98 protein-coding genes, 2 tRNA genes and 1 pseudogene (2 of these 101 cut by a window edge) are annotated in these 115,343 nt (G+C 57.1%); 37 read left to right on the top strand and 64 right to left on the bottom strand.

The window, feature by feature from the left end; all coding sequences use genetic code 11:
- The 5 genes in view from cysM to ppc are tightly spaced (at most 33 nt apart) and all read left to right on the top strand, a layout consistent with a single transcriptional unit that may run on beyond the window.
- A protein-coding gene (cysM, locus tag GPM19_RS00735) for a cysteine synthase CysM (RefSeq protein ID WP_160416982.1) crosses the window boundary here: on the top strand, nt 1-343 show its end. 554 nt of this gene lie to the left of the window's left edge; 343 of the gene's 897 nt are visible here — the last part of the coding sequence; its start codon lies beyond the left edge, outside the window; the stop codon is at nt 341-343.
- Complete coding sequence (gene rlmD, locus GPM19_RS00730; RefSeq protein WP_160416981.1) at nt 343-1,731, top strand: 23S rRNA (uracil(1939)-C(5))-methyltransferase RlmD; 1,389 nt, start codon at nt 343-345, stop codon at nt 1,729-1,731. Before cysM ends, rlmD begins: the two co-directional genes overlap by 1 nt.
- Nucleotides 1,732-1,739: 8 nt before the next feature.
- Nucleotides 1,740-4,019, top strand: coding sequence for a GTP diphosphokinase (gene relA / locus GPM19_RS00725; RefSeq protein ID WP_160416980.1), 2,280 nt, complete (start codon nt 1,740-1,742; stop codon nt 4,017-4,019).
- Nucleotides 4,019-4,867 carry a nucleoside triphosphate pyrophosphohydrolase gene (gene mazG, locus GPM19_RS00720; protein ID WP_160416979.1) on the top strand — a complete coding sequence of 283 codons (849 nt, stop codon included), beginning with the start codon at nt 4,019-4,021 and terminating at the stop codon, nt 4,865-4,867. Before relA ends, mazG begins: the two co-directional genes overlap by 1 nt.
- 33 nt (nt 4,868-4,900) lie before the next feature.
- Nucleotides 4,901-7,549: a phosphoenolpyruvate carboxylase gene (gene ppc / locus GPM19_RS00715; RefSeq protein WP_160416978.1), complete on the top strand. Its 2,649-nt coding sequence runs from the start codon at nt 4,901-4,903 to the stop codon at nt 7,547-7,549.
- A 113-nt stretch (nt 7,550-7,662) separates the two neighbouring features.
- Here ppc and GPM19_RS00710 read toward each other — a convergent pair whose 3' ends face one another.
- The gene (locus GPM19_RS00710) at nt 7,663-9,213 is read right to left on the bottom strand and encodes a cation:proton antiporter domain-containing protein (RefSeq protein WP_160416977.1); all 1,551 of its coding nucleotides are present in this window, start codon (nt 9,211-9,213) and stop codon (nt 7,663-7,665) included.
- Nucleotides 9,214-9,244: 31 nt separating this feature from the next.
- Nucleotides 9,245-9,721: an ion channel gene (locus GPM19_RS00705; RefSeq protein WP_319928071.1), complete on the bottom strand. Its 477-nt coding sequence runs from the start codon at nt 9,719-9,721 to the stop codon at nt 9,245-9,247.
- A 156-nt stretch (nt 9,722-9,877) separates the two neighbouring features.
- Here GPM19_RS00705 and fabI point away from each other — a divergent pair, with 156 nt between their 5' ends.
- From fabI to GPM19_RS00690, 3 genes are read left to right on the top strand one after another with little or no spacing between them, the layout of a single operon-like run.
- Nucleotides 9,878-10,654, top strand: a complete 777-nt coding sequence (fabI, locus tag GPM19_RS00700) for an enoyl-ACP reductase FabI (protein ID WP_227842035.1) — start codon at nt 9,878-9,880, stop codon at nt 10,652-10,654.
- Between the two features lie 31 nt (nt 10,655-10,685).
- Nucleotides 10,686-12,104: a bifunctional enoyl-CoA hydratase/phosphate acetyltransferase gene (locus tag GPM19_RS00695; protein ID WP_160416976.1), complete on the top strand. Its 1,419-nt coding sequence runs from the start codon at nt 10,686-10,688 to the stop codon at nt 12,102-12,104.
- An 11-nt stretch (nt 12,105-12,115) separates the two neighbouring features.
- The gene (locus tag GPM19_RS00690) at nt 12,116-13,354 is read left to right on the top strand and encodes an acetate/propionate family kinase (protein ID WP_160416975.1); all 1,239 of its coding nucleotides are present in this window, start codon (nt 12,116-12,118) and stop codon (nt 13,352-13,354) included.
- A 27-nt stretch (nt 13,355-13,381) separates the two neighbouring features.
- Here GPM19_RS00690 and GPM19_RS00685 read toward each other — a convergent pair whose 3' ends face one another.
- The 5 genes from GPM19_RS00685 to GPM19_RS00665 form a co-directional block, all read right to left on the bottom strand.
- Entirely contained in the window at nt 13,382-14,608 is a 1,227-nt protein-coding gene (locus GPM19_RS00685) for an MFS transporter (protein WP_160416974.1), read from the bottom strand.
- Between the two features lie 54 nt (nt 14,609-14,662).
- A complete protein-coding gene (locus GPM19_RS00680; RefSeq protein WP_160417246.1) occupies nt 14,663-15,397 on the bottom strand; it encodes an RNA methyltransferase in 735 nt (244 codons plus the stop codon).
- 147 nt (nt 15,398-15,544) lie between these two features.
- Nucleotides 15,545-17,188 carry a chaperonin GroEL gene (gene groL / locus GPM19_RS00675; protein WP_160416973.1) on the bottom strand — a complete coding sequence of 548 codons (1,644 nt, stop codon included), beginning with the start codon at nt 17,186-17,188 and terminating at the stop codon, nt 15,545-15,547.
- A gap of 57 nt (nt 17,189-17,245) precedes the next feature.
- Nucleotides 17,246-17,539 (bottom strand): co-chaperone GroES, encoded by a 294-nt coding sequence (locus tag GPM19_RS00670; RefSeq protein WP_160416972.1) that lies wholly within the window; start codon nt 17,537-17,539, stop codon nt 17,246-17,248.
- Between the two features lie 263 nt (nt 17,540-17,802).
- Nucleotides 17,803-18,318 (bottom strand): FxsA family protein, encoded by a 516-nt coding sequence (locus GPM19_RS00665; RefSeq protein ID WP_160416971.1) that lies wholly within the window; start codon nt 18,316-18,318, stop codon nt 17,803-17,805.
- Between the two features lie 185 nt (nt 18,319-18,503).
- Between GPM19_RS00665 and GPM19_RS00660 the strand changes: the two genes are divergently transcribed.
- Complete coding sequence (locus GPM19_RS00660) at nt 18,504-19,265, top strand: SDR family oxidoreductase (RefSeq protein ID WP_160416970.1); 762 nt, start codon at nt 18,504-18,506, stop codon at nt 19,263-19,265.
- A 108-nt stretch (nt 19,266-19,373) separates the two neighbouring features.
- Here the strand turns inward: GPM19_RS00660 and GPM19_RS00655 are convergent, their stop codons facing one another.
- The gene (locus GPM19_RS00655) at nt 19,374-20,309 is read right to left on the bottom strand and encodes a hypothetical protein (protein ID WP_371829343.1); all 936 of its coding nucleotides are present in this window, start codon (nt 20,307-20,309) and stop codon (nt 19,374-19,376) included.
- Between the two features lie 298 nt (nt 20,310-20,607).
- A pseudogene (locus GPM19_RS15315) lies at nt 20,608-20,790 on the bottom strand (IS30 family transposase); the annotation flags it as partial.
- Between the two features lie 75 nt (nt 20,791-20,865).
- On the opposite strand from GPM19_RS15315, the gene GPM19_RS00650 reads away from it, so the two are divergent.
- Nucleotides 20,866-21,381, top strand: coding sequence for a hypothetical protein (locus GPM19_RS00650; protein WP_160416968.1), 516 nt, complete (start codon nt 20,866-20,868; stop codon nt 21,379-21,381).
- A gap of 11 nt (nt 21,382-21,392) precedes the next feature.
- Nucleotides 21,393-21,680 carry a hypothetical protein gene (locus GPM19_RS00645; RefSeq protein ID WP_160416967.1) on the top strand — a complete coding sequence of 96 codons (288 nt, stop codon included), beginning with the start codon at nt 21,393-21,395 and terminating at the stop codon, nt 21,678-21,680.
- A gap of 170 nt (nt 21,681-21,850) precedes the next feature.
- On the opposite strand, the gene GPM19_RS00640 is transcribed toward GPM19_RS00645, so the two are convergent.
- The 9 genes from GPM19_RS00640 to GPM19_RS00600 form a co-directional block, all read right to left on the bottom strand.
- Complete coding sequence (locus GPM19_RS00640) at nt 21,851-22,312, bottom strand: hypothetical protein (protein ID WP_160416966.1); 462 nt, start codon at nt 22,310-22,312, stop codon at nt 21,851-21,853.
- A 36-nt stretch (nt 22,313-22,348) separates the two neighbouring features.
- Nucleotides 22,349-23,062: a hypothetical protein gene (locus GPM19_RS00635; protein WP_160416965.1), complete on the bottom strand. Its 714-nt coding sequence runs from the start codon at nt 23,060-23,062 to the stop codon at nt 22,349-22,351.
- A gap of 69 nt (nt 23,063-23,131) precedes the next feature.
- On the bottom strand, nt 23,132-23,479 hold the full coding sequence (locus GPM19_RS00630; protein ID WP_160416964.1) for a hypothetical protein: 348 nt from the start codon (nt 23,477-23,479) through the stop codon (nt 23,132-23,134).
- A 111-nt stretch (nt 23,480-23,590) separates the two neighbouring features.
- Nucleotides 23,591-24,370 (bottom strand): hypothetical protein, encoded by a 780-nt coding sequence (locus tag GPM19_RS00625; protein WP_160416963.1) that lies wholly within the window; start codon nt 24,368-24,370, stop codon nt 23,591-23,593.
- A gap of 374 nt (nt 24,371-24,744) precedes the next feature.
- A complete protein-coding gene (locus tag GPM19_RS00620; RefSeq protein ID WP_160416962.1) occupies nt 24,745-24,966 on the bottom strand; it encodes a hypothetical protein in 222 nt (73 codons plus the stop codon).
- A gap of 45 nt (nt 24,967-25,011) precedes the next feature.
- Nucleotides 25,012-25,257 carry a DUF1654 domain-containing protein gene (locus GPM19_RS00615; RefSeq protein ID WP_160416961.1) on the bottom strand — a complete coding sequence of 82 codons (246 nt, stop codon included), beginning with the start codon at nt 25,255-25,257 and terminating at the stop codon, nt 25,012-25,014.
- A 232-nt stretch (nt 25,258-25,489) separates the two neighbouring features.
- A complete protein-coding gene (locus GPM19_RS00610) occupies nt 25,490-26,011 on the bottom strand; it encodes a hypothetical protein (RefSeq protein ID WP_160416960.1) in 522 nt (173 codons plus the stop codon).
- A gap of 1,309 nt (nt 26,012-27,320) precedes the next feature.
- Nucleotides 27,321-28,556 carry a tyrosine-type recombinase/integrase gene (locus tag GPM19_RS00605; protein WP_160416959.1) on the bottom strand — a complete coding sequence of 412 codons (1,236 nt, stop codon included), beginning with the start codon at nt 28,554-28,556 and terminating at the stop codon, nt 27,321-27,323.
- Nucleotides 28,557-28,721: 165 nt separating this feature from the next.
- Nucleotides 28,722-28,806: transfer RNA gene (locus GPM19_RS00600), tRNA-Leu, on the bottom strand.
- A 592-nt stretch (nt 28,807-29,398) separates the two neighbouring features.
- Here GPM19_RS00600 and GPM19_RS15310 point away from each other — a divergent pair.
- Both GPM19_RS15310 and GPM19_RS00590 read left to right on the top strand, forming a co-directional pair.
- Nucleotides 29,399-29,752, top strand: a complete 354-nt coding sequence (locus GPM19_RS15310; protein ID WP_227842033.1) for a ComF family protein — start codon at nt 29,399-29,401, stop codon at nt 29,750-29,752.
- Nucleotides 29,753-29,790: 38 nt separating this feature from the next.
- The gene (locus GPM19_RS00590; protein ID WP_160416958.1) at nt 29,791-30,777 is read left to right on the top strand and encodes a serine/threonine protein kinase; all 987 of its coding nucleotides are present in this window, start codon (nt 29,791-29,793) and stop codon (nt 30,775-30,777) included.
- 13 nt (nt 30,778-30,790) lie between these two features.
- Here the strand turns inward: GPM19_RS00590 and GPM19_RS00585 are convergent, their stop codons facing one another.
- Nucleotides 30,791-31,291 carry a hypothetical protein gene (locus GPM19_RS00585; RefSeq protein WP_227842031.1) on the bottom strand — a complete coding sequence of 167 codons (501 nt, stop codon included), beginning with the start codon at nt 31,289-31,291 and terminating at the stop codon, nt 30,791-30,793.
- A gap of 415 nt (nt 31,292-31,706) precedes the next feature.
- On the opposite strand from GPM19_RS00585, the gene folE reads away from it, so the two are divergent.
- Both folE and GPM19_RS00575 read left to right on the top strand, forming a co-directional pair.
- Nucleotides 31,707-32,258, top strand: a complete 552-nt coding sequence (gene folE / locus GPM19_RS00580; protein ID WP_160416956.1) for a GTP cyclohydrolase I FolE — start codon at nt 31,707-31,709, stop codon at nt 32,256-32,258.
- 121 nt (nt 32,259-32,379) lie between these two features.
- A complete protein-coding gene (locus GPM19_RS00575; protein ID WP_160416955.1) occupies nt 32,380-33,837 on the top strand; it encodes an NAD-dependent succinate-semialdehyde dehydrogenase in 1,458 nt (485 codons plus the stop codon).
- A 147-nt stretch (nt 33,838-33,984) separates the two neighbouring features.
- Here GPM19_RS00575 and purH read toward each other — a convergent pair whose 3' ends face one another.
- The 8 genes from purH to ppa form a co-directional block, all read right to left on the bottom strand.
- Nucleotides 33,985-35,565 (bottom strand): bifunctional phosphoribosylaminoimidazolecarboxamide formyltransferase/IMP cyclohydrolase, encoded by a 1,581-nt coding sequence (gene purH, locus GPM19_RS00570; RefSeq protein WP_160416954.1) that lies wholly within the window; start codon nt 35,563-35,565, stop codon nt 33,985-33,987.
- A gap of 60 nt (nt 35,566-35,625) precedes the next feature.
- Nucleotides 35,626-35,952, bottom strand: coding sequence for a DNA-binding transcriptional regulator Fis (gene fis, locus GPM19_RS00565; RefSeq protein WP_202114619.1), 327 nt, complete (start codon nt 35,950-35,952; stop codon nt 35,626-35,628).
- On the bottom strand, nt 35,949-36,989 hold the full coding sequence (gene dusB, locus GPM19_RS00560) for a tRNA dihydrouridine synthase DusB (protein ID WP_160417243.1): 1,041 nt from the start codon (nt 36,987-36,989) through the stop codon (nt 35,949-35,951). The genes fis and dusB overlap by 4 nt, the downstream gene beginning before the upstream one ends.
- Nucleotides 36,990-37,124: 135 nt before the next feature.
- Nucleotides 37,125-38,042 carry a 50S ribosomal protein L11 methyltransferase gene (prmA, locus tag GPM19_RS00555; RefSeq protein ID WP_160416953.1) on the bottom strand — a complete coding sequence of 306 codons (918 nt, stop codon included), beginning with the start codon at nt 38,040-38,042 and terminating at the stop codon, nt 37,125-37,127.
- Between the two features lie 66 nt (nt 38,043-38,108).
- A complete protein-coding gene (accC, locus tag GPM19_RS00550; protein ID WP_160417242.1) occupies nt 38,109-39,449 on the bottom strand; it encodes an acetyl-CoA carboxylase biotin carboxylase subunit in 1,341 nt (446 codons plus the stop codon).
- Nucleotides 39,450-39,480: 31 nt separating this feature from the next.
- On the bottom strand, nt 39,481-39,933 hold the full coding sequence (accB, locus tag GPM19_RS00545) for an acetyl-CoA carboxylase biotin carboxyl carrier protein (RefSeq protein WP_160416952.1): 453 nt from the start codon (nt 39,931-39,933) through the stop codon (nt 39,481-39,483).
- A gap of 312 nt (nt 39,934-40,245) precedes the next feature.
- On the bottom strand, nt 40,246-42,102 hold the full coding sequence (dsbD, locus tag GPM19_RS00540) for a protein-disulfide reductase DsbD (RefSeq protein ID WP_160416951.1): 1,857 nt from the start codon (nt 42,100-42,102) through the stop codon (nt 40,246-40,248).
- Between the two features lie 286 nt (nt 42,103-42,388).
- Complete coding sequence (ppa, locus tag GPM19_RS00535; RefSeq protein ID WP_160416950.1) at nt 42,389-42,919, bottom strand: inorganic diphosphatase; 531 nt, start codon at nt 42,917-42,919, stop codon at nt 42,389-42,391.
- Between the two features lie 247 nt (nt 42,920-43,166).
- Between ppa and GPM19_RS00530 the strand changes: the two genes are divergently transcribed.
- Nucleotides 43,167-44,882, top strand: a complete 1,716-nt coding sequence (locus tag GPM19_RS00530) for a bifunctional protein-serine/threonine kinase/phosphatase (protein WP_160416949.1) — start codon at nt 43,167-43,169, stop codon at nt 44,880-44,882.
- A gap of 36 nt (nt 44,883-44,918) precedes the next feature.
- On the opposite strand, the gene GPM19_RS00525 is transcribed toward GPM19_RS00530, so the two are convergent.
- Nucleotides 44,919-46,178, bottom strand: coding sequence for a 6-phosphofructokinase (locus tag GPM19_RS00525; protein ID WP_160416948.1), 1,260 nt, complete (start codon nt 46,176-46,178; stop codon nt 44,919-44,921).
- A 168-nt stretch (nt 46,179-46,346) separates the two neighbouring features.
- Entirely contained in the window at nt 46,347-47,015 is a 669-nt protein-coding gene (rnt, locus tag GPM19_RS00520; RefSeq protein ID WP_160416947.1) for a ribonuclease T, read from the bottom strand.
- A gap of 205 nt (nt 47,016-47,220) precedes the next feature.
- Here rnt and GPM19_RS00515 point away from each other — a divergent pair, with 205 nt between their 5' ends.
- The 3 genes from GPM19_RS00515 (at nt 47,221) to GPM19_RS00505 (ending at nt 50,019) form a co-directional block, all read left to right on the top strand.
- A complete protein-coding gene (locus GPM19_RS00515; protein WP_160416946.1) occupies nt 47,221-48,441 on the top strand; it encodes an argininosuccinate synthase in 1,221 nt (406 codons plus the stop codon).
- Between the two features lie 68 nt (nt 48,442-48,509).
- Complete coding sequence (locus tag GPM19_RS00510) at nt 48,510-48,854, top strand: HlyU family transcriptional regulator (protein WP_160416945.1); 345 nt, start codon at nt 48,510-48,512, stop codon at nt 48,852-48,854.
- A 22-nt stretch (nt 48,855-48,876) separates the two neighbouring features.
- Nucleotides 48,877-50,019, top strand: coding sequence for a DUF294 nucleotidyltransferase-like domain-containing protein (locus GPM19_RS00505; protein ID WP_160416944.1), 1,143 nt, complete (start codon nt 48,877-48,879; stop codon nt 50,017-50,019).
- On the opposite strand, the gene GPM19_RS00500 is transcribed toward GPM19_RS00505, so the two are convergent.
- The 18 genes from GPM19_RS00500 to GPM19_RS00415 all read right to left on the bottom strand — a co-directional run bounded on the left by GPM19_RS00500 (nt 50,016) and on the right by GPM19_RS00415 (nt 70,085).
- Nucleotides 50,016-52,805, bottom strand: a complete 2,790-nt coding sequence (locus GPM19_RS00500; protein ID WP_160416943.1) for a sensor histidine kinase — start codon at nt 52,803-52,805, stop codon at nt 50,016-50,018. The genes GPM19_RS00505 and GPM19_RS00500 overlap by 4 nt on opposite strands.
- A 1-nt stretch (nt 52,806) precedes the next feature.
- Nucleotides 52,807-53,022: a hypothetical protein gene (locus GPM19_RS00495; RefSeq protein ID WP_160416942.1), complete on the bottom strand. Its 216-nt coding sequence runs from the start codon at nt 53,020-53,022 to the stop codon at nt 52,807-52,809.
- Nucleotides 53,019-55,079: a 3'-5' exonuclease gene (locus GPM19_RS00490; RefSeq protein ID WP_160416941.1), complete on the bottom strand. Its 2,061-nt coding sequence runs from the start codon at nt 55,077-55,079 to the stop codon at nt 53,019-53,021. Before GPM19_RS00490 ends, GPM19_RS00495 begins: the two co-directional genes overlap by 4 nt.
- Complete coding sequence (locus GPM19_RS00485) at nt 55,076-55,450, bottom strand: response regulator transcription factor (protein WP_160416940.1); 375 nt, start codon at nt 55,448-55,450, stop codon at nt 55,076-55,078. The genes GPM19_RS00490 and GPM19_RS00485 overlap by 4 nt, the downstream gene beginning before the upstream one ends.
- A 107-nt stretch (nt 55,451-55,557) precedes the next feature.
- Entirely contained in the window at nt 55,558-55,836 is a 279-nt protein-coding gene (locus GPM19_RS00480; protein ID WP_160416939.1) for a hypothetical protein, read from the bottom strand.
- Between the two features lie 126 nt (nt 55,837-55,962).
- A complete protein-coding gene (gene nth, locus GPM19_RS00475; protein WP_160416938.1) occupies nt 55,963-56,601 on the bottom strand; it encodes an endonuclease III in 639 nt (212 codons plus the stop codon).
- Nucleotides 56,602-56,691: 90 nt separating this feature from the next.
- The gene (gene iscB / locus GPM19_RS00470; protein WP_160416937.1) at nt 56,692-58,062 is read right to left on the bottom strand and encodes an RNA-guided endonuclease IscB; all 1,371 of its coding nucleotides are present in this window, start codon (nt 58,060-58,062) and stop codon (nt 56,692-56,694) included.
- A 307-nt stretch (nt 58,063-58,369) separates the two neighbouring features.
- A complete protein-coding gene (locus GPM19_RS00465) occupies nt 58,370-59,068 on the bottom strand; it encodes an electron transport complex subunit E (protein WP_160416936.1) in 699 nt (232 codons plus the stop codon).
- A complete protein-coding gene (locus GPM19_RS00460; protein ID WP_160416935.1) occupies nt 59,065-59,706 on the bottom strand; it encodes an RnfABCDGE type electron transport complex subunit G in 642 nt (213 codons plus the stop codon). Before GPM19_RS00460 ends, GPM19_RS00465 begins: the two co-directional genes overlap by 4 nt.
- A complete protein-coding gene (locus tag GPM19_RS00455; RefSeq protein ID WP_160416934.1) occupies nt 59,703-60,773 on the bottom strand; it encodes an RnfABCDGE type electron transport complex subunit D in 1,071 nt (356 codons plus the stop codon). Before GPM19_RS00455 ends, GPM19_RS00460 begins: the two co-directional genes overlap by 4 nt.
- The gene (gene rsxC / locus GPM19_RS00450; RefSeq protein ID WP_160416933.1) at nt 60,770-62,443 is read right to left on the bottom strand and encodes an electron transport complex subunit RsxC; all 1,674 of its coding nucleotides are present in this window, start codon (nt 62,441-62,443) and stop codon (nt 60,770-60,772) included. Before rsxC ends, GPM19_RS00455 begins: the two co-directional genes overlap by 4 nt.
- Nucleotides 62,427-63,005 (bottom strand): electron transport complex subunit RsxB, encoded by a 579-nt coding sequence (gene rsxB / locus GPM19_RS00445; protein ID WP_160416932.1) that lies wholly within the window; start codon nt 63,003-63,005, stop codon nt 62,427-62,429. Before rsxB ends, rsxC begins: the two co-directional genes overlap by 17 nt.
- Nucleotides 63,006-63,012: 7 nt before the next feature.
- Nucleotides 63,013-63,594, bottom strand: a complete 582-nt coding sequence (rsxA, locus tag GPM19_RS00440; RefSeq protein ID WP_160416931.1) for an electron transport complex subunit RsxA — start codon at nt 63,592-63,594, stop codon at nt 63,013-63,015.
- Nucleotides 63,587-65,191 (bottom strand): sensor domain-containing diguanylate cyclase, encoded by a 1,605-nt coding sequence (locus tag GPM19_RS00435; protein ID WP_227842028.1) that lies wholly within the window; start codon nt 65,189-65,191, stop codon nt 63,587-63,589. The genes rsxA and GPM19_RS00435 overlap by 8 nt, the downstream gene beginning before the upstream one ends.
- Nucleotides 65,192-65,319: 128 nt before the next feature.
- Nucleotides 65,320-67,356, bottom strand: a complete 2,037-nt coding sequence (metG, locus tag GPM19_RS00430; RefSeq protein WP_160416930.1) for a methionine--tRNA ligase — start codon at nt 67,354-67,356, stop codon at nt 65,320-65,322.
- Nucleotides 67,357-67,461: 105 nt separating this feature from the next.
- Nucleotides 67,462-67,746, bottom strand: coding sequence for a hypothetical protein (locus tag GPM19_RS00425; RefSeq protein ID WP_160416929.1), 285 nt, complete (start codon nt 67,744-67,746; stop codon nt 67,462-67,464).
- A 120-nt stretch (nt 67,747-67,866) separates the two neighbouring features.
- A complete protein-coding gene (locus tag GPM19_RS00420) occupies nt 67,867-69,048 on the bottom strand; it encodes a 1-acyl-sn-glycerol-3-phosphate acyltransferase (protein WP_160416928.1) in 1,182 nt (393 codons plus the stop codon).
- 101 nt (nt 69,049-69,149) lie between these two features.
- Nucleotides 69,150-70,085, bottom strand: a complete 936-nt coding sequence (locus tag GPM19_RS00415; protein ID WP_160416927.1) for a recombination-associated protein RdgC — start codon at nt 70,083-70,085, stop codon at nt 69,150-69,152.
- A 325-nt stretch (nt 70,086-70,410) separates the two neighbouring features.
- Between GPM19_RS00415 and gyrA the strand changes: the two genes are divergently transcribed.
- From gyrA to GPM19_RS00380, 7 genes are all read left to right on the top strand, one after another.
- On the top strand, nt 70,411-73,164 hold the full coding sequence (gyrA, locus tag GPM19_RS00410; RefSeq protein WP_160416926.1) for a DNA gyrase subunit A: 2,754 nt from the start codon (nt 70,411-70,413) through the stop codon (nt 73,162-73,164).
- Nucleotides 73,148-74,251 (top strand): 3-phosphoserine/phosphohydroxythreonine transaminase, encoded by a 1,104-nt coding sequence (serC, locus tag GPM19_RS00405; protein WP_160416925.1) that lies wholly within the window; start codon nt 73,148-73,150, stop codon nt 74,249-74,251. The genes gyrA and serC overlap by 17 nt, the downstream gene beginning before the upstream one ends.
- 5 nt (nt 74,252-74,256) lie before the next feature.
- Nucleotides 74,257-75,366 carry a prephenate dehydratase gene (pheA, locus tag GPM19_RS00400; protein WP_160416924.1) on the top strand — a complete coding sequence of 370 codons (1,110 nt, stop codon included), beginning with the start codon at nt 74,257-74,259 and terminating at the stop codon, nt 75,364-75,366.
- Nucleotides 75,367-75,368: 2 nt separating this feature from the next.
- Nucleotides 75,369-77,675 (top strand): bifunctional prephenate dehydrogenase/3-phosphoshikimate 1-carboxyvinyltransferase, encoded by a 2,307-nt coding sequence (locus GPM19_RS00395; RefSeq protein ID WP_160417240.1) that lies wholly within the window; start codon nt 75,369-75,371, stop codon nt 77,673-77,675.
- Nucleotides 77,668-78,357: a (d)CMP kinase gene (cmk, locus tag GPM19_RS00390; RefSeq protein WP_160416923.1), complete on the top strand. Its 690-nt coding sequence runs from the start codon at nt 77,668-77,670 to the stop codon at nt 78,355-78,357. The genes GPM19_RS00395 and cmk overlap by 8 nt, the downstream gene beginning before the upstream one ends.
- A gap of 185 nt (nt 78,358-78,542) precedes the next feature.
- Nucleotides 78,543-80,222 carry a 30S ribosomal protein S1 gene (gene rpsA / locus GPM19_RS00385; RefSeq protein ID WP_160416922.1) on the top strand — a complete coding sequence of 560 codons (1,680 nt, stop codon included), beginning with the start codon at nt 78,543-78,545 and terminating at the stop codon, nt 80,220-80,222.
- A 411-nt stretch (nt 80,223-80,633) separates the two neighbouring features.
- On the top strand, nt 80,634-81,011 hold the full coding sequence (locus GPM19_RS00380) for a histone-like nucleoid-structuring protein, MvaT/MvaU family (protein WP_160416921.1): 378 nt from the start codon (nt 80,634-80,636) through the stop codon (nt 81,009-81,011).
- A 108-nt stretch (nt 81,012-81,119) separates the two neighbouring features.
- Here the strand turns inward: GPM19_RS00380 and GPM19_RS00375 are convergent, their stop codons facing one another.
- Nucleotides 81,120-82,022, bottom strand: coding sequence for a helix-turn-helix transcriptional regulator (locus GPM19_RS00375; RefSeq protein WP_160416920.1), 903 nt, complete (start codon nt 82,020-82,022; stop codon nt 81,120-81,122).
- Between the two features lie 326 nt (nt 82,023-82,348).
- On the opposite strand from GPM19_RS00375, the gene GPM19_RS00370 reads away from it, so the two are divergent.
- Nucleotides 82,349-82,669 carry a hypothetical protein gene (locus tag GPM19_RS00370; protein WP_160416919.1) on the top strand — a complete coding sequence of 107 codons (321 nt, stop codon included), beginning with the start codon at nt 82,349-82,351 and terminating at the stop codon, nt 82,667-82,669.
- Between the two features lie 4 nt (nt 82,670-82,673).
- Here GPM19_RS00370 and GPM19_RS00365 read toward each other — a convergent pair whose 3' ends face one another.
- From GPM19_RS00365 to pilB, 6 genes are all read right to left on the bottom strand, one after another.
- The gene (locus tag GPM19_RS00365; RefSeq protein ID WP_160416918.1) at nt 82,674-83,558 is read right to left on the bottom strand and encodes a DNA replication terminus site-binding protein; all 885 of its coding nucleotides are present in this window, start codon (nt 83,556-83,558) and stop codon (nt 82,674-82,676) included.
- Nucleotides 83,559-83,621: 63 nt separating this feature from the next.
- Nucleotides 83,622-83,855, bottom strand: a complete 234-nt coding sequence (yacG, locus tag GPM19_RS00360; RefSeq protein ID WP_160416917.1) for a DNA gyrase inhibitor YacG — start codon at nt 83,853-83,855, stop codon at nt 83,622-83,624.
- A 35-nt stretch (nt 83,856-83,890) separates the two neighbouring features.
- Entirely contained in the window at nt 83,891-84,493 is a 603-nt protein-coding gene (gene coaE, locus GPM19_RS00355) for a dephospho-CoA kinase (RefSeq protein WP_160416916.1), read from the bottom strand.
- A 32-nt stretch (nt 84,494-84,525) separates the two neighbouring features.
- Nucleotides 84,526-85,371: a prepilin peptidase gene (locus GPM19_RS00350; RefSeq protein WP_160416915.1), complete on the bottom strand. Its 846-nt coding sequence runs from the start codon at nt 85,369-85,371 to the stop codon at nt 84,526-84,528.
- Between the two features lie 36 nt (nt 85,372-85,407).
- A complete protein-coding gene (locus GPM19_RS00345) occupies nt 85,408-86,631 on the bottom strand; it encodes a type II secretion system F family protein (RefSeq protein ID WP_160416914.1) in 1,224 nt (407 codons plus the stop codon).
- 5 nt (nt 86,632-86,636) lie between these two features.
- Nucleotides 86,637-88,394: a type IV-A pilus assembly ATPase PilB gene (gene pilB, locus GPM19_RS00340; protein ID WP_160416913.1), complete on the bottom strand. Its 1,758-nt coding sequence runs from the start codon at nt 88,392-88,394 to the stop codon at nt 86,637-86,639.
- Between the two features lie 244 nt (nt 88,395-88,638).
- On the opposite strand from pilB, the gene GPM19_RS00335 reads away from it, so the two are divergent.
- The gene (locus GPM19_RS00335) at nt 88,639-89,124 is read left to right on the top strand and encodes a pilin (protein ID WP_160416912.1); all 486 of its coding nucleotides are present in this window, start codon (nt 88,639-88,641) and stop codon (nt 89,122-89,124) included.
- A 124-nt stretch (nt 89,125-89,248) separates the two neighbouring features.
- Nucleotides 89,249-89,740 carry an anti-virulence regulator CigR family protein gene (locus GPM19_RS00330; RefSeq protein ID WP_160416911.1) on the top strand — a complete coding sequence of 164 codons (492 nt, stop codon included), beginning with the start codon at nt 89,249-89,251 and terminating at the stop codon, nt 89,738-89,740.
- Between the two features lie 34 nt (nt 89,741-89,774).
- On the opposite strand, the gene GPM19_RS00325 is transcribed toward GPM19_RS00330, so the two are convergent.
- Nucleotides 89,775-90,551, bottom strand: a complete 777-nt coding sequence (locus GPM19_RS00325; protein WP_160416910.1) for a dienelactone hydrolase family protein — start codon at nt 90,549-90,551, stop codon at nt 89,775-89,777.
- Between the two features lie 168 nt (nt 90,552-90,719).
- Between GPM19_RS00325 and GPM19_RS00320 the strand changes: the two genes are divergently transcribed.
- Complete coding sequence (locus GPM19_RS00320; protein ID WP_160416909.1) at nt 90,720-91,394, top strand: TetR/AcrR family transcriptional regulator; 675 nt, start codon at nt 90,720-90,722, stop codon at nt 91,392-91,394.
- Here the strand turns inward: GPM19_RS00320 and arsJ are convergent.
- On the bottom strand, nt 91,342-92,580 hold the full coding sequence (gene arsJ, locus GPM19_RS00315) for an organoarsenical effux MFS transporter ArsJ (protein WP_160416908.1): 1,239 nt from the start codon (nt 92,578-92,580) through the stop codon (nt 91,342-91,344). The genes GPM19_RS00320 and arsJ overlap by 53 nt on opposite strands.
- On the bottom strand, nt 92,577-93,590 hold the full coding sequence (locus GPM19_RS00310; RefSeq protein WP_160416907.1) for an ArsJ-associated glyceraldehyde-3-phosphate dehydrogenase: 1,014 nt from the start codon (nt 93,588-93,590) through the stop codon (nt 92,577-92,579). Before GPM19_RS00310 ends, arsJ begins: the two co-directional genes overlap by 4 nt.
- 82 nt (nt 93,591-93,672) lie before the next feature.
- On the opposite strand from GPM19_RS00310, the gene hrpB reads away from it, so the two are divergent.
- The gene (gene hrpB, locus GPM19_RS00305) at nt 93,673-96,141 is read left to right on the top strand and encodes an ATP-dependent helicase HrpB (RefSeq protein WP_160416906.1); all 2,469 of its coding nucleotides are present in this window, start codon (nt 93,673-93,675) and stop codon (nt 96,139-96,141) included.
- Here the strand turns inward: hrpB and GPM19_RS00300 are convergent.
- The 4 genes from GPM19_RS00300 to GPM19_RS00285 form a co-directional block, all read right to left on the bottom strand.
- Entirely contained in the window at nt 96,136-99,003 is a 2,868-nt protein-coding gene (locus GPM19_RS00300; protein ID WP_160416905.1) for a cation-translocating P-type ATPase, read from the bottom strand. The two genes, hrpB and GPM19_RS00300, sit on opposite strands and share 6 nt — an antisense overlap.
- An 80-nt stretch (nt 99,004-99,083) precedes the next feature.
- The gene (locus GPM19_RS00295; RefSeq protein WP_160416904.1) at nt 99,084-101,828 is read right to left on the bottom strand and encodes a cation-translocating P-type ATPase; all 2,745 of its coding nucleotides are present in this window, start codon (nt 101,826-101,828) and stop codon (nt 99,084-99,086) included.
- Nucleotides 101,829-101,875: 47 nt separating this feature from the next.
- A complete protein-coding gene (locus GPM19_RS00290; RefSeq protein WP_160416903.1) occupies nt 101,876-102,094 on the bottom strand; it encodes a hypothetical protein in 219 nt (72 codons plus the stop codon).
- Nucleotides 102,095-102,158: 64 nt separating this feature from the next.
- A complete protein-coding gene (locus GPM19_RS00285) occupies nt 102,159-103,982 on the bottom strand; it encodes an ABC transporter ATP-binding protein (protein WP_160416902.1) in 1,824 nt (607 codons plus the stop codon).
- Between the two features lie 173 nt (nt 103,983-104,155).
- Between GPM19_RS00285 and GPM19_RS00280 the strand changes: the two genes are divergently transcribed.
- Nucleotides 104,156-104,974 carry an inositol monophosphatase family protein gene (locus tag GPM19_RS00280; RefSeq protein ID WP_160416901.1) on the top strand — a complete coding sequence of 273 codons (819 nt, stop codon included), beginning with the start codon at nt 104,156-104,158 and terminating at the stop codon, nt 104,972-104,974.
- Nucleotides 104,975-104,990: 16 nt separating this feature from the next.
- On the opposite strand, the gene GPM19_RS00275 is transcribed toward GPM19_RS00280, so the two are convergent.
- Complete coding sequence (locus tag GPM19_RS00275; protein ID WP_227842026.1) at nt 104,991-106,562, bottom strand: BCCT family transporter; 1,572 nt, start codon at nt 106,560-106,562, stop codon at nt 104,991-104,993.
- Between the two features lie 223 nt (nt 106,563-106,785).
- Between GPM19_RS00275 and GPM19_RS00270 the strand changes: the two genes are divergently transcribed.
- Nucleotides 106,786-106,862 (top strand) — tRNA-Pro (locus GPM19_RS00270).
- 336 nt (nt 106,863-107,198) lie between these two features.
- Here GPM19_RS00270 and GPM19_RS00265 read toward each other — a convergent pair.
- On the bottom strand, nt 107,199-107,444 hold the full coding sequence (locus GPM19_RS00265) for a hypothetical protein (protein WP_160416899.1): 246 nt from the start codon (nt 107,442-107,444) through the stop codon (nt 107,199-107,201).
- A gap of 112 nt (nt 107,445-107,556) precedes the next feature.
- Nucleotides 107,557-107,799, bottom strand: coding sequence for a DUF1654 domain-containing protein (locus GPM19_RS00260; protein WP_160416898.1), 243 nt, complete (start codon nt 107,797-107,799; stop codon nt 107,557-107,559).
- 116 nt (nt 107,800-107,915) lie between these two features.
- Here GPM19_RS00260 and GPM19_RS00255 point away from each other — a divergent pair, with 116 nt between their 5' ends.
- The 4 genes from GPM19_RS00255 to GPM19_RS00240 all read left to right on the top strand — a co-directional run.
- Nucleotides 107,916-108,878 (top strand): IS1595 family transposase, encoded by a 963-nt coding sequence (locus tag GPM19_RS00255; RefSeq protein WP_160416897.1) that lies wholly within the window; start codon nt 107,916-107,918, stop codon nt 108,876-108,878.
- Between the two features lie 262 nt (nt 108,879-109,140).
- Complete coding sequence (locus GPM19_RS00250; protein ID WP_319928069.1) at nt 109,141-109,860, top strand: Crp/Fnr family transcriptional regulator; 720 nt, start codon at nt 109,141-109,143, stop codon at nt 109,858-109,860.
- Nucleotides 109,861-110,354: 494 nt separating this feature from the next.
- Nucleotides 110,355-114,851, top strand: coding sequence for an EAL domain-containing protein (locus tag GPM19_RS00245; RefSeq protein WP_160416896.1), 4,497 nt, complete (start codon nt 110,355-110,357; stop codon nt 114,849-114,851).
- A protein-coding gene (locus tag GPM19_RS00240; RefSeq protein WP_160416895.1) for a GAF domain-containing protein crosses the window boundary here: on the top strand, nt 114,848-115,343 show its start. 959 nt of this gene lie beyond the right edge of the window; only the first 496 of its 1,455 coding nucleotides appear in the window; it begins with the start codon at nt 114,848-114,850; its stop codon lies beyond the right edge, outside the window. Before GPM19_RS00245 ends, GPM19_RS00240 begins: the two co-directional genes overlap by 4 nt.

Genomic DNA, 115,343 nt, shown 5'->3' with positions numbered 1-115,343 from the left:
ACGCTATCTCAAGGAAAAGAATCCCGCCATTCAGATCGTCGGGTTGCAGCCCGCCGATGGGGCGAGCATTCCCGGTATTCGGCGATGGCCAGAAGCCTATCTTCCCGCGATTTTCGAAGCCCCTCGGGTGGATGTCACCCTGGATATCGGCCAGCAGGAAGCCGAGGAGCACATGCGCCGCCTGGCGCGTGAAGAGGGTATTTTGGCCGGGGTCTCGTCGGGGGGCGGCCTGGCCGGTGCATTGCGCATTGCCGAACAATGTGAAAATGCCGTCATTGCGTTCATCGTTTGCGACCGCGGCGACCGCTATCTGTCAACCGGGCTTTTTGCCCCGGAGGTTTAATGGCCATGCTTGGCAAACGGCGCCCATCACGGCGTCATTCGGGGCATTCGGGCTTGGCTCGTTCGCCCGCTGCATCTTCTGCGCAGGCGTCTCCCGCTGAGGAAGACAATCGCGTCACTATCGAGCGCCTGGCCCACGATGGACGTGGCGTGGCGCATCTGGCTTCCGGAAAGACGCTTTTCGTGGATCAGGCCCTACCCGGAGAAACCGTCAAGGTAGCGATACATCGCACGCGCAAGCGTTTCGATGAGGCCCACCTCAAGGCGATCGAGGTGGCATCGCCGCAACGAATCGAGCCCCCCTGTGCGCATTTCGGCCACTGCGGTGGTTGTGACTTGCAGCACCTGAGCATCGATGCCCAGCGTGCCCACAAACGGCAGGTGGTCAGCGAACTGTTCGCCCGCCAAGGTGTGGCACTGGACAGGCCCATTCAGGCACTGGATACCCAGACGCAAGCCTACCGGCGCCGAGCGCGCTTGGGCGTTAAGGTCGACTCCCATGGCCAGGTTCTGTTGGGATTTCGGGCCAAGGACACGCACCGCCTGGTGAATATTCATACCTGCATGGTGCTGGTGCCGGCATTACAGGCACTACTGGCGCCATTGCATGGGCTGTTGGGGCAGCTTGAAGCGCCTCGGCATGTGGGCCATATCGAGCTTATCTCCACCCAAGACAGTTGTGTGGTGTTGGTCAGGCAACTGCGCGAGCATGCGGCGGATAAAGCGCGCTGGCAGGCCTTCGCCGATAGCCAGGCAGTGGCCTTGGGCACCTTGTTGGGGCGGGAGGCACCTGAACTGAACTGGTATGGTGCACCCCCGGTTCTGCAGGATATCCACGATGACTTGACGCTGGCCTTCGCCCCGGGCGATTTTCTTCAGGTCAATGCCGAGGTCAATCAGAAGGTCATTGCCCAGGTGTTGGCATGGCTGGCGATTACGCCTGATCAGCAGGTATTGGATCTATTCGCCGGCATCGGTAACTTCAGCTTGCCCTTGGCCGCTGCCGGTGCCGCCGTACAGGCGGTGGAAGGGAGTGCCACCATGGTGGCGAGAATCACCGCCAATGCCCACACTAACCATTTGGCGGTAGCCGCGATGCAAGCGGACTTGAACCAGCCCGAGGCGGTGGCGGCCTTGCTTGCCGAGCGACGATTGGATGCCGTGGTGCTGGACCCGCCACGCAGCGGTGCGGAGACCGTTTGCCAAGCGCTGGGTCGCCACCCGGTCAAGCGAGTGGTGTATGTTTCCTGTGATCCTGCCACCTTGGCACGTGATGCGGCACAACTCGTGCAAGCAGGCTATCGCGTCGTTGAGGTAGCCGTGGCGGATATGTTCTTGCATACCGCGCACATGGAAACGCTGGTGTTATTCGAGCATCGACATGGTTGACAGCCAATATGGTTAAAGTGCGTGACGAACAGCCGCTGACAGCGAGCGGTAAGGTGGACGTCCAGCAATGGTTGGCGCGAGTTCAGGAAGAGGTGCGCCTGAAGGAGCCGGATCGGCTGGCGCAGGCCTGTGAATGGGCGCAACAGCTTGAGTTGGAAGCGCCTCAAACGCATCGCACTTGGCTGTCGCCGGGTTCGAGCTTCCGCATGGGCCTGGAAATGGTCGATATTCTGGCGGGGTTGAAGCTGGATCAGCCGACGCTGGAAGCGGCTGTACTCTATCGAGCCGTGCGCGAGGAGAGAGCCACCTTGGAGGTGGTCGGAAAGCGCTTCGGTAGCGAAGTGGCGAGCCTGATCGAAGGAGTATTGCAGATGGCCGCCATCAGCTATCCGCAGACCTCCAATCATGGCATGAGCCAGCATAATCAGCAGGAAAATCTGCGCAAGATGCTGGTCAACATGATCAGCGATGTACGGGTGGCGTTGATCAAGATTGCCGAGCGTACCTGTGCGTTGCGTCAGGTGAAGGATGCCCCCCGGGAAAAAAGTCTGCAGGTGGCCCGGGAGGTCTTCGATATCTACGCCCCCCTGGCGCATCGCCTGGGAATCGGGCAAATCAAATGGGAGCTGGAAGACCTTTCGTTTCGCTATCTGCATGAAGCCGAATACAAGACGATTGCCAAGCTGTTGGCGGAAAAGCGTCTCGATCGTGACCACTACATCAACGATGTCGTGGAAACGCTCAAGCAGCTGATGGAAGCTCAGCATATTCATGACTACGACATCGACGGCCGCGCCAAGCATATCTATTCGATCTGGCGCAAGATGAAGCGTAAGGGCATCGATTTCTCCCAGGTTCACGATATTCGCGCGGTACGTATCCTGGTGCCGGAAGTGACCGATTGTTATACGGTGCTGGGGATCGTGCATTCGCGCTGGCATCATGTGCCCAACGAGTTCGACGACTACATCGCCAACCCCAAGAAAAATGGTTATCAGTCCTTGCACACGGCGGTAATGGGGCCGGAAAACAAGGTGCTGGAAATCCAGATTCGCACCTTTGCCATGCACGATGAGGCTGAACTCGGGGTATGCGCGCACTGGCGTTACAAGGGCCATGACACCAACACTAAGAGCCGCGGCTACGAGGAAAAGATCGCCTGGCTGCGTCAGGTGCTGGAATGGCAAGATGAAATCGGCGATTACGCTGACTTGCGCGAAGGGCTTTCCAGCGATGTGACCTCGGACCGTATCTATGTGTTCACCCCTGATGGGCATGTGATCGACCTGCCGCATGTCGCGACACCGATTGATTTTGCCTACCGGGTGCATACCGAAATCGGCCACCGCTGTCGTGGCGCCAAGGTCAATGGGCGCATCGTGCCCTTGACCTACAAGCTCAAGACCGGCCAGCAGGTGGAAATCCTCAATGCCACACGAGGAGGTCCCAGCCGTGACTGGCTCAACCCCAGCCTGGGTTACGTCTGTACCTCCCGGGCGCGGGCCAAGATCCAGGCCTGGTTCAAGCACCAGGCCCGCGACCAGAACCTGGAAGAAGGCCGGGTGCTGTTCGAACGGGAAATGAAACGCCTGGACGTCGACGGTCTGGATTTGAAGCGCTTGGCCAAAGCAGTCAACTACGTGAGTGCCGATGACATGTACGCCGCCTTGGGCGCCGGGGATTTGCGTATCGGGCAGGTGCTCAATCAGGCCCAGCACCTGTTTGGGGAAACCGATGACCAGGAACAGCTGGACCGGTTGCTGGCCAAGCCCAAACATCGCAAAAGCCAGACCGGCAAGAGTGACATTACCGTGCTGGGCGTAGGAAATCTCAAGACCAGCATGGCCAACTGCTGCCGTCCGGTGCCGGGTGACGCGATTGTCGGCTTCATCACCCAAGGGCGCGGGGTGACCATTCATCGTCAGGATTGTCCCAATATTCTGCAATTGCGCCTGGATGAGCCGCAACGCATCATCGAGGTCGAATGGGGGGAGCGAGCACATTCCCGCTACCCGGTCAATATCGAGATACAGGCATGGGATCGTTCCGGGCTGTTGCGCGATGTCACCGGTGTGCTGAGCAGCGACAAGGTCAATGTATTGGCGGTAAATACCCTGACCGATACCCAGGAAGGTATCGCCAGGGTGGGGATCACGCTGGAAGTGGATGGCCTGGAAACCTTGGGGCGGCTGTTCTCGCGTATTCAGCAGTTACCCAACGTGACCGAAGTACGACGCTTGCGCAATGCCACCGAACCCGCCAAGCAAGCCGGCAAAGGACTTTCATGATGTCTTACCCTCGTTATACTCTGGATGATCTTCTGAGCCTGATGGCAGCACTGCGTGATCCTCGCCAGGGCTGCCCCTGGGATGTCGCCCAGAACTGGGATTCGATCGTGCCGCATACCCTGGAAGAAGCCTATGAAGTGGCGGATGCCATAGAGCGGCGTGCCTTTGAGGAGCTGCCGTCCGAGCTCGGCGACTTGCTGTTTCAGGTGGTGTACTACAGCCAGTTCGGAGCCGAGCAGCAGCGGTTTGATTTTCATGACGTGGTGCATGCCCTGACCGCCAAGATGCTACGCCGTCATCCGCATGTATTTCCCGATGGCACCTTGAGCTCTCGGCGTCCGGCAGGAGTAAGCGCGGCTGATGTCGAAACGCGCCAGGTAACTACCCGCTGGGAGACATTGAAGGCCGAAGAGCGTGCTGAACGTGGCGTTGAACATCAGCAGCCTTCCGTGCTGGACGACGTCCCCTTGGCATTGCCCGCGCTTTCCCGGGCAGCAAAACTTTCCAAGCGTGCCGCCCGGGTCGGGTTCGACTGGCCCGACAGCCAGGGCGTGATCGCCAAGATCCGTGAAGAACTCGCGGAAGTCGAAGAAGCCCTGGCCGCAGGTGATCACCTTCATGCTCGGCAAGAGGTGGGAGATTTGCTGTTTGCCGTGACCAACTTAGCGCGCACCTTGAAGGCCGACCCGGAACAGTGCCTGCGGGCCACGAATGCCAAGTTCGAAAGACGCTTTCGTTATGTGGAAAAGTGCCTGCACCAAACAGGAAAAACACCCCAAGAGGCCGGGCTTTTGGGCATGGAGCAGCATTGGCAAGCCGCCAAGACCGGCGAGGTCGATGGAAGCTGATTTATCCGACTTTTTTCAAGGAGGCCGCTGGCCATGAGTCACGACCTGCACGAATCACTGCGTGATAACGTCCGTATTCTGGGTGACAGTCTGGGGCGTACCATTGCCGACGACCTGGGTCAGGGGTTTGTCGACAAGATCGAAGCCATTCGCGCCCATGCCAAGAAAGGGCGCCAGGGCGATGTCTTGCATCAACGTGAGCTGATCGACTACCTACGCCAGTTACCCGAACAGGACCTCTTGCCGGTTACCCGCGCTTTCAACCAGTTCTTGAACCTGGCGAATATCGCCGAGCAGCACTATCGGGCACGTTTTCGCCGGGTAGAGGATTACAAGCCGGGCTCGCAACCGGTGTTAGGCGAGCTTTTGGCGCGTGCCCGCGAGGCGGGTAAGTCCCCGCGCAAGCTGGTCGAAACCTTGGCCAGCATGCGGGTCGAGCTGGTGTTGACCGCGCATCCGACCGAAGTCATTCGCCGCACCTTGATCCAAAAATACGATGCGATAGATGAATGTCTCTCGGCTATCGAAGGCTCGGAGGATTATCCCGAGCGTGGAACACGCGCCCAGGGTCGTTTGGAAGAGCTGATAAGCCAGGCTTGGCACACCGACGAGATTCGTCACGAAAGGCCCACCCCGGTGGATGAAGCCAAGTGGGGCTTCGCGGTGATCGAAAACTCCTTGTGGCAGGCGGTACCGGATTTTCATCGCGATCTGGATAATCTTCTGCTTGAGACGGCTGGTGAGCGGTTGCCGCTGGATGCTGCGCCACTGCGCTATGCCTCCTGGATGGGCGGTGACCGTGACGGAAACCCCAACGTCACGGCGCGAGTCACCCGTGAAGTCTTGTTGCTGGGACGCTGGATGGCGGCGGATCTGTATCTGCGCGACCTGGAAAAGCTCAAGACCGAGCTCTCCATGTGGAAGGCCAATAGTGCGTTGAAGGCGGAGGCGGGCGATGTAGCCGAGCCTTACCGCGAAATCCTCAAGCGTCTGTTGACGCGAATGGAGGCCACGCGTGACTGGGCCAAGGCCAAGCTGGACGGTACCAACCACACTGGCGGCCCCATCATTGAAACCCGGGATAAGCTGTATGCACCGCTTCTCGCCTGTTACCGCTCGCTGTGCGATGTAGGCCTGGACACCATCGCCAATGGTGCGCTTCTGGATACGTTGCGCCGTGTCGCGGTGTTCGGCGTTACCCTGACCAAACTCGACCTGCGCCAGGAAGCCAGTCGCCATGCCCAGGTGCTGGAAGAGCTGACCGAAGCGTTGGCGCTGGGGCATTATCGCGACTGGGATGAAGAGCAGCGTCAGGCGTTTCTGCTGGATGAACTGACCTCACGCCGGCCATTGATCCCGCGGCGCTGGGAGTGTTCGGCCGAGTCTCGTGAGGTGCTGGACACCTTCAAGGTCATCGCCCAGGAGCATAGCGAAGCCTTGGGTACCTATATCATCTCGATGGCGGCCCAGCCGTCGGATGTGCTTACGGTAGCGCTGCTGATGAAGGAAGTCGGCGGAGATGTCAGCCTGCCGATTGCGCCATTGTTCGAGACGCTCAACGACCTGGACCATGCGGGAGCGGTCATCGATAGATTGCTGGCATTGCCGGGGTATCGTGCCCTGATAGGCGATCGTCAGGAAGTGATGATCGGCTATTCGGACTCGGCCAAGGATGCCGGCCAGCTAGCGGCCGCCTGGGCGCAATATCGTGCTCAGGAATCCCTGGTGACTGTGTGTGAATCGCATGGCGTGGACCTTACCCTGTTCCATGGCCGGGGGGGCACCGTGGGGCGTGGCGGCGGCCCGGCTCATGCGGCGATACTTTCCCAGCCGCCGGGGTCGGTGAATGGCAGCCTGAGGGTGACCGAGCAAGGGGAGATGATCCGCTTCAAGTTCGGCCAGCCTGAAATCGCCCTGCGCTCCATGGAAATCTATGCCTGCGCGGTATTGGAAGCCACATTATTGCCCCCGCCCGCGCCCGAACCTCAATGGCGCGAGGAAATGGACCAACTGGCCAGCGTGGCGCATCGGGCTTATGTGGGTGTGGTACGCGAAGATCCGGATTTTGTGCCCTATTTCCGGGCGGTCACGCCTGAAGGCGTGCTGGGCCGTTTGCCGTTGGGTTCGCGTCCCACCAAGCGTCGCCAGGAGGGCGGAGTGGAAACCTTGCGGGCGATTCCGTGGATTTTCGCCTGGACACAGATTCGCTTGATGTTGCCCGCCTGGTTGGGCAGTGGCGAAGCCTTTACCCGCCGACTGGAGCAGCCCGGAGGGCGGGAAGTGCTCCAGGAAATGCGCAACCATTGGCCGTTCTTCGGCACTTACCTGGATATGCTGGAAATGCTCTTGGCCAAGGCGGATGTGAGCATCGCCGCTTACTATGAGCATCGTCTGGTTGACGAGCCGGCCCTGAAGGCATTGGGCACCAGGCTGCGTGAGCGCTTCACGCAACTGGAAGTGGCGGTATTGGATGTGCTGCAACAGGAAAGATTACTGGAAAATACCCCGTTGATCCGTCAGGCAATCGATGTGCGCAACCCCTATATCGACCCGCTGCATGGGTTGCAGGCGGAGTTGCTACAGCGCAACCGCGATGCCGATGGCGTTATCAGCGCCGACCTTTCCCGGGCGCTGATGGTGACCATGGCGGGCATCGCCGCCGGACTGCGCAACACGGGTTAGAAGAACGGGGCTAAAGGACATGAGCTAAAAAACAGCCTAAAAAGTACCGATGCGGCGGAAGAAGCTAAGCCACTCGCGCCGCGTTAGCGTGCCAGGCTCGTGGGTTATCGGTTTTAGGGGCGCTGCAGTGCTTCCAAGGTTCTTTCCGCCAAGCCGATACCCGCACCTGCCATTATCAAGTAGGTCTGGTTGACTCCCGCCTTTATCAGTACATCCGCCTCATCTTCGTAAGTGGTGCCTGCAATGATGGTCCCGGTAAACCCCGCCTTGCGTAATTGGCGGGTTGCCATGAGCTTGCCTTCCAGATCGGGTGTGGCCAGGGTGACGGCACTGAGCTGCGAAATATTCAGCCCATGCCAGAAGCCGACATCCTCGGCATCTGCATACAAGACATGTCGCTTATCGTGCGTCTCTTGTTTTGCAACTTTATTGGGATCGGCATCGATACCGACGACATTTAATCCATGTTCATGGAAAAAATCATAGGCAGCTGACCCCGTTCGTCCCATGCCCAATACCATAACGGTAGCGGTACCGAGGGAAACTGGCTGCTCATCAGGGTGGCACGTCTTACGCTCAGTACGCATCAGATGGTTTTCAAGTCGGTCAAACAGTGGGTGGGCAAAGCGGTTCAGGGGAGCGGCGATAACAAAAGACACAGCGACGGTAATGGCCAAAGGGACCAGCCATTGCTCAAGCACGCCGGAAGCAACGATAAGCCCGAATTCGCTGTATGCCGTGAGAGTCAGGCCGCCCAGAAAGGCGTTGCGTGAGCGTACCTTGAAAGCGATTAGTAAAAAATAGAACAACAGGCCTTTGAGCGGCAAAATCAACGCCATTACAAGCGCGAAGAGCAATGCCTGAGTATCAGGTAATCCGGTCATGCCGATTTGTAGGAAAAAGCTGATCAGCAAGACTTCCTTCAAGCCCCAGAGTGACTGGGCAAGCTCCTGAGCACGGGGGTGATTGGACAGCAGTACACCCATCACCAAGGCACCCACTTCAGAGCTCAACCCAACAACTTCAAACCCCATGCCACCTACTGACACGGCAAGCACGACGCCCATTAATACCAGCAGCTCGTCATGTCGGGCCATATCCATCAGCCAATACAGCACAGGGCGTAATAGGGGTAAGGCGAAAATCCACAAGGCCCAGATAGTCGGTGATTGCCCGCCAGCGATGCTGAGTACCGCGAGTGCAATCAAGTCCTGAATAATCAGAATGCCGATGGCTATCCGGCCGTGAAAGGCACGCAGTTCCCGCTTGGCTTCGAGAACCTTGGCCGCAAGCACGGTACTGGAAAAGGACAGGGCGATGCCCAGTAAAAGGGCCGTTTCGGTTGCTATTCCGGCCAGCCAGATAAATCCGGCCGTAAAAACGCCCACGGTCAGAATGAAATGAATCAAAGCTCCGCCCACCACAACGGGTTCAATCAAGTTGCGCAACTTGAGCTTCAAGCCAACCGTGAACAGGAGCAGCAGCACGCCAAGGTGGGCGACATGTTCGAGAATAGGACCGGCGTCACTGGGCAAGCCGACAAGCGGGCCGTAAGCATTGAGCGCAAAGCCGGCGGCTAGAAATCCCACCAAAGGCGGAAGGCCGATCTGACGAACGAGAATGCCGAATATGAAGGCAAAGGAGAGGGAGACGGCTTCTAGCACAATAGAAATTCCTTGGGGAATTAAGCTTGGCTCAATGATGGGGTGGAATTCTGAATTTCCAGTGTTTCTGCATTTCGATAAAGGTAAAGGATGCAGACCAGGTGATGAGAACAAAGCCTGTCAACGCCAGCGTGCCATACAGGAAGCGCACCGGGCCTAGTGCATATATCTCACCGTAACCCACAGTGGTGTAACTCACTGCGGAAAAGAACACATAATCGATGAATATGAAGGTTTCATAGCCAGCGAGTTGACCGATTCCGGCTATTTCCGTCAGCCACCATCCCGTAAAGCCAAATAGCCAGATCTCTCCTATATGAAGGAGCAAGACGCCAAAGACCATTGATAAAATGCGCTGTCGATGAGGACGCTTTGAATTCTCTATGCCGCTCGATAAGAGAAGAAGCGATTCGTAATGCAACAAGACAGCAATGATGACTGCAAAGGTAGTGGCAAATGTCACTATAATATAGTCAGAATAAGGCACTAAATAACCCGGATTCAGCACGCCAAGCGTTGCCCAGCATAAAGCTTGATAGTACTACAGCCCTTGAGAGCGATAAATCAAGTTTGACGATTTCATGCATTTTCCCACAGACTTTACTAGGCTTTGTTGCATCGCAGCGTAAACTGCCCATTGCAAGCAATGAAAGGAGTCTCCGTTTTGAATTCTCATCCTTTTTCCATGCAAGGAAAGGTGGGCATCGTCGCCGGCCTGGCTAATGAAGACAGTATCGCTTACGGCTGTGCCAAGGCACTCCATGCAGCGGGAGCGGAAATGCTTGTGACTTGCGCTTCCTCCAAAGCTAAACGCTTCGTAACGCCACTATTATCCGATATGGGCGATCCCGAACTTGTGGTTTGCGACGTTCAGCAAGATGAGCAACTAAGTGCTCTGTTCGAGCGTGCCGATCAACGTTGGGGAAGGGTCGATTTCGTTATCCATTGCATTGCCTTTGCCCCGCTTGATGACCTTCATGGGAGGGTAGTGGATTGTTCGCGCGATGGCTTCTTGCAAGCGATGGATATTTCCTGCCATTCCTTTATGCGGATGAACAAACTGGCCGAGCCTTTGATGAAGGACGGAGGTAGTTTGATCAGCATGACCTATCATGGTGCTGATAAGGTGGTGGATAGCTACAACCTGATGGGCCCGGTCAAGGCGGCGCTGGAAGCCGCGACTCGCTACATGGCGGCAGAGCTGGGGCCGAAAGGTATCCGGGTGCATGCGATATCCCCGGGGGTGATTCGTACCCGAGCGGCGTCGGGATTGAAAGAGTTTGAAGCGCTGACTAGAGACACCGAAGACCGCGCGCCCCTCAAACGCTTGGCGACGATAGAAGATGTCGGTAATGCCGTGGTGTATCTAGCGGCACGTTCTGGTGCGGCACTTTCCGGAATGACGCATTACGTGGATGCGGGCTATCACATTCGCGCTTGATTCACCTGCCAATACGTTTAGGAGTCGAAATATGTCACAGACAAAGGAAAACGGTTTCATTGAGAATCGCACCTTCGATGAAATTCAAGTAGGGGATCAGGCACATTTGGAAAAGCGCCTGACCATGGAGGACATCAAGCTCTTTGCGGTCATGTCGGGAGACATCAATCCTTCCCATGTGGATGATGAATTTGCCAAGAGCAGCACCTTTCATGAAGTGATTGCCCATGGAATGTGGGGGGGCGCACTGATTTCCACCGTGCTGGGCACCCAGTTGCCTGGGCCGGGAACGGTTTATGTCGGGCAGACGTTGGCCTTCAAGGCGCCGGTGAATCTGGGGGACGTGCTCAAGGTAAGCGTCAAGGCCGTCGAAAAGAAAGACGAAAAGCATCATATCCGCTTTGATTGCCGCTGTGAGAACCAGAAAGGCAAGGTGGTTATCGAAGGCGAGGCCTGGGTATTGGCACCTACGCAAAAGATCCGGCGTCCGCGCACCGCCATGCCCCGGGTGCGCCTGGCCGAGCGTGGGCGGCTGCATGAGATACTCACTGCTGCCGATCATCCGGATGCCGTGCGTATGGCGGTGGTCCATCCGGTGGATGAAGTTTCCATTCTGGGGGCGACTGAGTCCGCCGAGCAGGGCTTGATCATACCGGTGCTGGTGGGACCGAAAGCCAAGATCGAGGCGGCCGCCGACGAAGCGGAAGTGGACATTGCCAATTTCGAACTGGTCGATGTGCCTCACAGCCATGCGGCAGCGGAAAAAGCGGTCGCCATGACACGTGAAGGCCAGGTCGACTCCTTGATGAAGGGAGCCCTGCATACCGATGAGCTATTGCGCCAAGTACTCAAGCGGGAAGGCGGATTGCGTACCGAGCGGTGTATCAGCCATGTCATGGCATTCGACGTGCCCACCTATCCTCGGCCGCTGTTCATTACCGATGCGGCGATCAACATCTCCCCCAATCTCGAAACCAAGCGCGATATCGTGCAGAACGTGATCGAACTTGCCCACGCCCTGGGCAATACCGACCCCAAGGTGGCGATTCTTTCGGCCGTGGAGACAGTCAATTCCAAGATCAGTTCGACCTTGGATGCGGCAGCGCTGTGCAAGATGGCGGATCGTGGCCAGATCACCGGCGGCACTCTGGATGGACCCCTGGCATTCGACAATGCCGTCTCTGAAACGGCCGCGGAAACCAAGAAGATCGTCTCGCCGGTGGCGGGCAACGCCGACATTCTGATCGCGCCCGATCTGGAGGCGGCCAACATGCTGATGAAGCAACTGACCTATCTGGCCGACGCCACAGGGGCTGGTCTAGTTGTGGGTGCCCGGGTGCCGATCGTGCTCACCAGCCGGGCCGATGATGCCATAACGCGCATGGCCTCCTGCGCTCTGGCGCTATTGTTGTCCGATTATCGAAAGAAGAATACGCATTCGTTATCATAAGGAGCGGTTTCATGAAGGATATTCTGGTCATCAACAGTGGTTCTTCCAGCATCAAGTTCGCTCTGTATGCTCCTGGCGATGACGACGACGAAAGCCTGGCGCGTTTTCAGATGCGTTATCAGGGCCACTTTTCCGGCCTCGGTCAGACGCCGCGCTTTACTCTCAAGAATGGCCAGGGCGAGCCGGTGGAAACCGAGCAGGCGCGCGAACTGCCGGAAGGCATGGAGCATCATGCCGCCCTTGAGCGTTTGCTGACATGGATCGAGCAACAGCCCGACCTTGAAGATATCGCCGTGGTCGGTCATCGGGTGGTGCATGGTGGGCGTGATTATCATGCACCGGTAGTGCTGGATGAGAAAAACACCCAGGCGCTGGAAACCCTGATTTCTCTGGCGCCACTGCACCAGCCGTTTTGTCTGGCGCCGGTCAAGATGCTTGCCGAACAGCGCCCGGACCTGGTACAGGTGGCGTGCTTCGATACCGCTTTTCATACCACGCAACCCGAGGTGTCCCAGCACTTTGCCATTCCGCGAGAGTTGACCGAAAAAGGCTTGGTGCGTTACGGCTTTCATGGGCTTTCCTACGACTATATCAATCGCGTCTTGCCGGGCTATCTAGAAAGCCATCTAGAAGACGCCTCAGCTGAACGGGTGATCGTGGCTCACTTGGGAAATGGGGCAAGCATGTGCGCCATTCACAATGGCAGGAGTGTAACCTCTACCATGGGCTTTACCGCCGTGGATGGGCTACCCATGGGGACGCGTTGCGGCAATATTGACCCGGGCCTGGTGCTGCATCTGCTGGAAGAAGAAAAAATGAGTGTCGATGAAGTCAGTGAGCTGCTCTACAAGCGCTCCGGCTTGCTCGGGGTGTCGGGAGGCATCAGCAGCGATATGCGTGAGCTTCTGGCAAGCGATGCCCCCGAGGCACAAGAAGCCATCGATCTGTTCATTTATCGTATTGTGCGGGAAGTCGGTAGTCTGGCGGCTGCCATGGGAGGGCTGGACCAGTTGGTGTTCACCGCAGGTATCGGTGAGAAAGCGGCTGCAGTGCGAGAAGGGGTTTGTCATGGCTGTGAATGGTTGGGAGTTACCCTGGATACCGAGGCTAATCAGCAAAATGCCCCACGCATCAGTCATCCTGAAAGCCGGGTAGGCGCCTGGGTGATACCCACCGATGAGGAACGCATGATCGCCTGGCACAGTGCGAAGCATCTGCAAGCCGAGTCAGCAAAGGCGAACGCTGAGTAGCAGATAAGTGCCTGCCTGGTGACTGGTTTATTGAGAAACCACTTGGATAACGGGGCGCTGCAAGGGCGCCTCGCTGATGAACCAGTGCAGGGCGGCGGCTATTACCGAAAGCAGGATGGCGATCTGCCAGACCAGATCATAATGGCCGGTCAGATCGTAAAGATAGCCGCCCATCCAGACGCCCATGAACGATCCCAGCTGATGGAAAAGAAACACGATGCCACCCAGCATGGAGAGGTGGCGTACACCGAACACCGAGGCCACGATGCCATTGGTCAAGGGCACGGTGGAAAGCCACAAGAGTCCGATGGCGATACCGAACAGGTAGGCGCTGATGGGGCTCAACGGCAGAAAGACAAAGGCGGCAATTACCCCTCCACGAATCAAATACAACCAACTCAGCAGATGTGGCTTGGAAAAGTGTCCTCCTAGCCAGCCCGCCAGGTAGGTGCCGAAAATATTGAACAGCCCTACCAGTGCCAGGACAGTACTGCCCACCTGTATCGCCAAGCCATTATCAAATAAGTAACTCGGCAAATGAACGGCAATGAACACCACCTGAAAGCCACACACGAAAAATCCCAGGCATAGCATCCAAAAGCCTCGCTGGCCGGCAGCTTCATTTAGTGCGGCTTTCAGACTGAGATCCCCAGCCTGGTGCGCCATAGGTTTATCCCGCAGCATGGCGCCCAGCGGTACCATCAAGGCCGCCATGCAACCCATGGCCAATAGTGCCGCCGACCAGCCCAGCCATTCGAGCAGACCCAGGGTGCCGGGCAGCATGGCAAACTGGCCGAAGGAGCCCGCCGCGCTCACGATACCCATGGCCATGCTGCGCTTTTCCGGCGCCACCGCACGTCCGACTGCCCCCAGGATCACCGAAAAAGTGGTACCCGAAAGGCCCAGGCCGATCAACACCCCGGCGCTCAGGGTCATGCTCAAGGCCGAGCCTGAAAGCCCCATCATCACTAGGCCCAAGGCATAGAGTGCGCCACAGATCACAATGACCCGAGCCGCGCCGAAGCGATCCGCCAAGGCGCCGGTAAACGGCTGGGTCAGCCCCCATATCAGGTTTTGCAAGGCCAGGGCAAAGGCGAAAACTTCACGCCCCCAGCCAAAATCGTTGCTCATGGGCGCCATGAAAAGCCCAAAGCCATGGCGCAGCCCCATGGCGGTGGCGATCACCATGCTCCCCAGGATGATCAGTAAAAGCACATGATGGCGCGTGACGACCAGGGTTGGTGTGGCAGGCATGATGGTTATCTCATTGGTTCGCAGACTAATTTATTGTCTACTATGGCATGCGTTTCAGTGCTTGTCTTCCTCGGGGGCCAGAGCGTTGAGCAGGCCACGCAGCAAGGAAAGCTCCTTGCGACTGGGTTGGGCACGGGTAAACAGCGCCTGAAGCTGTTGTTGGGTGCGCGCGTGGGGTTGGGTAAGAAAGCCACTTTGCTGCATCATTCGCGTCAGATGCGCCTGAAAATGCATGAACTGCTCACGGCTGGGGGGCGTATCTTCGAGCGGGCGCTGATAAGTGAATGCACTGTCGGCAGACTTGCGCCAGGCACGATGGACTTCATAGGCGAGAATCTGCACCGCCTGGGAAAGGTTGAGGATGCCGTACTCAGGGTTGGCGGGAATGCTGACTTGATGGGTGCAATGGCGGATTTCGTCATTGGTCAGCCCCGAGCGCTCACGGCCGAACACGAGAGCAACCGGTGCCTGATGGGCATTCTGGATCACCGTCTGAGCCATGTCGTCGGGTTCATCGAAATGCGGCAGCGGCAGGCTACGCAGTCGGGCACTGGCGCCGACCACCTGAACGCAGTCGTTTACCGCCTCTTCCAGGGAAGTGACGACACGCGCCTGGGCTACCAGGTCCTCGGCACCGGCTGCCAGGCGTGTGGCTTCTTCGTCGGGGAAGGCGCGTGGATTTACCAGCACCAGGTCGGTCAATCCCATGGTTTTCATCGCCCGCGCGGAAGCGCCGATGTTACCGGGATGAAACGTCTGAACCAGGACAATACGTATGCGGCTGAGTATGGGGTAAGGAAGCATGGGAGGCGCCAGATTGAAAACGCCGATAGTAACAAAAAACCGGTAATAGAATACGTAGCAGCCAAAAACAAGCCCCGCATGGGCGGGGCTTGAGTCGACGAGACGTCGGGGTGAAAGGCGCTTAGGCCAGCATTACATCATGCCGCCCATGCCTCCCATTCCACCCATGCCGCCCATGTCCGGGCCGGCTTCTTTCTCTTCGGGATCATCGGCGATCATGGCTTCGGTGGTGATCATCAGACCGGCCACGGAACCAGCCGACTGCAAGGCACTGCGCGTTACCTTGGCCGGATCGAGAACGCCCATTTCGAACAGGTCGCCGTATTCACCAGTCTGAGCATTGTAGCCGAAGTTTCCTTCGCCATCCTTGACCCGGTTGATGACCACGGCGGCTTCTTCACCGGCATTGGCAACGATCTGACGCAGCGGCGCCTGGAGGGCGCGCAACGCCATGTTGATACCGTGGTTCTGGTCTTCGTTGTCACCGGTCAGGCCAGTGAGCTTGGCCATGACGCGAACCAGAGCGGTACCGCCACCCGGCACGACGCCTTCTTCAACGGCGGCGCGAGTCGAATGCAGCGCATCTTCGACGCGAGCTTTCTTCTCTTTCATTTCTACTTCGGTGGCGGCCCCTACACGGATGACCGCAACGCCGCCGGCAAGCTTGGCAACGCGTTCCTGAAGCTTCTCTTTGTCGTAATCAGACGAGGTGTCTTCAATCTGGGTACGAATCTGGTTGACGCGCGCCTCGATGTCGTTTTCAGCACCGGCACCATCGATGATGGTGGTGTTTTCCTTGGACATGGTCATGCGCTTGGCAGTACCCAGGTGATCCAGGGTGGTCTGTTCCAGCGTCAGGCCGACTTCTTCGGAAATCACGGTGCCGTTGGTCAGGATAGCGATATCCTGCAGCATGGCCTTGCGACGGTCGCCGAAGCCGGGTGCCTTGGCAGCAGCTACCTTGACGATACCGCGCATGGTGTTGACCACCAGTGTTGCGAGAGCTTCACCTTCGATATCTTCGGCGATGATGGCCAGCGGCTTGCCCGCCTTGGCCACGGCTTCCAGCACCGGCAACAATTCGCGGATGTTGGAGATCTTCTTGTCGACCAGCAGCAGGTAGGGATCTTCCAGTTCTACCGTCATGGTGTCCTGGTTGGTCACAAAGTACGGTGACAGGTAGCCGCGATCGAATTGCATGCCTTCGACAACTTCCAGCTCGTCTTCAAAGCCACGACCTTCGTCGACCGTGATGACGCCTTCCTTGCCGACCTTCTCCATCGCTTCGGCAATGATCTCACCGATGCGCTTGTCGCCGTTGGCGGAAATGGTGCCGACCTGAGCGATTGCCTTGGTGTCGGTGCAAGGAACGGACAGTGCCTGAATTTCCTTGACCGCTGCAGCGATGGCCTGGTCTATACCGCGTTTGAGATCCATCGGGTTCATGCCCGCGGTCACGCCCTTGAGGCCTTCGGTCACGATAGCGTGAGCCAGAACAGTGGCGGTAGTGGTGCCATCACCTGCAACATCGGAAGTCTGTGAGGCGACTTCCTTGACCATCTGCGCACCCATGTTCTCGAACTTGTCTTTCAGTTCGATTTCCTTGGCAACGGAAACGCCGTCCTTGGTGATGGTGGGTGAACCGAAGGATTTTTCGATGACGACATTACGGCCTTTCGGGCCGAGGGTGACCTTGACTGCATTGGCTAGGATATCGACGCCACGCGCCATACGCTTGCGAGCATCATCGGAAAACTTAATTTGCTTAGCTGCCATGTTGATTATTTCCTAAAATCGAGTTCGTGAAACGTGATGGTGAAGAAAAGCAGTCGCTTAGCCTTCAACAACCGCAAGAATGTCGGATTCGCTCATGATCAGGACTTCTTCGCCATCGATCTTCTGTTTCTCGACCCCGAAGCTATCCTTGAAAATCACGTTGTCGCCAACCTTGACGTCGAGCGGGCGAACTTCACCATTTTCCAGAATGCGTCCGTTACCTACTGCCAGAATTTCACCACGAGTGGGCTTTTCCTGTGCATTGCCTGGAAGCACGATGCCGCCAGCAGTTTTCTGTTCTTCTTCCACGCGACGGATAACGACGCGATCGTGCAAAGGACGGATGTTCATGCTCACGTTCTCCTAACTAGTATCAAGGCCCACATGGGCGGTTATCTAAGTGTCATTCCCTCAGGGGGTGCCTGCCGGGAAGTGAAGGTGCCTGGGGCGCCTTCCTTGTCGATGGTGATACCGCGGATAACTGCGTTATCACCTGAACTGTGTGCTGCCACAAAAGTGGGGGCTGGACGTAGTCTTTCAAGGGGTTGGCACAAAAAAAATCCCTGTTCGCTGAAATGACCAGAGTATTCATGAGCACCGACGAAGAGTATCCCTTAGCGCCGATGAAAAGGTTCGTCACGGCTGATGAAGTCGCCTTCAAGAGGCTGGCTGTTCGATGCCGAAGCCTGGTCATGAGGCTCCTGTTCACGGCGTGGCTGGCGATCCCGTTGAGTGAAATTAGTCTCCTGGTCGTGATGGGGAGCGCGCTTCTTGCCTCCGGCACGCAGTCCCAGCCAAGTCAGTACCTTGAGCAATAGCTGACGTGCAGCAGGTATCAGGCAGGCAAAGCCCAGGGCGTCGGAAAGAAACCCGGGTGCCATCAGCAGGGCACCTCCGAAAATCAATGCCGCACCGGTTAGCAATTCACCGGAGGGAAGTTCTCCTGCATTCATGCGTTGTTTGGCACGAGCCAAGGTGGCCACGCCTTCCTTGCGAATAAGGTGCAAGCCGGCAACACCGGTGAGTAATATCAGAACCAGGGTAGTCAGGAGGCCGATTTGACTACCCACTGAAAATAGAATGACAAAATCAATAAGGGTAAATAATGAAATAAATAACAAGATGGGCATGCTGGCTCCGAATATAACGTCCTTGGTCAATGTGGTGGCATTCCACCAAAAAACAAGGGTGTGGGGGTTGCTCGATTTTTTATAGGTCATGCGCTATGCTGCGATGCACAATGAATGAGTACTGTGATTGGCGATAAAGAAGCATAGAGTCGATGATAAATTGTTGAAGTGAAAGGAGACGCAAAATGGAATTGGCAAATACAGTCATTGCAATTACCGGTGGTGCTCAAGGGTTGGGTCTCGCCATGGCGAGACGACTCGGTAAGCAAAAGGCAAGGTTGGCGCTGTTGGATATCAGTGCCGAGACGCTGGACAATGCCGTTTCTCAATTACGTGAAGAAGGTATCGAGGCCGAGAGCTTTGTTATCGATGTGAGCAATGAAGATTCGGTCATACAAGGATTTGCCGATATTGCCAGGCAGATGGGACCCATCCATGGCTTGGTTAACAATGCCGGTATCACTAAGGACGCCTTGTTGGTTAAAGCCAAGGAAGGTGAGGTGGACAAACGGATGTCGTTGAAGGATTGGCAGCAGGTTATCCACATCAATCTGACCGGTGTTTTTCTGTGTGGTCGTGAAGCCGCCACCCAGATGATCGAAGCTGGCCATGAAGGGGTAATCGTCAATATTTCCAGTATTTCCCAAGTGGGGAACATGGGCCAGAGCAATTACGCCGCAGCCAAAGCCGGCATTTCGTCGCTTACCGTCACTTGGGCGAACGAGCTGGCCCGCTATGGTATCCGCGTAGGAGGTGTGGCTCCTGGCTTCATGAAGACGGAAATGACCGAATCAATGCGATCGGACATGCTGGAAAGAATTACTTCGAGTGTGCCTCTGAAGCGCTTGGGTGAGCCTGATAATATTGCACAAAGCGTGGAGTTTATTTTTACAAACGATTATTACACCGGCCGTATTCTGGAATGCGATGGGGGTTTGCGCCTTTAATGCCTTGCGCCTTAACATCTGGGATCAAAGGATAACTGCAGTGCTCAAAGTCGGCCTGACCAGGCCGACTTTGACATCGTTGGTGTGGTTGGCGCTTTAAAATGGGTTTTAAAAAAAGTCTCGGTCAAATTCACGGTGAAAATACATCTCCAGGCGCAGTGTCATGGCCCAGCGAGGGTGGTAATCCTCTTCACGCGCAAAGTGCAGTTCAGGGATTACGTCGGCGTAAAGAATGCCCTTGTGCAGGTTGCGACGATAGCGGGTCTGGAGATAGTAATCGTTCAAGCGCGGGTCAGAAACGCTTTCTCCCAAGGCAATTGCCGAGTAACGCAGCGCACTGCGGCGATTGATTCGATGATTGAGTTCGGCGGTTTCGCTATATTCCAGGGTGTCGTGCTCTTCGCGCCACTGAACATTGGTGATAAAGCGTAGGTGCCGGCTGCTGCTGAGCGGCCGACCCATGTCCCAGCGAGTTCTCGCCGAGTAACCATCGTGGCTAAACCAGGAAAGCCGATTGTTGGATTCCAGTTGCCAAGGGCTTTCATTCAAGCTCCAGAGCCGTTCGTTGGTAAAACGAAGGTAAGGGTCGAGAGGTAACCGCAAACGCACCCCGCTATCCACACGGTTGTTCCATGTTTCGCGTTTGTCACGCTTTTCTAGCCAGGCGAGGCCCAGGGTGGAGGTGCTCCGGTCGCGCTGATCCCTGGCCAAGCGTCCGGAACCTTGTTCTTCCAAGGTACCCTGGGCTTCTTCCGGGTCACTTTCGATAAGCAGCCTGAGACGTTCTTCCGAGGTAGGCAGATCAAGTCGATAACGTAGGTTGAGCTCGACATCAGTGCCTTCTCCCTCTCGCCAATCGACTTCCTGACCGATACGCAGGTAAGACTCGTTATCGACTTCTTGATAATCATCGGTGCCGAAAAATCTATCGATGTTTCGTGACGTGGTATCTACCCATCGCGCCACGTTTGCATGGGCCGGAGAAAAATGGCGGTCTGCCCATTCGGGTAGGTCGCTATCGTTGACAGGTTCTGCTTGAGCCATGGAGCTGAAAATTCCACATAGCCAAGCACTGAATATCTTCTTCATTGAACGTCTCGTTGCATGAGCGACCGGCTCTCCGTCAGTGAACGGTCTCAATTAAGCTGTTGCGTTTCAATACCGTAAATCCAATTTTTTACTTGCCGCGGAGCCTTCCGATCCATAAATGGCAATGACCCTAAGCTCGAGAATGACAGGTTCTTTGCTCTGGAAGAGAGTCATTTCCTCCAGTACCCAGTGTTGCATGATCTGATGTGTGATACGCCAAAAAGATTGGCGGTTTCAAGTTCCAGGTGCAACGCTATTGAAGGGTGCTCGGACCGGCGAGTTTTCTTGAGCATCTCGGCGTAGACTTTCAGCGGCGTTTGCCAGTCCAGTGTCTTGCGTGGTCGTATTTCAGTGAGTCGGCAAAATCGTCGAGCTCTGCCTGCCTGTAGACGGAGAGGTCCGTATCCTCGGGTAGGTACTGCCGCAACAGGCCATGGTAATGGTGGCTTGAACAAATAGCGATGCGTTCCTACTGTTTACTAATTAGCTGGTTATGAACCGGAGAATAAGTGTGGATCCAATACGTTTACGCTTTGAGGTAATGCGTGACCTTTATCAGTCGCAGCGTGATCGTCGCGAGCAGATTCGAAGTAGCGTGGCCACACCAGTATCCGCGATGGCTTTCACTGTGTTTAATTTGTCGACGTTAGCCACACATTTAAATTTAGAAAATTGGTCTTACCCGGCAAACATGGCAATTTCTATTATGTTTTTTATAAGCATTGTCCTTTTGCTCTCTGGAGCAATACTTATAGTCAGGCTTGAGAGAAGCTTTATATACGTAGATCCCCCCGATCTGGAAGAGCTTGTAAGCGCAGAAAAAATACTTAGATACAGTGAAAATAGTGATGAGGCTGTAGCTGGCCAACTGCAGGAAATGATGTCGGGTAGCTATGATATAGTCTATCGCTGGTATTTTGCCGCAAATGAACAGGCTGCTAGAGACCGTACCCATGGGCTACATCTAATTTTATTTTCTCTCATTATAATTGTTATTTCTTATGCCTTTTTACCTTTTCAGATGTAAGGAAGGATGCTATGAAAAAATTTTTTAGAGGTTTGTTTAGCCACGTACGTCTCCATCATAAGCCTCAAGAAATGCCCCACTGGGTGCGTAAGCGTCTATATGACAATCTTCTTCTCTTAATGGATGAAGAAGAAAATGCACGGCAATTACTTAAACTTCCTATAAAACCTCGCTTGAGTATCGTTGATGAGGAGCGCGTTGTGATGATCTGCCCTTCTGATCGGAAATCACTCAGGCTTGATGAACAAATGCAGCAAGCCCGTAAAGACAAGAAGGAAGCAGACGAGCCAAAAGAATAGACAGTGATCACAAAGATATGCATGAGTATTTATTTTCTGGCGTATCTATTTTTTTAACTCTGTCGTCCATTCATACTCTCGATGTTGATTGGCTCATACGCTGCCAACACGGGCAGCTTTGGAGCGTAGGCGAAGCCGAAACGGAAAGGCTGTTGCCGTGATTTTCCTTTTTAAGTATCTAATTTCTCAACTCTTATCTCGACTTCGCTGTACCGGGCCCAAGGATCTCTACCATCCCAATTTTCCGGCATCTTGGATCTCAAACCAGCAGCGTTCAGGAGAAAATCCTCATCCCTAGTTACAACGACCCCGACGCAAAAACGCTGAAGGAAGCCATAGATCTTCTGCGGCGAGTTTTCGATATCGTTGATAATAGAGTTGATCAAAATCTTCTTTGGAACAATATGTTCGTGAACTAACTCCCTGTACGGAAGTCCTGACTGCAATGCCTTACTGGACCAATATTTACAGCCTTTGTGCTTGCCGTCAAATTCAGACCAAACCCAAGTGATTTCGGAGACAACAGCGAACTTGGTTCCGTAGCTCAGGTCTGCGCTAAGCACTCGAGCCAAATCATTACAAATGGTCTCTTTCGACCTGAAACGTGCGTTCTTCTCTGAAATTCTCGCCATAAAAACTTAACGCCATCGGTGAGGCGCGCGAGCGCTTTACCCGGTCGCTCTCGACCGCCTTGTTAGTGTCTCTTCGTGCTTCGCCCACCAAACATCAATGATTTTCGACATCTCAGGTTTGAAAGCGGCAATGTAATCGCTTGCTATGCCTCGGGCACCCGTTGGGTGCGGTAGAGCGACAACAGCAAGCCGTTCATACTGCTGAAATCCGAAACGGAATCGCGTGCAGCGCTTTCCGTTGTAGTAAATGGTTTTCTGAAGCCATTGGATCTCACCTGTTCGGGCACCGAAGATTGTCTCCACCTTCGGACTGAGCGCCGGCGAGGTAAACGCCCACAGCGGTTCCTGGCCGAAGAAAAATATGATGCCAGGTTTCAAGGCGGAACACGTCTCTAGGAATGACTTGTGCTCCTCGATGCATGCACGCTGAGTGTTCACGCCACGCACATTGTTTGAACAGGTCTGTAGCCAGTTGGTTTGGATGATCGATCGCTCGAACCGACCCGCTAGTCGTTTGCTCCGCGCCAATTCGTAACCCCAAAGATCGAACCAAGAAACAATTTTGTTTCTGAAGGGGTAGTCGTTGACCTCACTATCAGAGAAGAACGACTTGTGCGAGTCCGATCGGTCTATTCCCGTGGCATCCTGTCGCTCGTCATGTTTACTGTAGCCGTGGTTGATGCCGCAGAGCAGGAGTCCGCCTTCTCTGTTTTCCTCGATAATTCGGGTATGCACCGGCAGATCTTCCATCTTTTCTCCTGCACGCTAACGCGGAGCACAGCGGCGGCCACAGGCCGCGTACTGGTGCGATTGGTTATATTATCGGTCTCGAAGCTCGATGGTTGTATCAGGTGCATCTTCCCACTTCAGTGTTTGAAAGTGACCAGAGCACGAGCCGGCACGCGACAAATTATACGAATTAGCGCCAGTTACTTCGCCATCGAAAAACCGGATAACATTATATGTGCTAACCCCAAAACTTGTTCCAGTCGTACAGTACTGAAATGCCTCATTTTTACCATTAAATTGACGATTTTCTGGATTTCCCAGCTTACTGATTACCTCGGACTTACTGTCACCAGCATTTACCTCATAGAAAGCAGGATCAACCGTCGCACAGCCACCAACGATAATCGGAAAAAACAACAATATTAATAATTTATACACCCAAAAGTCCTCGAAATGCAAAAATGATATAACGCTTGCAGCATGCGCGCCCTTGAAATGGAGCCGAAGGCGCAATGGAAAGGGCGTCGCCGTGCCTGCGTTGGTTAGGCACTACTGTGCACCATTTTCAAGCCACCACATAACTGACTGAGCACCAATACCAAGGAGCCCGACGACTACAATAGCCCAAGTCAGATTATTGCCGACTTTGGCAGTCGCAAGGTTATCCCGATGTTGCTGTTTTTCCAGCTCATGATTGGACAGCGTTTCGAGGGCTTTGCCTGACAATACATATCCACCATTATCCCGCTTTAACTCACCAGACTCGGCAAAGGACTCCAACAACAGCTTTAGATGCTCCTTCTGTTCATCTTTGCCAGGGTGAAAAAACCACCTCCTTGTGTATAGCTGCATACCAAGAAACAATGGGTCAAATTTTTCTCTGGGTTTTTGGATACTACGTTCAACAAGATATTGGAGGAGATTCATACGCTCCATTCTGATCAGCGGCTGTCGGTTAAATCTTTTCTGAGAATTCCTATCTCGAAAAATTACCCAACGATGCCACCGAAAATAATAAGCCAATAGGAATTTCAGGGGGCTTGAGTAATTGAACTGGTACCCTTTGTAGTAGTGTTCAATTCTCAGGGTATATCCAGTGTTTTCGATTTCCCTTTGGGTAAGAATTTTGTCATTGCCTGAATCATTATCCGCTCTTACAAGCGCTTCATACCCTTGATCGGCCTTTCCTTTGAGCCATACCTGATCTTTCCCGGTGCTGTCCTCAAGATGAACCGAGTAAAAATCATTCTCGAGAGCTCTCGGTCCACTTAATGGTATTGAACCTGGCGAAGGCTTCTCAAGAGCTTTGTCGATTGCCCGAAAAAACAATGTACTCTCCTTGCCTAACAGTGATTATACGGCCAACAGCATAACCTTAATGAAAATGCCGGCACGTTTATTGAGGTTATGCAGCCGAATCGATCAAATCTACCTCATTGATTCCCTTGGGAGCAAAGCCAAATTTGGCAGCATATCCAAAATTCGCGAGCGTGCGCGGTTTGTCATTTTCAATAATGCTGTATAAAAATCAGGTATTGCCATAGCCAATAATTGGAGAATCAAGTCTATGAAGCTGATGGAAAGGGGCAGAGCCATCTTAAAGTTAAAACGAAGTGCCTCTACATAAGTTTTCGCGTCATGTAGAGGAATAAAAAGCATGGGGGTTATGAGCTATTTATACGCGCTTATTTGTGCATAACTACTTATAAACTTGGCTTTCTTGTGACCGTGCAGTGGCACACATCGCCATCGATATTATCAATGCGAACAACAAGTGGACGATCCTCAGCCGCACCTTCGGTAAACGGGAGCCAGGTATTGGAATCGAGCGCCCGTACATATTCTCTGCCCACATCAGGACCCTCCACCTGATCCGTGCCAATCTTTGTGGTCATGCCAACTTCAAGGCGACTTATATCTTGCATGGGTTTCTCCTGTGTCAAAGAAAATAGAGTAGCACTTGTGCATACTCATGCCATCGACTCCTCGGGGTTCCAGCGTAGGCGAATGTGCTCGCCGGATTCATCGAGCGGGATCATCGTCACGTGGCCGAGCGTGCCCAACTCTTCCAGTAGCTGGCGCCAATCATCATTGCTTTCATCTGGTGCCTTGGAGATCTCCGCGCACCGCTGAGATTGTGCCTTGGGCGAGTTGATCACGCGCTGGATGCGCTGCCCCAGGCGTTCGTAGCTGGTGGGCTGGGTAGGTTTAGCCATGGAGTTTCCTGGTTGGTTGCTGTGTGTGCATTTATACAGTAGTGAGCGAAGGAATTTCCATGGGGATAAGGTGCTTGGTCGCGTTTTGGTCGCAGAGGGTATGAAATCTGTGCTGTGTATGTAATCAGTGTGACGTTGCAAGCGGTTGATTTTGAAGCAAAGGCCCGTAGCAAGCGCGGCCTTATATTACTAAAAAACGGATTCAAAATCCGCCGCGACAAACAGGTTTTAATTACCCGAAGTTTATCAAGCCGGGAATACCGTTATCGGCGTTATGGATTATCAGTAGAGCATCCATGCGCTGCACAACATCCGGCCGCTCTGTTTGAGTCCAATGAAACCAGCGTCTACCCGCTTCGACCATGTCATTGCAGAATTCATCTACTTGAAGCTGAAGAACATTGTTGAGCTGATTTAGATGAGCTCGTCCCCATTTGGGGGGTTGGATAAAATGGAATCTTTCAAGAGTATGTTTCGCCTTACGCTCAAGCTCTCCACCACCAGCGTGAAGATAGCTGCATCTCAAGCCATAACAATCTTCATCACTCAAGAATATATGGTTTCCAGCAGGGCCAGAGCCCGTATATTTATCTTGCAGCCAGTTTCGGTACCATCCTTTGTACCTTGCGCCCACTCCGAGTTCAGGGTTCTCTAGTTTGCCTGCAATATCAGGTATCGTAAGAGCGGTCGAAAGCGCTCCGTACCAGTCTTGTGCTTCGATTGCTTTTTCGATTGACGTAAAAAAACGCTCCATCTTGTCACCCTGGCGTGCTTGATATGAATTTTTCTACCAGCAGTGTGGCACCGACACGAATCGATGCCACCTGCCAACTGAAAACTAGGCTGTAACTTATTGATATTTATAGAGCGAATTAGCCGTATCGGCTGGTGCTGAATAAGGCAGGTATTTATTTAAAATCAACAGGATACTGGGCGAAGCGCGGCAAAATGGGGTTGCAAGGGCGCTAAGAACGCGGAACCTATCCCTTAGCCAGTCTCTTAAATTGCCGCTTGGTCGCAGAGGGTATGAAATCTGTTCTGTATATGTAATCAGTGTGACGTTACAAGCGGTTGATTTTGAAGTAAAGGCCGGTAGCAAGCTCGGCCCTGGAACATCAACGCGGGCGATCCAGATTCGCCAAAACGCAAAAGAAACAAGAAACGCTAATAGCTAGAAAACTGTGTGACTTCCCCATCGCATACAGTGGCACGATGAGTGCCCTCATGGAAGCGAGGGTTGTACCAGGTTAAGCGCTCACAGCTTTGGCCGTTACGTGTAAAAGCGGAAGTACTGTCAGGTAGACCAAATGTAATGATTGCTTTGCTACGGGACATACCCGGCGTAAGGATGCCTCGAGCGCGTGAGCTGGTTTCTCTGTTTCGGCGTTCTATAGTGGTTTCAGACGGTTTAGAGGTATTTCGAACGTTAGAGTCGACAACCTGGGGAGAACGTGCGGAAGGTGACGAAGGTCGAGTAATTACCCGATCCGGTGCAGAGTAGGTCGAGAAAGTACTGCCGCTGGAATTACGCGGTTTATACACTTGAGCAGAAGATGGACAAGGGCTGTCCTGGAAGGTGGTAACCCCGGCAATGACACATTTGTGAATTTGTGCAGAAGCGAAGGGGGAAAAAGTAAACAAAAGCATGAAAGCGATTAGCTTGAACATCATCCTTGGTATCCAGCTGTAAACGTAGTCTCAGAGGATAGCATGAGATCGGATAGGGTGTGAAAAGTGTCCACATTGCGTCAACCTCGTTGAGCGTTTGCGAGCCAAAACAAACAATTTATGAGGTGAAAACCTAGCACGATCAATGCAATGTGCCGCGATGAGTAGATAAGCGAAGGCTTCAAAATCCGCCGACTGTTGGCAGGGCTAACTGGCGCGCACAAATAGCACTGTGTCCAGATTGTGCCAGAGGCCTGCAATCTAATGTGTCTAGCTGCCTAATATTGAGAATAACGGTGTTTCGGTACACACTGCGCCCAGCGTGATTATCATTTAAATTCAGTTATTTATAGTGGCTTATTGCTTAACGTATAGGTCTTGAAAACCGGCAAGAGTTAGGGCATCACTCGCTCTTTGAATGCCTGCTGCTCATCCCTGCCTATCCCGCATTCCAGCGCATCAAGATAGTCGCAGTACCACTGCATCATGACCTGACGCCCCTCGATGTACTGCGCTTTGTTATAGACGCCCGACATGCCGGGCTCTTTATGCGCTAGCTGAGCCTCGACATAATCTTTTTTCCAGCCGTGTTCGCGCAACAGCGTCGATGCCGTATGCCGCGAACCGTGACCAACCAGCTTGTTCTTGTAGCCAACCAAGGTCAGTGCCTTGTTGATCGTGTTCTCGCTGAGCGTGGGGTTTTTGGGGCCGCTGCCAGGAAAGGTCCATCGGCTGCGCCCGGTAATCTCATGAAGATCGCGCAACGCACTGACGCTTTGGCTCGATAGCGGTACCAGATGGTCGTGCCGCGTTTTCATTCTGACTCCCGGTATTGACCAGAGAGCGGCATCCAGATCGAACTCCGCCCACTCTGATAACCGTACCATGCCGGGGCGCGAGGCAGTGCGCAGCACCAGCCAGACCGCCGCCTGAGTAATCGCCCTGCTGGGGGACTTTTTCAGAGCAGCAAGAAAGGCGGGCAGCTCAGGCTCTAGAAGATGAGGGTATTGGGTTGTTTTGGGGGCCTGCGCAGCAATATGCCTAAGCTCTGACGCAGGATTCAGGTCGCACTTTCCCTGAGCGACGGCCAGCGAAAACGTCTGACCAATCCATGACCGCACTTTCTTGGCAACGCTATGCGCGTCACGGTCCTCGATCGCCTTTTGGATCGCGGCGCAATCGGCGCGGGTTATCTGGTCGAGCGCTTTTTTTCCGATAGCGGGCAGGATGTCATTGTCGAGATAAAGGCGCATCTGTCGCGTGGTGCCCAGGGATCGCCCAGCGTCCAGTTTGCGCTGATACCATTCCTCGGCTGACGCCTTGAACGTCGGCTTGCCTTGTACCCCTTGCTTGTACACCTGGAGATCAATGCCGTCGGCGGCCAGTTTACGCAGATCGTCAGCCTTCTTGCGCGCCGCCTTGCCCGATACGAAGGGAAAGCTGCCCAGCCCGAGCCATGCCCAGCGACCATCAAGGCGCTTGTAGCGCAGATTCCAAGACTTGCTGCCGTTGCTTTTCACACGGAAATACAGCCCGCCGCCATCGCGTTCGCGGTAGTCGACGCTTTCCGGCTCAAGAGAGGCCAGTACGGTGTCGGCCAGAGGCCGCCGCTTTATCTGTGAGCGCTTCATTTCTGTGTACCCTGTGTACCCTACGAACTAAAGGGTACATCGTGGTGTACATAAAGCAAGCGGTAGGTGGGGGTAATTCAGGTTAGCTGTGGTTAAAGAAAGTGCTGGATTTATCGGGGTTTATAGAGGCTTGGAGTAGCTCTGGTGAGGCGGGGTTTTTCGATTTGGTGCGGATGGGGAGACTCGAACTCCCACGCCTTACGGCACTAGAACCTAAATCTAGCGTGTCTACCAATTCCACCACATCCGCATAATCGAAGCGAATTCTACTGGTTTTAAGGAAAAAGTCAATTTGAAAATGCTGCCTTGGGTAGTGAGTTCGCCGCTATATTTGGCTAAGGTGCTAATATAAGCAAACAGCAACTATAAGCAAAGAGTAAGACGATGGGGCGCTATGCTAGGGAGACCTGATGCACCAGACACTGGCAGGATGCCGGAGCCGCGCAGCAGCTATTCAAGAGTGGTTGAAGGCTCAGCGATGGCAAGAAGCGGCTCAGGGTTGGCTACGACGCAGCTTGCCGGGCTATTGTGAATTTTGCTTGACGGCAACCGCAGCAGGATCGCCTTGGTGTCAGGCGTGCTATCGAGGATTGGCCTGGAATCACACCGCTTGCTACCAATGTGCCGAACCCCTAGGGCCAAATATAAGCGTTGGCACATCGAGTTTTCGACGCCGCTGCGGGCATTGTCTGCTATCAGCACCACAATTCGACACTGCCGATGTGCCCTTGTTGTATCAGGGTGCTGTGGGTGCCTTGCTCAAGGCCTTCAAGTTCCAGGCGTCTCCGCGTGCGGGAAATTTGCTCCTTGAGCTTTTCTTGAGTGGTCGAAAGGAGGGAGGCTTGCCCGATGCCTTGTTGCCTGTTCCCTTGCACATGAGCCGGGCACGCGAGCGAGGCTTCAACCAAGCGGTATGGTTGACAGAGAAATTAGCCGGTGAGTACCGCTTGCCTTTGATCCATGCTGAGCGCCTGCACAGCACCCAGAGTCAGCGTGCCTTCAATCGGCGGCAACGTTTCAAGAATTTGCAGGGGGCATTTTATCTTGAGGCGCCGCTTCCGTTGCATGTAACGATTGTCGATGACGTGATGACGACCGGCGCCACGGTCAATGCGCTGGCAGCCGCTGCCAAGCAAGCCGGTGCTGAGCGAGTCGATGTGTGGGCAATTGCTCGAACACCCTTGCAGCAGGCCTGATACGATAGAGCAATTAGCACAGGATAGGCTGACGGATAATGTCTCAAGTAATTCATCCTTTTGGCGAGCTTTCGCCCGAGTATGTCATGGCCGCTGCCGAGTCAGTGGGTATATGGCCGGAAAGAGAGCCGTTCGCACTGAACAGTTACGAAAATCGTGTGTTGTTGTTTCGTGATGAAAAAGGACAGGGCTGGGTGATCAAGTTCTACCGTCCCCAGCGCTGGAGCGATGCCTGTATCCAGGAAGAGCATGATTTTCTGCTGGAGCTGGCAGCGGCAGGGGTTTCGGTAGCAGCTCCCTGGAAAGATGAGCAAGGCCGCACCTTGCATCATTTTCGAACGTTTCGATTTGCCTTGTTCGCTCAGAAAGTTGGCCAGGCGCCTGAATTGGATAACCCTGCTCATCTCTATGCGTTGGGGGAGCTCTTGGGGAGCTTGCACCAGGTCTCCCGACGCAAACGTTTTCAGCACCGGCCGGTACTCGACTTGGACGGCCAGGTTATCGAGGCTCAGCAGCGGGTACTTGCCAGTAACTGGTTGGGGCGTCATCAGCGCCGTGCCTATGAGACCATTACCAATAATTTACATAATGTGCTGAAGAATATTGCCTGGCCTGCCGACCAATTGATTCGCTGTCATGGCGATTGCCACTTGGGCAATATTCTCGGACGGGGCGAAGATTTTACCTTGGTGGATTTCGATGATTGCCTGATGGGGCCAGCCATACAGGATATATGGATGTTGTTGCCTATCGGTAACCCGGCAGAGTGGCGCGCCCAATTGAGTGAAATGGCAGAAGGATATGAACAGGCTGGTGAATTTCCGTATGACCAATTGGCGCTGATCGAGCCCCTGCGCAGTCTCCGCTTGATTCGTCACAGTGCTTGGCTGGTTTCACGCTGGTCTGACCCGGCTTTTCCGGCAGCGTTTCCTTGGTTGGCTGACAGTGGCTATTGGGATCAGCATATTCGCCAATTGGAACAGCAGCGGCTGGTGCTCGATCGACACCAGCCGTGGTTGGCTTGAGGAGGCTTAGCGGTTATTCGGCGTCTGGATCACCGAGCGCTTCAATAGCTGTTTCAGGAGAGGGGCTGTCGGCGGGAATCGGGTTAGCCACACCGGTACCATCAGCTTGGCGCCGTTCTTGATTGATTTTGGCGGAAACGTTTTCTTGTGCCTCGATTGCTACATCCTCGGATAAGCGCAGGAGAAAGCCTTGGCCGGGTTTTAACGTACAGCCATTATCGCCACAGGGCAGACCATAACTTCCATCTTCTGCATAGGCAGCGGCACTGATTTCTCCCGAGAAAACCTCACTCTCGTTGGATGTCGCTTTGATGCAGGTGACGTCTTGCGTGGTGATACGTACCCGCTGGTTTTCAAAGCGTGCATTTGCCACTAGCACACAATAATCTGGAAGTGTGTGTGTGGTTCCGGCAACTTCCGCAGGATGCAGCAATATTTCGTTGTGTTCGGGCGTAGATGCACTCAGGCTCAGAGTATTGATGACTTCAACGCCAATCCGAGCATCGCTGGGCAATGTTAACGTCGCTCCTGCAGCATTCAAGGGCAAGGCAAGCAGTGAAACGCTCAGAGCGGATAACCAGAGGGAAGGAGATATTGGCATCATGACGGACTCTCGATAGTGAAACCTGTATCTAAGCTGCACAAAGATCAATGAACGCAAGCTTAGTGTATGCAAAGTAATGATAGCACAGGCCAAGTCGATGGGGCTGCCATGGCGTGGCACTCTGCCACAGACAGGTGAGGTGCGTTAGAATAATCAGAAGAACACTGTTTTATTATACAATAATAAATTAAGGTATAGTTATTGTATGGTAAAGAATGAGTGGTGCTCGCATGAAGCACCGCCTGACACAGCATTACCTATGCCGAGTGCAGTGAACCGGGCTAAATGGTTCATTGTGTCGCAGCGTAATCTCAAGAGGCCCGACATGACCGATGAACTTGCCCACCACTATCGCCATATCATTGCGGGGTTGGGAGAAAATCCTGACCGGGAGGGCTTGAGAGAGACCCCCAAACGAGCTGCCAAGGCAATGCAGTTTCTCAACGCTGGTTATCATCAGTCACTCGAGCAAATCGTCAATGGAGCAGTATTTGCCTCCCAGACCGATGAAATGGTGCTGGTAAAAGATATTGAGTTGTATTCCATGTGTGAACACCATCTGTTGCCCTTTATTGGAAAATGTCACATTGCTTACTTGCCTGATGGCAAGGTGCTGGGACTCTCCAAGTTTGCGCGAATCGTCGACATGTTCGCTCGGCGCATGCAGATACAAGAAAATCTTACCCGCGAGATTGCCGAAGCTGTTCAGCAAGTGACACAGGGAAGAGGGGTTGCTGTGGTCATCGAAGCGCGTCATCTATGCATGATGATGCGCGGCGTGGAAAAGCAGAACTCAAGCATGACCTCCTCGGTGATGTTGGGTGCTTTTCGTGATGACCAGGCAACGCGTCACGAATTCCTCATGTTGGTGAATTGAGGGTGGAATAGGGCTGGGTGTCGGGCCATGCTGTAAAGCAGAACTTGGTTAAACACCGGTTTTCGTCTTAGCATGAGAAGACCAATTTGCCGTTAGGCCTCAACCCGGCCAGGAGTTTTTCATGGAAGCCCTCAAGGAAACACAGCTATATTGCCCCTTTGCCTATATAGACGGCAGTTGGGTAGCCGCTGACAGCGGCGAGCAGATCAACGTGCTCAACCCGGCCACCGGTGAGCAGGTGGGAGATGTTCCTCGCTTGGGCCGGGCGGAAACCGAGCGAGCTATTGCCGCAGCGAATGCCGCCCTGCCTGCCTGGAGGGGATTGACTGCGCAAGAACGTGCCGACATGTTGCTGAAATGGCATGACCTGATGCTGGAACACCAGCAGGATCTTGCCATGTTGATGACCTTTGAGCAGGGTAAGCCTCTCAAGGAGGCTGCGGGGGAGATTGCCTATGCGGCCAGTTTCCTGCGCTGGTTTGCCGAAGAAGGCCGGCGTGTGTATGGCGAAACCGTGCCAGCGGCCAATCCCAATCAGCGCATTGTGGTGACCAAGCAAGCGGTAGGAGTGGTGGGGGCGATCACTCCCTGGAACTTTCCTGCGGCGATGATAACGCGCAAAGCAGGCGCGGCCTTGGCCGCGGGTTGCACCATTGTGGTCAAACCGGCCAGCCAGACCCCGTTTTCCGCAACCGCGCTTGCGTATCTTGCTGAACGGGCAGGCATTCCTCGCGGCGTCTTCAATGTGGTGCCGGGAAAGGCGAGCGAAATAGCCCAGGCATTAACGGAGTCACCGTTAGTTCGCAAGATCACTTTCACCGGATCCACTGAAGTCGGTCGTAAATTGATGGCTCAAGCTTCGCAGCATATCCAAAAAATTTCGCTGGAACTGGGCGGCAATGCGCCTTTTATCGTTTTTGAAGATGCTGACTTGGATGCCGCAGTGGAAGGCGCAATGGCCGCTAAATTCCGTAATGCAGGGCAAACCTGCGTCTGTACCAACCGCTTTCTGGTGCAGTCGAGCGTGGTGAATGCATTCTGTGAGAAGCTCGCCGTCGCCATGAACAGCGAATTGAAAGTCGGTGATGGCACGCAATCCGGTGTCAACATCGGCCCGTTGATCGATGAAGACGGCGTGAAGAAGGTCAGTGAGCATGTTCAGGATGCGGTCGATCGCGGGGCCGAGCTGTTGCTGGGTGGCCATCCTCATCCCTTGGGCGGGAATTTTTTCACCCCAACGCTGGTCAGTTTTGCCACCTCTGACATGAAAGTGGCCAAGGAGGAAACATTCGGTCCCTTGGCGGCAGTTTTTCCTTTCGATGACGAAGAAACGGCTGTGGAAATGGCCAACGATACCCAATTTGGTCTGGCCTCGTATTTTTACTCTCGAGACATGGCACGCGTATGGCGTGTGGCGGAAGCGCTGGAGTACGGCATGGTGGGTATCAATACCGGATTGATTTCCAATGCGGCGGCGCCTTTCGGTGGGGTCAAGGCATCAGGCTTGGGCCGTGAAGGCGGCCATCAAGGTCTGGAGGAATATCTGGAAACCAAATATATGTGCATCGATCTGGGCTAGACAAAGGTTCTTGTTTCTAGAAAACTTTGGTTCAAGAGATTTTGGTTCAAACACCTTGCCCATAAAAACCTCCCGTCACGTGTTCGACGGGAGGTTTTTTAGGTCCGCTTACTTGAGTGGCGAAAATGTCTTGATAGCAAAAATCGCTTAATGGCGGAAATGGCGCATGCCGGTGAAGACCATGGCAATACCCGCTTCGTTGGCGGCGTCGATGACTTCCTGGTCGCGCATGGACCCCCCCGGCTGGATGACCGCTGTAATCCCGGCAGCGGCGGCGGCATCGATGCCGTCGCGGAAGGGGAAGAAAGCATCACTCGCCATCACGGAGCCGGGTACCGACAAACCTTCGTCGGCGGCTTTGATACCCGCGATCTTCGCAGAGTAGACGCGACTCATCTGGCCAGCGCCGACACCGATGGTTTGACCGTTCATGGCATAGACAATTGCATTGGACTTGACGAATTTGGCGACTCGCCAGGCAAATGCCAGGTCGCGGAGTTCCTGCTCGGTGGGTGTGCGCTGGCTGACTACGGTGAGTTCTTCCCGGGTGACCATGCCCACATCACGTTCCTGTACCAGCAAGCCGCCATTGACTCGCTTGAAGTCCAGTCCAGCTTGCTGAGTGCCTGGCCAGTGAGCACTGACATCCAATAAGCGCACGTTCTTCTTTTCCGCCACGATGCTTGCGGCTTCTTGCGAGACCCCCGGAGCAATAATTACTTCCACGAACTGGCGATCGACAATCGCCCGGGCTGTGTCGGCATCCAGTGGCACATTGAAAGCGATAATGCCGCCAAAGGCACTGGTGGGGTCGGTTGCAAATGCCTTGTCATAGGCATCCAACGCCGTCTTGCCGACTGCAACGCCACAAGGATTGGCATGCTTGACGATCACGCAAGCAGTGTCGTTGAACGCCTTGACGCACTCAAACGCTGCATCGGTGTCCGCTACATTGTTGAACGACAAGGGCTTGCCTTGCAGGATTTCGGCGGTTGCCACGCTCGGCGCTTGAGCGTTTTCATCGACATAAAAAGCGGCGCGCTGGTGGGGGTTTTCACCGTAGCGCATGGTCTGCTTTTTATGTAACTGCATATTGAAGGTGCGCGGAAAGCCTTCTTCACCTTCGGGGACCCGGCGGCCCAGGTAGTCTGCAATGGCGCCATCATAACCGGCGGTATGCTCGAAAGCCTTGACCGCCAGATCAAAACGCGTTGCATCGCTGACGCTGCCATCCAGAGTGGTAAGCTCGCCCAGTACGCGGGCATAGTCACTCGCATTTACCACAATCGTCGTGTAAGCGTGATTCTTGGCACAGGCGCGGACCATGGTAGGACCGCCGATATCGATGTTCTCGATGGCGTCGTCCAGGCTGCAGTCCGGCTTGGCCACGGTATCGGCGAAGGGATACAGGTTCACCACGACCATATCAATCGGGACGATATCGTTCTCGGCCATCACCGCATCGTCCTGGCCGCGACGAGCCAGAATGCCGCCGTGAATCTTGGGGTGCAGGGTTTTGACTCGGCCATCCATGATTTCCGGAAAGCCGGTATGCTCGGAGACTTCCTTTACCGCAATACCTTCCTGTTGCAGTAAGCGGAAGGTGCCGCCGGTAGATAGCAGTTCAATGCCACGCTCGCTCAATCCGCGAGCGAATTCCACAATGCCGCTTTTGTCGGAGACGCTGATCAGGGCGCGGCGAACAGGAGATGGGGTGGTTTCAGCCATGAAGGTGCTCGTGTGAGACGATGAAAGGAAAGCAAAGGCCTGGCTCGCGTCAATTTGCGATCAGGGCGCTTCACTGTCGATGAGTCCGTAATGTTTCAGCTTCTTGCGCAAGGTGCCGCGGTTCAACCCCAATACGTTGGCGGCGCGCGTCTGATTGCCTTGGGTGTGTTCCAGCACACAGGCCAGCAAGGGAGCTTCGACTTCCGCCATTACCATGGCGTAAAGATCACTTGCCTCGCTACCGTCAAGATGTTCGAAGTAACGTCGCATGGACACTTCGACCGCTTCACGAAGAGGCTGAGGGCGTGGTGCGAGGGGGGATGTCGCCATCGTTTCCGGCGTATCACTGGAAGACGGCGCACTCGACAGAGCTTGGCGGTGTGTCATGCGGCATGGCTTCCTTTGGGTAATAGACGCGAACTGGGGTCCTCAGCCATGACGGCCTGAATCCAGTCAAGTTGCGCAAGGGGCGTGTCAATGGCATTGAAATGACGTTTGAGGCTGTGTTGCTGAGTGGGGCTAAACTGGGGGTCAGCCATTAGATACCAGCCTAGATGCTTACGCGCGATACGCACACCCATATGGCTGCCGTAAAATGTATGCAGAGCGCTAATGTGTTCGCTCAGGACAGTGCGGCGTTCGCGCAAAGAGGGCGCCGCCACGTGATTGCCATGGACCAGAAAATATTCGATTTGGCGAAAAATCCAAGGGTTGCCTTGAGCGCCTCGCCCGATCATGAGGGCATCGGCCTGGGTATAAGCCAGCACTTCGGCAGCTTTTTCGGGGCTGTCGATATCGCCATTGGCGAATACCGGGATCGACACCCGGGATTTGATGTCGGCGATGGTGTCGTATTCGGCTTGCCCGGTGTAGCGCTGCTGGCGATGCCGGCCATGGACGGCAAGGGCCTGTATGCCTGCCTGCTCGGCAAGACACGCAATCACTACGCCGTTATTGCTCTGTTCGCACCAGCCCGTGCGAATTTTCAAGGTAACGGGAATATCCACGGCAGCAACCACCGCTTCAAGGATTTCGGCCACCAGAGCTTCATCACGCAACAAGGCCGATCCCGCTGCCTTGTTGCAGACCTTCTTGGCCGGGCAGCCCATGTTGATGTCGATGATCTGGGCACCCTGAGCGGCATTGAGGCGTGCGGCCTCGGCCAGCATGGCTGCATCGCCGCCGGCGATCTGGATGATGCGCGGCGAGGGTTCGCCCTGGTGATCCATGCGCAGGCGTGATTTGCGGGTATGCCAAAGGCTGGGGTCTGAGGTCACCATTTCCCCCACCACCAGCCCAGCCCCCAGGCGCCGACATAATTGACGGAACGGGCGGTCAGTGACACCGGCCATCGGCGCTAGAATAACCCGGTTGGGCAGCGCATAAGGGCCAATGGCGGGTAAGGCAGGGCTTGCAAGACTCATGGCATTAGTAGCTATGTAATTGAAGGGCAGGTGGGTTTCAAGGAAACATATGATACGCCGACTGGGCAGCAGGGTGAAGGCCGAAGCGTCTGCTCTGCTGTCCAGCAACGGGGTTCCTTTGGCTTGAAAGTCGGTTCAGTTCAGGACAGCGCGATGCCCGGTGAGGCGTGCCCAGCCTTCGCGAATGACAGGATCGTCCATGATCAAGCCCTGGTCCCTGTAAGCGGTGATCACCTCATCAGCCTGATGGGCCAGAATTCCCGAAAGTGCCAGGTAGCCGCCCGCGGCCACGTGGCCGGCAATCGTAGGGGCCAGTTGTATCAGCGGCCCTGCCAGGATATTCGCCAGCACGACCGGATAAACATCGCCGGATAGCTGTTCGGGGTAGCACAGTGTCAAGCTGCTTTCCGGCAATGTGTTACGCAGGGCGTTATCGCGGCTGGCCTGAAGTGCTTGGGGATCGATATCGGTGCCCTGGGCATGGGCGGCACCCAATTTCAGGGCGGCAATGGCCAGAATGCCCGAGCCACAGCCTACATCGAGTACCCGCTTGCCTTCGAGCTCGCCGTTGACGGCCAGGGAATCCAGCCATTCCAGGCACAAGGCCGTCGTAGGGTGGGTTCCGGTGCCGAAGGCCAGGCCGGGATCGAGCACCAGATTGACCGCCTCGGCGTCGGGTGGTTCGTGCCAGCTGGGTACGATCCATAGACGCTGACCCATCCGCAACGGCTGGAAGTCGTCCATCCACTCTCGCTCCCAGTCGCGGTCGGCGAGCAATTCATACTCGATTTCCGGGCAGGGTTCTTGCGGCAGCTGTACGGACCAGGCGGCGTTCAGCCGTTCGAGCATGCTGTCCACCGCTTCCAGGTCATCGTAAAGCGCGGTCAGGATGGTGTCCTGCCATAAGGGGGTGGTGCCCCGCTCGGGCTCGAATACCGGATCGTCGTGAGCGTCCTGCAAGCTGATGGCGGTGGCACCTTCGGCAAGCAGCAACTCTTCCAGACGGTCGGCCTGCTCCGGCGCGACGTGGGCTTTCAACTGCAGCCAGGCCATGGGTGATCTCCCTATGAAACGAGCGATAAGACGACGACACTTGCCAGCTAGGTTTGGTACGAAAAGCTAGGAGGCGAGCTTTTTTTCCAGATAATGGATGTTGACTCCGCCTTGGCGGAAGTAGCCGTCGCGCACCAGGTCTTTCTGCAAATCGATATTGGTCTTGATGCCTTCCACCAACAGCTCGTCCAGTGCATTGCGCATACGGGTCAGGGCAATGTCGCGGCTCGCTCCCCAGGTGATCAGCTTGCCGATCAGGGAGTCGTAGTGGGGCGGTACCGTGTAACCGGTGTAAAGATGCGAGTCCATGCGCACACCCAGGCCGCCTGGGGCGTGATACAAGGTGACCTTGCCGGGAGACGGCATGAAGGTACGGGCATCTTCGGCGTTGATACGACATTCGAAAGCGTGGCCGTTGAGCGTGATATCTTCCTGGCGATAGGAAAGTGGCTGGCCGGAAGCAATCAGTAACTGCTCCTTGACGATATCCACACCGGTGACCATTTCGGTGACCGGATGCTCGACCTGAACACGAGTGTTCATTTCGATAAAGAAGAATTTACCGTCTTCGTAAAGAAACTCGAACGTGCCGGCGCCACGATAATTGAGCGTGATACAGGCTTGGCGACAGGCTTCGAGCACCTTGGCGCGCGCCTCGGGATCGATGCCGGGGGCGGGGGCTTCTTCGAGGACTTTCTGATGACGACGCTGCAAGGAGCAGTCACGGTCATACAGATGGATAGCGTTGCCCTGGCCGTCGGCAAGTACCTGAACTTCCACGTGGCGTGGCTTTTCCAGGAATTTCTCCATGTATACCGTGCCATCTCCAAACGCCGAATGGGCTTCGGTACGGGTGATGTTGACCGCGGAAAGCAGGTGGGCTTCGGTATGCACCACCCGCATGCCGCGTCCACCACCACCGGAAGCGGCCTTGATGATGACGGGGTAGCCAATGCGTTGCGCGGTTTCCAGAGTGGCGCTTTCATCGTCACCCAAAGGGCCGTCGGAACCCGGCACCGTGGGTACACCGGCTTTTTTCATCGATTCGATGGCACTGACTTTATCGCCCATCAGGCGAATGGTGTCGGCGCGCGGTCCGATGAAAGTAAAGCCGGAGCGTTCCACCTGTTCGGCAAAGTTGGCATTTTCTGAAAGAAAGCCATAGCCGGGGTGAATGGCGCTTGCGTCGGTCACTTCGGCCGCGCTGATTAGCGCCGGGATATTGAGATAGGATTGGGCCGAGGAGGCGGGGCCGATACAGACAGCCTCATCCGCCAGGCGAACATGCATCAACTCGCGGTCCGCCTTGGAATGTACCGCAACGGTCTTGATGCCCAGTTCTTTACAGGCCCGCAGGATGCGCAGAGCAATCTCGCCACGATTGGCGATAAGTACCTTGTCGAGCATGGGAGAATACACCCGTGTCAGAAATGAAAGATCAGGCAATCACGATCATCGGCTGATCGAATTCGACCGGCTCGCCATCCTCGACCAGAATGGCTTCCACGACACCGTCGCGATCCACTTCGATCTGGTTCATCATTTTCATGGCTTCCACGATACAGACGGTGTCGCCTTTCTTGACGGTGTCGCCAACTTCGACAAACGATTTGGAACCCGGCGCCGGGCTACGGTAGAAGGTGCCTACCATGGGTGACTTGAGCGCTTCGCCACGATATTGCTGTTCTGCCGGCTCGGCATCTGCAGGCATGGGTGCCGCAGGCATGGGTGAAGTGGGTGCCGGATAGTGCGGCATCGGCTGCGATTGCCAGTTGGTGCCATTGGGGTGTCGGCTGATGCGAACGGATTCTTCACCTTCCTGAATTTCGATTTCGCTGATATTGGATTCTTCGAGTAACTCAATCAGTTTTTTGACTTTGCGAATATCCATCTCATTATCCCAGTTAGGTGGTAGCGACTGTAGCTTCATGGGTTGAACAAGGCATGGCCCATGATTACGTCATGTTGGAACGAGTTCTAAACTCGCAGTAAACCGGCATCAAATTTGAAGAGAAACCTGCAAGATGATGCACATTGCTTGGTAGTCCGCTCTAAAAGCCGTACTTTACCTTGAAATATGGCAGCCGAGTTTGCCGAAAAATACCCATGATGTCCAGTCGTGCAAGAGCATGACCTGATATGTGCTTTTGGCGTGCGTTTGGCGAAGATTGTGCGTTGGGTCGCTCTGGCGAACGACTTGAAGCTAGCTGGCCAGCCAGGTGTTCAGATTATCCAGATGCTCGCTCAGGTGGTCGGCATTCACCTCGCCCTGAATTCGCGCATCACGAATTTCCTCGCCGGCATGAAAGAATAATAGGCTGGGGGGGCCGAAAAGACTGAAATGATCGAGTAATTCACGGCTGACAGGGTCCGTCTGGGTAACGTCCACATTGATTCGTACATAGCGTGCCATGGCTTGAACAACCCTCGGGTCGGGATAGACATTGCGCTCCATCAGTTTGCAGGAAATGCACCAGTCGGCAGTAAAATGCACGAACGCTGGGCGTCCTTGCTGCTGGGCGCGTGCCAGTTCCCGTTCCAAGGCGTCGAGGCGGTTCACGGTAATGGCTTCAACAGGCACCGCTTTGGCGTTTCCCTCTGTGCTGCCCGCCATTTGGTTGCCTAGAGGGCGTAGTGGGTCATGGCCCCCTTGGGCGGCCCCGACAAGCAGCACGACGCCCCAAGTCAGCAACACAATGCCGAGCGCTTGACGTACGCGCGGCCACCCTTGGGGCTGATTGAAGGTCAAGGCACCCAGCGCCAGAGCCGTACCGATAGCCAATGCCGCCCAAAGAAGCATGATCAGTGCGGCGGGAAGCAAGCGCTCCACCATCCATATCGCCACGCCCAGTAGCAAGATGCCAAAGGTGATCTTGATGCCATTCATCCAGGCGCCGGAGCGCGGCAGGAAGGTAGCGCCGAAGGTGCCGACCAATAGCAACGGCACACCCATGCCTAGGCCGAGCGCCAGCAGTACGCCACCGCCCATGAAGGCATCGCCGGTGCTGGAGATGAAGACAAGCGTGCCGGCCAGCGGTGCGGTCACGCAAGGCGAGACCACTAGCACCGAAAGCGCGCCAGCGACGGCAAGCCCGGCAGGCCCGCTGCGTTGGGCACGATTCTGCCAAGCATCGATGCGCCCGGCCAGCCGGGGAGAAAGGCGCAGGTCAAACGCCCCGAACATGGCCAGGGCAAAAAGACTGAATAAGACACTGAAGGTGATCAGCACCGGTGCGGATTGCAGGTGAGCCTGCAAATTGAGCCCGGCACCGAACAATCCCATCAAGACGCCCACCAAGGCGTAGGTAAAGGCCATCCCGAGGACGTAGCTTGCCGAAAGCACGAAAGCTCTGGGTCGTGAAGGATTCTGGCCGACAATAATCGAGGAAAGAATCGGAATCATGGGGAGTACGCAGGGAGTGAACGTCAACCCTAGCCCGGCGAGAAAGAACAGCCCCAACGCCAGCGGTAAGCTGGCGTCATGTATCAGTGCACTGAAACGACCGTCTTCACTTTGCGGGGGAGCAAAGCTGTTGCTGTCTCGACTCGGTGATGATTGCTTAACCGCAGAAGAAGACGATGCCTGGGGAGTCCAGTCGGTAAAGGCGGGGGGCGCACGGGTCTGAGCCGCCTGCAATGTGGTGCGTTCCGGCGGATAGCAGAGGCCTGCGTCCGCACAGCCCTGAAAGGTCAGTTGCAGCTCGAATGGCCCGGAGTGGCTGTCTTGTAAAGGTGTCTCGAAGACCAGGGTGTCGCGGAAGACGTAAACATCGCCTAGAAATTCATCGGTGGTGAAGTTGCCTTCCGGTAGCTGAGGTTCACCTAGGATGACTTCTTCATCAAGACTTTCCACCGCGAACTGGTGCCGGTAGAGGTAATACCCTTCGGCACTTTGCATGCCGATATATAACGTCTCTCCGTCATGCCAGGCGCTAGGCTGAAATGCTTGCATCACAGGCAGGAAATCATCCTCGCCACCCGACGAATTGAACCATTGAGCCTGAGCCAGAAGCGGAACAAAAAGCAGTAACAGGCAGGTAAGACGTTTAACTATCGACACAGCGTTTCCTCAAACCGAAAGCTTGACAGGGTAGCTGACTTAGGCATTGCTGACTTGGGCATTTAAAACTCAACGTTTTTAATGCTCATTATCCAAAAGCCGGCGTGCTTTCGAAATACATAAGCTCGGGAGGTTCCCTTCAACTGCATCAGAATACCGCAGCCAGGCGCAATACGCAGGCGATGCGCGCTCATGTCGCGGGAGCGTCTTTTCTAGCGATTTAATACATGGAAGCCGCCCTTGGGCGGCTTCCATAGCGACATTCAATCTCGAAAATCAGCTTAATTCAGGTTTTTTCGTAAGCGATCACTGATTTTTCGATTGCTTTGCGCGCGGCCTCAGCACCTTCCCAGGACTCGACCTTGACCCATTTGCCTTTTTCGAGATCCTTGTAGTTCTCGAAGAAGTGGGCGATCTGCTGGCGCAGAAGCTCGGGAAGGTCGGTAACTTCCTGAACGTCGTCGTAAAGACTGCTCAGCTTGGCGTGAGGTACACACACCAGCTTGGCGTCTTCACCGGCTTCATCGGTCATATTGAGAATGCCGATCGGGCGAGCACGAATGATGCAGCCGGGCTGAACAGGGTGGGGTGTTACCACCAGCGCATCCAGGGCATCGCCGTCATCGGCCAGGGTGTGAGGAATAAATCCGTAGTTGGCCGGGTAGAACATCGGGGTGGCCATGAAGCGGTCCACCAGCAAGGCGCCCATGTCCTTGTCGATCTCGTACTTGATAGGCGAATGATGGGCCGGAATCTCAATAACCACGTAGACGTCATTGGGAAGTTCTTTACCGGCGGGAATGTTATCGAAGTTCATCGTGAATTCCTTGCTGTTGCAGGGGCTCGAGGAGTGCGCGAGTCGGCGTTAATTGGCAAGGATTATACGAACATGACTGCGGGATTACCAATGCGACATAGGTTGGGATGAATAAGCTGGCGATAGATAGGATAGTGAGTGGGGCTGGGAGCATCGTTTCCAGGCAACGACGTGTATCATGATGCCCACTGTCAGGTGCAATCGCCGGTAAATTAGGCGCATTTGCTGTTAAATCGAGGAGGATGGCTTGGCACATGCCCAGTTATTGTTGAGTTACGGCCAGGCATTCGTGGCACCGGAACGGCGAAAACATCGCAGTTCGATGGCGGTGCGGATGCCGGAGCCGACCTTGTTGCGAGCCAAGGGGGCATGTGCGGTGATCAGTGATTCCGTGTCGCGCAATGTCATGGCCAAGCAAGCCGGCGACCTGAGTGTAAGAGGCTTTCTGGCTGATTATTTTTCCACTCCCGACCACTGGGAGGTTAAAACATCAGCCACCCGGGTGCTGCGGTCACTCAATAGTTGGTGTTACAGCCAGAGTCAGCATGTCAAGGAAGGCAGTTTCGTTTCCTCGCTTTCCGCATTGGTATTCCGCGGGCGTGAGGCACATCTGTTTCACATGGGTGATACCTTGGTATTTCGCCTGCGTGGGGCTGAGTTCGAGCAACTTTCGCAGGACCATGTGACTGATCTCGGGGGCTATCGTTATCCCTCTCGAGCGCTGGGCATGGATTGCAGCCTGGAGATTGACTACAGCCGGATGCCGCTCAAGCAGGGGGATATTTTCCTGTTCACGACTCAGGCGGTGCGCGGCACCTTACTGCCTTCCGATTATGTGCGTCTGATTCGGTTGGATGCCAGTGATCTGGACGCTGCCTGTGACCGTCTGGCGGATGAAGCTCGGACACGGGCCCAGGACCGTGGCTATGGTGGTGACCAGTTCTGCTTTCAGCTGGTGCGAATCGATGAGCTGCCCGAAGAGGAGGAGGATCATCCCGGCCGGTTGTACGGTGATTTGCCAATTCCGCCGGAGCTATCGCCCGGTGAACGCCTGGATGGGCTGGAAGTGCAGGAGGTGCTTTCTAGAACCGCCCAATCACGTGTCTACCGGGTGCGCGATATTCATACTGAGCGCGAAATGGTGATGAAGGCCCCCAGTCCGGAGCTTTCGTTGCGCAATGCCTATCTGGAGCACTTTCTGTTACAGCAATGGGTGGTGGAGCGAATCAATTCACCCTTTGTGGTGCGGGTCATGGAGCCTTCCCGGCCACGTCGCTATCTGTACTATCTCATGGCGCACGTGGAGGGCGAGACGTTGCGTCAATGGGCCGAACGCCATCCTCAGGCGAGCTTGAACCAGCGTCTGGATATTGCCAATCAACTAGGCAAGGCCGTCAAGGCATTGCATCATCGTGATGTGCTGCATCAGCAGATTCATCCTGACAATGTGTTGATCGATAATCATGGGAAGGTGGTGCTGGCGGATTTCAGTGCCTGCCATTTTCGTGAAATAGACAATCAGCGCCAGTCTCGGGAGCTGCTCGGGCAAGTCGGTATCAACGAACATAGCGCGCCGGAGTATGCGCTTGGGGACGGCTTGGGAAGGCGCAGTGACCAGTATGCCCTGGCCTCGACGACCTATTGGTTATTGACCGGTGAGCTGCCTTACGTCCTGACCCCCAATCGGTTGCGCAGCCATACCGATCTGGAGCAACTGAGCTATCGCAGTGCGCGGAGTTTCAATCCCGAGATCACCCAGGCTCTGGATGATGCGTTGCGCCGAGCCTTGGACCCGCAACGGGCGCTGCGCTTTCGTCGAATGTCGGAGTTTCTGCATGCCCTGCAGGTGTCGCTGGGGCGCAAGGAAGATCATGAGGTGCAAAGCCGTGAGCCACGCCGCTTCTGGCAGGGTGTGGCCGGTATTCTATTATTGCTGTTGGTGCTTTCCTGGCTGCTGCGCTAGTCAGTGCCTCCGTGCAAAGAAAGGTCTCGATCAAAATTAGAGCGTGAAATCAGGCAGTTTGCGTTCCGCCAGGGTCAGCGAAAGACGAGCGACCTTGGGCAAGCCGTTTTCAAACGGCGGGAAGTCTTCGCCCTGGATCAAGGGCAGCAGATACTGACGGCAATCCGGTGTAATGCCGAAACCATCCTCGGTAATAAACGAGGGCGGCATGAATTTTTCGCGGTTGGCGACATCGGCCAGCGGTGTCGCAATGATATCCCACTGATAGGGCGTTTCGCTGATACGGCGAATCGCCGGCATCATCGAATTCTTGCCGGCCAACGCCAGTGCGACAGCTTCGCGGCCGACTGCATAGGCCTGTTCAACGTCGGTTTTTGACGCAAGATGCCGTGCGGAGCGCTGAAGGTAGTCGGCGACCGCCCAGTGGTATTTATAGCCCAGGTCCTGCTTGACCATACCGGCAAGCGTGGGTGCCACACCGCCCAGCTGACGGTGGCCGAACGCATCGGTGTTGCCGGCATCGGCAAGGAAGGTACCGTCTTCGTAGCGAGCCCCTTCGGAGACCACGATCACGCAGTAACCGTAGCGTTTGACGCTTTCATCCACTCGCGCCATCGCTTTCTTACGGTCAAATGCCACTTCCGGAAAGATGATCATATGCGGCGGCTCGCCTTCCGCTTCACCGGCCAGCCCGCCCGCGGCGGCAATCCAGCCTGCATGGCGCCCCATCACTTCGAGCACGAACACCTTGGTCGAGGTGGCACACATCGAGGCGATGTCGAGAGACGCTTCAAGAGTGGAGGTGGCGATATACTTGGCGACGCTGCCGAACCCAGGGCTGTTATCGGTCACCGGCAGATCGTTATCCACGGTCTTGGGCACATGAATAGCGGTTAACGGATAACCCATTTTTTCTGAGAGTTGAGAGACCTTCAGGCAGGTATCCGCGCTATCGCCGCCCCCATTGTAAAAAAAATAACGAATGTCATGGGCCTTGAATACCTCGATCAGACGTTCATATTGGGCGCGATGGGTTTCGATGTCCTTGAGCTTGTAGCGACAGGACCCAAACGCCCCGCCCGGGGTGTGGCGCAGGGCGGCGATTGCCTCATCGCTTTCCTGATTGACGTCGATCAGGTCCTCGGTCAAGGCGCCGATAATCCCATTGTGGCCGGCGTAGACCTTGCCGATCTGGTCGGGCGCCTGGCGGCAGGCTTCAATGACACCGCAAGCAGTGGCGTTGATTACGGCGGTAACGCCGCCGGATTGGGCATAAAAGGCATTGTGCTGGGCCATGGGGACGTCTGATGCTCCTGAGACAGTAAAGACGGTAGTAAGGACGATGTTAATAAGGATAATGTTAATAACGACAATGCTAGTAAAGGCAATCGAACCGGTGCTGCACTGCAAGGCGAAAGGCCAAAATGCGGGAGTTTAGCGCAAAGCCTGGGTGCCTGCATCCGCTCAGTCGGTGTCTTCCATGCCCTGTTCACGCTGGGCCAGTTGCCATCCACCCAGATCCTTGTAGCGATTTACCATGGCGCAAAACAGCTCAGCGGTGCGTTCGGTATCGTAACGCGCTGAATGTGCTGCCTGGTTGTCGAACTCGATACCTGCGGCTCGACAGGCACGCGCCAGTACGGTCTGGCCATAGACCAGTCCGGCCAGAGAGGCGGTGTCGAAGCTCGAAAACGGATGAAACGGATTGCGCTTGATGCCACAGCGATTCACCGCCGCATTCAGGAAACCATGGTCAAAGGCGGCGTTATGGCCAACCAACACCGCCCTTGTGCAGCCATGCGCCTTGAGTGCCTTGCGTACCGGGCGAAAGATCTCTCCCAGGGCCTGAGCTTCGGTCAGCGCGACTTGACTCCGCAAGGGATCATCCAGGTTTATCCCGGTAAAATCGAGCGCCGACTGCTCCACATTGGCCCCCTCGAAGGGGTGGGTGTGGTAGGAATAGGTGGCGTCGGGTAGCAGATTGCCTTCCGGGTCCATGGTCAGCGTGACCGCGGCAATCTCAAGAATTGCATCCCCTTGGGCATTGAAACCGCCGGTTTCCAGGTCGATCACGACCGGCAAATAACTGCGAAAACGTTGGGCCATTAAGTCGCGGGCGATTGCCTCGCTCATGCAGCTCTCCTTGTGAGGCGGGGTAACGAGTCGGCGGATGATGAGTGGCGCGAATCCGCGCCTCGGTAATCGATTCTAGCAGCTTTGATGCAGGATCGTCGTCGGCGGTATTCGCTGAGCATTCAGAGCGCTATACTTGGGGTTTATCCCAATGTCCTGACACCGCTATCAGGGTGTCGGTTTCCGGTGAACGAAGGAGCAGAGAATGTCCGATGTCAAGAAGGTAGTGCTGGCCTATTCAGGAGGTCTTGACACTTCCGTTATCGTCAAGTGGTTGCAAGAAACCTACAACTGCGAGGTGGTGACCTTTACTGCCGACATCGGCCAGGGGGAAGAAGTGGCACCGGCGCGTACCAAGGCGGAAAAGCTGGGTGTCAAGGAAATCTACATCGAAGACCTGCGTGAAGAATTCGCGCGCGATTATGTCTTCCCGATGTTCCGGGCCAACACCATCTATGAAGGTGAGTACCTGCTGGGCACCTCGATCGCCCGTCCGCTGATCGCCAAGCGCCTGATCGAAATTGCCAACGCGACCGGTGCCGACGCCATTTCTCACGGCGCCACCGGCAAGGGCAACGACCAGGTGCGCTTCGAGTTGGGCGCCTATGCGCTCAAGCCCGGTGTCAAGGTAATCGCCCCCTGGCGCGAATGGGACCTGACGTCCCGCGAAAAGCTGATGGCCTACTGCGAGCAGCACGAAATCCCCGTGGATTTCTCCAGTGCCAAGAAAAAATCGCCGTATTCCATGGATGCCAATCTGCTGCACATTTCCTATGAGGGCGGCATTCTCGAAGACCCCTGGACCGAAGCCGAGGAAGACATGTGGCGCTGGAGTGTCTCTCCGGAAGCCGCGCCGGATCAGCCGACTTACGTTGAGCTGACGTTCGAAAAAGGCGATATCGTGGCGATTGACGGCACCGCCATGAAAGCCCACGAGGTACTCGAACACCTGAATAAGGTGGGTGGTGACAACGGCATCGGCCGGTTGGACATCGTCGAGAACCGTTATGTGGGCATGAAGTCGCGGGGTTGCTACGAAACACCGGGCGGCAGCATCATGCTGCGCGCTCACCGAGCGATTGAATCCCTGACGCTCGACCGGGAAGAAGCGCACCTGAAAGACGAGCTGATGCCCAAGTACGCCGAAGTGATTTACAACGGCTACTGGTGGAGCCCGGAACGCCGGATGCTGCAAGCGGCGATCGATGAAACGCAGAAAAACGTTTCCGGCGTGGTCCGCATGAAACTCTACAAGGGCAATGCGATTCCGGTGGGCCGCAAGTCCGAGCAATCGCTGTTCGATGAGTCGATTGCCACCTTTGAAGATGATGCCGGTGCCTACGATCAGAAAGACGCCGAAGGCTTCATCAAACTCAATGCCTTGCGCTTGCGTATCGCTGCCGGCAAGGGTCGCCTGCAAGACTGATCCGTTGCCTTGATGCCTCTGCATCGGTGGGGTTGCCCGCCGATGCAGCCGGCGACATGGAGGGTAGGATGCTGAAAAAACTTTTTTCCGGCTTGTTCAACGCCGAAAGCAATGCACAAAGCCCCGAAGCGGCCGAGCCGGTGGCCTACAAGGGCTACCTGATCATCTCGCAGCCTGAAGAGCAAGGTGGGCAGTTTCGGGTCAGTGGCTGGATCCAATATCCGCAGACAGAGGGGCATACGCTCGAACATCGATTTGAACGTTCCGACAGCCTTCCCGGACGCGAAGCCTGCGATGCCTTGATGGTGAGCAAGGCGCAGCGTTATATCGATGAAGTCGGCGATGGGATGTTCGAGCTCGATCCCCGTCAGCAAGGCTCATCCCCTCAAGCAAGCTCCCCCGAAGGCAACTAAAACGTCCGCGAAGGAGTAGCGCATGCGTCTCATGCATCGGGCTTCCCCTTGGCGGGCGCTTTTTTCGGAGCATGGCCAACTCAACCGGCAGGCTTTCATGGGGCCGCTGGCAAGCCTCTTTTCCACACAATCCTTGTTGGACGTCAGGGAGCTTGCCGATGCTTACGCCTGGCAACCTCACCTGGTGGATGTTCTGGTGCGTTATGAGTTGCCTGCCTGGCGGATCAGCCAAGTCATCAGTGACCATAACGACTGGCTCTACCGCGAAGCCATTTCACTTTCTCTCAATGAAATGCAAGGACAGGGCTGGGGTTTGCCCCCGGTGTCGTTCTGTGTCTTGACCCTGGGCTCGGCTGCGCGTCACGAAAGCCTGCTGGGGCCGGATCAAGACAATGCCATGATCATCGAGGATTATCCTGACTCACGCCACCTTGAAATTGATGGCTACTTTCAGGCGCTGGGTGAACGTTTTACTCAACGGCTGGATGAGGCAGGAATTCCCCTGTGTCATGGGCATGTGATGGCGCGTTGGCCAATGTGGCGTAAGCGTGCGCATGAATGGCACGAGCAGCTTGCCTTGTGGAGCGATGATAGGCGTGTCAAAAGGGTGCAGCAGACCAATATCCTGCTGGACTTTTTTCCGGTATATGGCGAGCAAGGCCTGGCAACCCGGCTAGGCGACAGTGTGATGACGCTATTGCCTGTGGCCAAGTTGTTCCTGGATGAAATGGCGGCGCTGCTCAATGAACTGCCTGTGGCACTGGATAGGTTGGGGCGAATCAATGCGATTCACGATGCTCAGGCACCGCATGAAAATGCCCTGAATCTCAAGCGCCAAGGCTTGATGCCACTGGTCAGTGCGGTGCGTTTACTGGCTCTGGTGTATGGCTGTCGAGAGATATCCACCCACAAGCGCTTGATAGTGCTGGGTAGCCAGTGCGATGCGCTTTCGACCTCGCAGGCGAGCACTTTGCGGGCGGGATTCGAGCGCTTGCAACAACTGCTTCTCGACCAGCAACGTCGCAACCTTACGCTGGGGCAGATGGCGGATGGCTGGGTGGATATGGCACGGCTGCGGGACGATCAACGGCATATGCTCAAGTTCGATCTTCAGCAGATCAAGCGGCTGGTGAGTATCGCTCAGGAACAGGCGCATCGTCGTTAGGTGACGGTTGGCTTTTCCGAAGACGCAGGCTCTTTCGGCGGTGCTTCGGGTAGCTCCATGATCAAGCTGGCGCCGCCTAGGGAAGCGCCATCTTCCACCCAGAGACGCCCTCCGAGTTGTGCCACGATACCTCGGCTGATCGGCAAGCCCAGACCGCTGCCTTTGGGTCTTCCACGAGTTTTTTCCTCTTCGTGCTGCTGAATCTGGTGAAACTTTTCGAACACGCGTTCGCGTTCGTCTTCACTGATGCCGGGGCCGTTGTCTTCCACGCTCAGACGATAGTGTTTCTTGTGGCGGTAAACCCTCAGCAACACTTCAGGGGCTGTGTCATCGGCAAACTTGCCGGCATTGTCGAGTAGATTGATGATGACCTGTTCGAGGCGATCTGGATCGCCGATGATCGGTGCTGGTTCCGCCTCCAATTGCATTCTCAACCTGACCCCACGATTTTCCTGCAGCCGCGCGATGGCATCCACGCTGTGGCGTGCCAGGTGCGCCAGATCCAGCGGTTGGGGGTTCAAGGTCAGGCGTCCACTTTCCAGTCGCGCCAGATCGAGAATCTCTTCTATCAACCGCGACAGGCGCTGGCTTTCATGCACGATAACGCCTAGAAAATGACGTCTCTTCTCGTCGGGAAGGTTCTCGCCGTCACGCAGGATTTCGGCAAAGGCGCGTATCGAGGTCAGTGGTGTGCGCAACTCATGGCTGACCATGGCCACAAACTCATCCTTCAAACGGTCGAGTTCCCGCAGTCGCTCGTTGGCGCCGCGCAATTCCTCGCCGATACGCGCCAGCTCCTGGGATTTTTGCTCCAGGCGACGATTATACTCGAGCGTTTGCGAGGTAGTGTCGAGAATGCTGAGAATCGATTCCAGGTCGAGAGCTTCACCGCGCACCACTGAATTGATCAGCACACGGGCCGAAGCACTGCCCAAAGAGCCGGCCAAGGCCTGCTCGGCGCGCGTGATAAGCTCGGTGGAAGCCGGTTGCTCATTGTCGTCCAAGGTAGGGGAAAGCGATGTCGTGGCCTGGTGGGTTGAAACGGCAAACACACGCCGGGTGGCGGGTATGCCCAGATAACGGCTCAGCAGCTCACGTAACTCGCCCTGAGTGGTCTTGCCATGCCACAGAGAGGTAGCCTGAAGGTTGGGATTCATCGCCTCTGTGAACAGCGCCGCCTGGGTCTGTTCCAGAGGCGTCTGGCGAGTGAACAATGAGACGCCGGCGAGCAGACCGACGTTGGCCAACAGACTCCAGAGCAGGGAATGGGTGTAAATATCCCAGCCTTCCAGACCGAACAAGGCATAGGGCCGCAACCAGCCAATGCCCCAGGGGCCCTGGTTGATCAAGCCGGCATCCAACCAGCCGGATTGAACGAAGCCGGGTATCAACAGGGTATAGGCCCATACCATGAAGCCGGCGATAAGTCCGAGTGTCGCTCCCTGATGGGTGGCGCCACGCCAATAAAGACCGATAAGCAGCGCCGGAGCGAATTGCGCCACGCCGGCGAATGAAACCAATCCAATCGTCACCAGGCTATAGGCATCACCGATCAGGGCGTGATACAGATACCCCAGCAGCAAGATCAATACGATCGCCACCCGGCGTATGCCCAGCAGCCATCCGGCCAGCTCTCCTTTGGTGCCTAAATGAAGTCGTTTTGAGCGCAGCAACAACGGCATGATCAGCTGGTTGCTGACCATGGTCGAAAGCGCAATGGTCTCGACGATCACCATACCGGTAGCCGCCGAGAGCCCGCCGATAAATACCAGCAAAGGCAAGCCTTCCGAACCGGTGGAAAGCGGCAGGGTGAGCACGAAACTGTCCGGGTCACCGCTGAGGCCGCCAAGCAACAGACCCGCCATGGCGATGGGGATCACGAACAGATTGATTGCCAGCAGATAAAGCGGAAACAGCCAACTGGCACGCTTCAAATGCTGTTCATCGACATTCTCCACCACCAGCACCTGGAATTGGCGTGGCAGGGTGAAAAATGCCAGAAACGCTAGCAGTAACATCCCGACCCAGCCGGTGGCGCCACCGGGAACCGATTCAAGGCTCATGGCCTGGGCCAGTTCCGGCGTGGCGGCAACCTGACCGAACAGCTCGCCAGGGCCTTCGAACATGACGAATACCACGAAGATGCCCACCGCCAGAAAGGCGATGAGTTTGACCAAGGATTCCAGGGCAATGGCCGCAACCATGCCTTCATGACGCTCGCTGGCATCCAGGTGCCGAGTTCCGAACAGGATGATGAACACCGCCAGCACCAAGGCTACCCAAAAGGACTTGTCCATCCAGAAGGCTTCATCGATCAGGCTGGTATCGGCAGAAACGGGATAATTGACCAGAACCGCATGACTGACGGTGATGGCTTTCAGCTGCAAGGCGATATAGGGCGTGATGGTGACCAGGGCGAACAAGGCGACCAGGGCACCCAGGCTTGAGCTTTTGCCATAACGCGCACTGATGAAATCGGCGATCGAGGTAATGCGTTGGCGAGCGGCGATGCGCACCATCTTGCGTATTAGCAGTGGCGCCATCAGCATGGCGAGTGTCGGGCCGAGGTAAATCAACAGGAAGCTGGGGCCGTGCTCGGCGGCGCGGCCGACACTGCCGTAAAACGTCCAGGCAGTGCAGTAAACCGCGATCGAAAGGGCGTAAACGGTGGGGGAGCCGATTAACGAGCGACCCTGTTCGGCGCGCCGGTCTCCCCAGGCCGCCACCACGAACAGCAATGCCAGGTAGCCGAAGGCAACGCTTAAGATGACCGGATCAGTACGCATTTCAGTGCTTTGAACCGTCTTCCATCAACCAGGCGGTCAAGCCGATAAGCGTGGCCCAGGCGATGAAAATATACAGTGGCAACCAGGACAATCCTGCGGCGGGCAGGGCGACTATCACCAACAGCAACGGCGGGCAGAACAGCAGCAAAGCGACGATGATCAGCGCGACAAGACGCTCCTGAACGCGACGCGGCCGATGTTGAGGTGTGATACTCATGAGGCGCTGGCGTCCTGCTTGTCGAAGGCATTGGACTGAAGCGCAAGCAATTGCTCCAGGGTGTCGATGCCACGCGCTTCCAGACGGGGTAGCAAGGCCAGCCAAAGCTCAGCGGTAACTCGCGCATCGCCCAAGGCAGTGTGGCGCGTGCCGGGCGGAAATTCCAGGTCGTAACGCTGGGCCAGGCTGTCCAGGTCGTGTCCATCGATAGCCTCGTCGAGCGCTCGCGAAATCAGCAGGGTATCCAGGACAGGAATATCGAAATCGACCCCCTTCTGGCTGATGGCAAGCATATCGAAGGCCGCATTATGCGCCAGCAGAACGGCCTCGCCCACGTAATCGCGAAAGCGTGCCAGGACGATGTCCAGCGGGGGTGCCCCGGCGACATCGGCATCGGTGAGCCCGTGAATTGCGGTGCTGGCTGGCGGGATGGGACGTTTAGGATCGACTTTCTGATCGAATACCTCGCTTGCCAGCAAACGGGCGTTGACCACCCGGCAGGCGCCCAGACTAATCACGCTATCACCCCGGCGTAACTCCAGCCCGGTGGTTTCGGTATCGAAGGCGACGACTTCCAGGCTGCGCAGGCTGCGGCTGGCCAAGGCTTCATCGGGAGGCGGCAGATCAGCAATACCGAAATCGTGAAATTCCGGGCGGGGTTGGGTTTGTCCCCGGGGTGCACCAACGCGCTCGGTAGCCGGCAAGGGCAGGCGCAGCCGGGCGTATTCGCCACCCGGGTCGGCCAGGCTCCAGATATCGCTGGCATGCTGGCGCAGCACGTCGCTGACCTTGGGGTTGAGCGGAAGCGATGGTAAGTCTTGCTGGCACCAGTTGGCTAATTCACGCTCGGGAATCGGCTTGCCACGCCATATAAGATCCAGGTACACCCGCTTGTTGCCAAGACAGACCTCGCCCTCGAACCCGTTGTCCGGCAGATAGGCGCTCAGATACTGCACCAGGGAATCCAGCAGCGCGATCAAGGCCGGGGCGTCACCGCGAAACCAGGACGGCATGCCGATCGGGGTGATCAAGCGATGCTCCGGGTCGAGGCGCTCATCGAGTGCCTGCCAGAAATCATTGGACCACATGGGTGTAAGGCGTTCGCCCTGCTGGTGCATTGCCTCGAGCAGTGCGCCCATCCGGGCAACGTTCTCGCCCAGGGTCTGGCTTTCTTCATCGATGACACTTTCCAGACGCTGACGCAGCGTTATGCTTTGTGTTCCCTGTTCGCGTAGCTGGATCAAGGCATCGGCGGCGCTGGTCAAACTGGCGCTGTGGCGGCGCAGGGTAGGCAGCATTTCGGCAAGTTCGGCGCGTATTCCCATTTCACGCGACCAGGCGGCGGTGGCGTCGTTGAAGGTCAGGAGGGTTTCGCCATCACTGCCGGGAACCCGGCGCAGCACCACTCTCAGCCAACGTTCTTCACAGGGAGTCAACAATTCGCGTGGAGAACCGTCAGCGGGCAGTTGGCTGAGCACCTCCTGTAGGCTGGCTACCGGAAGAAGGGCTTCAAGGCGCTTGCCTAACCCCAGACTGGTATTGCCATCGAAAAAATCTTCCGCAGCCTGGTTGAAGAGCATCAAGCGGCGATGTTGGTCGCACAGCAATAACGGCGTGTCCAATACTTGCAGCAAGGTTTCCAGTTCCTGACGAATCCGGGCGGCGCTCCGGGCGCCTTCGGTATGGGCCGTGGCTAAACGGCTACGATCCGCACGCCAGCTTTCTCTGACGCGACGTAAATCGGGACCCAGGCTTTTCAGCCAGCCTTCCGGGGGATATTCATCCCGGGCATCCGGGTTGGCCACCAGCCGGGCCAGTTGCACCTGTAGGTGACGCAGGGGAGTGAACAGCATGCGTTCGAGCAACAAACCCACCAGAAAAATCGTTCCGCCACCGGAAAAACTGCCTAGCCATAACGCGAGGCGGGTGATGCCTTCGGGTTGTAGCTGGGCGTCGAGCCACATGGCGAAAACGGCACCGCCAAAAATACTGACTCCGCTGAGAGCCAGCCACAGGCCGATCAGCTTCTGACGTTTGGGCAGGCCGCGTGAGGTCATTTATCCGTCTCGGCGAGTAGCGCCTTGACCTTGCTGACCAGCGCCTGAGTGGAAAATGGCTTGGTGATGTAATCATCGGCACCCAATGCCATGCCTTTTTCACGTTCGACCTCGCGGCCGTGGGCGGTAAGCATGATGATGGGCAAATGCGCCTTGTCGCTGTCAGCACGAAGCTGCTCGAGGACATCGAAGCCGCTGATCCCGGGCAAGCTGATATCGAGCAGAATCAAATCCGGTACTGTGTCCTTGACGCATGCCAGGGCACTTTCCCCATCTTCGGCAGTGACTACATCAAACCCAGCCTGTTCCATCAGAAATTCCAGCGAGAGTACGATGTTGGGTTCATCGTCGACCACTAGCACTCTGGCCATTGAGGTTCTCCCGGTGTTGTTCATTATTAGTATGTGGCGTTATTCAAGGAGTCTAGAGGGTGCGGGAATACCGGCCAAGACGACCTTGGCCGAATGGACGCACCGCTTCAGGGCTCGGGTTGTTTGGCCGGTCGCAACTTGGGTCCCAGCGGTCCCAGCCATAACCACACCTGCAAGACCACCAATACCGGCAGCAACCAGGCCGGTGCCCCGGTTACCGAGGCCAGAACATAGTGGATCATGAATGCGGCGATACCCCCCAGCAACCCGAGGACGGGAAACAGAAAGGGGCGCTGGTAGCCGGGTCGCCGAGTCAGGCGGAACAGAGAACCGGTAAAGGCACCGAAAGACGTAGCTAATAAAAGGGGAAGCCAGATATCTTGCATGAAAACCTCGAAAATGAATCATTAATCCCCAGCAGACTAGCGCCTTGGACAGGGGCGAGGCTCTACGACCTTCGGGCTAAACTGGCTATAAAAGTGGGTTTTCAGGTTTTAAGCGTAAATTTTCAATCAAGTCAGCTCGGTCTTGTCCGGGTACTCGCAGAGATCTTCGATGATGCAGCTGCCGCAGCGTGGCTTGCGTGCAACGCAGGTATAACGGCCGTGAAGAATCAGCCAATGGTGGGCATCGTGGAGAAATTTCTTGGGTACATGACGCAACAGTTTCTGCTCCACTTCCGTCACATTCTTGCCCTTGGCGATGCCGGTACGGTTGGCGACACGAAAGATATGCGTATCCACTGCAATGGTGGGTTCGCCGAAAGCGGTATTGAGAATCACATTGGCTGTCTTGCGCCCTACGCCGGGCAGGGCTTCGAGATCCTCCCGGCGCCGGGGCACTTCGCCATCGTGTTTTTCGAGCAGAAGACGGCAGGTTTTCATCAGGTTGTTGGCCTTGGTGTTGTAAAGGCCGATGGTCTTGATGTGCTCTTTCAGGCCGTCGAGGCCCAGATCAACAATGTCCTGGGGGGTATTGGCCACGGGAAACAATCTGTCCATGGCTTTGTTGACCCCCACATCCGTGGCCTGTGCGGAAAGCAATACGGCGACCAGCAATTCGAACGGGCTTTTCCATTTCAATTCGGTGGTGGGGTTGGGGTTTTCCGCTTTCAGGCGCGCGAAAATCTCGTAACGTTTCTCGGCATTCATCGTTTTGCGCGGGAAACCCGGTTACTTTAGCGCCGGGAGGGATAGCGCGTCGTGCGCAGCACGACTCGGGGCTCCCTGTCCGCGCCTCCTTTAGTGTTGAATGGTGGGTAGTGGGTGGTAGCCGTAGCCATCACCGCGTTGCAGCAGGGTGCAGTGGCGCCAGGAGATACCCTGGACCGCGCCCTGTTCGGTCTGAATATTGAAACTGCCGGTCTTGCGGATGGCCACGCGACCTGTGTGTGTTCCGGCCTTCTTGCCGCTGGGCACCACCGCCCTGACCCTATCGCCGGTCTGAAAGCCCTGCACTTGCTTCTGCCGCATCAAATAGCCCCGTGGGAAGCCGTACTTGTCGAGGCGCGTGCGCTGATAACTGCCGCGCCCCATGGCCTTGATGACCTGGGTGGGTACCCGCCAGCCTTTCAGGGTATCGAACTTGCCGACACAGGCCGCATCCAGGGCGTGGGTCTTGGGAATGCCCAGCCGCTGACGGTTGTACTTGGTGCGACCGCCACTGCCCACGGCGACCGGCAGGCCGGTAGTTTTCATGGCTCCGAACAGCGCCCAACGGGTGGCGTTGACGGCAGTGGCATCCCGCAGCGGTAATTTGAGCTGGCGCTGGACGCGCTCAAGGCGGACTTCCGCCGACAAGCCATTGGCTTTGAGGCGTTTCTTGAGTCCCTTGTTGGTGGCAAAGAAATCAGCAAGCCACTGGCTGTCCTTGGTCTGGTTGCAGTCGTGACAGGCGATGGTCAGGTTGGCCACCCGGCTAGAGCCGTTCCGAGATTTCGCTACCACATGCTCGATCTCCAGGGGCGTATCACCGGTACCGCAGTAGGCGCACTCTCTACCCCATTTTTCCAGCAGGTATTCACGCACCTCATAGCCAAGCAAGGTGCCTTGCTGGTACTCGACCCCGGAAATCTCCGGGTTTTCCATCTTCTGTAAATCGAAGCGCACCAGCTCCATGCTCAGGTGAGTCACGGGTGCCCAACGGCAAAGCTTGTTCACCCAGGCAATGGTCGTATCGACTCGGTGTTGCAGGCTGGGTGGTAGCCAGCCCTTCTTGCGCGTGCGGTTATCAAAACGCGGCTGACGATAACGCAGATTCTTGCTGCGACGCCGACGCCGAAAACCGGCACGTTGCTCCAAGGCTTGGCGAATCTGGAAGCCCCGATGCACCAACTGAAACAGGCAAAGCACATGGCGGGTTGCCGGGGCTTGCTCGTCCGTCGCGTTTTCTTCCAGACGCATCAGCGCCAGCCCGGTTTCCTTGCTGCCCGGATCAATGCCCAGCAACGTCGGCTGCAAGGCGCAGTCACTCAGGCACCGATCACGCAGGCGGATCACAAAAGGGGTCAGGTTCACCACCGCCGCCCGACCACGCTCCAGCAATAGCCGTGCGCGTTTTTCGCTACACGGCATCAACGGCTGCTTGTTCTTTCCCAATACGAACACCGCCATGCGATCTCCTTCTTAAATAGAACCCTTACGGGCCTGGTGACGCAGGTCTTCCAACCTGTCTCCCCTCGGGAATGTCTGCAACCGGCTCCTACCTTGCGGTAGCGATCAGAACCTTCGGCGCTTTACCTTTCGCCAGCATGATCCTGATCTTCCAGAGCGCCGAACTGAGCGAAGCATTCGGCGGTGGGTCTTGACGACCTATTGCAAACGTAGCGGGTTGGCTACCGCTTTCCCTGGTCAACCGGGCTTGCTGTCACAAGCCTCGTCCTTTAGGGCGAGGTAGTTGACGGCTGACTCTCTGCTGGCTCTATTTGATCGTGCCGGTGACCCGCACGCGACGCTCCGGCCGTTCGCTGGGCACGGCTTGGCGTCGCTTTTGGCCACGCTCATCCAGAAGGTTCTTCCCGGCAATCAAAAGGCCTGTGACGAAGAAGGCCCCGGGCGGCAAGACGAAAAACAGGAACTGATAATCGGCGATCAGGATGAGCTCCCAACCGGTGGCCATGGGGCCGAACAGTAACGGCATGCCGCTGAACAGGGTGCCCTGGCCGAGCACTTCGCGTAAGGCACCGAGCACTAGCAGTACCGCAGCGAACCCCAGTCCCATCATCAGACCGTCGGTGGCTGCGGGCAGTACCGGGTTACGCGAGGCGAACGCATCGGCACGCCCGAGAATCGCGCAGTTGGTCACGATTAGCGGAATAAAGATGCCCAGTATCTGGTAAAGCGCGTAGGTGTAAGCCGCCATCAGCAATTCGGCGCAGGTCACGAAGGCGGCGATGATCATCACGAATGCCGGCAGGCGCACCGAGGCGGGGACCTGGTGGCGAATCAGGGAGACCGCGGTGCTGGCGCCCACCAGCACCAGAAGCGTGGCCAACCCCAGCCCCAAGGCATTGACCACGCTATTGGTGACCGCCAGCAACGGGCACAACCCCAGCAGTTGCACCAGCGCCGGGTTGTTTGACCACAAGCCATTGCGGGCCAAGTCATTGAACTGGCTCATGGCGAGCTCTCCTCAAATGTATCCAGCAACTGATGTTCCTCGACATGGAGCAGGGCTTGATGCACCGCCGACACCACTGCACGCGGTGTGATGGTGGCGCCACTGAAACTGTCGAAAGCGCCACCGTCCTTGTCCACCGCCCAGTCGGAAGGCGTCAGGCTTTCCAGAGACAATCCATCGAAGCGGGTAATCCAGGCGCTCTTGCGTCGCTCTATCTTGTCACCCAGGCCGGGCGTTTCCTGATGATATGTCACCCGCACCCCGCTGATACGAGCGTTTTGATCGAGTCCCACCAGCAGATGAATTGCTCCGCTGTAGCCTTGCCGGCTCACTACCGGCAAGATCAGCGCTTGGTGGTTGCCTTCATGGACTCGCCAGCCTTCTACGGTCTCGGCCTCCTTATGGCCCAGGGAGCTAGCCTCCGGCAGCCGAAAAGCACCATCGAGGAGGGTATGTCCTTCAAGCTGATCCAAGGGGTCAGGCAGCACCTCACGTAGCTGTCGATGCTGGAACGCAAGCTGGTTGGTCTCGATACGTTCAGCGGTGAGGGCCCGGGTGAGGCCGACACTCCCGGCGGTAATCAAGGCAAAGCAGCCGAGTGCCAAAGCGCCTCTGAGCATCGCTTGAGCGATTGTCATGAACGGTCCTCCGGCGGCAGTTGATAACCGCGTGTTGGTGCCGAGTGACCCAGGGGGCGAGGGTCGCTGTAGTAATCCAGCAAGGGGGCCGCCAGGTTCATCAACAGAACGGAAAATGCCACGGCGTCCGGGTAGGCGCCGTAAGTACGTAGCAAGATTACCAATAGCCCGATGGCCGCGCCGTATATCAGCTTGCCCTTGCGGCTGGTGGCGGCTGAAACCGGATCTGTCGCGATAAAGAACGCCCCGAGCATGGCGCCGCTGGTGAAAAGATGAAACGCAGGTGAGCCATGATGGCTGGGATCGCCCGCATATAACAAGGTGGCAAGCGCCAGCATGCTGCCGAGCATGGCCAGCGGAATGTGCCAGCTGATGATGCGCTTGTAGAGTAGCAGAATGCCTCCCGCCAACCAGGCCAGGGCGACGTGCTGCCAGGCAAGCAGCGTACCCGGTGGCAACGGATTAGCCGCCCAGAATTCACTGGCCATGAGGGCTTCACCCTTGTGCTTGAAGGCATCCAAGGGTGTCGCCCCGCTTAATGCATCCAGCTCAGTGGCCGACATCATCCCCATGAATTGACGCAAGGTAGCAAAAACATCTTCCCCCATGCCGGTGGGAGGCGACCATAAGGTCATTTGAGTGGGAAAAGATACCAGCAGCAGGGCGTAGCCGACCATTGCCGGGTTGAAGGGGTTATGGCCCAGGCCGCCGTAAAGATGCTTGGCAATCACAACGGCCGCGATCATGCCTACGCCAATCAACCACCAGGGGCTGGCGGGAGGCAAGGAAACGCCCAGCAGAACGCCGCTCAGCAGGGCGCTATGATCGCTCAAGACCGGGCGGATGCTGCGCTTTCTCAGGCGTAGCATCAAAGCTTCAAGCCCCATGCCCAGCAAGCCGGAAAAAATTATATTGGTCAGCACGCCGATACCGAAATGCCAGGTCATGACGCCAATGCCGGGCAGCATCGCCAGCAGCACCCAGCGCATCAGCCGGGCGGTATCAGGCGGTGTGGTACGGCTGGCAAGGCCGGTGTCGGCGTGAGATGAGGCATGCATCATGCTCATGAGGCGCCCTTGTCGGTCTGGGGAGTATCAGAAGCGGTTTCGGCGCGTGCCGACGCCAGGCGAGCCTCGGCGGCTTCAAGGTTTTCACGGGCGGTGGCCACTTGGGTTTCCAGGTCGCTGAGATCCTGATGAGGGTCCTGCTGTGCGGTGCGCGCCAGGGCCTTTTCGGCTTTCTTCACTGCTGCCTTGGCGGCCACCTGGGCAATACGCAAGCCCTGCAAGTCGGCTTGCCCCGCAGCCGGCGAAGACGCAGGGGTGGCGCGGCGGCCGGCGTTGCGGCGCGCTTCACGCCGGGCCTGCTTTTCGGCTTCCTCGCGGGCTAGCCGCGCCTGGCGGAATTCGAAGCGGTGGCGCGCATGTTCTGCCTTGGCCGTTTCGAGTCGCTGATAGCGGATGCGTTGCTTGGCGTTGCGGTAGTCTTCGACCAGCGGAATGTGGCTGGGGCAGACGTAGCTGCAGGCGCCACATTCAATGCAGTCGAATAGATGGTAGCGGGACAGGCGTTCGTCCTGTTCGGCTCGAGCGTACCAATGCAGCTGCTGAGGAAGCAGCGCTGCCGGGCAGACCTCTTCACAGGCACCGCAGCGGATGCAGGGCTGCTCGGGCGGCGATGGCGGAAGTTCTTCTTGAGTGGCGGCAATCAGGCAGTTGGTGGCCTTGGTGACCGGCAGTTCAAGGCTTTCCAGGATTGCCCCCATCATCGGGCCACCCTGAATCAGTCGAAACAGGCGTTTTTCCTCCAGCCCGGCGGTCTGGAGCAATGCCCCAATCGAGGTGCCCAGTCGGGCGATCACATTAGCCGGTCGCGCAAGCGCCTCTCCGGTCAAGGTCAGGATACGCGACACCAGGGGTGTGCCATCGCGTACCGCCTGCAAGGCGGCCAGCAAGGTGCCCGGATTATGGCAAAGCACGCCCACATCCGCCGGTAATCCGCCGCTGGGCACTTCTCTGTCGAGGAGTTTCTTGATCAACTGGCGCTCACCGCCGCTGGGGTAGCGGGTGGCGATGACCTTGAGTTCCACCGGCAGGGGTATGCTATGGCTTAGCGCCTGGCTCAAGATGGCGATGGCCTCAGGCTTGTTGTCTTCGATACCGATCAGGATGCGTTTGGCGCCTGCCAGATGCGCCATCAGCTGGGCACCCTCCAGAACATCCAGCGCAAAGGTACGCAACGTCATGTCGTCGGCGGTGATGTAAGGTTCACACTCCGCGGCATTGACGATCAAGGTATCCAGCGCATGACGCTCACGTACTCGAGCCTTGATGTGAGTGGGAAAGCCCGCGCCACCCAATCCCACCACGCCGCTTTCATCCAGCCGTTCGCGCAGTATTCGTGAGTCGGTAGTGCGCCAGTCAAGGACGGGCATGAGCAGCCATTCATCACAGCCGTCACCCTCTATGGTTATTTGTGTGTCCGTGAGCTCAGATACATGGCCGCTGATGCTGGCATGCACGTCGGCGGAAATCATGCCGTCACGCCGGGCGATGCATTCACCAGTACGCACGTATTGGCCAGGCTCGACACAGGCAAGGGCGGCATTGCCACTGTGCTGTTTCAGCGGCAATACCACCCGTGACGGAAGCGAAGCAGCACTCAACGGTACCGAGGTGGACGATGTCTTGCGCTCAGGGGGATGAATGCCGCCGGGAAATTCAAAGGCGCGCGCCATGGTTGGCTCCTTCTTGCTCCAGCGGTAATAAGGTTACCGGTTGCCAGGCATCCAGCCGGGGAAGCATATCGATACAGTCCACCGGGCAGGGGTCGATACACAGATCGCAACCGGTGCATTCAGCCGCAATGACCGTATGCATTTGTTTAGAGGCACCCAGAATGGCATCCACCGGGCACGCCTGAATGCATTTGGTGCAGCCGATGCATTCCTCTTCGCGGATAAAAGCCACCTTGGGAGTATCCTGGGCGACACCGTCCAAGGGTGTAGGCTCACGCCCCAATAAATCAGCCAAGGCCTGGATGGTGTCCTCGCCACCGGGCGGGCACTTGTTGATGTCATCGCCGGCGCTGATCGCTTCGGCGTAAGGACGACAGCCCGGATAGCCGCATTGGCCACACTGCGTCTGAGGGAGCAAGGAATCGATCTTCTCGACGACCGGGTCGCCCTGTACCTTGAAGCGCTCACCGACAAAGCCCAGCACGGCGCCGAAAACCACCGCCATGCCGACTAATACGACAATCGCGCTGATAAGGGTATTATCAGTCAACCATTGGATCATGACGTTTTCAGCCTTGTGCCAGCCCGGAAAAGCCCAGAAATGCCAGCGACATCAGGCTGGCGGTCACCATGGCGATTGCCGCTCCGCGAAACGGCCTGGGTATATCGGCATCGGCCAGACGTTCGCGCATGGCGGCGAACAGCACCAGTACCAGGGAAAATCCCATGGCTGCGCCCAGGCCGTAAAGGGTGGTGTGCAAGAAACTCAACTGACGATTGAGCGATAAAAGCGCCACGCCTAGCACCGCACAATTGGTGGTGATCAACGGCAGAAAAATTCCCAGTACCTGATGCAGCATGGGGCTCAGCTTGCGCACCATGACCTCGGTGAATTGCACCACGGCGGCAATCACCACGATAAAGGCAATAGTGCGCAGGTATTCGACGCCCAAGGGTACCAATAGCGCGTGATACACCACGTAGCTTGCCGCCGAAGCCAGGGTTAAAACAAAGGTGGTCGCTAGCGACATGCCCATGGCGGGTTCCAGTTTGCTGGAAACTCCCATGAAGGGGCATAGCCCTAGAAACTGGACCAGGACGAAATTGTTGACCAGCGCCGTGCCGATCAGAATCAGTAACAGTTCATTCATCAGAAGAGGCAGCAGCGGCGTTATTGGTTGATGGCGTGTTGAAGAGTTTCACACGATTGCGCCCTGCGTGCTTTGCCTGGTAAAGCGCTTGATCCGCAGCGCGCATCAATGAAGAAGAATTGGATCGATTATTCGGTTCGTATGAAGCGATACCGACGCTCACGGTAATATATGGCGCTACGGGGGAAAACGCATGAGGATAAGCCAGGCTGCAGACGGTATCACGCAATTTTTGCGCAATCTCAACAAGCGCTTGTTCGCTGTGGTTGGGTAATATCGCGCTGAACTCCTCGCCTCCCGTGCGGGCGATCAAAACGTCGTTAAGCGTGGCGAACTGTTGCATGCAATCGGCGATGATTACCAAACACTTATCTCCCTCTGGGTGGCCATGTTGGTCGTTGAACAGCTTGAAATGGTCAATATCCAACATCATTACCCCTAAAGGGGTGTGAGTGTCGTGAGCATTGCTGACGGCGTCGGCAAGTTTGGCGTCGAAGAACCGGCGATTGGGGAGGCCGGTAAGGGCATCACGAGTGGAAAGTTCGCGAAGTTCATCGGTGAGATGCTGTTGGCGTTGCAGCTGTGCTTCGAAGCCGCGGGCCAGCATCCCGATTTCGTCATTGCGGGCTTTTAATCGTTGGGTGAGTCTTGGTGGCTGTTCACAAAACTGCAAGCGATGGGTAAATTTCGTGAGGGTGCGAAGAGGCTTGAGCACCATGCATTCCAACAGCAGCAATACGGTAACAATCACCAGTAACATCAAGGCGCCCGTCCAGAGAAGGGCATACACAAAGGTGGTAAAGCTGGCACGATAATGGTCGCGGTGAAGGCGGGTACCCAAGGCGAGCATGATGCCTTCCTGAGCAGTAGGCAGAAGGCGCCGTGCATGCATGCTGCTTCCCTCAATGCTATGCAAGGCGTGATCCTTGACATCGGCAGCCACAGTGTCCAGCGTTATTTCAAGACCGGTATGTGATTGCATTCTCGCCTTGAATTCTGAGTCCATCTTTTGCACTTTGAACAGCCAGCCTTGTGTCGGACCACTTTCATCCGTATGCAAGATAGAATTGGTGGCGACGAGGGCAAGGCCGGGCTGGGTATATACACTGCTTAGGCCTTGCTCAGGAATGCTGGCCAGTGACGCCTGCATCGGCTGTAGAAAAGGCGCGGCCCATGCGCAGGCGTCACTGGCCGTGCTGCAGCTGGTGTAATCGCCACTCTGCGGGTCGAGACCCGCTACCCAGTAAACTTCCTGGTCAGCATTGAAGAAGACCATCAACTGGTAACCCATCTCCTCGAACATGTTTTGGCTAAAATTGACTTGGGCGTAGCGAGGGTTGTTTCCCTGCACGAAGTCGTAGGTATCATCCCACGTCGCCCAATCCCGCACCTGGGCCAGTAATTGTTTTTGATTCAAATTCAGGCTGCGTTCGAGCTGGTCAAGCTCTTGGGAAGCCAAGCTGCGTTCTTCTTCCAAAAGGGCAGGAAGGATGATCCATTTTCCCATCATGACCAGCGCAAATAGCGCCCCTAGCAACACCCCGCCTAATGCCAGAAAAAAACGCGTGCGTAGAGACGCAATGAAGGGTGAAAACATGGGTAGCATCCGGCGGCAAATTTTAATTAATCTTGTCAGCTAAGCAGAATGCGTACTAATAAAAAAGCATTAAAAATAAATGAGGGTAGGTAACTGTGCCTACCCTAGTTGTTAGCATGACAGGATGTTCAGATGACACGTTGCCCTGGTTCGGCGCCTGCGTCCGGCGAGAGCAGGTAAATGCCCGCTTCGTTGCCAGCGGCCAGTACCATGCCTTCGGAAATGCCGAAACGCATCTTGCGAGGTGCCAGGTTGGCCACCATGACTGTCAGGCGTCCTTCCAAGGCTTCCGGAGCGTAGGCGGAGCGAATGCCCGAGAACACCGTGCGGGTCTCGCCGCCAAGGTCGAGTGTCAGTTTAAGCAGCTTGTCGGCACCTTCGACGTAGTCAGCCTTGGCGATCCGCACGATACGCAGGTCAACCTTGCTGAAATCTTCAAAACCTATCTCGGGAGCAATTGGCTCTTCAGTCAGCGGTCCCTTGGGGGTTTCCTTTAGCTTTTGCTCCACCACCAGATCCTCCTTTGAAGCTTCGATCATGGCGTCAATCCTGTCCCGTTCTACCCGCGTCATCAGCGGCTTGAACTTCTTGATTTCATGGGCCAGCAAGACGTCATGCCGGCTATGCCAGTCAAGGGTTTCCAGGTTCAGAAATTCACGTGCCTGTTCGACCATGGCCGGCACTACCGGTGCCAGGTAGACCATTAATTGGCGGAAAAGGTTGATGCCTACCGAACAGATTTCCAGCACCTCCTGCTCATGGCCCGGCTGTTTGGCCAGCACCCAGGGTTCCTTTTCGGCAATGTAGGTATTGGCTTCATCGGCGAGCTCCATCACTTTACGCATGGCGCGCCCAAAATCACGCGCTTCGAAATCCTCGGCAATGTCGTCACCGGCGGCAATGAAACGTGCCAGCGTTTCCGGCTGGGTGCAATGCGCCGAAAGCGTGTTATCACCGAGCTTCTTGACGAAGCCTGCGCAGCGGCTGGCGATGTTGACTACCTTGCCCACCAGGTCCGAATTTACCCGGGCGGCAAAGTCGCTGAGATTCAAGTCGAGGTCATCAACACCCGACGTCAATTTGGCGGCAAAATAATAGCGCAGGTATTCCGGATTCAAGTGGTCGGCATAGGTGGCCGCCTTGATGAACGTCCCGCGGGACTTGGACATCTTGGCGCCGTCCACGGTCACGAAACCATGGCAGTTGACCGCCGTGGGGGTGCGGAAATCGGCACCATGCAGCATGGCCGGCCAGAACAGCGCATGAAAATACACGATGTCCTTGCCGATGAAATGATAGATTTCGGCATCGGAGCCAGGCGCCCAATAACTGTCGAAATCGATGCCTTCGCGGTCACAGAGGTTCTTGAAGCTGGCCAGGTAACCGATCGGAGCGTCCAGCCACACATAAAAGTACTTGCCCGGTGCATCGGGAATTTCAAAGCCGAAGTAAGGGGCATCGCGGGAAATGTCCCATTCGTTAAAGCCGGACTCGAACCATTCCATCAGCTTGTTGCGAATCTGGGGCTGAACATGGCCGGCGTCGATCCAGCGCTGCAGGAACTCGACGAAGTCCGGTAGCTTGAAGAAATAGTGGCTCGAGCGTCTGATTTCCGGCGTGGCGCCGGAAATGGCCGAGACTGGATTGATCAATTCAGCCGGGGTGTAAGTCGCGCCGCAAGCTTCGCAATTGTCGCCGTATTGATCCTCGGCACGGCATTTGGGGCAGGTGCCCTTGATGAAACGGTCCGCCAGGAACAGGCCTTTCTGGGGATCATACATCTGCTCGATGTCGCGAATGGCGATATGGCCCTTGTCGCGCAGACGCGTGTAGATCAACTCACTAAAATAACGATTTTCGTCTGAATGCGTGGAATGGTAGTTATCGAATGCCACCCCGAAGCGGGCGAAATCTTCCTGATGGTCCCGCGAGACGCGCTCGATCAAGGCCTGTGAGGTAATGCCTTCCTGTTCCGCACGCAGCATGATGGCGGTGCCGTGGGCGTCGTCGGCGCATACATAATGGCATTGCTGGCCGCGGCTTTTCTGGAAACGCACCCAGATATCGGTCTGGATGTATTCCAGCAAATGGCCGAGGTGGATGGCGCCGTTGGCATAGGGCAGGGCGCTGGTGACCAGTATCTTGCGCGTGGCGGTATTCGACATGGTGATTGACACTTCCGTTGGCATCAGACGGTAACAAAAAAGGGGGCGAAGATTGTAGCGATCTTCGCCCGTGGTTGCATTCAGCCCCTCAAACCCCGGGTCGGGTCAGTACAAGCCTTGCTCTTCCTGGACCACTTCTTTCAGCAATTCGAGATAAAGCTTATCCGCTTCGGAATGCTCGGCCGGGTCTTCAGGAATATGCACGCTGGTGGTATCGGAAATATCATTGGCGATACGCGCCATGACGTCGGCGCTGCTGCCTTCTTCCGCTAAATGCTTGCGAGCGATGTCGAGCGACTGATCCAGGATTTTAGGATCTTGCAGTAGTTTGCGTACAAAATCGCGCAGCTCATTGATAATGCGGGTTTTTTGAATTTCAGATGCGGACATGACAATCTCCTTGTAGTCGCAGCCGGCGGTGAGACAAGGCAGTGCCGGTCAATTTGCTGACCATAGCATTTTTTCTGTTGGCCGGCATGGCGAGGTTGCGCCTTGTCCGCCATTTGCTGCTTAGGGGGTTAGGCGTCCTGCTTTATGTTTTACCGGGTTGGCGTATTGCGCCAGCCACCAGGGGCGTAATTCCTCCGGCACCTCGGCTAGCCGTTGATTGAAGCGTTCACGGTCGGCGGGGGTGATGACGTTGCGCGCCACCAGTTCGGGCGCATCTCCCAGCGCTTCGAGTGCCAAGTAGTGGCTGGGAAACAAACGATAGCCGCCGATCACCTGACGATCGATTTCCGCTGCGGCTTCATCCGGAGTGGCGATGTCGGAGCCGATGGGGCTACCGAAACGCAGCTGCACGCGACCTTTCGCGCCGGTAATCCCGGTCACAATCGAGCTGATGTCCTCGAATTCGCTCTTGGCATACTCACCCTGGGTATGAATGGCGTGTAACTCCTGCGCCTTCTGCATATCGCAGGGATCGTATTCGTAGCTGATCGAGATCGGTACCAGCTTGAGTTCCTTGACGGCTTCGCCGAAATCAACGTTACGCTCAGCGGTGCGCCTGGCCATGGTCAGCATCTTGATGATGGCCGGGTCAGTGCGGTCAATGCCGTTTTTGGCGCGGCCTTCGCGCTGGGCCATCCATATCGAGTGATTGTCTTCAAGAATCGAGTGACGGATATAAGACGAAAGCGTCTGATAAGCCGCCAGCATGGCGCGCTTGCCCCTTGCGCTACGCGGCACGATGAAGCTCTTGTTCAAGCGCATCAGGTCGGTAACGTAGGGCTTTTTCAAGAGGTTATCACCGATGGCAATACGTACCGTATCGCGGTCGGCCTGATACAGCGCATAGTTGACGAATGCGGGGTCGAGGGCAATATCGCGGTGATTACCGATGAACAGATAAGCACTGTCAGCGTCGAGCTTTTCCAGTCCTTCGACCTGAAAGGCATCGGTAGTGGTGCGAATCATGCGGTCCATGTAGTGCGCGATACGCATTTGAAAATCACGCACCGTGGTCACGCCCCTGACCTCACGGCGTATAGCAACGCTTGCCAAGGTGCGGGCCAAGGGCGGTGCCCAACGTGCCAGGCGAGGCAAGCGAAATTGCGTCAACGCATCGAGCAGTTCGGCATCGTGTGACAGGCGCGTGAGGACATCAGCCACCTCGTGATCCATGTAAGGTCGGACGTCGGCCCATGGGTCTTGTGTGGCATCGGCAGAAAGGGCATCAGGGGTATGAGTCATGCGATCCGTAGGCTGGTGCCAAAATAAGAGTTAGCGAAAAGGGCGTGCAAGCATGTCAGTAAAAAAGGCCTGTGCAGGAAACGATTCATGCAAGAAGCCAGTCACGCAGGAAAGCTGTCGCGTCCTGTCTCGGCTTCGCCGCCGAGCCATTCGATCAATCGGGTGATGTCATCCGATAACGCCTGTGCCATCAGGATGAAATCCGTTTCCAGGCGTACCAGGGCGTCGTCACCGTCTTCAGCATGATCGGCTTCCTCGATCAAGGCATCGCTGAAGCGCAGCGACTTGAGCGCCAGGTCGTCATGCAGAATGAATCGAAGCCGACCCGCCAGATTTACCGCCAGTTTACTGGCTTGGCGGCCGCTTGCCAGTAGCTGCTGAATTTCATCGCTGTCCAGATCCACCTGGCGGGCACGCAGCACACCATCATCGCCCTTGGCCTTGAGCTCGACCTGATCACCGAGTTCCAGGTCGCTGGGGCGGCTTTCCGGGTCGCCGAGCCAAGTGGTCATGGCGCGAATCGGCAATGCCTGAGTGGCAAGAGGCGTGACCTTGAGACTCCCCAGCGTTTCACGCAGCAGGTCGAGCACATCTTCGGCCCGCGTACGGCTGCTGGCGTTGATGCCGATCAAGTTGCGCCTTGTGTCCCACCATAAATCGATTTTCTGACTGCGTATGAAAGCCTGCGGTAATAGTGTTTCGGTTACCTGCTCCTTGATGGCGGTCTTTTCCTTGCGCGTAAGCTTGCGACCTTCGCGTGATTCGATGTCGCTGACCTGTTCCTCGACTTCTTCGCGCACCACCGACGCAGGCAGCAAGCGCTCCTGGCGCAAGGCACTGAGCAATCGGTGGCCTTGAAGTTCATGCAGGTAATGGCCGCTTCCCAGTCGTCCCGCCGGAGCACACCAGCCTAATCGGCGTGCTTGTGTGCCACCTAATGGCTGGCTGGCCTGGTCGGCAAGGGCTTGTTCCAGCGCCTCTGGCGGCATCTCCGGGGCGCCGTGCAAGCGATAAAGGTGCAAGTGCTTGAACCACATGGAGCATATCCTGTGCAAAGGGCTGCTCATTATGTCGAAAGCTGGCGATACGTACCAGTGCTGCGAACCGGATCAGGTATTAAAGCCTGTGCGGTGAAGGGTCAAATATGGGGGCAGTGCTGACGGCATTGATGATAGCCGAATCGGCGTTAACGCCCTTCTGAGCCGCTCAGAGCGTTTTTAGCTGTATTTGTGTGGGTGTGCTGCGGCTGCCCTTGCCGCCTGTGCAGTGGTATGATGTCCAGGTAATTGCGCGCCGTGCCCCGGCATCTTGTTGCGCTTTCAACTCTCGCAATGCAAATGCAGTGCAAAGGATCTGACTTTCATGGGTGACATCGCCAGAGAAATCCTGCCCGTCAATATCGAAGACGAGCTTAAACAGTCGTATCTCGACTACGCGATGAGTGTCATTATCGGTCGCGCTCTTCCCGACGTGCGCGACGGCCTCAAGCCGGTTCATCGGCGTGTGTTGTTTGCCATGCATGAACTGAGTAATGACTGGAACAAACCGTATAAGAAATCGGCGCGTGTGGTCGGCGATGTCATCGGTAAATATCACCCCCATGGTGACAGTGCCGTTTATGACACCATCGTCCGCATGGCCCAGCATTTCTCGATGCGCCACGTTCTGGTTGATGGCCAAGGGAACTTCGGTTCGATAGACGGCGATAGTGCCGCTGCCATGCGTTACACCGAAGTGCGCATGTCCAAGCTGGCGCATGAGCTTCTCGCCGACCTGGAAAAGGATACCGTCGATTGGGTCGACAACTACGACGGTACCGAGCGTATTCCCGACGTTATGCCGACCAAAGTGCCCAATCTATTGATTAACGGCTCTTCGGGGATCGCCGTAGGCATGGCGACCAATATTCCCCCGCACAATATGCGCGAAGTCATCGATGGCTGCCTGGCATTGATCGATGACTACACTTTGTCGATCGATGATTTGATGCATTACATCCCTGGCCCGGATTTCCCCACCGGCGCCATCATCAATGGCCGTGCGGGCATCATCGATGCCTATCACACCGGGCGTGGACGCATTTATGTGCGGGCCTGTCACACCATCGAGCACGACGATAAATCCGGCCGCGACCATATCATCATCAGCGAACTGCCTTATCAGGTGAACAAGGCGCGGTTGATCGAAAAGATCGCCGAGCTGGTGAAAGACAAGAAAATCGAAGGCATTGCTGAATTGCGCGACGAATCCGACAAGGATGGCTTGCGCGTCGTGATCGAGGTCAAGCGCGGCGAGTCGGGCGAGGTCGTGGTCAATAACCTCTTTGCCCAGACCCAGCTGCAAAACGTGTTCGGTATCAATATGGTGGCGTTGGAAAACGGCCAGCCGCGCACGCTGAACCTCAAGCAAATGCTGGAAGCCTTTATCCGTCACCGCCGCGAGGTAGTGACCCGGCGTACGCTGTTCGAGCTCAAGAAAGCCCGTGAGCGCGGCCATATCCTGGAAGGTTTGGCGGTAGCGATTTCCAATATCGATCAGGTTATCGAGCTGATCAAGGCATCGCCCAACGCCGCTGAAGCCCGCGAAAAGCTGCTGGCCAAGAACTGGCAGCCGGGACAGGTCACCGGCATGCTGGAGCGTGCCGGGGCTACCTCGTGCAAGCCCGAAGAACTCGAAGAGGGTTACGGTCTCAATCCTTCCGCGACGCAGTATCGGTTGTCTCAAGCCCAGGCCCAGGCGATCCTGGAGTTACGCCTGCATCGTTTGACCGGGCTGGAAACCGAAAAGCTGCTGGATGAATACCTCTCCATCCTCGAAAAAATCGCCGAATTGACGCGGATTCTGGCCTCGGCCGATCGCTTGATGGAAGTGATTCGCGAAGAGTTGCACGCGGTACGCGACCAGTTCGGCAATGATCGGCGCAGCGAGATTCAGTTCAGCCATCTGGACTTGAGCATGGAAGACCTGATTGCCGAGGAAGACATGGTGGTCACGGTGTCACGCTCGGGTTACGCCAAGACGCAGCCGCTTTCCGACTATCAGGCGCAGCGCCGTGGTGGGCGCGGAAAATCCGCTACCGCCATGAAAGACGAGGACGTCATCGAGCACCTGCTGGTGGCCTCGACGCATGACACCATCCTGCTGTTTTCGAACCGTGGCAAGGTCTATTGGCTCAAGGTCTACGAGATGCCCAATGCCAGCCGCGGGTCACGCGGCAAGCCATTGGTCAATTTGCTGCCGCTGGACGAAGGCGAGGTGATCAGCACCATCCTGCCAGTGCGCGGCTACGACCCCGAACATTACATTTTCTTCGCCACCGCCAAGGGTACCGTCAAGCGTACCAGCCTGGAGCAGTTTTCCCGGCCGCGTAGCGTGGGCCTGATCGCCATCGACCTGGAAGAAGACGACCGCCTGGTGGGCGCGGCGATTACCTCCGGTGTCGATCATGCCATGATGCTGTCTTCCAATGGCAAGGCGATTCGTTTCGAGGAAGGCAACGTTCGCGCCATGGGGCGCACGGCGCGTGGCGTGCGCGGTATGCGCCTGGCCAAGGGCGCCGAGGTGATTAGCCTGATCATTCCCCAGAGCCAGAAGATCGATGTGGAAGAAGAGGCTGAAAACGAAGCAGCCGTTGAATCCGCAGGCGAAAGCAGCAATGCAGGACAGATCTACATCTTGACCGCCAGCGAAAATGGCTATGGCAAACGTACCCGTCTGGAAGAATTCCCGCTGCGCGGGCGCGGTGGCCAAGGCGTTATCGCGATGCAGACCAGCGAGCGCAACGGCTCACTGGTAGCGGCCATGCAGGTCTATCCCAGCGATGAAATGATGCTGATTACCGATCGTGGCACCCTGGTGCGTACCCGTGTGGAAGAGGTCTCGTCCACATCGCGTAACACCCAGGGCGTCATGCTGATTCGTCTGGGTGTAAACGAAAAGCTGGTCAAGACCGTGCGCATCGATGAGCTGGAAGACGCGCCGCTGGAAACAGACGAGGCCCTGGAAGCACCGCTGTCGGGGGAAGCGCAGGCGCAAGAAGCGCCGCTGAGCGCAGAGCCGAACAGCGATTTACAGGACGATTCAGGGGAAGGGCAGTCTGATGACACGTCACTATAATTTCTGCGCCGGACCGGCGGCGCTACCTCAGGCGGTACTCGAACGCGCCCAGCGCGAGTTGCTCGATTACCAGGGGCATGGGCTTTCGATAATGGAAATGAGCCATCGCAGTGATGAGTTCGTCGCCATTGCCGAAAAGGCCGAGGCGGACCTGCGGGAATTGTTGCAGCTGCCTGATAACTATCGCGTTCTGTTCCTGCAGGGGGGTGCCAGCCTGCAGTTTGCCATGTTGCCGATGAACCTCTTGGGTAATGGGGGCAGTGCCAATTTCATCCATACCGGCATCTGGGGCAAGAAGGCGATCGCCGAGGCGAGGCATCTCGGGTTTGATTACTATGTGGCCGCCAGCAGTGAGGCCAATGGCCAGACAGCCGTACCTCGGCCCTCGGCGCTAAAATTAAGCGACCAGGCGGCTTATCTGCATTACACCGCCAATGAAACCATCGGCGGGCTCGAATTCGATTACACTCCAGAGGCTGTTCGCCCGGACGGTGTCGAGGTGCCGCTGGTCTGTGACATGTCGTCGAGTATTCTTGCCGCTCCTCTGGATGTGTCGAAATTCGGCATCATCTACGCCGGTGCACAGAAGAATATCGGCCCGGCGGGATTGACGCTGGTAATCGTGCGCGATGATCTGCTCGATCAAGCCTGTAAGGCCATTCCTTCCTTGTTCGATTACAAGGCGATGGCGGAGGGCGGCTCAATGGTCAATACGCCACCTACTTATGCCTGGTACCTTGCCGGGCTGGTGTTCCAATGGCTGAAAGCCGATATCGGCGGGCTGGATGCCATGGGGGCTATCAATGCTCGTAAAGCCGCCAAGCTGTATGCCGCGATCGATACCAGCGGCCTTTATTCCAACCCCATAGTGGCGGCCAACCGCTCACGCATGAATGTTCCGTTCGTGCTGGCGGATAGCCGTCTGGACGCGGACTTTCTGAGCGAAGCGAATGTCGCCGGGTTGCTGAACCTCAAAGGCCACCGCAGCGTGGGGGGGATGCGGGCCAGCTTGTACAATGCCGTGCCTGAAGACGCCGTGGATACGTTGATCGCCTTCATGGCGGATTTCGAACAAAGAAGGGGCTAATCACCATGTCTGACTCCCCCAGCAACACTGACTCCTCCAACAATCTGGACGAGTTGCGCGAGACGATCGACCAGCTGGATACGGACATTCTGCGCCTGATCAGTGAGCGAGCGGCCTGTGCCCAACATGTGGCCAATGTGAAGCTGAGTCGCGACAAGGGCACGGTATTCTATCGCCCGGAACGTGAGGCACAGGTGCTCAGGCGGATCATGGCGCTGAATCCGGGGCCGCTGGACAGTGAGGAAATGGCGCGACTGTTTCGTGAAATCATGTCTGCCTGTCTGGCGCTCGAGCAGCCGATCAAGGTGTCTTATCTAGGCCCTGAAGGCACTTTTACCCAGCAGGCGGCGCTCAAGCATTTCGGTGAGAGTGCGATCAGCCTGCCCATGGCGGCAATCGATGAAGTGTTTCGCGAAGTGGAAGCCGGTGCGGTCAATTATGGCGTCGTGCCGGTCGAGAATTCCACGGAAGGGGTGGTCAATCACACCCTGGATTCGTTCATGGATTCCTCGATTCGTATCTGCGGCGAAGTCGTGCTGCGTATCCATCATCATCTGCTGGTGGCGGACACCACGCGTCGCGATAAAGTGTCACGTATCTACTCGCACCCGCAGTCGTTTGCCCAATGTCGCAAATGGTTGGATGCCCACTTTCCGCATGCCGAGCGCGTGCCGGTTGCCTCCAATGCCGAAGCCGCCAAACTGGTCAAGACCGAATGGCACAGTGCCGCGATTGCCGGCGACATGGCCGCCAAGCTTTACGGCCTGACCCTGTTGACGGAAAAGATCGAAGACCGCCCGGATAATTCCACGCGTTTCTTGATCATCGGTAATCAGGATGTGCCCCGCTCGGGTGACGACAAGACCTCCCTGGTCGTCGCCATGCGCAACCAGCCCGGTGCCCTGCATGACCTCCTTGAGCCCTTCCATCGCCATCAGATCGACCTGACGCGCCTGGAAACGCGGCCGTCGCGCAGCGGTGTCTGGAATTACGTCTTCTTCATCGACTTCAAGGGGCATCATGAAGATCCGCAGGTGGCGGCCATGCTCGAGGAAGTCAGGCTGCGGGCGGCCGAGGTCAAGGTGCTGGGTTCCTACCCTCAGGGTGTGCTGTGAGCCTGAAGGTAACCGAACCAAGGTTGTTGATTGTCGGCTTGGGCTTGATCGGCGGCTCCTTGGCTGCCGCCTTGCGTGAAGCGGGTTTCGGCCGCGAGGGCGCTCGCGGTGAAATCGTGGCCTGCGACCCGGATGCCGAGGAAATTGCCCGCGGTGTGGCCATGGGCTTGATCGATTCAGGCGATACCCGGCTCGGCCCCATGGTCAAGGATGCCTCCATGATCCTGTTGGCAGTCCCGGTATTGGCCATGGAAGGCGTGATGCGCGAACTGGCCGAGTACCTGGACAAGGCCGCGGCTGACGTGGTGATTACCGACGTGGGCAGCACCAAGGCGGCGATCCGGCAGGCCGCCGAGCGTGCTTTCGGCGGCCTGCCGAGCAATCTGGTGCTGGGCCATCCGATTGCCGGTTCGGAGAAAAGCGGCGTGGCCGCCTCCAATCCCCGGCTTTACCAAAACCACAAGGTCATCTTGACGCCCGCCGAGACCACGCGGCCCGATGCCGTGGCGCGGGTGCGTCGCCTGTGGGAAGCCTGTGGCGCCGAGGTTCTGGAAATGGCCGTAGAGCGTCACGATCAGGTGCTGGCACGCACCAGTCATTTGCCGCATTTGCTGGCGTTCTCGCTGGTGGATAGTCTGGCGCGCCAGGACGAGCGCCTGGAGATCTTTCGTTACGCGGCGGGTGGTTTTCGAGACTTTACCCGTATCGCCGGCAGTGACCCGGTAATGTGGCGCGACATTTTCGTCGCCAACCGCGAGGCGGTACTGGCCTCGCTGGACGATTTCGAAGCAGGGCTGGCACGGCTGCGCCAGGCGGTAGAGAGCTCGGATAGCGACGCCATGCTGGCGACGTTCGACCGGGCCAGCCACGCCCGGCATTATTTTGAATCGCTTTTGAACAAGACCAGTTATCAGGCGGAATACCACATGCAACCACAAGGCAAGCTGACCTATCGGGTAAGCCCCGGCGGGAATGCCCAGGGGCGTTTGCGCGTGCCCGGCGACAAGTCCATTTCACACCGCTCGATCATGCTCGGCGCTCTGGCCGAAGGTGTGACAGAGGTAAAAGGGTTTCTCGAAGGGGAGGACAGCCTGGCAACGCTTCAGGCATTTCGTGAGATGGGCGTGGCCATCGAAGGGCCGCACCAAGGCCGTGTGACTATCCATGGGGTGGGCATGCACGGTTTGAAAGCGCCTGCCGGCCCCTTGTATGTAGGTAACTCGGGTACCGCCATGCGCTTGTTTTCCGGCTTGTTGGCAGGCCAGGCATTCGATAGCGAGCTCACCGGTGACGACTCCCTGACCAAGCGGCCCATGAACCGTGTGGCCGATCCTTTGCGTCTGATGGGCGCCCGGATCGAAACCGCCGAGGGTGGGCGTCCGCCGCTCAAGATCAGTGGTGGCACCAAGCTTGAAGGCATTGAATACGCTATGCCCATGGCCAGTGCCCAGGTGAAATCCTGTCTGCTGCTGGCGGGGCTTTACGCTGAGGGCGAGACCCGAGTGCGCGAACCGGCGCCCACCCGGGATCACACCGAACGCATGCTCAATGGCTTCGGTTACCCCGTTTTGCGCCAAGGTGACACCTGCTGGCTTGAAGGCGGCAATAAACTGGTTGCCGGGCCGATCGATGTGCCTTCGGACATTTCCTCGGCCACCTTTTTCCTGGTCGCCGCGGCGATTACGCCGGGCTCGGATCTCCTTCTGGAACACGTGGGCATCAACCCGACACGTATCGGCGTGATCAATATTCTCAAGCTGATGGGTGCCGACCTGACCCTGGAGAATAGCCGTGAAGTGGGGGGGGAGCCGGTCGCCGAGATCCGTATTCGCTATGCACCGCTCAAGGGTATCGATATTCCGGTGGAGCAGGTGCCGCTGGCGATCGACGAATTTCCCGCCTTGTTCATCGCCGCTGCCAATGCCGCAGGCAGGACGCGTCTGCGCGGTGCCGAAGAGTTGCGCGTCAAGGAATCGGATCGAATTCAGGCCATGGCCGATGGCTTGGCGGTGCTGGGCGTTGAACACAGCGTGGTGAAAGACGGCATTGATATTGTCGGCAACGGGGCCTCGGGCCCCAGCTATGGCGGCGGACGTGTCGACAGTCTGGGTGATCACCGTATTGCGATGGCCTTTGCGATTGCGGCGCTGCGCGCCAGTGAGGATATCGTGATCGATGACTGTGCCAATGTCGCCACGTCATTTCCCGATTTCATCACGCTGGCAGGCCGGATAGGCCTGAACGTGACAGAAGAGAGGGTGACGGAAGAGAGGACGACGGAGAAAGCCGGGGAGGTTGGCCATGAGTGACGCCGTGCCCGTGCTGACTGTCGATGGCCCCGGGGGTGCCGGCAAAGGCACCATAAGCGGCCTGGTCGCCGAGCGGCTGGGTTGGCATCTGCTGGATAGCGGCGCCTTGTATCGTCTCACCGCCCAGGCGGCGGCCAAGCATGGTGTGGCGCTGGATGACGAACCCCAGCTTGCACGCCTGGCAGCTGAACTTGATGTGGCATTTCCGGTAGAAGAAGGGCGCCCCCTGGTGCTTCTGGAAGGCGAGGACGTCACCCGGGTGATTCGCCGGGAAACGGTCGGGGAGCGCGCCTCTCAAATAGCGGCGCTGCCCGAGGTCCGGCAAGCGTTGTTACAGCGTCAGCGAGATTTTCGGAAAGCCCCCGGCCTGGTGGCGGATGGTCGCGATATGGGAACGGTGGTGTTTCCCGAGGCCCCCTTGAAAATATTTCTTACCGCCAGTGCGCAAGAGCGTGCCCGGCGGCGACATCTTCAGTTGCAAAAAGCTGGAGTGGATGCTAGTCTTTCGAGTCTTTTAAAGGAGATTCAGGCGCGCGATGCACGCGACATGCAGCGCAGCGTGGCACCTCTCAAGCCGGCAGACGATGCCATTACGCTTGATACCACGCGCCTGAGTATACCGGAAGTGGTAGAACGGCTGACCGAACTGCTGGCCCAGCGTGGCATGGTACAAGGCACCTGATTCTCCCTTGCGGCGCCTTTGGTGAGATGTCATGACGTGGCAGGGCACTACTATCACATCATCCGTGAGCCCGGTCAGGTCGAACCAGCGTTAACATCCCCGAAGGCAGAGCACATAGGCCCGCACTTGCTGGTGGTGCGGAGAAGGCATTAATGCCTCAACAACGTTGATCACGTAGGAACACCATGAGCGAAAGCTTTGCTGAACTGTTTGAACAGTCTCTTAACGACATCAACATGGAGCCGGGCGCCATCGTTTTGGCCCAGGTTGTGGACATTGACGGCGATTGGGTTACTGTCAATGCCGGTCTGAAATCCGAAGGCCAGATCCCCGCTTCACAATTCCGCGATGAAAATGGCGAGCTGAACATTGCCATCGGTGACGAAGTGCACGTTGCGCTGGAAGCCGTGGAAGATGGCTTCGGCGAAACGCGTTTGTCACGCGAAAAGGCCAAGCGCGCCGAAGCGTGGAAGATCCTGGAAGCAGCCTTCGAGAAAGACGAAATCATCAAGGGCGTGATCAACGGCAAAGTCAAAGGTGGCTTTACTGTCGAGGTCGACTCTATTCGTGCTTTCCTGCCGGGCTCTCTGGTCGATGTGCGTCCGGTGCGCGACACGGCCCACCTGGAAAACAAAGAGCTCGATTTCAAGGTCATCAAGCTCGATCCCAAGCGTAATAACGTGGTGGTTTCGCGTCGCGCCGTTCTCGAAGCCGAGAACAGTGCAGAACGCGAAGCGCTGCTGGCGACGCTTCAGGAAGGTCAGCAGATCAAGGGTATCGTCAAGAACCTCACCGACTACGGCGCGTTCGTGGATCTGGGTGGCGTCGACGGCCTGCTGCACATCACCGATATGGCCTGGAAGCGCATCAAGCATCCGTCCGAAATCGTGGCTGTCGGCGACGAGATCAATGTCAAGGTGCTCAAGTTCGATCGTGAACGCAATCGCGTATCACTGGGCTTGAAGCAACTGGGCGAAGATCCGTGGGTCAACATCAAGGCACGTTATCCGGAAAGCACCAAGGTGCACGCCAAGGTCACCAATCTTACCGACTACGGCTGCTTTGCCGAGCTGGAAGAAGGTGTCGAAGGCCTGGTTCACGTCTCTGAAATGGACTGGACCAACAAGAACATCCATCCGTCGAAAGTCGTTCAAGTGGGCGATGACGTCGACGTCATGGTGCTGGATATCGACGAAGAGCGTCGTCGTATCTCCCTGGGCATCAAGCAGTGCACCGCTAATCCTTGGGAAACCTTCAACACCGAGTACAACAAGGGCGACCGTGTTTCCGGTACCATCAAGTCGATCACTGACTTCGGTATCTTCATCGGTCTGGAAGGCGGCATCGACGGTTTGGTTCACCTGTCCGACATCTCTTGGACGGAAACCGGTGAAGAAGCCGTGCGCCACTTCAAGAAGGGCGACGAAGCTGAAGCGGTTATCCTGTCTATCGACCCGGAGCGTGAGCGTATCTCCCTGGGTATCAAGCAGATGGACACAGACCCGGTTGCCGAATTCCTGGCAGTCAATGATAAAGGCAGTCTCGTGACTGGCCGTATCATTGAAGTTGATGCCAAGGAAGCGCAAGTGGAGCTGGCGACTGATGTCGTGGCGGTACTCAAGGCGTCTGAAATCAGCGCAGACCGTGTCGAAGACGCGCGTAATGTCCTGAACGAAGGCGACAGCGTTGAAGCTCGCATTGTCGGAGTGGATCGCAAGAACCGTCAGATCAATCTGTCTATCAAGGCCAAAGAGCAGGATGACACGCGACAGAATCTGAAGAAGGTTCGCGATCAAGAGCCGGAAACGGGTGGTGGTCCGACCACCATCGGTGAGTTGATCAAGCAGCAGATGGGCCAAGACTGATTGGTTTGATTCGCCGCTGAGTCACGTGCTGTAGAAGCGCCGCCTGAAAAGGCGGCGCTTTTTTGATGGGGTCTTTTAACTGGATTCTTATGGATTTTTTCTGGATTAGCAGCAAGATATCTAAATTTAACGAAGAAACGTGTTCTGATCTCTGCATCCTTCCATTGTATTTAAATAATCTATCGTCAAGTAAGAGAAAAGCTTTTAACGATTTTTAATCTTAAAAGTTCATAAAAAATTAACTAGCCTGTTGTCTATTGAAGCAATTGCAGGAATAATAACACCGTATTCTCCGAGCTAAAGCGTGTTTCTGAGTTTCTTGGCGGGTAGATGGCCGCCATTTCTATCTTCCGGCCACTAGCTGCTGACTTATAAGCCCTGCCCTATTTTTATCCAACTAAGGAACATTCCATGTCACTTCTCAATGAATATATCCAAAAAGAACAGCAACTAAAGCAGTTGCAGGAAGAGCTTCAGCGCCTGGAAGGCGATCAACGTCTGAAAGGCGAGCTCGAATTTAAAGAGCGTCTCGAAGCGCTAATGGACGAATTCGAGAAAAGTGCCGCTGACGTTATTGCGTTGCTGGACCCCAGCACTGATCGTGCCGCTACCAAAGCGACTGGCGCTCCAGCCACTGGTCGGCGTAAGCGTCGTCTGAAGATTTACAAGAATCCTCATACCGGTGAGATAATTGAAACTCGCGGTGGAAATCACAAGGGGCTGCGCAGCTGGAAGGATCAATACGGTGATGAGACCGTGGAATCCTGGTTGGTCCGTATGGAAGACTGATAGCTGCTCTAATCGAACACCCTTGCCAGTAAGGGTGTCGGCACAGTGGCTTGTTTGAAAAATCCGTATTGTAGATTCATGTTTAGAGGTTCAGGCACTTTGGCGCATTCAGTCAATGCCTTCTAATTTGTGTTCTTCCACCAGGGGGATTCTTAACTCAAGGTGGTCCGGATACCAAAGAATCTGAGGTGGCTCCCCGCTGATTTGAAGAGGAGTCACCTTGCCCAGCACTAACTGGTAAAGCACTTGATTAAGAACATGATGAAAATGCTCTGTCTTCTGATAAACCGTTTTTGCGTAGTAATGTGAACCCAGGTCAAGACGTCGATAAGGTATGGGCAAGGCCATATCGGAAGCTGTTTGGTCGCTGTTCAAGTACAGCCCGACATCTGTACGTGCAGCGGGGGTAGGGTAAGCATTACCCATTAAACCTTCCAGTTCGCCAACCTTGGCGGCCAGTGCATCCGGTAGCGCCACAATCGGTGTGGCAGAGGCCAGGCGAGAGGTGAGGCTCTCCAGATTGTCCGCATGTCGGGCGCTATTGCCGAGCCCTTCTATTTGCTCCAGGGGTTGATAGAGACGCATCATGACCGTTTGCCTTGCCGCGGACTTTTCAATTGAAGTGATACAATCGACCGGAGGTGTGTAGCCGATCGACGTGGCGGGGGCGTAAAGCTCCTGGCTCAAGTTGCGTCGTAGAGCATGGCGGAAATTGCGAGGACTTACGCCATGCTGGCGCTGAAATGCCCGGGAAAAGGAAGAATGATTGGAGTAGCCGCAATAATGTGCAATCTGCGCTATATTTTTCAGGGTAAAGGCCAGCAGAACGGTAGCACGTTCAAGACGGCGTTTTTCCCGATAGGCATTAGGTGATGTATGAAAGCATTGCCGAAATTGACGGCGTACCTGTGAGGGAGAATACCCTAGATGTTCCGCCAAGGCTTCAATCCCCAGTGGCTTATCCAGGTTCTCTTGCAGCCAGATTTCAGCTCTTACCATGGCATTGAACATTATCTAGCCTTCTGTGCTGAGTTATGCAGGCGAGGTGTGGCACAAGCCTGCAGGCACCTTCCCGGTGCCATTGATGCAATTGCGTAGCTAGGTCTCATCCAATGATGCGGTAGATGAGCTCGGCGTATTTTTCGTCAATTCATGTAGCGTTTTTGTTGTGAACCTGCTTGCAAGCGGTTAAAAAAAACGGTTTCCTACTTCAAGCAAAAAAAGATGCTGCCTTTATGCTGATAATAAAGCATGAAGGCAAGTTTAATTAGGCTGTATAAGCGTTTGGGCACAGTTTTGTTTTAATGGTCTTACGATAGGGTGTTAATTGGACGTCAATGAAATATCAAAAAGCCCACAAAGTGTTGGATGAGCGCGACAAGCTGCGCCGGTTTCGCGAACTCGATGATGCGTTCGGAGAAGCGCTGCGCCAGCTCGACGACCCCAATAATTCGTTTAATATCCCGACCGGCCCCCCAGTGAGATCGCTCCAGACGTTGGAGGATGACGATAAAGAGCTAGAGGTCGAGAAGCGCCAAGCGCAACGCGAAGAGCAGTTTCAGCAGCGCCTGGAGGCCTTGATGAGCGAATATCAACAGTCCGGAGAAAGCGTCAAGCAGTTGCTTGATACGCTGCTGCGTTTCGGCCTATGCAAATGAAGGGCTAAATGCTTGGTTGCCGGTAACGATAAGCACGTAGGCTGGGAAGGAAGGCATCGTCTTCGAGTTTTTCGTCACGACGACGGGCGCGGGTGCGCTGGCTGGGTGGGTGGGCCGGAGGAATGTTGTAATCCGGCAGGCGTTGTTCCGGTGCAGGCACAAACAAGGGAAGTGCGACATTGAGTGCCCGGCGGGTATGACCGTCTTCCAGAGGCTCCACATAGAACAGGTTGGCCCGCATCAAGGGTGCCTGGGCCTGTACCTGGGCGAGTATTTCCTGGCTGGGTAATCCTGCAAGCTTACGCAACTGGATCTGCACATGAGCGGCTTGCGTGTCCAGCTGAAGCAGCTTTGCCTCTGCCTCTTGAACGCTCAAGCGCTTGATCGAGCGTCCGCTGGAATACCAGGCGAGCCTTACGCGGGCGACCGGCGCCTGAGCCACCGGCAACTGTCTCCAGCATTGCTTGAGATGCAGCTTGGCAAGCCCACCGCGACGCAGCAGGCTATTAACCTGCGGATGGCGCTGGGGTAACAGTGCCTTCGCTTCACTCAAGGCGTGCGGTGTGGTTTGTTTGATGCGCTGCAAGAGGTCGCTGATTCTGGCCTTGGCCTGGTTGGCCTTGACGACTTCCTCGATCAATGGCGCATCGGCAGCAATCAAGCCAATGTAATTGCGCGTCTCCCTGCCATCCTGGCCTTCTTCATGCCACATGTCCATCAATGCCTGCCTGAGCCAGGCGGCATCCGCGACGGGTTCGGCAAAGGCCCAGGCGGGGCAGTCACTGCGCTCGAAGGTGATTACCACCTGTTCCAGCTGCGCGAGTAACGTATCAAACGCCGCTTCCAATTCGGCCAGAAGGCGGTAGCTGGCGGGAGGCATCTCGGGCATGGTCGCGGCGTCTCGATCGGTCAGTAGGCTCAGGGAGCGGGTATCCGGATTCTAGGGGTCGATTCAGGACAGGGGGGCATCGCGGTCAGCCTGAGCCAGCAGTGTCTCGATATCCGCTTCATCCATGGCCGATTCGCCATGGATGCGGTGAGACTCTTCTGCCCAGGCACCCAGATCCAGCAGCTGGCAACGCTTGCTGCAAAAGGGCCGGTAGAGACTTTGCGCCTGCCAGGCAACCTTGTTACCACATTGGGGACAGGCGACTTCAAAGGGTGTGTCGTTGGCGGGAATGGACATCTAGACTCCGGTGAAAAACAGGCAAGTGAAATAATTCAGGGCTGGGACAGCTCTCGGTAGCGTCGGTCGAGCTGAGCGACCTGCTCACGCATTTCAGCCTCACTGCGACTATTGTCGATCACATCGTCGGCTCTGGAAAGACGTTCCTGGCGAGATAGTTGTACGGCAAGAATCGCCCGGACCTGAGATTCACTGACATCATCGCGCGCCTGGGTGCGTTGAAGCTGTAGCGCCTCGGGGACATCGACCACCACGCAGCGATCCACCAGGGCATCCTGGCCGGATTCGAACAACAAGGGCGAGACCAGCATCACGTAGGCTGGCTGGGAGGCTTGAAGCCTCGCCAGGTGCTCAAGCAAGCGCTCGCGTACCCGGGGATGGGTGACCGACTCGAGCCACAGACGCTGCTCGGGGTCGTTGAAGATGATGTCGCGTAGTTTACGCCGATCGAGGCTGCCATTCTCTTGGAGCACGGAAGTCCCGAAACGTTCGGCAATTGCTTCGAGGGCCGGCTCTCCCGGTTGAACCACTTCTCGGGCGACGTCATCGGCATCCACCCAGGGGACGCCCAGCGATTCAAAGGCGCGCACCACGGTGGACTTTCCCGAGGCGATACCGCCGGTCAGACCGATAATCATCGAGCGCTCCTGTCGGTTCTTATCAGCAGTTTTCAATACAGTACCCCTGCATAAACGGCCATCAACTCTTCACCGACCAGCAAGGCCACCCAGCCGGACAATGCCAGGTAGGGGCCGAAGGGCATGGGTGCACCGCGCAAGCGCGGCAAGGCCAGCTGGACGATGATGCCAATGATAGCGCCCAGGCCCGCCGAGAGCACCAGAATCAGCGGCAGGTAGGACCAGCCCAGCCAGGCCCCCAGTGCCGCGAGTAATTTGAAGTCGCCATAGCCCATCCCTTCCTTGCCGGTCGCCAGCTTGAACAGCCAGAAGAAGCTCCACAGCGCTAGATAGCCCGCCATGGCACCGATCACCGCCGAGGTCAGCATGAAAGGCTGAAAGCTTAACTGGTAGATGAACCCGGCCCAGAGCAGGGGCAGGGTGAGAATATCCGGCAGCAGCTGAGTGCGAAAATCGATGACGGCCAGCACCAGCAGCGTCATGCAGGCGGCATAGATAAACCCGCTTTCAAGCGTCACGCCGTGCAGCGCCACCACGGCAATCGCCAGGATGGTGCCGGCCAGCTCGACCAGCGGATACTGGATGCTGATGGGGGTGTCGCAGTGGGCACAGCGCCCGCGGCGTTTCAGCCAGCCCAGCAGGGGGATATTGTCGTGCCAGGCGATGGGGGCTTCACAGCCCGGGCACATGGATGCCGGCGTCGCCAGGTTGAAGGTGGCCTGGGGCTCCTCCTCCAGGGCCAGGGCGTCACGCGCCTCGGCGCGCCAGGCTTGCATCAGCATGACCGGCAGGCGGGTTATCACCACATTCAGAAAGCTGCCGAAACACAGCCCCAGTACGCCCACCAGGGGCCACAAGATAAGCGAAGGGTAATCCATCCATATGCCTTTTATGAAAAAATTCAATAGTGACGCTTACATCACCGAGCCCATCTCGAAGATCGGCAGGTACATCGCCACCACGACGCCACCCACCAATACGCCCAGCACCACGATGATGATGGGTTCCATCAAGGAAGTCAGGGCATCGACCTTGTTGTCGACTTCTTCTTCGTAGTAATCCGCCACCCGGTTGAGCATCGCGTCCAGCGAACCGGCTTCTTCGCCGATACTCACCATCTGTACTGCCAGCGCAGGGAATTGATTGGTCATGCGCATGGAAAAATGCAGTTGCTGGCCGGTCGCCACGTCACTGCGTATCTGCTGAACCGCCCGCTCATACACCTTGTTGCCGGTCGCCCCTGCCGAGGTATCCAGGCCTTCCACCAAGGGCACACCGGCGGCAAAGGTGGTCGCCAGGGTACGCGAAAAGCGCGCAACCGCCGACTTGTCCAGTATATCGCCGACCACCGGCAGGTGCAGCAACAGCGCGTCCATTTGGTACGCCAGCCTGGGGGAGCGTTTGACCCCTTCGCGCAGCAGCATGATAAAGGCGAACAGCGCGCCGAAGGCATGCAGCCAATAGGCTTGGGCCATCTCGGACAGGTTGACCGTCATTTGCGTCAAGGCCGGCAACTCCGCCCCGAAACTGTTGAACATGCTTTCGAATTGCGGCACCACCTTGATCAACAGCAGCAGGGTCACGCCCATGCCAACGCACATCACGGCCGCGGGGTACCAGAGCGCTTTCTTGACCCTGGCCTTGAGCGACTCGACCTTTTCCTTGTAGATGGCCACCCGGTCGAGCATCTTGTCCAGGGCGCCGGCTTGTTCGCCGGCCTCGACCAGGTTGACGAACAAGCGGTCGAACTGTTTCGGATGACGGCGCAAGGCATCCGAAAAACTCGACCCGCCGGAAACCTCGCTCATCATCTGCTGCACCAAGGAGGCCATGGCGGGCTTTTTCAAGCTCTGCGCCACCACTTCAAAGGCCTGCAGCAACGGAATACCCGACCGAATCATGGTGGCCATCTGGCGGGCGAACACCATCACATCCTTGGGATTGATGCTCCCACCCCCTCCCAGGCTACCTTTCTTGCGTAGCTTGCGTACCGCGATGTGCTGGCTCTTGAGTTCGGCACTGACTTCCGCCTTGCTGCGCCCGACCATTTCGCCGCTGATAGTGCGATTGGTCGGCCCCATGCCCGACCACTTCCAACGATACAGCTTGATGGGTGCCGTGCGTTTGCGTTTGGCCATGTGGGTTACTCCTTGCTGACCCGGTTGACTTCTTCCAGGCTGGTGATGCCCTGCATGACCTTCAACAGCCCGCTGCGGTGCAGGCTGGGGTAGCCTTCCTGGCGCGCCTGGACGTCGATCTCAAAGGAATTGGCATCGCGCATGACCAGTTGGCGCATGCTGTCGGTGATCGGCACGACTTCGTAAATCCCCACGCGGCCCTTGTAGCCTTGGGTGCAGTGCTTGCAGCCCACCGGCTTGTAGATGGTGGCACTGGTGATTTCTTCCGGGGTAAAGCCCTGTTTTTCCAAGGCTTCATGGGGGATTTCAACCGCCTCCTTGCAGTGCTTGCACAGCTTGCGAGCCAGGCGCTGGGCGATGATCAGGCTCACGGCGCTGGCGATATTGAAGGAGGAAACCCCCATGTTGGCCAGGCGGGTCAGGGTTTCCGCGGCCGAATTGGTGTGGACGGTGGAAAGTACCAAATGGCCGGTCTGGGCCGCCTTGACCGCGATTTCGGCGGTCTCGAGATCGCGAATTTCCCCCACCATGACCACGTCCGGGTCCTGGCGTAGAAAGGCGCGCAGGGCGCTGGCGAAATCCAGCCCGATCTTGGGCAGCACATTGACCTGGTTGACCCCGGTCACCTTGATTTCCACCGGGTCTTCCGCGGTACAGATGTTGCGTTCTATCTGGTTGAGAATATTGATGCCGGTATACAGCGAAACGGTCTTGCCGCTCCCCGTGGGGCCGGTGACCAGAATCATGCCCTGGGGTTGTTTGAGCGCGGTTTCGTAATAGCCGCGCTGGGCATCGCTAAACCCCAGTTGCTCGATACCCAGCTGAGCGGCAGCGGGGTCGAGAATCCGCAGTACCAGCTTTTCGCCATACACCGTGGGCAGCGAATTGACGCGAAAGTCCAGCGAGCGGGTGCGCGAAAGCTTGAGCTTGATCGCGCCATCCTGGGGCAGGCGGCGTTCGGAAATATCCAGCCGCGCCATGATCTTCAGGCGTGCCGCAATCCGGTTGCGCATGCCGAACGGCGGCCGGGCGACTTCGAGCAATATGCCGTCTACCCGAAAGCGCACCCGGCAATAGGTCTCGTAGGGCTCGAAATGAATGTCCGAGGCACCCCGGCGGATGGCGTCCAGCAGAACCTTGTTGACGAACTTGACGATGGGGGCGTCATCGTTGTCCTGCTGGGCGTCTTCCAGGGGCACTTCATTGTCCAGGGCATCCTGTACCACGTCCAACGCGCCGATGGCGTCGTCCACGCCTTCCAGGTCGTTGAACATGTTGCGTTCATTCTGCGCCAGGTAGCTTTCCAGGACCGTGGCCAACTGGTCCACCGGCGCCAGCACGCCTTCCACACTCAGGCCGGTGGCGAACTGCAGTTCATCCAGGTGGGTCAGGGTGGCCGGGTAGGGCACCGCCACGGTCAGGCGGTGCCCATGGCGCGCCAGCGGCAACGCATTCAGGTGCTGCAGTACCTTGGTGGGATAATCCGCCGCGGGGGGCAGGGCATCCAGGCGCAGGGCATTCAGGTCGATGACCGGCAGGCCGTACTCCCAGCCTGCCGCCACCGCCGCCGCCGCAGGGTCTACTTTTCCACTTTCGATCAGGTACTGCAGCAGGGAAATATCCTGCGCAAGGGCAGTGGCTTCGGCTGTCGCGGCCTGGGCATCGGTGAGCAGCTCATGCTTGACCAGGCGCTGGGCAATGCCGCGCAACCCACCGCGCGCCGCGGCATGGCTGAGAGTGGATTCGTAGGTAGGATGGCTCATTCGGCACCTTGAAACACTTAAGCGTTTTTGTAGGCACCTTGTACCATACTCCTGATCCTATCGACACGGCATGCGTGGTTTCCTGGCCTTGCAAAGGCTGGGCAGCGTCAGTCGATAACTTGAAGTTAGGCGTAAGAAAATTGCTTGAGAATTAACTAAGCGTAAGCTATTGTAATTATCACCGATCTAACGTTGCATAGCCCATGCAGCCTTGATTTATTTCCCTCGCTCCAGGAGCTTTGCCATGCGCAACACCCAAACCAGAAAAATTCAAAACAGCCGCCAGGGCGGTTTCACCCTGATCGAGCTGATGGTCGTGATTGCGATTATCGGTGTGCTGGCGTCCATCGCCATTCCGCAGTATCAGAATTACATAGCAAGAGCACAGTTTTCTGAAGCCCATTCATTGATGGGTGGTGCAAAAGTGGCTGTAGAAGAGGCTCTTTATAGCGGACGAGATCTTGACGCTGATGATCTCAGAGTCACGGGTGAATATGGGTCAATAGCAACTGATCCTGCGATAATTACCTATCCTACTGATGGAACTGCCCCTTCAGCTTCCATGATTTACACCTTTGGTGATGATGGTGTTGAAAAATCTGGCGAGACTTTAGATACTGTTGTAGTTGGCACTGCGACTTATAATTATACCGTAGATGGTGGCTGGGAATGCGTGTCAGCGGTAAACCCAGATGCAGCTGTAAGAAGTTGTGAAAACACAGCTCCATAATAAATAGCCTTGTTGTATGGTTAGCTGGAATAATAAAAGGGCCTACGGGTCCTTTTTTATTTCCTTACTCCCTGCACAATAGCGGCTTACACTCAATGCTCTAGCAACGCTCAAGGAGCCCGTGATGAAAATTAAAACCGTCTGGATGAGTGGATTAGTGTTTTGCGCCCTGGTGCTGAGTGCCGCCGTCACTGCTCAGCCGCCGGAACACGCCCAGGCTAACGGGGCGCGTGACAAGGGCAAGGCTGATTCACGTCATGATCGTCATGATCGTTATGAAAAAGGCCAGTCTGAATCGCGTTCTTCCGAGCGCTATTACTCCGAGCCCCGCTATTCAATTGAACAAAGCCTCCCCTATATCGATGAACGCCAAGTGCGCCGTGTGTTGCAGCGCCACGATATTCACCGTATGGACAGCTTGCCCCCGGGGATTCGCAAGAATCTCGAACGTGGCAAGCCGCTGCCTCCGGGTATCGCCAAGCGCTTTGATGGCAGGGTAGCGGAAGAGTTGCCGCAGTATCCCGGCTACGAATGGGAGCGCGTCGGCACCGATGTGATCCTGATCGATGCCGCGACGCGGGTGGTGGTGGATATTCTCGCCAACGTCTTGCGCTGAAACGAGACTCTCAAACGGAGCTATTCAAGAAGAACTATCGGACTCCTTCTGCCAGGAAGTCGTCCAGAAATACCATGAAGGCGTCCCAGGAGCGATGGTCGGCGCGTTCGTGATAGGCGTCGCTGCCGAAGACGCTGAAGGCGTGCGGCGCCCCTGAGTAGACGCCGATCTCGTAGGTCACCTCCGCCGCTTCCAGTTCATTGGCCAGCTGTGCCACGTCCTGCATGCTTATCATGCTGTCGGCGCCGCCATGCGCAATCAGGATTGGCGGGGTGTCGCTGGCGTATTGCTGGCCTTCTGGGGTATCCAGCCCGCCGTGAAAACTGGCGTAGCCCTGAATGTCCTCGGCTTCCCCCCAGCGGGCAAATTCCAGCGCGGCGGCGCCGCCAAAGCAATAGCCGATCACCACCGTTTCTTCACTTGCACCCTGGGCACGGGCCTCTTCAAGCCCGGCGAGGATCAGCTGGCGCATGCGCTCGCGGTCCTCGTACAGGCGGTTGGTGGCTGCCTGCTTGTCTTCCAGGGCTTCGGGGCGGTTGCCCTGGCCGAAAAGATCCAGCGCAAAGGCATCAAAGCCATGTTCGGCAAGCATGTCGGCACGCAGGCGCTCGTAATCGTCGAGCCCGTCCCAGTCGTGAATGATCAGCACAGTGCCGCGGGAATCACCGTCCGCCGGGGCGAAATAGCCGGCGAACGTCTCATCCTCGACGCTATAAGTGGTGTCTTCTCGGATCAGTTCATATGCCTGGGCGGTGCCTGCCAGCAAGATCGCGGCGGCGAGAGGCGTGAAGAGTAGACGTGTGCTGTTCATGAGTATCTCCAGAAGTAGGGCTAATTCACCAAATCCGCTTGTATTTACGGCGCGAGCCGCCCGATGGGTCAATCTCATTTGAGATTGGGACAGAAAAGTGCCCCTTGCAAGTATTTGCAAGGGGCACCGGCGTGGGGCAAGCTTGGGTTTTTTGCCACGGAATCTGCGATGTCAGCATCACCCCCCGCGCTGGAAAGCAACAACCGTGAACGACTCGAGCAGCGTATTCTGGCGTCTGCCGAACGGGTATTCGCGCGCCACGGTTACCGGGGCGCCAGCCTTCAGGCTATCGCCGATGCCGTTGGGCTACCCAAGGCCAATGTGCTGTATTACATGGGCAGCAAGCAGGCCTTATATGTGCGGCTGTTGAATCGCATGATGAAGCGCTGGAACGCGGTGCTTGAGGATATCACCCCGGAAAGTGACCCCGGCGAGGTGTTGAGCCACTTCATTCGCACCAAGATGGTGCTCGGGCAGCGTTACCCGGAAGGCTCGAAACTGTTTGCCGCGGAAATTCTCGGCGGCGCGCCCTTTCTACAAGACTACCTGAGCGGCGAGCTGAGAGACTGGGTGGAGACCCGCGCCGCCATCATTCGCCAGTGGGCCGAGCGCGGCAAGATGGATGCGGTGGAGCCGCGCTGGCTGATTTTCCTGATCTGGTCGGCCACTCAGCACTACACCGATTACAGCGCTCAAGTGCTGGGGATCACCGGTCGCCGCGCGCTATCCCAGCAGGATATCGACGAGATCACCGGCTTTCTGGTCCAGGTGATTCTCAAGGGCTGCGGGATCACGCCGCCGTCTGGTCAGGCCTTGGAGACGCCTTCGGCAAGGCCAGGCTGATCAGCAGCGTGGCCACGAGCATGGCGCTGGACACCCAGAGCGTGGCGCCAAGCCCGGCGCTCATGTAGAGCCAGCCGGAGAGCAGGGTACCCATCAGGCGGCCCATGGCGTTGGCCATGTAATAAAAGCCGACATCCAGCGAGACGCCGTCGCTGCGCGCCAGTTTGACGATCAGAAAGCTATGCAGGCTGGAATTGACCGCAAACAGCGCCCCGAACAGCAGCAGCCCGCCCAGCAGCACCGGCCGGGGTTGCCACTCAAGGCCCAGCGCGATCAGCGCCGGAATCAGCGCAAGTGCCGCGACCCAGCCTATCGCCGCGCCGCGCCCGGCATATCGGCCGGTAATACGCGGGGCCAGGGCTTGCACCGCCCCGTAACCGATGACCCAGAGCGCCAGAAAGCCGCCCACCTGCCAGTGCTCCCAGCCGAACTGCGTGGCCAGAAACACCGGCAGGGCGACCACGAACCACACATCCCGGGCGCCGAACAGAAACATCCGCGCGGCAGAAAGAATGTTGATGGCACGGCTCTTGGAAAGTATCTCGCGAAATTTCGGCTTGGCCTTGGCACGCCCCAGATCGCCCTTGAGCTTGCTCAGGGAAAGCCCGAGCACCAGGACGAGCATGGCCGCCATGAGCGCAATCGCGCCTTGAAACCCCACCAGGGTGAGCAGCAAGCCCCCCATGAAGAAGCCCACGCCTTTCAGGGCGTTCTTCGAACCGGTGAGCACGGCAATCCAGCGATACAGCGCCTGATGGCCCCCTTCGCCTTGCGGCACCAAGGTCTTGATCGCGCTCTTGGCACTCATCTTGTTGAGATCCTTGGCGATCCCCGAAAGCGCCTGGGCGGCCATTACCCAGGCCACCGTGAGCCAGGCTGCCGGTACCAGCAGCATGGCCAGGGCCAGGATCTGCATGCCCAGCCCCAGGTTCATGGTGCGGTTGAGCCCCAGCCGCGCGCCCAGCCAACCGCCCACCAGGTTGGTCACCACCCCGAAAAACTCGTAGAACACAAACAGCAGCGCCACTTCCAGCGCCGAATAGCCCAAGCCGTAGAAATACAGCACCACCAGCATGCGCAGGGCGCCATCGGTGAGCGTGAAGGCCCAGTAATTGCCGGTGACCACCAGGTATTGGCGGACTTCCGCGGGCAGGTCGGCGAGACGTGCGCTGATCGGTCCCTTCATCCGCTCAGGCCCACCTTGACCGCCAGTTCCATGGTGCGACAGGCGTAGCCGTATTCGTTGTCATACCAGGCGTAAAGCTTGACCTGGGTGCCGGCCACCACCATGGTCGAGAGAGCATCGATGATCGAGCTGCGTGCATCGGAGCGGTAATCGATCGAGACCAGCGGGCGCTCTTCATAACCCAGAATGCCGCGAAGCTCACCCTCGGCGGCCTCTTTGAGCAGTGCATTGACTTCCTCTGCGCTGGTTTCGCGTTTGACTTCAAATACCATATCGGTCAGTGAGGCATTGGCCAGAGGGACGCGCACGGCATGCCCGTTGAGCTTGCCTTCAAGCTCGGGGAAGATGGCGGTGATCGCCTTGGCCGACCCGGTGGTGGTGGGAATCAGGCTCATGCCGCAGGCCCGGGCACGGCGCAAGTCCTTGTGCGGCGCATCGAGGATGGTCTGGGTATTGGTGATGTCATGAATGGTGGTCATGGAGCCGTGGCGAATGCCGAGTTTTTCGTGGATCACCTTGACCACCGGCGCCAGGCAGTTGGTGGTGCAGCTGGCGGCGGTGACAATAGGGTGCTGCTGGGGGTCGAATAGATGATCGTTCACCCCCATCACCACATTGAGCACGTTGGCTTCCTTCACCGGCGCGCTGACCACCACCCGTTTTACCCCTTGATTCAGGTAGGCTTGCAGCTTGTCGGTGGTCTTCATCTTGCCGGAGGCTTCGATTACCACATCGCACCGCGACCAGTCGGTCTCGGCAATCTCGCGGTTGCCGCTGAAGGCAATGCGCTTGCCGGCCACGTTCAGGGCGCTTTCGCTTGCCGTGATATCATCGCCGCCGCCGGTCCAGTGGCCGTGTACCGAGTCGAACTGCAGCAGATGGGCGAAGGTCGCGGCATCGCCACCGGGATCGTTGATCTGAACGAAGTCGATATCCGGGTGGTTCCAGCCGGCGCGAAGCACCAGCCGCCCAATGCGCCCAAAACCATTGATACCGATATTGATTGCCATGCCTGGCTCCTTGTCGTCGGGATGATGAAACTATATATGGTATAGCGTATATGTGTAGAGGTGACATTATGATGACAGCTTCATGATCGATGAATTGCCAGCCACCGAGCTACCTATCGAGTCGCGCCTTGAGGCCGTCTGTGACGCCCTGGCCCGGCACAACCGTGCCTTGCTGGTGGCGCAACCCGGCGCGGGCAAGACCACCCGAGTGCCGCTGGCGCTATTGCAGCAACCCTGGTGCCAGGGTAGCAAGCTCCTGCTGCTGGAACCACGCCGGGTGGCCGCGCGCCTGGCCGCAGGCTTCATGGCCGACATGCTCGGGGAAACGCTCGGCGAAACCGTGGGCTATCGCATGCGCGGGGAAAGCCGGGTGGGGCCGAACACCCGCCTGGAGGTGGTCACCCAGGGCGTGCTGACGCGCGTGCTGCAGGACGATCCCATGCTCGAAGGTGTGGCGGGTATCCTGTTCGATGAGTTCCACGAGCGCAGCCTGGACGCGGACCTGGGCCTGGCGTTGACGCTCGATGTGCAGCAAGGCCTGCGCGAGGATCTGCGCCTGCTGGTGATGTCGGCGACCCTGGATGTCGAGGCGCTCCGCCAGGTGCTGGGGGCGGATACCCCACTGATCGACTGCCCGGGGCGCCAGTACCCGGTGAGCACGCATTACCGCCCGCTGAATCAGCGCAAGGAGCTAGCCGCCCAACAAGCGGAAGTGGTGGAGGAAGCCCTGGCCACCAGCGGGGGTGATGTGCTGGTGATTCTGCCGGGCGTTGCGGAAATCCATCGTCTGGAGCGTGAACTTCAGCGCCGCCAGCCTGAGGTGCCACTCAAGCCGCTGCACGGGCGTTTGCCCTTGAGTGAACAGCGAGACGCCCTGATGCCGGTGGTTGGGCAACGGGTGGTGCTGGCCACGGCGATTGCCGAGTCCAGCGTGACGGTAAACGGGGTGAAAGCGGTGGTCGATGCGGGCCTTGAACGAGTGCCGGTATTCCAGGCGCGTAGCGGGCTTACACGCCTGGAAACGCGCCGGGTCAATCGCGCCAGTGCCGACCAGCGCCGAGGGCGTGCCGGTCGCCAGGGCTCGGGGTGGTGCTTTCGGCTGTGGGCGGAAGAGCAGCCCTTGGTGGCCCACGCCGAGCCGGAAATGCGCCAGAGCGATCTTGCCCCGCTGGCATTCGAGCTGGCGCGCTGGGGCGTTGCGCAGCCCGAGCAGCTCAGTTGGGTAACGCCGCCCGCCAAGGGGGTGTTGGAGGCCGGGCGCGACTTGCTCAAGCGCCTGGGAGTGCTCGATGACAAGCATCAGCTTACCCAATTGGGTCGCCGGTGCGCCCGCTGGCCGGTGCATCCGCGGCTGGCGGTAATGCTGGAGCGGGCAGGGCAGTTCGATGCCCAACCCCTGGCCTGCGCCCTGGCTGCCTTGCTGGAAGGCGGTGACCGGCAGCGCGAACCCGATCTGGCGAAGGCAGTGCAACAACGCCTGAACGAGCTGCGGGACTATCAATGGCAAAGTGACTATCGCCAATGGCAGCGTGACGCCAAGCGCCTGGCCAGGCTGGCAGGCTGTGCGCTTGAAGTGACGAATGTCACGGCGATGGGGGCGCTGTTGGCACTGGCCTACCCCGAGCGCATCGCCCAGCGCCTCGAGCCGGGGCGTTTTCGCCTGGCCGGTGGCGGCTTGGCGAGCTTGGCGGTGGAGCATCCGCTGGCGCATGCCGCTTTTCTGGTGGCGGTGGAGCTGGACGGCGACCCCAGCCAGGCCCGTATCTTCAAGGCTGCAGCGCTTGAGCAGCAACGCCTGGAAGCGTTGTATCCCGAAGCGCGCCACTGGCAAACCCGGCTGGAATGGTCAGCTACCCAGGGGCGTTTGCTCGGCGAGGAAGTTCAGGCCTTGGGGGCGGTGATCCTGGCGCGTCGGCCGCTAAGCAAGCTGCCTGCGGAGGCGATACGCAGTGCATTGCTCGAAGCACTGCGGCGGCGTGGCACCCTGGTGCTGGATGAAAGGAGCCAGCAGCTGCTGGGCCGTATGGCGCTGTTGCGCCGCGAGCAGGGCGACCAATGGCCGGACTGGTCGCAGGCGGCGCTGCTTGAAACGCTGGAAGACTGGCTGAGCCCGAGGCTTGACGGCATCAGCCGGCTGGACGCTGTGGACCGGCTGCCATTGGCAACCTTTCTTCTGGAAAGCTTGCCCTGGTCGCTTCGCACCCGGATGGAGGAGCTGGTTCCCGACCGTTTGGCGGTGCCCAGCGGCTCCCAGGTTCGCCTCGATTACACAGCTTGTTCGGAAGGCAATGATCCGGTGTTGGCGGTCAAGCTGCAGGAGGTGTTCGGCTGGCAGTCATCGCCTTGCGTGGTGCAGGGCCGGGTGGGGGTGGTGTTGCACCTGTTATCCCCCGCCCGGCGACCGCTGCAAGTGACTCGGGATTTGGCCAGCTTCTGGTCCAATGGCTACGTGGAAGTGCGCAAGGAAATGCGCGGCCGCTACCCCAAGCATCCCTGGCCGGCAGATCCGCTCAACGCTCCGGCCAGTGCCCGGACCAAGCGCCGTTCATGAGCTTTCATGAGCGGTAGTTTCATCGTGCTGCTGCCTGGGTGAAGACTCGCTGCCGACCAGATTCCAGTGGCGCAGCACCCATTTCTCAAACTCGACAATCAGGAAAAGCGCCAGGCCGGCAGCAACGATGATCGCCCAATGGAAAAGGCTGATGGCCTCGCTTTCGAAAATCACCTGCATGAAGGGCAGATAGGTCCAGCCAAGCTGGATGGCCACCACCAACCCGATGGCGATCCACACCGGGCGGCTACCGAAGAGTCCGGCGATGCTCAGGGAATTATTGATTAGGAAGCGGCTGTTGAGCAGGTAGACGATTTCCCCGACTACCAGCATGTTCACCGCCCCGGAACGCGCCAATTCAACACTGTTGCCCTGGCCATGATAAAGCCAGAAGAACATGCCGAAGACCGCAGCCACCAGCAGCAAGGAGACAAAGATCACCCGCCATAGCATGAAAAGATTAAGCAAGGGGGCATCCGGGTTGCGCGGCTCACGGCGCATCACATTGGCTTCGGCTGCCTCGAATACCAGGGCCATGCCCAAGGTGACGGCGGTGACCATGTTGACCCACAGGATCTGGAGCCCGGTTATCGGCAGCATCAGCCCCCCGAGCATGGAAATCAGCACACCGAGGCTTTCCGCCCCATTGGTCGGGAGCAGGAAAGTGATGGTCTTGCGAATATTGTCGTAGACCTTGCGGCCTTCCTCGATGGCATTGACGATCGTGGCGAAATTATCGTCGGCCAATACCATTTCCGCAGCCTCCTTGGCCGCCTCGGTGCCCTGAATTCCCATGGCCACGCCGACATCGGCGCGTTTAAGGGCCGGGCCGTCGTTGACACCGTCGCCGGTCATGGCGCAGATGCCGCCCTTGGCCTGCATGGCCTTCACCAGGCGTAGCTTGTGCTCCGGCGCGGCGCGGGCATAGACATCCACTTTATTGATATTGTCTTCCAGCTCCGCATCCGACATGTCTTCCACGTCGCGGCCGGTGAAGGCCTTATCGGTATGGGCGAAGCCCAGCTGTTCGGCAATGGCCCGCGCCGTCACGGGGTGATCCCCCGTGACCATCACCGGGCGAACCCCGGCTCTCAGGCAATGCTTTACCGCCTCGACAGCCGTCTCTCGGGGCGGGTCGAGCAGGCCCACCATGCCCAGCAGTACCAGGCCGTTCTCGACGGCCTCGGGGCTGAGTTCATCGAGGTCTTGATCGGCTTTTTTCTCGGCTACCGCCAGCACGCGCAAGCCGCGGGCGGACAGGGTCTGGATGCGTTGTTCCCATTCATCGCGATCCAATTCCACGTCGTCGTCACCGCTGCGCATCCGGTCGCACATTTCCAACAGCCGATCCGGCGCTCCCTTGACCAGAATATAATCGCTGCCGTCGATCTCGTTGAGCGTCGCCATGTAGCGATTTTCGGATTCAAAGGGAATACTGTCTCGGCGCGGGTACTCATCGCGCAGCTCGGCAATCTGCATACCGGCTTTTGCCGCAGCAACCACCAGGGCGCCTTCGGTCGGGTCGCCATGAATGGCCCAGCGCTGCTTTTCCTGTTCCTGCTCCTGTTCCTGGTTCTGGTCGTCTTGCTTGTCGCCATCTTGTTGCTTTGCGTTGCGCTCTTGCTGTTCAAGCTCGGCTTCGTTGCACAATACCCCGGTGAGCAGAAAGTGTTTTAGCGCCGGATTATCTTCCAACGAAAGTTCCTCGCCCGGCTCGTCACTTTCGGGGTCTTGGGGTGCCTCGTGCAGCTTGCCTTCGGGCGAGAAGCCCACCCCTGACAGCCGGACTTCCTTTTCGGTGAGCCAGATGGCCTGGGCAGTCATCTCGTTACGCGTCAAGGTACCGGTCTTGTCGGAAAAGATGGTCGAGATCGACCCCAGGGTTTCCACTGCGGGTAGGCGGCGCACGATGGCATTGCGCTTGGCCATGGCCTGAACACCCAAGGCCAGGCCGATCGTCACGATAGCGGGCAGACCTTGCGGAATCGCGGCCACCGCCAATGCCACCGCGGCCATGAACATCTCACTGGGCGGTTGGTCGTGTATAAATACGCCCAGAAAGGCCGAGATGGTGGCGGCACTGACGATGAAGATGGCCAGGACATTGCCGGCCCGATCGAGTTGCGCAAGCAGGGGGGTCTTGAGCTTTTCCACGCCACGCAGCATTTCGGAAATCTTGCCGATTTCGCTATGCCGGCCGGTTTCCACCACCAGCCCCCTGGCCGTACCTTGCACGACCAGGGTGCCGGCATACGCCATGGCGCTACGTTCCGCGAGAGGGGTGTCTTCGTCAACGGGGTCGGTGCCCTTGTCGACCGGTTCGGATTCACCGGTCAAGGGGGCTTCCTGGCTGCGAAAACGCTGTGTCTTGATAAGACGAAGGTCGGCGGGGATGCGGTCACCGCTTTCGAGCTGCACGATATCCCCGGGTACCAGCGCCTCGGCATCAATGGTGTCACGCCGGCCATCGCGCAGTACCTTCGCCTTGGGCGAGAGCATGGTACGAATGCTATCCAGTGCCCGCTCGGCCTTGCCCTCCTGAAAGAAGCCGATCAGGGCGATGATGATCACCACCGCCAGAATGACCGCGGCATCCAGCGTATGGCCGAGAAATTGGCTGGCTATCGCGGCGACAATCAGAATCAGCATCAGAACGTTGTTGAACTGGTCGAGCAACCGCTTGTACCAAGGACGACCTTGCTGTCTCTCCAGCTTGTTGGGGCCATGTTTGTCTAGCCGGGCTTTTGCTTCGCTTTGCGAGAGTCCTTGCTCATTGCTTTCCAATTTATCCAGGGCGTCATCGCCGGCAAGGCTGTGCCAAGCGATATCATGGGGTGCGTCCTGGTTATTTTGGTCGGCCATCCGTTACCTCCAATTCAAGCAAACATGACGTTTAACCAATAGCACACATTTGTTTTTCCACACGTAGAGGGGCGGCGTTTTTAATGCCTGATGGGTGCGGCCTTGCGCCTGCGCCAGACTGCTTTTTCCAGTTCGATCAGCAAGTAGATGACAATGCTGACAACACCGATGACCAGCCAGTGCCCCAGCCCCAATGCTGCGCTGCCGAAGATCAGTTGCATGAAGGGTAGGTAAGTAAACGCCAGTTGCAACAGCATTATCAGCCCGATGGAAATCCATACTGGGCGGCTACCGAAAATGCCTTCCAGGGAAAGGGTACTGTTGACCAGAAAACGGCTGTTGATCAGGTAAGCCGCGCTGCCGGTAACCAGCATGTTCACCGCGCCTGCCCGGGCCAGGGCTTCACTGCCCCCCTGGGCCAGGATCCAGCTGAACATGCCGAACACCCCCGCCAGCAGCAGCATGGAAACGAAGATCACCCGCCAGAGCAGAAACATGTTCAGCAAGGGCGCGTCGGGGTCGCGTGGCTGACGCTGCATCAGGTCCTTTTCGCCTTCTTCGAAGGCCAGTGCCAGGCCGAGTGTCACGGCAACCACCATGTTGACCCAGAGCGCCTGCAGCGGGGTGATCGGCAGAACGGAGCCGGCCAGGACGGCGAGCATGATCGCCAAGCCCTGGGCGCCGTTGGTCGGCAGAATGAAGGTGACCGTCTTGCGGATATTGTCGTAGACCTTGCGGCCTTCCCGGATGGCATTGACGATACTCGCGAAATTGTCATCGGCAAGCACCATTTCCGAGGCGTCCTTGGCCGCCTCGGTGCCCTGGATGCCCATCGCCACGCCGACATCGGCACGCTTGAGCGCCGGGCCGTCGTTGACGCCGTCGCCGGTCATCGAGCAGACCCCGCCACGAGCCTGCATGGCTTTGACCAGGCGTAACTTGTGCTCCGGCGAGGCGCGTGCATAGACATCGACCTCCAGGATGACGTCTTCGAGCTCGGCGTCGGACATGACCTCGATCTCCCGCCCGGTCAACGCTTTCTCGGTGTGAGAAAAGCCCAGTTGCTTGGCGATGGCAAGCGCTGTGGTGGCATGGTCGCCGGTGATCATCACCGGACGAATCCCTGCCTGACGACATACTTTTACCGCCTCGATGGCTTCGTCCCGGGGTGGGTCGAGCAGGCCGACGATACCCAGCAGGGTGCTGCCTTCCTGAACGTGGTCGTGCTCCAGGGTATCGATTCCCTCGGCGGATTTTTCGGCGATCGCCAGCACGCGCAAGCCCCGCGAAGACAACTCATGAATGCGGGTTTCCCACTTTTCAACATCCAGATCGACAATGCCTTCAGGGGTACGGACGTAGCGGCACATTTCCAGCAACCGGTCCGGGGCTCCCTTGAACAGTAAACGGCGCTGGTCATCCATATAAGTAACGATAGCCATGTACTTGTGCTCGGATTCGAAGGGAATCGCATCCAGACGCTCATATGTCCTGCGCAGGGCATGGGGGTCGATACCGGCTTTGGCGGCGGCTACCACCAGCGCCCCTTCGGTGGGGTCGCCGAGGATATGATAGCGATCATTTTGCTTGTCTCTGGCGAGTTCGGCATCGTTGCACAGCACCCCCACCTTGAGAAAATATTCAAGCTCGGGGTGCTTGTCGATATCGATTGCCTGGCCTGATTCGCCATCCTGCGCCAGGCGAAACTTGCCTTCGGGCGTAAAGCCCACCCCATCGATCCGGTATTGCTGATTGCCCAGCCAGATGGCCTGGGCGGTCATCTGGTTGCGCGTCAAGGTACCGGTCTTGTCGGAAAAGATCGTGGAGATCGAGCCGAGCGTTTCCACTGCCGGCAGGCGGCGGATAATCGCATTGCGCTTGGCCATGCTCTGAACGCCCAAGGCCAGGCTGATCGTCACGATGGCAGGCAAGCCTTCGGGGATGGCGGCGACCGCCAGGCCCACCGCAGCCATGAACATCTCACCCAGCGGTTGGTCGTGAATCAGCGCGCCAAGTACCGCAGTGATGGCGGCGGCGCCCAGGATGAATATCGCCAGCACTCGCCCGGCGCGGTCGAGTTGTTCCAGAAGCGGGGTCTTGAGTTGCTCCACACTGCGCAGCATTTCGGAAATCTTGCCGATTTCAGTACGGCTGCCGGTCTCCACCACCAGCCCCTTGGCGGTGCCTTGGACCACGATGGTACCGGCGTAGGCCATGGAGCCTCGCTCGGCAAGCTCGGCATCTTCCTGCACGGCCTGGGTGGTCTTGTCCACCGGCTCGGACTCACCGGTCAGCGGCGCTTCATCGGTACGAAAGCGGCGTGCTTCGATAAGGCGCAGGTCGGCGGGCACCCGGTTACCGCTTTCCACCTGCACTATATCGCCGGGTACCACGGCTTTTGCAGCAATGGTGGCGCGCTTGCCATCGCGCAATACATTGGCCTGGGGGGACAACATATTGCGAATGCCTTCCAGTGCCTGTTCCGCCTTGCCCTCCTGAAAGAAACCAATCAGCGCGATGATGAGCACTACCGCGACAATGGCCCCGGCATCCAGGCTGTGGCCGAGCAACAGGCTTGCCGCCGCCGCCACCAGCAGGATCAGCATCAGGATATTGTTGAACTGATCCAGCAGGCGCCTGTACCAGGGGCGCGCCTGTTCTCTGCGCAACTTGTTGGGGCCGTATTTATCGAGGCGTGTTTGGGCTTCGTTACTCGAAAGTCCGCTCTGGGTACTTTGCTGCCGAGTCAGGGCGTCATCGCAGGATAGGCTATGCCAGGCGACGCCTTCAGGACTTCGTTCACCACTCGACCGTTGTTCGGTCATCCCTTACCTCCAAGCGTTAATGTGAAAGACAGAAAAGCGCGATGGCATTAGTCGGCGTTGGGTTCCGGCACTTCCCCGGGGATGCGATAACGTACGCCTTCGGGTTGCCGCTCTTCTTCGTAGCGGCGATTTTCCTCTTCTGCGGGAACGCCGAGTACGGTTTCCTGAGAACCATCCGGCCAAGTATAAGTGGTGCAGCCGCCAAGGCCGCCGATCAGCAGGACGAGAAGTAACACAGGGAACTTGGAAACAGGAAACTTGGGCATTATGAATCTCCAGAAAGCGAAAAATAGACAGTAAAGTAAAACGGCTGACAGCGCCGGAAAGCGCCTAACGATATCCTTCGGCCTGTAGCCTGAACAGGCTTGCATAGCGGCCATCGTCAGCAAGCAGGGCGTCATGGCTGCCTTGCTCGATGATACGCCCGTTCTGCATGACCAGGATGTGGTCCGCTGCGCGTACCGTCGAGAAGCGGTGTGAAATCAGTATGGTCATCTTGTCGCGGCGATGCTCGCGAAAATCGGCGTAGACGGCGGCTTCCGCCGCGGCGTCCATGGCGGCGGTGGGTTCATCGAGTACCACAATGTCGGCACTTTCACGCATGTAGGCTCGGGAAAGGGCGATTTTCTGCCATTGGCCGCCGGAAAGCTCTTGCCCGCCCTTGAACCAACGCCCCAGCTGGGTGTGATACCCCCCCGGCATCTCATTGATGAATTCATCGGCCAGGCCGCGCCGGGCGGCTTCCTGCCAGCGGGCTTCTTCATCGAAGGCCGCAACGTCTCCGGCCCCCAGGTTCTCGCCGACCTTGAGCTGGTAACGCACGAAGTCCTGAAAGATTACCCCGATACGTCGGCGCAAGGTGGCGACATCCCAGTCTCGCAAGTCGCTGCCATCGAGCAGGATGCGGCCTTCGCTGGGGCTGTAAAGCCGGGTGAGCAGCTTGATCAAGGTGGTCTTGCCCGAGCCATTCTGACCCACCAGGGCCAAACTTTCCCCGGGACGTACATGCAATGAAATCGCCGAAAGGGCAGGGGTTTCGGCGCCGGGGTAGAAGAAACTCACGTTTTCGAAGCGTATGCCGTCACCGGGCTGGGCGCCCTGGGTCAAGCTGCCCTGTTCCGACGCCACCGGCTGTTCCAGGTATTCATAGAGATTCGACAGGTAAAGATTGTCCTCGTACATGCCGCTGATCGAGGTCAGGCTGGCGGAAAGAGCGCTCTGGCCCTGCTTGAATACCATCAGGTACATGGTCATCTGGCCGAGGGTCAATTGACCGACAACGGTTTCGACGACCACCCAGGCGTAGGCGCCGTAGAGCGCCAGGGTACCGAGCAAGCCCAGCACGAATCCCCAGCTTTCGCGGCGTAAGGTGAGCCTGCGATCTTCCCCGTACAGGGTGTGGAAAATATCGCGGTATCGGGACAGCAGCAAAGGCTCCAGGCCGAATAGCTTGACCTCCTTGATGCTGTCCTCACGCGCCAGCACGGTTTCCAGATACATCTGCATGCGGGTATGCGGCGAGCGCCTGCGAAACAGTTGAAAGGCATCGCCGGAGAACTTGGCTTCGGAGAAGAAGGCCGGCAGGGCGCCGACCAGCAGCACCAGCAGTGCCCAGGGGGAAAACTGGATCAGCAGCACCCCGAAGCTCACCAGCGAAATAGCATTCTGCAACAAGGAAAATGTCTTGTTGACCAGCCCCAGCGGGCGTGTCGAGGCTTCACGCCGGGCACGGGTGAGCTTGTCGTAGAATTCCGAGTCCTCGAACTGGGTCAGCGATAGGGTGCCGGCCTTTTCCAGAATCATCACGTTGACCTTCTGGCCGAGCAGGGCGCGCAACAGCGACTGCTGCGCCGAAAGACCGCGCTGAGCCAGGGCGATGCCGGCGATCACCCCGGCCTCCGCCAGCACATAACGCATCACCGGCCACAGGGTCTGCCAGGAGGCGGGGGCATCGGTTTCACGGTGATAGGCCATGGCGTCGACTACCGAATCGACGATCAATTGCCCCAGCCAGGCGGCAACCGCAGGCAAGACCCCGGCGACCAGGGTACATATCGCCAGGCCGATGGTCAGGGCGCGGGAGGTCTGCCATACCAGTGAAAGGGCACGGCCACTGTAGCGAAATACGCCGAAAAAACGTCTGATGATAGTCATGATGTAGTCGATGGGTAGTGAAAGAAGGGACGTCTCATTAAGTTCCTGACTGAATCGAAGTTTGTTGCCAAGCGAGAATGCGCTAACGTGAATACGCCCTGTCTGGCTGACCGCTAAAAGTTAGTTGACCCACAGGACCAAACCCACTTGCTCTACCGTGAAAAGGATACCCTATGTCGGCACTTTCCCTGGCTGAACGTCTTGAATTAACGGTGGCTATTGCTCGTGAGGCGGGCCGAATGATCGTTACCGCACGTGAGCAACAAGGATTCGATCATCGCTACAAGTTGGGCGACGAACTGGTCACCGATATCGATGTTCAAGTGGATACCTTTATCAAACAGCGCCTGAATGCCGCTTTTCCCGATGATGCCATCCTGAGCGAAGAACTTTCTCCAAAACAGGATGGCCTGGCGGAAGCCGAGGCGCTTTGGGTGGTGGACCCGATAGACGGCACCGTGAACTTTGCCCATGGGTTACGCCATGTGGCGGTCTCCATCGCCTGGGCCGTGAAGGGGCATACCCAGCTCGGCGTGGTGCATGCGCCGTTTCTGGATGAAACCTTCGCCGGCATGCTCGGCCAGGGCGCTTTCTGCAATCAACAGCCGATTCGCGCCAGCCAGGCCACTGAGCTTTCTCGCGCCTTGGTGGCCACGGGGTTCCCGCATCGTCGCAGTGAACGCGCTGCATTGATCCAGCGATTGACCGCAACGCTGAATCATTGCCAGGACGTAAGGCGTAACGGCTCGGCAGCGCTGGATCTGTGTGATGTTGCCTGTGGACGCCTGGACGCCTATTACGAAAGCGTCTCGCCCTGGGATTCTGCCGCCGGCTGGCTGATCGCCCGGGAGGCGGGGGCCACGGTTTCACACCGTTACCCCTGCCCGGAAGACATGCCGCCGGATCTTTACAGCAAGCATCTGCTGGTCACCGCCCCCGGCATTCATCAGGCGCTTGAGCAACTGCTGCGCGAGGCTGACGATGCTGCTTGAGCAAGGTCCTGCAGCGTCAATTGTTCTTGTAGCGTTCATCACTGGAAACCGGGGTCGGGCCGGTACCCGCATCGCCCAGGTCGGCCCAAGGCTCACGCGGCGCTTCGGCACGTTCACCGGTACGGGCTGCGTAGCGTTCGCGATTCAGTGCTTTCAACAACCCCACCATCATCAGTATGACGATAACCGAAAAGGGCAAAGCAGCCATGATGACGGCGGACTGCAACGTCTCCAGACCTCCGGCAAGCAACAGCACGGCGGTCAGCAACCCCAGCACCGCGCCCCAGATGATCCGGTGAGCGGTGGGGGGGTCCGGGTCGCCACCCGAGAGAATCGTATTGATGACCAGGGTGCCGGCATTGGCCGAGGTGATCAGATAAGTGGCGATCAACACGACCAGGGCCGCGGAAACCCCGGTGCCGACTATTCCCATACCCATGGCGTTGATGGTCGCGAACAGGGCCGTGGCGACTTCCTCGTCCACCGCTTGAACGATGCCTCCGATACCGAACAGCTCATGGTAAAGCGCGGTGCCACCAAACAGCCCGATCCAGATGATGTTAATGATGGTAGGCACCAGCAGTACCCCCATGACGAATTCGCGGAAGGTGCGCCCGCGCGACACCCGTGCGATGAACATGCCGACGAAAGGCGACCAGGCCAGCCACCAACCCCAGAAGAACACCGTCCATTCCGCCTGCCAGTCATCGTCTATGGTGGCGTTGGTATGAAAGGTCATGCTCATCAGGTTCTGGATGTAGTCACCGGCGGATTCGATGGTGATGGCGATCAGGTATTGCGTGGGGCCGAACACCAGCAGGAAAAGCACTACCGTGATGCTTAACCAGAAATTGGCTTCTGAAAGCAGCCGTACCCCACGCTTGACCCCTGAGACAACCGATAGGGTGGCCACGCTCATGATGATGGCAGTGATGATGACCTGTAATGTGGTGGAGGTGGGTAAGCCAAACACGGCATTCAGCCCCGCATTCATCTGCTGAACGCCCAGCCCCAGGGTGGTGGCGATACCGAATACCGTGCCGAATACCGCCAGCAGATCCACCAGATCGCCGAGAAAGCCATGGTTGCGTTTGCCGAGTACCGGCTCCAACCCTGAGCGAATAGTCAACGGCAGTTGCCGCCGATAGGCGAAGTAGGCCAGCACGATGGCGACGAACGAAAAGATCGCCCAGCCATTCAGCCCCCAATGAAAATAGCTCAGGCGCATGGCCACCCGAGCGGCATCCGGTGACATGCCTTCATCAATGAAGGGATTTTCCTGAAACTGCAGGATGGGTTGGGCCACTGCCCAAAACAGGATGCCTACCCCGGTACCGGCGGCAAATAACATGGAAATCCATGAAAAATAAGTGAACTCGGGCTGCTCGTAATCCCCGCCCAGGCGTACGTTCTTGTAGCGACCCATGCCCAGCCATACCATGAAAAACAGTAGAACAGTGACCAGCAACACATAGTACCACTCAAGAAAAGGATTCAAGTATGTGCGGGCCACATCCAGACCGAACGCTAAACGCTCGGTAAAAAAGACACCGTAAGCCAGTGCGGTGGCGATCATGACCATAGCCATTATCGTGACTCGCGCATTCATTCCTTTGAAAAGTCCCGATGCCTCCTGGCGATACATGCTGATTCCTTTTGGTAAAGCTGATTCTGCCGATGGTATCACTGCCTGTTGATGTCAAGGCAAGACGCTGAAAAGAAAGCGCAAAAAGGGCTTTGCATTTGGCGCTCAAAACGCTAGTATACGCACCGTCTTGAGGCGCAATTGATGCGCTAAAAAACAAGGCATTCGGAGCGTGGCGCAGCTTGGTAGCGCGTTGCAATGGGGTTGCAAAGGTCGCAGGTTCGAATCCTGTCGCTCCGACCAGAAACATAAGTAAAAACGGCCACTTAGCTAACTAGCGAGGTGGCCGTTTTGCGTTGGGCATCGTTCTAGGTTCCAAATAGGTGGCACGCATCGGAAGCAGGAGGGGACAACTGGCAACAACCGATCGCTTTTCTCACCGCACCGCAACCCCACCAGCAACCGAAGAACTACCTCAGATAAGATGAAGGGTAGCCCGGTTTAGATGATTTTGTAACGCGGCACCGTCATCCTCCTTGGTGGATTAAAGGTAGTCACCAGAAATGCAGGCAACGCAGCCAGCCAACTTTTCGGGACCAAACACCTAGGCTTTGCCGATAACCAGCGCTGCCAATACCGCTACAGCCCGCGCAACCACTCAATGTCCTCGTCATTAACTGCGTAGTAGGATTCCTCTGTCATAGGATTTACAAACCTTTGAGCTGACTCAAGGTTCAGCGCTTCGCCAGTGGATAGGTAAAAGCTCATGACGCCGGGCAGATCAGAGCTCTTGCCAGAAAGCTTCGAGTGGCGCACCGGGCCGCATTCAGCGACGACATAATCGTCATTACCCTCACTATCCTTGACCGCTATCCTTCGTGACATAACGCCTCCTTTGAATACCTGCTTCCATGTTATATGACGCATGGTACTCGATTTGCAAATGCCGAGATGGCCACCTTGGCGAGATAGATTCAACCGCGCCGGTGGGTACACATTACATCGCTTCTTCTGGATTCCAGCGTAGACGGATCGTGCCCGCTTCATCATCAAGCGGGATCATCGTCACGTGGCCGAGCGTGCTCAGCTCCTCGAGCAGCCGGTTCCAATCATCAATACTCTCCTCGGGCTGGCGCGAGATCTCCGCGCACTTCTGTGACTGTGCCTTGGGAGAGTTGATCGCGCGCTGGATGCGCTGGCCTAGTCGTTCGTAGCTTGAAGGCTGAGTCGGTTTAGCCATGGGAGATCCTGGTTGGTTGTTATATGTGTATTTATGGCTATGTTGGTAACTGTTGTTGGCGTACTCTAAAAACACTGTATAAACTACTGTATATCCAGTTTCCTCTGGAGTACACCATGAAGCGTTCAGACCTCAACGCTCTCGAGCAGACACTGGCTCGCCTCCCTGTCGATCTCAAAAAATATTTATCCAATCAGCTGCTTGGGCAAATCAACGCCCAAGCGGACACCCTGATCGCGACGGTAAAATCCTACCCCCCATGTCCCCACTGCGGCCATGAACATCCTGTCAAATGGGGGCGTGCCGGTGGCTTGCCGCGGTATCGGTGCCGGAGTCCCGCGTGCCGCAAAACGTTCAATTCCCTCACGGGGACACCCTTGGCTAAATTGCATCATCGTGACAAATGGTTCGATTACTTGCGCTGTATGCGCGACAGCCTGACATTACGCGTCTCGGCAGCCCGAGTGGGGATCGATTTGAAGACGGCCTTCCGCTGGCGTCATCGTTTTCTGAAAGAGAGCGCCAGTGCCAACGGCAATGCCTTGTCCGGCATTATCGAAGTAGATGAAACCTTCTTCGTGGAGTCCTGCAAGGGGAAGCGTCACCTCACGCACCGGGCGCCTCGGAAACGCGGTGGCCAAGGCAATAAGAAGAAAAAAGCAGATAAAATTCCGGTCATTATCGTGCGTGATCGCCATGGCCATGTCAGTGACCTGGTGGACCCGGCGCTTCAGAAGTCCACTGTTCACGACTTTCTGGCGCCGATAATCGATCGCGATTCGATTTTATGTTCGGACGGGCACAGCTGGTATAAGTCCTTCTCTGCTGAGCATGGCATTGCCCATCATCGACTAATCACACTCGATAACCAGCGAGTGATCGGCAAGGAATACCATATTCAGAACGACAACGGCTATATCGGCCGCTTGAAGGGCTGGATGGGGCGCTTTCATGGGGTGGGGACAGCGTACTTACCGAATTACTTGGCATGGCGGCGGTTGTTTGAAACCGCTAAGCCATCGGAGGAGGCATGGCTTCGCGTGGCGATAGGCGCCGACCAACAACAGATACCAACATAGCCGTATTTATACAGTAGTGAGGGCAGGCGTTTCCATAGACGCGCTCAGCGACAGATCGATTTACACGGCCTCCTCACAGCTGAATACCCTAGATGTTTGGTTAGAAGATTGCCTTTTTACCCATGTTTGGGCAATTTAAGCACTACAACCTAAGTTAGTTTTTTGTTGAAAAAGCATCTCTTTCTCTATGCCATACTGCCTTCATCTATATGAGCGATAGCTATATCTATAAATAAGCCAAACTAGGCTGAGGAGAGAGGCAGTGATTGAAGCACTGGTCAATAAGCTGAGTTACTACATGACTCTCTCCAGCGAAGAAAAGCAGGTGCTGGAGAAGGCGGCTACTCGAAGCGTTCAGATGGAAAAAGGGGAGATCATCATCAATGAAAACGAGCGGCCCGAGCACGTCTATCTCATCGAAAAGGGATGGGCATGTCGCTACAAGCTTCTGGAAAATGGCGATAATCACATCATGGCCTACCTGATTCCGGGGGATCTGTGTGATGTGCATATCACCATCCTTGAGGTGATGGATCACTCGATCCGTGCGCTTACCCCAGTGACGCTACGCAAGTTTCCAGCGGATGAGATGCGCAACATCATGGAAAACCATCATCGTCTGGCGCGAGCGCTTTTCTGGTCCACCCTGGTAGATGAAGCCGTTTTACGGGAATGGCTGGTCAATATGGGAACTCGGCTGGCCGAGCCACGTCTGGCGCATGTCTTTTGTGAAATGCTGATACGTTCGCGTATTGCTGGCTGTGCTGAAAATGAAAGTTTTGAATTTCCACTGAGCCAGGCGGAACTCGGTGAGACGATGGGGCTGACAGAGGTACATACCAATCGGGCTCTTCAAAAGCTGCGTCAGAAAGGCCTGGTGTCGCTGGAAAAGAAACGTTTGACGATTCTCGATTGGGAGCGATTGAAGCAGCTTTCTCAATTCGACCCAATCTATCTGCATTACCAAAAACAATCTCGATAAGCTTTTTTCCTGCTTTCTCCTGCAATGTGCTTAGCGGCGCTGAAAGAGGAGGGGGGTGCTTCGACCAAGGGGATGGAGGCTATCAAAGCGCTGGTCACAGCAATGAAAAATGCCTTCATCATCAGCTGAAAATTACCTTATAACTAATTGATATTTATAGAGAGAATTGGCCGTATCGGCTGGGCGATAATAAGGTAATCTCTTGAAATCAATAAGATACTGAGCTGAGTGCGGCAAAATGGGTTGCAACTGCCGGCAATGGCTGACTGCCTCTCTCAAGCAAAAGCTAGGGGCTGTTGATGTCTACATGGGCAGCCTTGCTCCTATCCGGCCAAATCTCTCTGCCACCAAACATCAACAGGCCCTAATTAATGGCCGCAGATGGTATTATTCGCGCGAAGCGATGAACTGTCCTCAAGTCGCGAAGTGTGAGGGAGTCATGCTGGGCAAGATTATAGTGCACCGAATCCATTGACCCGCCAGAGGAAACCCCCATGCATTCAGAGCACGAGCATGCCGACGAGGTGCTCGCCGTGGTGGGTATCTGGCTATCGACGGATGATCTGGATTCGTTGTCGGAGCTGATATGTGACCTGGACCCGGCACTGCCCTTCGCCTACGTGATTCAGCCGTGGTCACCAGACGCCGCAAGCCTGCAGTGGGAAGAGCTGTCTCGGGAGACATCGCTGAAGGTACGCCTGCTCAATGAGGGAGACCGTCCCCATCCCGGCACTCTGCTCGTGGCACCGGCCAATACCGGTGTCACGTTTCACGATGGGCAGTTGAACCTGGCATCGGGCAAGTCGGATGTAGCGTTGCCTTGGATCAATGACTTCTTTCTCTCGCTAGCTGCGGATGCCGGCTCCCTGGCCGTCGGTGTGCTGCTTTCTGATGCCGGTTCCGGCGCCACCGCCGGGCTGCATGCCATCAGTGCCGCCGGTGGAATCGTCTTGACCAAGGCAACCACCCATGACAGTGGTCTCGTTGCTGCCGCCATCGAAGCGGACAAAGCCGGTTTCGTACTCGAGCCCAGTGCCATGGCGCGTCAACTGGCGAGCCTGGCGCATCTCATCGATCTGGGCGTGAAAGATCATGGCGCCGTGGTCACGCAACTGTTCGAGATGCTAAAAGCCCAATGCCAGTTCGATTTTTCCAACTATAAGCCCAGTACCGTGGCTAGGCGGTTGCATCGGCGCATGGTGGCCAGCGGTGCCAGTAATCATGAGCAGTACCTGGCGCTTGTCGAGAGTCATCCGGAAGAACTTGACCTCCTGGCACGGGATATCCTGGTCTCGGTCACCGCCTTCTTCCGCGACCCGGCTGCCTTCGAGGCGCTGTCGCGCCATGTGCCGGAAATACACCAGCGCTGCCAGCAACTGGGGCGCGCTGCGAGAATCTGGGTAGCTGGCTGTGCCACCGGCGAGGAAGCCTATTCCATCGCCATGCTGTTCGATGAGGTGTGGGGAAACACCTCGGATGCGCCGGGCATCCAGATATTCGCCACTGATATCGATGAGCAGGCGCTGGCCGTCGCTCGGCGCGGGTTCTACTCCGCTGAAACACTGAAGCGTCTCGCCCCGGCGCGTCTGGCCCGCTACTTCCTGCCCGGCGAGGGAGGCTACGAAGTCGGCAAGCGTCTGCGCGACATGGTCATCTTCGCCCGCCACAACCTGGTCAGTGACCCACCGTTCCTGCGCATGGACATAATTGCCTGCCGCAACGTGCTGATCTATTTTGATGCCAACCTCCAGGCCCGGGTAATCAAGCGGTTTCACTTCGCCCTGCACAAGAAGGGCGTACTGCTTCTCGGCGGCAGCGAAAGCGTTGGCCAGGCCGACTCCCTGTTCCTGCCACTCAATCGTCGTGAGCGGCTGTTTCGCAAACGGGGAGAAACTGCCTCGGTTGCGCAGACAGCCATGCCTCAGCTGTTGCCGGCATCCCCCCGCCTGCGTGCCGATCAGGAGATTCAGCAGCTGCTCGACGGGGTGCTTTCGCACCTTGAAGCCACCGTGGCGCTATGTGATGTCGAGGGCGGTGTATTGCATACGGCTGGCGGCGCTGTGGATCGCTTCTTTCACTTTCCCCGGGGGCACACCCAAGTGGGCATCGGCGAGGTGATCGACGTCGCCTTTCGTGCCGAGCTGCTCTCGATGCTGCACCGCATGGACAAGACACCACAGACGATGCTCGGGCGTCGCCGCGATTTCGAGGGTGCCGTCTGGCGGCTCTCGGTGCACCCGGTGCGGGGAGACGAGCTGCGGTGGCTGGTGATGATCGAGCCGGTGAAGGCTGAACATTCGCTGGACATGCCCGAGCCGGACGCGGCATCGGCGCCGCCACGGCCAGTGGCGGCCGGGGTAGAGGAAGAGCTGCTGGCAGCCCGGGAGCACCTGCAGGCGCTGGTCGAGGAGCTGGCAACTGCCAACGAGGAGATGCGTACCCTCCATGAATCCGTCCAGTCCTCCAACGAAGAGATGCTGGCGGCCAACGAAGAGCTCGAGGCGGCCAACGAGGAGCTGCAGGTCTCCAATGAAGAGTTGGTCAGCCTCAATGAGGAACTCAACGCCAGGTCCAGTACACTTCAGCAGCTCAACGAGGAGTATGCTCACCTCTACAATGCCTTGGATTTTCCCATTCTGGTATTCGATGCCGAGTATCATCTCAATCGATTCAACGTCGCAGCGGCTCGCCATCTAAACCTGCGTGCCACGGCGCTGCAGCAGCACATCAATCGTTTGAAGTTACCCAGCAGTCTGATCAATCTCGAATACCACCTTGCCCGGGCCATGGCTCACGGCGAGCCGGAAGAGGCCATGATCAAGGCCGAGGAGCAAGTGCAACAACTGGCGGTCACGCCGGGAATGAGTGCCCAGGGAGAAGTGACGCGGCTGGTGGTCACTCTGGTGGATGTGACCGAGATCAGCCGGACCCAGTCGGCGCTCGAGGTGTCCCGTTCCCAGCTCGACACCCTGATGGAAAACACCAACATCCTATTGGCCATGAAAGACCTCGGCGGCAAGTACCTCTTCGCCAATTCCAGCTTCCTCGAGGCGTTCGGGCTCAGCAAGACTGCCATCAAGGGACGCAGCGACTTCGAGCTGTTTCCCGACGCCTTCGCCGGCGACAATTGGGGCTGTGATCTCGAGGCACTGCGCGGCCAGAAAGTGGTGACCGCGGAGCACACCCTACCCGGCGACCCTTCTCGCGTCTTTCGCACCGTTCATCAGATGCTGCGCAATGCTGATGGGCTCCCTTATGTGATCATCACCGAGGCCGAGGACATTACCCTGCGCAAGCAGACAGAGGGCCAGCTGCGCATCGCTGCAAAGGTCTTCGAGCACGCGGGCGAAGCGATCGTGGTGACTGACAGTGCGGCGTGCATCCAGTCAGTCAACAATGCCTTCACTCGCATTACCGGCTATTCCTCGGAGGAGGCCCTAGGCCGAAACCTCAGTCAGTTGCTTAAGTCAGAAGAGACTGAACAGGCATTCTACGAGGCTATGTGGACGTCCCTCGACAGCTGCGGTTACTGGCAGGGCGAGAACTGGAATAAGCGCAAGAATGGTGAGCTCTACCCCGAGTGGCTGACCATCAATCGTATCGAGGGCGGTGACGAAGAAGGCTCTCCCAGTTTCGTGGCCGTGTCCGCCGACATCTCGAGCCTCAAGGCCTCTCAGCGCCAGGCCGAATACCTTGCCACTCACGATGCCCTGACCGGTCTGCCCAACCGTACCCTATTTCATGATCGCCTCGATCTGGCCATGGCTCAGGCACGGCGTCACGATGAGATGGTGGGACTGATGTTCATTGACCTGGACAACTTCAAGTCGATCAACGATACCCTGGGGCACGACGTCGGTGATCAATTGCTGGTGCAGGCGGCCAGGCGGTTGCGCGACAACCTGCGCGAACTGGATACGGTGGCCCGCCTGGGCGGTGACGAATTTACCCTGATCCTCACTGATGTCACCGTTGATACCGCTGAGCACCTCGCTCATCGCATCGTTGAGATGCTGGCGCGTCCCTTCCTGGTACGAGATCACTCATTGTTCGTCTCCTCCAGCATCGGGCTAGCCTTCTTCCCTGACGACGGTAACGACGCCACGGCACTGATCAAGGCGGCCGATACCGCCATGTATCGGGCCAAGGAGAATGGTCGCAATCGCTTCGAACTGTTCAAACCCGAATTGCAGCTGCGGCTGGTGCAGCAGGCCCGTCTGGCAAGCGCCATGCGCGAGGGGCTGCGACAGGATCGCTTCCGTTTGATGTTTCAGCCCAAGTATGACACCGCCGAGCCGCCCTGCATGATGGGTGTCGAGGCGCTGCTACGCTGGAATGACCCGGAACTCGGCAATGTGAGTCCGGCAGAGTTCATCCCCGCAGCCGAGGCCACCGGCCTCATCCAGGCCATCGACCGTCATGTGGTCCAGCTGATGGTGCAGTATGTTTCGGGTTGGCTGGCTCAGGGGCTCGCGGTCGTTCCGTTGGCGATTAATATTTCGGCGTACAGCTTCCGGGAGGAGAGCTTCCTTGACTTTCTTTTCGAGCGTCTCAAGCGTTATGGCATCCCCCACGGATTGATACAGGTAGAGATCACCGAGAGTACTCTGGTGGAGCGTACCAGCACGGCACTGGGTAATATCGAGAGACTGCGCGAAGCCGGAATCCTGCTGTCCATCGACGACTTTGGTACTGGCTATTCGTCTCTGAGTTACCTCAAGCGCCTGCCCCTGGCCGAACTCAAGATCGACAAGAGCTTCGTTGATGGCCTGGGCGGGCACGATCGCAACGACGAGGCCATTGCTCAGGCGATTCTCAGCATGGCGTCAGCCTTGGGTATACGCACCGTGGCCGAGGGTGTCGAGACCTGGGCGCAACAGGCCTGGCTGCGCGAGCATGGCTGCGACTACCTGCAGGGCTTTCTTTTGTCACGGCCACTGGAGGCCGACGATTTCTCCAGGCACCTGCTCAAGGTAAGGAATTTCATATGACGACACACCGAGGCTTTCTGGCGCAGTGCGAGCATGAGTTGCTGCATCTTTCCGGGGCGATCCAGCCCCACGGAGCGTTGCTGGCCGTTGCTGCTGATGGGCGAGTGACCCATGCGTCGGACAATCTCGGGACGCTGCTGGGACTGGACCCGCAGAGCCTGCTCGGCGAGGCGCTTCCCGCACCACTGGCAACGCCATTGGGTCGGCTGGGACAACTGCCGGGCGCACGCCTGTTCGTCCCGCTTGTCGAGGGCGTGGCAGGCGATTTCGCCTTGCTGGCCTCACGCAACGCGGCAGGACAGGCGGTGATCGAGCTATTGCCCGACAACGAAGAGGAGATGTTGCTCGATGACGTCTCACCGCTTGTGCACATCGGCTCCCGGGAGGAATTGATGATGCAGCGCCAGTCACTGGTGGAGCGAATCGTTGAACTCAGTGGCTTCGATCGGGTGCTGTTCTATCGTTTCCTGCCGAGTGGTGACGGCGAGGTAC

The organism is Vreelandella zhuhanensis (assembly GCF_009793355.1).
GTDB classification, from domain to species: Bacteria; Pseudomonadota; Gammaproteobacteria; order Pseudomonadales; family Halomonadaceae; genus Vreelandella; species Vreelandella zhuhanensis.
This window is presented reverse-complemented; position numbering and strand designations above follow the sequence as displayed.

Bases quoted from the DNA above. Each gene is read 5' to 3' on its own strand.
- rlmD (WP_160416981.1), top strand. From the start codon at position 343: ATGGCCATGCTTGGCAAACGGCGCCCATCACGGCGTCATTCGGGGCAT.
- relA (WP_160416980.1), top strand. From the start codon at position 1,740: ATGGTTAAAGTGCGTGACGAACAGCCGCTGACAGCGAGCGGTAAGGTG.
- mazG (WP_160416979.1), top strand. From the start codon at position 4,019: ATGTCTTACCCTCGTTATACTCTGGATGATCTTCTGAGCCTGATGGCA.
- ppc (WP_160416978.1), top strand. From the start codon at position 4,901: ATGAGTCACGACCTGCACGAATCACTGCGTGATAACGTCCGTATTCTG.
- GPM19_RS00695 (WP_160416976.1), top strand. From the start codon at position 10,686: ATGTCACAGACAAAGGAAAACGGTTTCATTGAGAATCGCACCTTCGAT.
- GPM19_RS00690 (WP_160416975.1), top strand. From the start codon at position 12,116: ATGAAGGATATTCTGGTCATCAACAGTGGTTCTTCCAGCATCAAGTTC.
- GPM19_RS00685 (WP_160416974.1), bottom strand. From the start codon at position 14,608: ATGCCTGCCACACCAACCCTGGTCGTCACGCGCCATCATGTGCTTTTA.
- groL (WP_160416973.1), bottom strand. From the start codon at position 17,188: ATGGCAGCTAAGCAAATTAAGTTTTCCGATGATGCTCGCAAGCGTATG.
- GPM19_RS00670 (WP_160416972.1), bottom strand. From the start codon at position 17,539: ATGAACATCCGTCCTTTGCACGATCGCGTCGTTATCCGTCGCGTGGAA.
- GPM19_RS00665 (WP_160416971.1), bottom strand. From the start codon at position 18,318: ATGCCCATCTTGTTATTTATTTCATTATTTACCCTTATTGATTTTGTC.
- GPM19_RS00660 (WP_160416970.1), top strand. From the start codon at position 18,504: ATGGAATTGGCAAATACAGTCATTGCAATTACCGGTGGTGCTCAAGGG.
- GPM19_RS00655 (WP_371829343.1), bottom strand. From the start codon at position 20,309: ATGGCTCAAGCAGAACCTGTCAACGATAGCGACCTACCCGAATGGGCA.
- GPM19_RS00645 (WP_160416967.1), top strand. From the start codon at position 21,393: ATGAAAAAATTTTTTAGAGGTTTGTTTAGCCACGTACGTCTCCATCAT.
- GPM19_RS00640 (WP_160416966.1), bottom strand. From the start codon at position 22,312: ATGGCGAGAATTTCAGAGAAGAACGCACGTTTCAGGTCGAAAGAGACC.
- GPM19_RS00635 (WP_160416965.1), bottom strand. From the start codon at position 23,062: ATGGAAGATCTGCCGGTGCATACCCGAATTATCGAGGAAAACAGAGAA.
- GPM19_RS00620 (WP_160416962.1), bottom strand. From the start codon at position 24,966: ATGCAAGATATAAGTCGCCTTGAAGTTGGCATGACCACAAAGATTGGC.
- GPM19_RS00615 (WP_160416961.1), bottom strand. From the start codon at position 25,257: ATGGCTAAACCTACCCAGCCCACCAGCTACGAACGCCTGGGGCAGCGC.
- GPM19_RS00610 (WP_160416960.1), bottom strand. From the start codon at position 26,011: ATGGAGCGTTTTTTTACGTCAATCGAAAAAGCAATCGAAGCACAAGAC.
- GPM19_RS00605 (WP_160416959.1), bottom strand. From the start codon at position 28,556: ATGAAGCGCTCACAGATAAAGCGGCGGCCTCTGGCCGACACCGTACTG.
- GPM19_RS00590 (WP_160416958.1), top strand. From the start codon at position 29,791: ATGTCTCAAGTAATTCATCCTTTTGGCGAGCTTTCGCCCGAGTATGTC.
- folE (WP_160416956.1), top strand. From the start codon at position 31,707: ATGACCGATGAACTTGCCCACCACTATCGCCATATCATTGCGGGGTTG.
- GPM19_RS00575 (WP_160416955.1), top strand. From the start codon at position 32,380: ATGGAAGCCCTCAAGGAAACACAGCTATATTGCCCCTTTGCCTATATA.
- purH (WP_160416954.1), bottom strand. From the start codon at position 35,565: ATGGCTGAAACCACCCCATCTCCTGTTCGCCGCGCCCTGATCAGCGTC.
- fis (WP_202114619.1), bottom strand. From the start codon at position 35,952: ATGACACACCGCCAAGCTCTGTCGAGTGCGCCGTCTTCCAGTGATACG.
- dusB (WP_160417243.1), bottom strand. From the start codon at position 36,989: ATGAGTCTTGCAAGCCCTGCCTTACCCGCCATTGGCCCTTATGCGCTG.
- prmA (WP_160416953.1), bottom strand. From the start codon at position 38,042: ATGGCCTGGCTGCAGTTGAAAGCCCACGTCGCGCCGGAGCAGGCCGAC.
- accC (WP_160417242.1), bottom strand. From the start codon at position 39,449: ATGCTCGACAAGGTACTTATCGCCAATCGTGGCGAGATTGCTCTGCGC.
- accB (WP_160416952.1), bottom strand. From the start codon at position 39,933: ATGGATATTCGCAAAGTCAAAAAACTGATTGAGTTACTCGAAGAATCC.
- ppa (WP_160416950.1), bottom strand. From the start codon at position 42,919: ATGAACTTCGATAACATTCCCGCCGGTAAAGAACTTCCCAATGACGTC.
- GPM19_RS00525 (WP_160416948.1), bottom strand. From the start codon at position 46,178: ATGGCCCAGCACAATGCCTTTTATGCCCAATCCGGCGGCGTTACCGCC.
- rnt (WP_160416947.1), bottom strand. From the start codon at position 47,015: ATGAGCGAGGCAATCGCCCGCGACTTAATGGCCCAACGTTTTCGCAGT.
- GPM19_RS00515 (WP_160416946.1), top strand. From the start codon at position 47,221: ATGTCCGATGTCAAGAAGGTAGTGCTGGCCTATTCAGGAGGTCTTGAC.
- GPM19_RS00510 (WP_160416945.1), top strand. From the start codon at position 48,510: ATGCTGAAAAAACTTTTTTCCGGCTTGTTCAACGCCGAAAGCAATGCA.
- GPM19_RS00505 (WP_160416944.1), top strand. From the start codon at position 48,877: ATGCGTCTCATGCATCGGGCTTCCCCTTGGCGGGCGCTTTTTTCGGAG.
- GPM19_RS00500 (WP_160416943.1), bottom strand. From the start codon at position 52,805: ATGCGTACTGATCCGGTCATCTTAAGCGTTGCCTTCGGCTACCTGGCA.
- GPM19_RS00495 (WP_160416942.1), bottom strand. From the start codon at position 53,022: ATGAGTATCACACCTCAACATCGGCCGCGTCGCGTTCAGGAGCGTCTT.
- GPM19_RS00490 (WP_160416941.1), bottom strand. From the start codon at position 55,079: ATGACCTCACGCGGCCTGCCCAAACGTCAGAAGCTGATCGGCCTGTGG.
- GPM19_RS00485 (WP_160416940.1), bottom strand. From the start codon at position 55,450: ATGGCCAGAGTGCTAGTGGTCGACGATGAACCCAACATCGTACTCTCG.
- GPM19_RS00480 (WP_160416939.1), bottom strand. From the start codon at position 55,836: ATGCAAGATATCTGGCTTCCCCTTTTATTAGCTACGTCTTTCGGTGCC.
- nth (WP_160416938.1), bottom strand. From the start codon at position 56,601: ATGAATGCCGAGAAACGTTACGAGATTTTCGCGCGCCTGAAAGCGGAA.
- iscB (WP_160416937.1), bottom strand. From the start codon at position 58,062: ATGGCGGTGTTCGTATTGGGAAAGAACAAGCAGCCGTTGATGCCGTGT.
- GPM19_RS00465 (WP_160416936.1), bottom strand. From the start codon at position 59,068: ATGAGCCAGTTCAATGACTTGGCCCGCAATGGCTTGTGGTCAAACAAC.
- GPM19_RS00460 (WP_160416935.1), bottom strand. From the start codon at position 59,706: ATGACAATCGCTCAAGCGATGCTCAGAGGCGCTTTGGCACTCGGCTGC.
- GPM19_RS00455 (WP_160416934.1), bottom strand. From the start codon at position 60,773: ATGAGCATGATGCATGCCTCATCTCACGCCGACACCGGCCTTGCCAGC.
- rsxC (WP_160416933.1), bottom strand. From the start codon at position 62,443: ATGGCGCGCGCCTTTGAATTTCCCGGCGGCATTCATCCCCCTGAGCGC.
- rsxB (WP_160416932.1), bottom strand. From the start codon at position 63,005: ATGATCCAATGGTTGACTGATAATACCCTTATCAGCGCGATTGTCGTA.
- rsxA (WP_160416931.1), bottom strand. From the start codon at position 63,594: ATGAATGAACTGTTACTGATTCTGATCGGCACGGCGCTGGTCAACAAT.
- GPM19_RS00435 (WP_227842028.1), bottom strand. From the start codon at position 65,191: ATGTTTTCACCCTTCATTGCGTCTCTACGCACGCGTTTTTTTCTGGCA.
- metG (WP_160416930.1), bottom strand. From the start codon at position 67,356: ATGTCGAATACCGCCACGCGCAAGATACTGGTCACCAGCGCCCTGCCC.
- GPM19_RS00425 (WP_160416929.1), bottom strand. From the start codon at position 67,746: ATGTCCGCATCTGAAATTCAAAAAACCCGCATTATCAATGAGCTGCGC.
- GPM19_RS00420 (WP_160416928.1), bottom strand. From the start codon at position 69,048: ATGACTCATACCCCTGATGCCCTTTCTGCCGATGCCACACAAGACCCA.
- GPM19_RS00415 (WP_160416927.1), bottom strand. From the start codon at position 70,085: ATGTGGTTCAAGCACTTGCACCTTTATCGCTTGCACGGCGCCCCGGAG.
- gyrA (WP_160416926.1), top strand. From the start codon at position 70,411: ATGGGTGACATCGCCAGAGAAATCCTGCCCGTCAATATCGAAGACGAG.
- serC (WP_160416925.1), top strand. From the start codon at position 73,148: ATGACACGTCACTATAATTTCTGCGCCGGACCGGCGGCGCTACCTCAG.
- pheA (WP_160416924.1), top strand. From the start codon at position 74,257: ATGTCTGACTCCCCCAGCAACACTGACTCCTCCAACAATCTGGACGAG.
- cmk (WP_160416923.1), top strand. From the start codon at position 77,668: ATGAGTGACGCCGTGCCCGTGCTGACTGTCGATGGCCCCGGGGGTGCC.
- rpsA (WP_160416922.1), top strand. From the start codon at position 78,543: ATGAGCGAAAGCTTTGCTGAACTGTTTGAACAGTCTCTTAACGACATC.
- GPM19_RS00380 (WP_160416921.1), top strand. From the start codon at position 80,634: ATGTCACTTCTCAATGAATATATCCAAAAAGAACAGCAACTAAAGCAG.
- GPM19_RS00375 (WP_160416920.1), bottom strand. From the start codon at position 82,022: ATGTTCAATGCCATGGTAAGAGCTGAAATCTGGCTGCAAGAGAACCTG.
- GPM19_RS00370 (WP_160416919.1), top strand. From the start codon at position 82,349: ATGAAATATCAAAAAGCCCACAAAGTGTTGGATGAGCGCGACAAGCTG.
- GPM19_RS00365 (WP_160416918.1), bottom strand. From the start codon at position 83,558: ATGCCCGAGATGCCTCCCGCCAGCTACCGCCTTCTGGCCGAATTGGAA.
- yacG (WP_160416917.1), bottom strand. From the start codon at position 83,855: ATGTCCATTCCCGCCAACGACACACCCTTTGAAGTCGCCTGTCCCCAA.
- coaE (WP_160416916.1), bottom strand. From the start codon at position 84,493: ATGATTATCGGTCTGACCGGCGGTATCGCCTCGGGAAAGTCCACCGTG.
- GPM19_RS00350 (WP_160416915.1), bottom strand. From the start codon at position 85,371: ATGGATTACCCTTCGCTTATCTTGTGGCCCCTGGTGGGCGTACTGGGG.
- GPM19_RS00345 (WP_160416914.1), bottom strand. From the start codon at position 86,631: ATGGCCAAACGCAAACGCACGGCACCCATCAAGCTGTATCGTTGGAAG.
- pilB (WP_160416913.1), bottom strand. From the start codon at position 88,394: ATGAGCCATCCTACCTACGAATCCACTCTCAGCCATGCCGCGGCGCGC.
- GPM19_RS00335 (WP_160416912.1), top strand. From the start codon at position 88,639: ATGCGCAACACCCAAACCAGAAAAATTCAAAACAGCCGCCAGGGCGGT.
- GPM19_RS00330 (WP_160416911.1), top strand. From the start codon at position 89,249: ATGAAAATTAAAACCGTCTGGATGAGTGGATTAGTGTTTTGCGCCCTG.
- GPM19_RS00325 (WP_160416910.1), bottom strand. From the start codon at position 90,551: ATGAACAGCACACGTCTACTCTTCACGCCTCTCGCCGCCGCGATCTTG.
- GPM19_RS00320 (WP_160416909.1), top strand. From the start codon at position 90,720: ATGTCAGCATCACCCCCCGCGCTGGAAAGCAACAACCGTGAACGACTC.
- arsJ (WP_160416908.1), bottom strand. From the start codon at position 92,580: ATGAAGGGACCGATCAGCGCACGTCTCGCCGACCTGCCCGCGGAAGTC.
- GPM19_RS00310 (WP_160416907.1), bottom strand. From the start codon at position 93,590: ATGGCAATCAATATCGGTATCAATGGTTTTGGGCGCATTGGGCGGCTG.
- hrpB (WP_160416906.1), top strand. From the start codon at position 93,673: ATGATCGATGAATTGCCAGCCACCGAGCTACCTATCGAGTCGCGCCTT.
- GPM19_RS00300 (WP_160416905.1), bottom strand. From the start codon at position 99,003: ATGGCCGACCAAAATAACCAGGACGCACCCCATGATATCGCTTGGCAC.
- GPM19_RS00295 (WP_160416904.1), bottom strand. From the start codon at position 101,828: ATGACCGAACAACGGTCGAGTGGTGAACGAAGTCCTGAAGGCGTCGCC.
- GPM19_RS00290 (WP_160416903.1), bottom strand. From the start codon at position 102,094: ATGCCCAAGTTTCCTGTTTCCAAGTTCCCTGTGTTACTTCTCGTCCTG.
- GPM19_RS00285 (WP_160416902.1), bottom strand. From the start codon at position 103,982: ATGACTATCATCAGACGTTTTTTCGGCGTATTTCGCTACAGTGGCCGT.
- GPM19_RS00280 (WP_160416901.1), top strand. From the start codon at position 104,156: ATGTCGGCACTTTCCCTGGCTGAACGTCTTGAATTAACGGTGGCTATT.
- GPM19_RS00275 (WP_227842026.1), bottom strand. From the start codon at position 106,562: ATGGCTATGGTCATGATCGCCACCGCACTGGCTTACGGTGTCTTTTTT.
- GPM19_RS00265 (WP_160416899.1), bottom strand. From the start codon at position 107,444: ATGTCACGAAGGATAGCGGTCAAGGATAGTGAGGGTAATGACGATTAT.
- GPM19_RS00260 (WP_160416898.1), bottom strand. From the start codon at position 107,799: ATGGCTAAACCGACTCAGCCTTCAAGCTACGAACGACTAGGCCAGCGC.
- GPM19_RS00255 (WP_160416897.1), top strand. From the start codon at position 107,916: ATGAAGCGTTCAGACCTCAACGCTCTCGAGCAGACACTGGCTCGCCTC.
- GPM19_RS00245 (WP_160416896.1), top strand. From the start codon at position 110,355: ATGCATTCAGAGCACGAGCATGCCGACGAGGTGCTCGCCGTGGTGGGT.